The organism is Heterorhizobium halophytocola (assembly GCF_017873095.1).
Lineage (GTDB): Bacteria > Pseudomonadota > Alphaproteobacteria > Rhizobiales > Rhizobiaceae > Allorhizobium > Allorhizobium halophytocola.
Genome location: NZ_JAGGJU010000017.1, coordinates 1 through 83,914, shown reverse-complemented (window position 1 = coordinate 83,914; position 83,914 = coordinate 1). Strand labels below are relative to the sequence as shown.

Annotated in this window: 78 protein-coding genes and 1 pseudogene; 39 read left to right on the top strand and 40 right to left on the bottom strand. The window is 64.1% G+C overall.

The window, feature by feature from the left end; translation table 11 throughout:
* Window positions 1–422 precede the first annotated feature (422 nt).
* From J2Z17_RS24055 to J2Z17_RS24030, 6 genes are all read right to left on the bottom strand, one after another.
* Window positions 423–800: an endonuclease domain-containing protein gene (locus tag J2Z17_RS24055; RefSeq protein ID WP_209949209.1), complete on the bottom strand. Its 378-nt coding sequence runs from the start codon at window positions 798–800 to the stop codon at window positions 423–425.
* A gap of 22 nt (window positions 801–822) precedes the next feature.
* Complete coding sequence (xdhB, locus tag J2Z17_RS24050; RefSeq protein WP_209949182.1) at window positions 823–3,165, bottom strand: xanthine dehydrogenase molybdopterin binding subunit; 2,343 nt, start codon at window positions 3,163–3,165, stop codon at window positions 823–825.
* A 396-nt stretch (window positions 3,166–3,561) separates the two neighbouring features.
* Window positions 3,562–5,031 carry a xanthine dehydrogenase small subunit gene (xdhA, locus tag J2Z17_RS24045; RefSeq protein ID WP_209949180.1) on the bottom strand — a complete coding sequence of 490 codons (1,470 nt, stop codon included), beginning with the start codon at window positions 5,029–5,031 and terminating at the stop codon, window positions 3,562–3,564.
* A gap of 226 nt (window positions 5,032–5,257) precedes the next feature.
* Window positions 5,258–6,031, bottom strand: coding sequence for a 3-hydroxybutyrate dehydrogenase (locus J2Z17_RS24040; RefSeq protein WP_209949178.1), 774 nt, complete (start codon window positions 6,029–6,031; stop codon window positions 5,258–5,260).
* Between the two features lie 123 nt (window positions 6,032–6,154).
* Window positions 6,155–6,607, bottom strand: coding sequence for a ribonuclease toxin HepT-like protein (locus J2Z17_RS24035; protein ID WP_245224328.1), 453 nt, complete (start codon window positions 6,605–6,607; stop codon window positions 6,155–6,157).
* Between the two features lie 31 nt (window positions 6,608–6,638).
* Entirely contained in the window at window positions 6,639–6,959 is a 321-nt protein-coding gene (locus tag J2Z17_RS24030; RefSeq protein ID WP_209949176.1) for a nucleotidyltransferase domain-containing protein, read from the bottom strand.
* Window positions 6,960–7,133: 174 nt separating this feature from the next.
* Here J2Z17_RS24030 and J2Z17_RS24025 point away from each other — a divergent pair, with 174 nt between their 5' ends.
* From J2Z17_RS24025 to sbmA, 6 genes are all read left to right on the top strand, one after another.
* Window positions 7,134–7,421, top strand: coding sequence for a hypothetical protein (locus tag J2Z17_RS24025; RefSeq protein WP_209949174.1), 288 nt, complete (start codon window positions 7,134–7,136; stop codon window positions 7,419–7,421).
* A 132-nt stretch (window positions 7,422–7,553) separates the two neighbouring features.
* On the top strand, window positions 7,554–7,796 hold the full coding sequence (locus J2Z17_RS24020; protein WP_209949171.1) for a hypothetical protein: 243 nt from the start codon (window positions 7,554–7,556) through the stop codon (window positions 7,794–7,796).
* Between the two features lie 95 nt (window positions 7,797–7,891).
* A complete protein-coding gene (locus tag J2Z17_RS24015) occupies window positions 7,892–8,953 on the top strand; it encodes an LLM class flavin-dependent oxidoreductase (protein WP_209949169.1) in 1,062 nt (353 codons plus the stop codon).
* A gap of 51 nt (window positions 8,954–9,004) precedes the next feature.
* A complete protein-coding gene (map, locus tag J2Z17_RS24010) occupies window positions 9,005–9,754 on the top strand; it encodes a type I methionyl aminopeptidase (RefSeq protein WP_209949167.1) in 750 nt (249 codons plus the stop codon).
* A 315-nt stretch (window positions 9,755–10,069) separates the two neighbouring features.
* The gene (locus tag J2Z17_RS24005) at window positions 10,070–11,260 is read left to right on the top strand and encodes a YbfB/YjiJ family MFS transporter (RefSeq protein ID WP_209949165.1); all 1,191 of its coding nucleotides are present in this window, start codon (window positions 10,070–10,072) and stop codon (window positions 11,258–11,260) included.
* 236 nt (window positions 11,261–11,496) lie between these two features.
* Window positions 11,497–12,771 carry a peptide antibiotic transporter SbmA gene (sbmA, locus tag J2Z17_RS24000; protein ID WP_209949161.1) on the top strand — a complete coding sequence of 425 codons (1,275 nt, stop codon included), beginning with the start codon at window positions 11,497–11,499 and terminating at the stop codon, window positions 12,769–12,771.
* Between the two features lie 404 nt (window positions 12,772–13,175).
* Here sbmA and J2Z17_RS23995 read toward each other — a convergent pair whose 3' ends face one another.
* Window positions 13,176–14,180 (bottom strand): polysaccharide deacetylase family protein, encoded by a 1,005-nt coding sequence (locus tag J2Z17_RS23995; RefSeq protein WP_245224327.1) that lies wholly within the window; start codon window positions 14,178–14,180, stop codon window positions 13,176–13,178.
* 170 nt (window positions 14,181–14,350) lie between these two features.
* Between J2Z17_RS23995 and J2Z17_RS23990 the strand changes: the two genes are divergently transcribed.
* From J2Z17_RS23990 to J2Z17_RS23975, 4 genes are all read left to right on the top strand, one after another.
* A complete protein-coding gene (locus J2Z17_RS23990) occupies window positions 14,351–14,938 on the top strand; it encodes an NnrU family protein (protein ID WP_209949159.1) in 588 nt (195 codons plus the stop codon).
* Between the two features lie 149 nt (window positions 14,939–15,087).
* Window positions 15,088–15,759, top strand: a complete 672-nt coding sequence (locus J2Z17_RS23985; protein ID WP_209949157.1) for a tetratricopeptide repeat protein — start codon at window positions 15,088–15,090, stop codon at window positions 15,757–15,759.
* Window positions 15,760–15,909: 150 nt separating this feature from the next.
* Entirely contained in the window at window positions 15,910–17,337 is a 1,428-nt protein-coding gene (gene der / locus J2Z17_RS23980) for a ribosome biogenesis GTPase Der (protein ID WP_209949155.1), read from the top strand.
* A 59-nt stretch (window positions 17,338–17,396) separates the two neighbouring features.
* Window positions 17,397–17,873: a GNAT family N-acetyltransferase gene (locus J2Z17_RS23975; RefSeq protein ID WP_245224326.1), complete on the top strand. Its 477-nt coding sequence runs from the start codon at window positions 17,397–17,399 to the stop codon at window positions 17,871–17,873.
* Window positions 17,874–18,149: 276 nt separating this feature from the next.
* Here J2Z17_RS23975 and J2Z17_RS23970 read toward each other — a convergent pair whose 3' ends face one another.
* Window positions 18,150–19,076: a regulator of G-protein signaling domain-containing protein gene (locus J2Z17_RS23970; RefSeq protein WP_209949153.1), complete on the bottom strand. Its 927-nt coding sequence runs from the start codon at window positions 19,074–19,076 to the stop codon at window positions 18,150–18,152.
* A gap of 315 nt (window positions 19,077–19,391) precedes the next feature.
* Window positions 19,392–20,483 (bottom strand): glycosyltransferase family 4 protein, encoded by a 1,092-nt coding sequence (locus tag J2Z17_RS23965; RefSeq protein WP_209949201.1) that lies wholly within the window; start codon window positions 20,481–20,483, stop codon window positions 19,392–19,394.
* Between the two features lie 267 nt (window positions 20,484–20,750).
* On the opposite strand from J2Z17_RS23965, the gene bglA reads away from it, so the two are divergent.
* Together bglA and aac(6') are read left to right on the top strand one after the other, a co-directional pair.
* Window positions 20,751–22,418 carry a beta-galactosidase BglA gene (bglA, locus tag J2Z17_RS23960; protein WP_209949151.1) on the top strand — a complete coding sequence of 556 codons (1,668 nt, stop codon included), beginning with the start codon at window positions 20,751–20,753 and terminating at the stop codon, window positions 22,416–22,418.
* Window positions 22,419–22,496: 78 nt separating this feature from the next.
* Entirely contained in the window at window positions 22,497–22,967 is a 471-nt protein-coding gene (aac(6'), locus tag J2Z17_RS23955; RefSeq protein WP_209949149.1) for an aminoglycoside 6'-N-acetyltransferase, read from the top strand.
* Between the two features lie 46 nt (window positions 22,968–23,013).
* On the opposite strand, the gene J2Z17_RS23950 is transcribed toward aac(6'), so the two are convergent.
* A complete protein-coding gene (locus J2Z17_RS23950; protein WP_209949146.1) occupies window positions 23,014–23,916 on the bottom strand; it encodes an AraC family transcriptional regulator in 903 nt (300 codons plus the stop codon).
* A gap of 428 nt (window positions 23,917–24,344) precedes the next feature.
* Between J2Z17_RS23950 and J2Z17_RS23945 the strand changes: the two genes are divergently transcribed.
* Window positions 24,345–24,632 carry an Atu4866 domain-containing protein gene (locus J2Z17_RS23945; RefSeq protein ID WP_209949199.1) on the top strand — a complete coding sequence of 96 codons (288 nt, stop codon included), beginning with the start codon at window positions 24,345–24,347 and terminating at the stop codon, window positions 24,630–24,632.
* 123 nt (window positions 24,633–24,755) lie between these two features.
* Here J2Z17_RS23945 and J2Z17_RS23940 read toward each other — a convergent pair whose 3' ends face one another.
* The 4 genes from J2Z17_RS23940 to ade are packed head-to-tail and all read right to left on the bottom strand — an operon-like array spanning window position 24,756 to window position 27,844.
* Window positions 24,756–25,541: a potassium channel family protein gene (locus J2Z17_RS23940; protein WP_209949144.1), complete on the bottom strand. Its 786-nt coding sequence runs from the start codon at window positions 25,539–25,541 to the stop codon at window positions 24,756–24,758.
* A gap of 31 nt (window positions 25,542–25,572) precedes the next feature.
* Window positions 25,573–25,842: a Txe/YoeB family addiction module toxin gene (locus tag J2Z17_RS23935; RefSeq protein WP_209949197.1), complete on the bottom strand. Its 270-nt coding sequence runs from the start codon at window positions 25,840–25,842 to the stop codon at window positions 25,573–25,575.
* Window positions 25,842–26,099 (bottom strand): type II toxin-antitoxin system Phd/YefM family antitoxin, encoded by a 258-nt coding sequence (locus J2Z17_RS23930; protein WP_209949142.1) that lies wholly within the window; start codon window positions 26,097–26,099, stop codon window positions 25,842–25,844. Before J2Z17_RS23930 ends, J2Z17_RS23935 begins: the two co-directional genes overlap by 1 nt.
* A gap of 50 nt (window positions 26,100–26,149) precedes the next feature.
* Window positions 26,150–27,844, bottom strand: a complete 1,695-nt coding sequence (gene ade, locus J2Z17_RS23925) for an adenine deaminase (protein WP_209949140.1) — start codon at window positions 27,842–27,844, stop codon at window positions 26,150–26,152.
* A gap of 173 nt (window positions 27,845–28,017) precedes the next feature.
* Here ade and J2Z17_RS23920 point away from each other — a divergent pair, with 173 nt between their 5' ends.
* Entirely contained in the window at window positions 28,018–28,404 is a 387-nt protein-coding gene (locus J2Z17_RS23920) for a hypothetical protein (protein ID WP_209949138.1), read from the top strand.
* 12 nt (window positions 28,405–28,416) lie between these two features.
* On the opposite strand, the gene J2Z17_RS23915 is transcribed toward J2Z17_RS23920, so the two are convergent.
* From J2Z17_RS23915 to J2Z17_RS23900, 4 genes are all read right to left on the bottom strand, one after another.
* A complete protein-coding gene (locus J2Z17_RS23915) occupies window positions 28,417–29,139 on the bottom strand; it encodes a glutathione S-transferase (RefSeq protein WP_209949136.1) in 723 nt (240 codons plus the stop codon).
* A 26-nt stretch (window positions 29,140–29,165) separates the two neighbouring features.
* The gene (locus J2Z17_RS23910) at window positions 29,166–29,561 is read right to left on the bottom strand and encodes a VOC family protein (protein WP_209949133.1); all 396 of its coding nucleotides are present in this window, start codon (window positions 29,559–29,561) and stop codon (window positions 29,166–29,168) included.
* A gap of 136 nt (window positions 29,562–29,697) precedes the next feature.
* Entirely contained in the window at window positions 29,698–30,504 is an 807-nt protein-coding gene (locus J2Z17_RS23905) for a transglutaminase-like domain-containing protein (RefSeq protein ID WP_209949131.1), read from the bottom strand.
* A 79-nt stretch (window positions 30,505–30,583) separates the two neighbouring features.
* Window positions 30,584–31,480, bottom strand: coding sequence for a transglutaminase family protein (locus J2Z17_RS23900; RefSeq protein ID WP_209949129.1), 897 nt, complete (start codon window positions 31,478–31,480; stop codon window positions 30,584–30,586).
* Between the two features lie 267 nt (window positions 31,481–31,747).
* On the opposite strand from J2Z17_RS23900, the gene J2Z17_RS23895 reads away from it, so the two are divergent.
* Entirely contained in the window at window positions 31,748–32,404 is a 657-nt protein-coding gene (locus tag J2Z17_RS23895; RefSeq protein ID WP_209949127.1) for an HAD-IA family hydrolase, read from the top strand.
* Window positions 32,405–32,715: 311 nt separating this feature from the next.
* On the opposite strand, the gene J2Z17_RS23890 is transcribed toward J2Z17_RS23895, so the two are convergent.
* Window positions 32,716–33,090, bottom strand: a complete 375-nt coding sequence (locus J2Z17_RS23890; protein WP_209949125.1) for a winged helix-turn-helix transcriptional regulator — start codon at window positions 33,088–33,090, stop codon at window positions 32,716–32,718.
* A 123-nt stretch (window positions 33,091–33,213) separates the two neighbouring features.
* On the opposite strand from J2Z17_RS23890, the gene J2Z17_RS23885 reads away from it, so the two are divergent.
* Both J2Z17_RS23885 and J2Z17_RS23880 read left to right on the top strand, forming a co-directional pair.
* Entirely contained in the window at window positions 33,214–34,218 is a 1,005-nt protein-coding gene (locus J2Z17_RS23885; RefSeq protein ID WP_209949196.1) for a zinc-binding alcohol dehydrogenase family protein, read from the top strand.
* A 235-nt stretch (window positions 34,219–34,453) separates the two neighbouring features.
* Complete coding sequence (locus J2Z17_RS23880; RefSeq protein WP_209949122.1) at window positions 34,454–34,798, top strand: hypothetical protein; 345 nt, start codon at window positions 34,454–34,456, stop codon at window positions 34,796–34,798.
* Here J2Z17_RS23880 and J2Z17_RS23875 read toward each other — a convergent pair.
* The 3 genes from J2Z17_RS23875 to J2Z17_RS23865 form a co-directional block, all read right to left on the bottom strand.
* A complete protein-coding gene (locus tag J2Z17_RS23875; RefSeq protein ID WP_209949120.1) occupies window positions 34,782–35,651 on the bottom strand; it encodes an aldose 1-epimerase family protein in 870 nt (289 codons plus the stop codon). The two genes, J2Z17_RS23880 and J2Z17_RS23875, sit on opposite strands and share 17 nt — an antisense overlap.
* 166 nt (window positions 35,652–35,817) lie before the next feature.
* Entirely contained in the window at window positions 35,818–36,768 is a 951-nt protein-coding gene (locus tag J2Z17_RS23870) for an NAD(P)-dependent oxidoreductase (RefSeq protein WP_209949118.1), read from the bottom strand.
* A gap of 127 nt (window positions 36,769–36,895) precedes the next feature.
* Complete coding sequence (locus J2Z17_RS23865; protein WP_209949194.1) at window positions 36,896–37,333, bottom strand: MarR family winged helix-turn-helix transcriptional regulator; 438 nt, start codon at window positions 37,331–37,333, stop codon at window positions 36,896–36,898.
* Window positions 37,334–37,605: 272 nt separating this feature from the next.
* Between J2Z17_RS23865 and J2Z17_RS23860 the strand changes: the two genes are divergently transcribed.
* On the top strand, window positions 37,606–38,445 hold the full coding sequence (locus J2Z17_RS23860; RefSeq protein WP_209949116.1) for an alpha/beta fold hydrolase: 840 nt from the start codon (window positions 37,606–37,608) through the stop codon (window positions 38,443–38,445).
* Window positions 38,446–38,545: 100 nt separating this feature from the next.
* On the opposite strand, the gene J2Z17_RS23855 is transcribed toward J2Z17_RS23860, so the two are convergent.
* Window positions 38,546–38,920, bottom strand: coding sequence for a hypothetical protein (locus J2Z17_RS23855; RefSeq protein ID WP_209949114.1), 375 nt, complete (start codon window positions 38,918–38,920; stop codon window positions 38,546–38,548).
* 184 nt (window positions 38,921–39,104) lie between these two features.
* Here J2Z17_RS23855 and J2Z17_RS23850 point away from each other — a divergent pair, with 184 nt between their 5' ends.
* Entirely contained in the window at window positions 39,105–39,515 is a 411-nt protein-coding gene (locus tag J2Z17_RS23850) for a thiol-disulfide oxidoreductase DCC family protein (protein ID WP_209949112.1), read from the top strand.
* Between the two features lie 101 nt (window positions 39,516–39,616).
* Here the strand turns inward: J2Z17_RS23850 and J2Z17_RS23845 are convergent, their stop codons facing one another.
* The 7 genes from J2Z17_RS23845 to J2Z17_RS23815 all read right to left on the bottom strand — a co-directional run bounded on the left by J2Z17_RS23845 (window position 39,617) and on the right by J2Z17_RS23815 (window position 46,398).
* Window positions 39,617–39,886 (bottom strand): hypothetical protein, encoded by a 270-nt coding sequence (locus tag J2Z17_RS23845; protein ID WP_209949110.1) that lies wholly within the window; start codon window positions 39,884–39,886, stop codon window positions 39,617–39,619.
* A gap of 305 nt (window positions 39,887–40,191) precedes the next feature.
* On the bottom strand, window positions 40,192–41,520 hold the full coding sequence (aptA, locus tag J2Z17_RS23840; RefSeq protein WP_209949108.1) for an omega-aminotransferase AptA: 1,329 nt from the start codon (window positions 41,518–41,520) through the stop codon (window positions 40,192–40,194).
* A 662-nt stretch (window positions 41,521–42,182) separates the two neighbouring features.
* On the bottom strand, window positions 42,183–42,500 hold the full coding sequence (locus J2Z17_RS23835) for an ArsR/SmtB family transcription factor (protein WP_209949106.1): 318 nt from the start codon (window positions 42,498–42,500) through the stop codon (window positions 42,183–42,185).
* A 363-nt stretch (window positions 42,501–42,863) separates the two neighbouring features.
* A complete protein-coding gene (locus J2Z17_RS23830) occupies window positions 42,864–43,418 on the bottom strand; it encodes a HugZ family pyridoxamine 5'-phosphate oxidase (RefSeq protein ID WP_209949104.1) in 555 nt (184 codons plus the stop codon).
* Between the two features lie 42 nt (window positions 43,419–43,460).
* Window positions 43,461–44,516 (bottom strand): choline ABC transporter ATP-binding protein, encoded by a 1,056-nt coding sequence (gene choV / locus J2Z17_RS23825; RefSeq protein WP_209949102.1) that lies wholly within the window; start codon window positions 44,514–44,516, stop codon window positions 43,461–43,463.
* Complete coding sequence (gene choW / locus J2Z17_RS23820) at window positions 44,513–45,358, bottom strand: choline ABC transporter permease subunit (RefSeq protein WP_209949100.1); 846 nt, start codon at window positions 45,356–45,358, stop codon at window positions 44,513–44,515. Before choW ends, choV begins: the two co-directional genes overlap by 4 nt.
* A gap of 83 nt (window positions 45,359–45,441) precedes the next feature.
* A complete protein-coding gene (locus tag J2Z17_RS23815) occupies window positions 45,442–46,398 on the bottom strand; it encodes a choline ABC transporter substrate-binding protein (protein WP_209949098.1) in 957 nt (318 codons plus the stop codon).
* Window positions 46,399–46,715: 317 nt separating this feature from the next.
* Here J2Z17_RS23815 and J2Z17_RS23810 point away from each other — a divergent pair, with 317 nt between their 5' ends.
* The 4 genes from J2Z17_RS23810 to J2Z17_RS23795 all read left to right on the top strand — a co-directional run bounded on the left by J2Z17_RS23810 (window position 46,716) and on the right by J2Z17_RS23795 (window position 50,825).
* Window positions 46,716–47,102 (top strand): c-type cytochrome, encoded by a 387-nt coding sequence (locus tag J2Z17_RS23810; RefSeq protein ID WP_209949096.1) that lies wholly within the window; start codon window positions 46,716–46,718, stop codon window positions 47,100–47,102.
* A 248-nt stretch (window positions 47,103–47,350) separates the two neighbouring features.
* Window positions 47,351–48,340: a hypothetical protein gene (locus tag J2Z17_RS23805; RefSeq protein ID WP_209949094.1), complete on the top strand. Its 990-nt coding sequence runs from the start codon at window positions 47,351–47,353 to the stop codon at window positions 48,338–48,340.
* A gap of 357 nt (window positions 48,341–48,697) precedes the next feature.
* Window positions 48,698–49,522, top strand: coding sequence for a prohibitin family protein (locus J2Z17_RS23800; RefSeq protein WP_209949192.1), 825 nt, complete (start codon window positions 48,698–48,700; stop codon window positions 49,520–49,522).
* A gap of 193 nt (window positions 49,523–49,715) precedes the next feature.
* Window positions 49,716–50,825, top strand: a complete 1,110-nt coding sequence (locus J2Z17_RS23795) for a DUF2333 family protein (protein ID WP_209949092.1) — start codon at window positions 49,716–49,718, stop codon at window positions 50,823–50,825.
* A gap of 64 nt (window positions 50,826–50,889) precedes the next feature.
* Here J2Z17_RS23795 and J2Z17_RS23790 read toward each other — a convergent pair whose 3' ends face one another.
* The gene (locus J2Z17_RS23790; RefSeq protein ID WP_209949090.1) at window positions 50,890–51,348 is read right to left on the bottom strand and encodes a PAS domain-containing protein; all 459 of its coding nucleotides are present in this window, start codon (window positions 51,346–51,348) and stop codon (window positions 50,890–50,892) included.
* Between the two features lie 53 nt (window positions 51,349–51,401).
* Window positions 51,402–52,124, bottom strand: a complete 723-nt coding sequence (locus tag J2Z17_RS23785; RefSeq protein WP_209949088.1) for a helix-turn-helix transcriptional regulator — start codon at window positions 52,122–52,124, stop codon at window positions 51,402–51,404.
* A gap of 355 nt (window positions 52,125–52,479) precedes the next feature.
* Between J2Z17_RS23785 and J2Z17_RS23780 the strand changes: the two genes are divergently transcribed.
* Window positions 52,480–54,150, top strand: coding sequence for a formate--tetrahydrofolate ligase (locus J2Z17_RS23780; RefSeq protein ID WP_209949086.1), 1,671 nt, complete (start codon window positions 52,480–52,482; stop codon window positions 54,148–54,150).
* A 243-nt stretch (window positions 54,151–54,393) separates the two neighbouring features.
* Here the strand turns inward: J2Z17_RS23780 and J2Z17_RS23775 are convergent, their stop codons facing one another.
* A complete protein-coding gene (locus J2Z17_RS23775; RefSeq protein ID WP_209949083.1) occupies window positions 54,394–55,698 on the bottom strand; it encodes an extensin family protein in 1,305 nt (434 codons plus the stop codon).
* 155 nt (window positions 55,699–55,853) lie between these two features.
* Complete coding sequence (locus J2Z17_RS23770; RefSeq protein WP_209949081.1) at window positions 55,854–57,707, bottom strand: methyl-accepting chemotaxis protein; 1,854 nt, start codon at window positions 57,705–57,707, stop codon at window positions 55,854–55,856.
* Between the two features lie 378 nt (window positions 57,708–58,085).
* Here J2Z17_RS23770 and J2Z17_RS23765 point away from each other — a divergent pair, with 378 nt between their 5' ends.
* Entirely contained in the window at window positions 58,086–60,275 is a 2,190-nt protein-coding gene (locus J2Z17_RS23765; protein WP_209949079.1) for an anthranilate synthase, read from the top strand.
* 69 nt (window positions 60,276–60,344) lie between these two features.
* On the opposite strand, the gene J2Z17_RS23760 is transcribed toward J2Z17_RS23765, so the two are convergent.
* The gene (locus J2Z17_RS23760; RefSeq protein ID WP_209949078.1) at window positions 60,345–60,659 is read right to left on the bottom strand and encodes a HigA family addiction module antitoxin; all 315 of its coding nucleotides are present in this window, start codon (window positions 60,657–60,659) and stop codon (window positions 60,345–60,347) included.
* Window positions 60,631–60,915 carry a type II toxin-antitoxin system RelE/ParE family toxin gene (locus J2Z17_RS23755; protein WP_209949076.1) on the bottom strand — a complete coding sequence of 95 codons (285 nt, stop codon included), beginning with the start codon at window positions 60,913–60,915 and terminating at the stop codon, window positions 60,631–60,633. Before J2Z17_RS23755 ends, J2Z17_RS23760 begins: the two co-directional genes overlap by 29 nt.
* Window positions 60,916–61,387: 472 nt before the next feature.
* Between J2Z17_RS23755 and J2Z17_RS23750 the strand changes: the two genes are divergently transcribed.
* The 3 genes from J2Z17_RS23750 (at window position 61,388) to J2Z17_RS23740 (ending at window position 65,224) form a co-directional block, all read left to right on the top strand.
* Entirely contained in the window at window positions 61,388–62,305 is a 918-nt protein-coding gene (locus J2Z17_RS23750) for a cation diffusion facilitator family transporter (protein WP_209949074.1), read from the top strand.
* Window positions 62,302–62,766, top strand: a complete 465-nt coding sequence (gene queF, locus J2Z17_RS23745) for a preQ(1) synthase (protein ID WP_209949072.1) — start codon at window positions 62,302–62,304, stop codon at window positions 62,764–62,766. Before J2Z17_RS23750 ends, queF begins: the two co-directional genes overlap by 4 nt.
* 232 nt (window positions 62,767–62,998) lie before the next feature.
* The gene (locus J2Z17_RS23740) at window positions 62,999–65,224 is read left to right on the top strand and encodes a putative bifunctional diguanylate cyclase/phosphodiesterase (RefSeq protein WP_209949069.1); all 2,226 of its coding nucleotides are present in this window, start codon (window positions 62,999–63,001) and stop codon (window positions 65,222–65,224) included.
* A 117-nt stretch (window positions 65,225–65,341) separates the two neighbouring features.
* On the opposite strand, the gene J2Z17_RS23735 is transcribed toward J2Z17_RS23740, so the two are convergent.
* Window positions 65,342–65,914, bottom strand: coding sequence for a HupE/UreJ family protein (locus J2Z17_RS23735; RefSeq protein WP_209949067.1), 573 nt, complete (start codon window positions 65,912–65,914; stop codon window positions 65,342–65,344).
* A 461-nt stretch (window positions 65,915–66,375) separates the two neighbouring features.
* On the opposite strand from J2Z17_RS23735, the gene J2Z17_RS23730 reads away from it, so the two are divergent.
* The 5 genes from J2Z17_RS23730 (at window position 66,376) to J2Z17_RS23710 (ending at window position 70,768) form a co-directional block, all read left to right on the top strand.
* Window positions 66,376–67,536 carry a sensor histidine kinase gene (locus J2Z17_RS23730; RefSeq protein WP_245224325.1) on the top strand — a complete coding sequence of 387 codons (1,161 nt, stop codon included), beginning with the start codon at window positions 66,376–66,378 and terminating at the stop codon, window positions 67,534–67,536.
* Between the two features lie 44 nt (window positions 67,537–67,580).
* The gene (locus J2Z17_RS23725) at window positions 67,581–67,961 is read left to right on the top strand and encodes a response regulator (protein ID WP_209949065.1); all 381 of its coding nucleotides are present in this window, start codon (window positions 67,581–67,583) and stop codon (window positions 67,959–67,961) included.
* Window positions 67,962–68,730: 769 nt separating this feature from the next.
* The gene (locus tag J2Z17_RS23720; RefSeq protein WP_209949063.1) at window positions 68,731–69,036 is read left to right on the top strand and encodes a cold-shock protein; all 306 of its coding nucleotides are present in this window, start codon (window positions 68,731–68,733) and stop codon (window positions 69,034–69,036) included.
* 194 nt (window positions 69,037–69,230) lie between these two features.
* A complete protein-coding gene (locus tag J2Z17_RS23715) occupies window positions 69,231–69,428 on the top strand; it encodes a hypothetical protein (protein WP_209949061.1) in 198 nt (65 codons plus the stop codon).
* A 458-nt stretch (window positions 69,429–69,886) separates the two neighbouring features.
* Entirely contained in the window at window positions 69,887–70,768 is an 882-nt protein-coding gene (locus tag J2Z17_RS23710; RefSeq protein ID WP_209949188.1) for an AraC family transcriptional regulator, read from the top strand.
* A 30-nt stretch (window positions 70,769–70,798) separates the two neighbouring features.
* On the opposite strand, the gene J2Z17_RS23705 is transcribed toward J2Z17_RS23710, so the two are convergent.
* Window positions 70,799–72,247 carry a S10 family peptidase gene (locus J2Z17_RS23705; RefSeq protein WP_209949186.1) on the bottom strand — a complete coding sequence of 483 codons (1,449 nt, stop codon included), beginning with the start codon at window positions 72,245–72,247 and terminating at the stop codon, window positions 70,799–70,801.
* A gap of 289 nt (window positions 72,248–72,536) precedes the next feature.
* Here J2Z17_RS23705 and J2Z17_RS23700 point away from each other — a divergent pair, with 289 nt between their 5' ends.
* The 3 genes from J2Z17_RS23700 (at window position 72,537) to J2Z17_RS23690 (ending at window position 77,213) form a co-directional block, all read left to right on the top strand.
* Window positions 72,537–74,003, top strand: a complete 1,467-nt coding sequence (locus tag J2Z17_RS23700) for a protein adenylyltransferase SelO (protein ID WP_209949059.1) — start codon at window positions 72,537–72,539, stop codon at window positions 74,001–74,003.
* 137 nt (window positions 74,004–74,140) lie between these two features.
* On the top strand, window positions 74,141–75,118 hold the full coding sequence (locus J2Z17_RS23695) for a zinc-binding dehydrogenase (protein ID WP_209949057.1): 978 nt from the start codon (window positions 74,141–74,143) through the stop codon (window positions 75,116–75,118).
* A gap of 265 nt (window positions 75,119–75,383) precedes the next feature.
* Entirely contained in the window at window positions 75,384–77,213 is a 1,830-nt protein-coding gene (locus J2Z17_RS23690; RefSeq protein WP_209949055.1) for an ABC transporter ATP-binding protein, read from the top strand.
* 36 nt (window positions 77,214–77,249) lie between these two features.
* Here the strand turns inward: J2Z17_RS23690 and J2Z17_RS23685 are convergent, their stop codons facing one another.
* Entirely contained in the window at window positions 77,250–79,439 is a 2,190-nt protein-coding gene (locus tag J2Z17_RS23685; RefSeq protein WP_245224324.1) for a hybrid sensor histidine kinase/response regulator, read from the bottom strand.
* A 405-nt stretch (window positions 79,440–79,844) separates the two neighbouring features.
* On the opposite strand from J2Z17_RS23685, the gene J2Z17_RS23680 reads away from it, so the two are divergent.
* The 3 genes from J2Z17_RS23680 to J2Z17_RS23670 all read left to right on the top strand — a co-directional run bounded on the left by J2Z17_RS23680 (window position 79,845) and on the right by J2Z17_RS23670 (window position 83,221).
* The gene (locus J2Z17_RS23680; RefSeq protein WP_209949052.1) at window positions 79,845–80,939 is read left to right on the top strand and encodes a glycoside hydrolase domain-containing protein; all 1,095 of its coding nucleotides are present in this window, start codon (window positions 79,845–79,847) and stop codon (window positions 80,937–80,939) included.
* A 309-nt stretch (window positions 80,940–81,248) separates the two neighbouring features.
* Window positions 81,249–82,382, top strand: coding sequence for a LysM peptidoglycan-binding domain-containing protein (locus J2Z17_RS23675; protein ID WP_209949050.1), 1,134 nt, complete (start codon window positions 81,249–81,251; stop codon window positions 82,380–82,382).
* Window positions 82,382–83,221 carry a hypothetical protein gene (locus J2Z17_RS23670; protein ID WP_209949048.1) on the top strand — a complete coding sequence of 280 codons (840 nt, stop codon included), beginning with the start codon at window positions 82,382–82,384 and terminating at the stop codon, window positions 83,219–83,221. The genes J2Z17_RS23675 and J2Z17_RS23670 overlap by 1 nt, the downstream gene beginning before the upstream one ends.
* A gap of 599 nt (window positions 83,222–83,820) precedes the next feature.
* Here J2Z17_RS23670 and J2Z17_RS25645 read toward each other — a convergent pair.
* Window positions 83,821–83,914 (bottom strand): annotated as a pseudogene (locus J2Z17_RS25645) (IS5 family transposase); the annotation flags it as partial.

Genomic DNA, 83,914 nt, shown 5'->3' with positions numbered 1-83,914 from the left:
CGATCTCCCCCCTTGAGGGGGAGATGCCCGGCAGGGCAGAGGGGGGTAGCGGCATGCATTGGCGGTTCCCGCTTCGCGCTCCCTTTGCTTCTGGTTGCCAATCCGAAGCGGCAGTCCTTGTGGCGAGCCACCCCTCTCTGTCCCTTCGGGACATCTCCCCCTCAAGGAGGGAGATCAGTGGAGCGTGCGGCTGCCACTGCGTCTTTCGGCGGCGTGGGTAACCGTTGCTGCTCCAGCGTTCATCGCGCTTTTCAACAGAGGTTATTTCGACGCCTGCACCGTCCGCACCGCCTAGCCGCCTGCCGAGCGGCCGCCCCCAGCCGATCTCCCCCCTTGAGGGGGAGATGCCCGGCAGGGCAGAGGGGGGCAGCCAAGCGCTTCCACGGGCAATCAGAAGGGCATGGCTTTGCAGCCTGTTCATCTTATTTGCGCCCCGGATAATCGAGGCCTACCACCCTCAGGACATGCGTGCAGACATCGTCCAGATGCTTCGTCACGTCGTCATTGCTGAAGCGCAGCACGTGCCAGCCGAGCAAGCGCAAATGCCGATCACGCGCTGCATCCCTTGCAATCGCCACGTCGTCCGTGTGGCTCGGTCCGTCGATCTCGGCGATCAGGTGATGATCGGGGCAGGCGAAGTCGACGATGAAGCCGGCAATCGGCATCTGCCGGCGAAAGCCGAGGCCCATCAGCCGGTGGGCCCGCACGGCGTTCCAGAATGTGAGCTCCGCATCCGTCAGAACCTTGCGCATCCGGCGGGCATTGCGGCGGTTGGGCGGGGCGACCTCGAAATGCGGCATCAGGCTCCTCATCCGCGTCTCGTCACCGCTCAGCCTTCAGCCGCTCGACCGCCATCAGTACCCGTTCCGGCGTCGCCGGTGCGTCGAGCCTGGGGCAGGTCTTGTAGTCGGCGACGCTCGCCACCGCCATCGACAGCGCTTCCAGCACCGAGATCGCCAGCATGAAGGGCGGTTCGCCGACCGCCTTGGAGCGGCCGATGGTCGGCTCGGCGTTTTCGCTCCAGGGCACGAGCCTCGTGTTGAAGATCTTCGGCCGGTCGGAGGCGAGCGGGATCTTGTAAGTCGACGGCGCGTGGGTCCTGAGCCGGCCCTTGTCGTCCCACCAGAGTTCCTCGGTCGTCAGCCAGCCCATGCCCTGGACGAAGCCGCCCTCGATCTGGCCGATATCGATCGCCGGGTTCAGCGAGCGGCCGACATCGTGCAGGATGTCGGTGCGCTCCATCAGGTATTCGCCTGTCAGCGTGTCGATCGACACCTCCGAACAGGCCGCCCCATAGGCGAAATAATAAAACGGCGTGCCGCGGCCGGCGGCCCGGTCCCAGTGGATCTTCGGCGTCTTGTAGAAGCCGGCGGCCGACAGCTGCACCCGGCCGAAATAGGCGTGGTGGACGAATTCGGCAAAGGGCATGTCGTGCTTGGTCCCGATCTTCACCCGGTTCGGCCGGAACTCGATCTCGTCCGGCGCAACGTCGAACCGTTCCGCCGCCCAGGCAATGAGCCGCTCCTTGATCTGCCGGGCCGCGTCATAGGCAGCCATGCCGTTGAGGTCGGAGCCGGACGAGGCGGCGGTCGCAGACGTGTTCGGCACCTTGCCCGTGGTCGTCGCGGTGATCTTGACCGTCTCTACATCGACCTGGAAGCAGTCGGCGATCACCTGGGCCACCTTGATATAGAGGCCCTGGCCCATTTCGGTGCCGCCGTGGTTCAGGTGGATCGAGCCGTCCTGGTAGATATGGACCAGCGCGCCCGCCTGGTTGAAGGCGGTCATGGTGAAGGAGATGCCGAATTTCACCGGCGTCAGCGCGATCCCCTTTTTGATGACGGGGCTGGTCCGGTTGAAATCGAGGATCGCCCGGCGGCGCGCCTGATAGTCGCAGGATGTCTCCAGCTCCTCGACGACGCGGGCGATGATGTTGTCCTCGACCCGCTGGTGATAGGGCGTCACGTCGCGGCCGGAGCCGGTGGGCCCGTAGAAATTGCGCTTGCGGATCTCCAGCGGATCGACGCCCCGGTGATAGGCGATCTCCTCGATGATCCGCTCGCCGCCGACCATGCCCTGCGGCCCACCGAACCCGCGATAGGCGGTGTTGGAGCAGGTATGGGTCTTCAGCGGCTGGCTGGTCAAAAGCACATGCGGAAAGAAATAGCTGGAATCCGCATGAAACAGCGCCCGGTCGGTGACCGGGCCGGAGAGATCGGCCGAATAGCCGCAGCGCGCGGCGAAATTGGCGTTAACCGCGTGGATCACGCCGTTTCCGTCGAAGGCGACGTCGTAGTCGCAGCGGAAATCGTGGCGCTTGCCGGTGACCGCCATGTCCTCGTCGCGGTCGGGGCGGAATTTCACCGCCCGCTTCAGCGTCTTGGCGGCGATCGCGGCAAGCGCGGCAAACTGGTTGCCCTGGGTTTCCTTGCCGCCGAAGCCGCCGCCCATGCGCCGGACATGCACCGTCACCGCATTCGACGGCACGGCAAGCACATGGGAGACGATGTGCTGGATCTCGGAGGGGTGCTGGGTCGAGGACCAGACCGCGACATCGTCGTCCTCGCCGGGGATGGCGAGCGCAATCTGCCCCTCGAGGTAGAAATGCTCCTGGCCGCCGATCCGCATGGTGCCGGCGATCCGGTGGTCTGCCTTGTCGAGTTCGTCTTCCGCCTCGCCGCGCTTCAGCGTCATGCCGGGGGTGACCAGCGGGGCGCCGTTTTGAAGCGCGCCGTCGATATCGGTCCAGAAGGGCAGGTCCTTGTAGTCGATCCTGGCAAGCCTTGCTGCCCGCCGCGCCTGATCGCGCGTCTCGGCGATCACCGCGAAGATCACCTGGCCGTGGAACTGCACCAGCCGGTCGGCGATCAGCGGCTCGTCGTGATGCGAGCCGGAGGCGATGTCGTTGATCCCCGGCACGTCCCTGGAGGTGAGCACGGCCACGACGCCGGGGGCTGCGCGCACCGCGTCGAGATCGATTGCGACGATCTGCGCATGCGCCCGGTCCGCCATGCCGAGCGCCCCGTGCAACAGGCCGGCGGGCTCCGGCATGTCGTCGATATAGTCCGCGCTTCCGGCCACATGCTTGTGCGCGGAATCATGCGCGCGCGCCGCATGCATCGGCCCGGAGATCACCGGCTTCGTCTCGGAACGCGCCTTATCCATGGGGATGGCTCCTCGGAGTTTTTGCGGAGATGTTCGTCGGGGCGGAGTGCCGGCCCGTTGGCGGGTTTCGCCGCTGCCGCGTCTTGCTGTCAGCGGGGATGCCCACCCCCCTCTGTCCTGCCGGACATCTCCCCCTCAAGGGGGGAGATCGATCTGCCGCACCGGCACCAGTCCCTCGTGACCCTCGGAGAACGAGCACCGTCAATTCCCGCAGACCCCTGACGTAATTACCAGCGCCAGTCTCGGCAGCGGATTTTGGCGAGCGGCTACCCCCAGCTGATCTCCCCCCTTGAGGCGGGGTCCGAAGGACGGGTCGAGACACGTGGCTCGACCCAAAAGACCGGCAGGACAGAGGGGGGTAAGGTCGTGTAGACGAGCAAGAGGGAAAAAACGCCATCACGCCTCCTCCACAGCAAACCGCTGCAGTTCCTGACCCTGGCCCGTGGTCTCCAGGAAGAACCGCGTCAGCAGGTTCTTCGCCGTCAGCTGGCGGTACTCTGCACTTGCGCGCCAGTCGGTGAGCGGTTGGAAGTCGCGGTCGAAGGCTTCTCGCGCGGATTCGATGGTCTCGGCCGTCCACGGCTTGCCGGCAAGCGCTACCTCGACCGCGCTTGCCCGCTTCGGAATGCCGGCCATGCCGCCATAGGCGATACGGATGTCGTCGACCGTGCCGTCCGCGCCAAGCTGCAGCCGGTAGGCGCCGAGCGTGGCGGTGATGTCCTCCTCGCGGCGCTTCGACACCTTGTAGACGGCGTAGTGACTGCCGTCCGCAGGGCGCGGCACGAAGATGCGCTCGACGAATTCGCCCTGCTTCCGGTCCTGCCTGCCATAGGCGATGAAGAAGTCTTCCAGCGGCAGCGTGCGGCGTCCCCCGGCCGAGCGCAGCGTCACGGTGGCACCGAGCGCGATCAGCGCCGGCGGCATGTCGCCGATCGGCGAGCCATTGGCGATATTGCCGCCGATCGTGCCCATGTGGCGCACCTGCTGGCCGCCGATGCGGTCGATCAGCCTCGCAAGCGCCGGGATTTCGCGGGCAAGGGCCGCCCAGGCGGCGGAATAGGAAACACCGGCACCAAGGGTGATCCCCGCGGCATCGGCCTCGATCTGCTGCAGCTCGGTGAGATGATTGATGAAGACCACCGGCGACAATTCGCGCATCTGCTTGGTGACCCAGAGCCCGACATCGGTGGCGCCGGCGACGATCACGGCGTCGGGCTGTTCGGCGAGCACCTCGGCCAGCGCTGCTGCCGAGCCCGGCACGACCAGTTCGCGACCGTCGCCCCCGATGCGGATCGTCTCGGCGGTCGAAAATTCCTTCAGCCTTGCCGTCACCCGCTCGCGCTCCTGGCGGATCGGGTCGAACAGCGCGGACGGCCGTGTGGTGCTGGCCTGCTCGGCCGCCCTGACGATCGGCTCGTAGCCGGTGCAGCGACAGAGATTGCCTTGCAGCGCCCGCTCGATCTCGGACCTGGTCGGATCGTCGTTTGACAGCCAGAGGCCATAGAGCGACATGACGATGCCGGGCGTGCAGAAGCCGCATTGCGAGCCGTGGCAGTCGACCATGGCCTGCTGCACCGGATGCAGCCGGCCGTTTTCCTGCGCCAGATGCTCGACGGTGACCACATGGGTGGCATTGAGCGAGCCGGTGAAGCGGATGCAGGCATTGACGCTTTCATAGAGGAGATCGTCGCCGGCAAGCCGGCCGATCAGCACGGTGCAGGCGCCGCAATCGCCCTCGGCGCAGCCCTCCTTGGTGCCGGTCAGACGCCGGCGGAGCCTCAGGAAGTCGAGCAGCGTCCCGGTCGGATCGACCGTCTCCAGCGTCACCATGTCGCCGTTCAGCAGAAAGCGAATGCCTTGCGTCATCAAAAATCCCTGTCCCCTCGCAGCCGGTCCGGCGATGCCGTGTTGTCCCCCCGGTCTGCCGCGCGCCGCAGGCAGCACCCGCGACCCGCATGGTCATCGTCATCGTGTCCGAGTCATCGTCATCGACGGGCGCACGACGCTGTCGATTCGCCCGCCGAAAGCGCTTGCGCCAGGCGGCAAGGGCAACCTTAAGCGCCCCTGCCGCTTTGCCGGACGGTCTTGCAGTCTACTGCGCCGTCCAGCCGCCATCAATCGAGATCGATGTGCCGGTCACCTGGGCGGCCGCGTCGCTTGCCAGATAGAGCGCGAGCGCCGCGATCTGGTCGACATCGACGAACTGCTTCGTCGCCTGCAGATGCAGCATCACGTCGTTCTTTACCTGCTCCTCGGAAATCCCGCGCGCCCTGGCGGTATCGGGGATCTGCTGTTCCACCAGCGGCGTCAGCACATAGCCGGGGCAGATGGCGTTCATGGTGATGCCGTCGCGCGCGGTCTCCAGCGCCACCGTCTTGGTCAGCCCCAGAATGCCGTGCTTGGCCGCCACATAGGCCGACTTGTAGGGCGAGGCGACAAGGCCATGGGCAGAGGCGATCTGGATGATCCGGCCCTTCTTGCGCTCCTTCATCTTCGGGATCGCGCAGCGCACGGTGTGAAACGAACTCGACAGGTTGATCGCGATGATCTGGTTCCACTTGTCGATCGGGAACTCCTCGATCGGCGCGACATGCTGGACGCCGGCATTGTTGACGAGCACGTCGATGCCGGAAAATTCCCGCTCGGCGGTGGCGATCAGGTCGGCGATCTCCTCGGGCTTGGTCATGTCGGCACCATGATAGAGCGCCTTGCCGCCGCCGGCCTCCAGCCCCTTGCGCTCCTTCTCGATGGCATCCTTGTCACCGAAACCATTGATCACGACATTCGCACCCTCCTTGGCAAAGGCCTTGGCGATGCCAAGCCCGATCCCGCTGGTGGAGCCTGTGACGACCACTGTTCTTGTCATGGATTTCACTCCCTTGTCGACGAACGCCTTGTTGAACGGAAAGGCATTCTGTTGCGTCGCGAAAGGAAAGGGTAGCGGCAAAGGAAGTTCCCGCGCAATGGCGATTTGCCGCAGGGGAGGGGATCAGGTCTGAGCGTTGTAGTTCTGTGTGTGCATGCTGCGCTCGAGCTTCTCCAAGGCCGTGACGAATTGTGGCCAAGTGGCCAGCATCCGTTCCACATTCTCGACGACCCGGTCGGGCTTTAGGTCGAAGCCGTATTTGTGGCGCACCAGATGCCGAAAACCTTTCAGCTCGATCAGACTGCTGTAGAGAGACTCCGTTAGCAGGGCCGGGCGTATGCCGGCAATGCCAGCCGCCATCTGGTCCAGAATATCCTGATGCATGGCCGGGCCGGTTGGCACGGCGCCATCGATGTCTCTGGCAATGCCGGTCAGCAGATGTTCGATGCCGTTGTAGACATTGTGGACACCGAGAGCGACGGCGGACACGGCGCCCCAGTCACCCTGCGCAACCTCCCCGGCATGCTTGCGGTAATAGGTTTCCAGTTGCCGCAGTTCATGCTCGGTGCGTTCCATGCGCGGCACCATTCGGGAAAATATCGCCAGATTAACCGCGGTCATTGAGTAGGTCCGCGACGGCTTGCGGCGTGAGATCCGCTTCGTACATCAGGTCGTAAGGAATACCTGTTTCGCGCATATGCTTGGCGACGAGGCGTTCGATGATCACGCGCCGCTCGGTGGGCATGGGCCCGAGCGCCAGGAGATCGATGTCGGAATGGATGCGAAAGTCCCACCGCGCCAGGGAGCCGATGGAAAGGATCTCAATGCCGTTCAGCGCGGCGTCTCTCTGGAGTGCAGCCACGCCGGCAGCGGCGATCGCCCGCCGTCTGTCGAGATCCTGCTCCGGCACGGCATTCGCCTGGCTCATGACGCTCTCCTTGTTTACGGATATCATACAGCAATGTCGGCCTACGATGAAGAAGCAGCATCCGCTGATCGGCAGACCCCGAGGGGGGGAAGACATTGTAGAGCCGTTGGCGTTTGCCGGAAACGCGATTACAGTTCTGCAATTCGTCACGCATATCAGGATCGGTTCTCGACCATGGAAGGCGTCACTCTCGAATTTCTGGCACGGCAGGTGAAGGGCAATCTCGACGAGATGCGCTTGATGCGCAAGGATCTCGGCAAGATGATGCGGCTGATGACGGCGAATTACGAACTGAGCCGTCGGCTTGAACGACGACAGGACGAGATGCGCGACGACATCGAGCTGATGGCGAAGATGGAGCTTGGCGGCAGTTTTGCCCATGTCCGCACGGTCATGGAAGCCTCTCTCGGCAGGATCGAGGACACGTTGGGCAATCTTCAAGGTCGCGTGGAGGGGCGTTGATGGCACTCTTCTATCGAGGCTTCAAATTTTCATCTGATAGGTGACCGGTAGCGCCGAGTTTATGATCTAGGTCTTGTCCCTGCTGCTCGGCTGGACCAACTTACCTGAGCAATTTCCGGAGGAGTAAGTTGCATGCGCTCGGAACCGCACGGAACGTTGCTGACCGTATCGATCTGGTACGAGCCGAAGACCGCATGCATCAAAATCGCATCGCCGGATACGGACTGGCTCATCACGACCGTGAACGACAATCCGGAAAGCGAGCGGGGCCATCCTAATCTCTTCGGCAAGCTTGCCCGCTATCTCAGGGAGAAGGACAAGCCTGCACCTCCTTGCACCGACTATGAGCGACGGCACGGCCTCGACACCGAGTGACTAGGCAACACACCGTTCACCCCATCCCCCTTTGCGTGGCCCGCCGTTTCCGCCTATCTCCGGTTCAACGTGAACCCGCACCCCGGAGCCTTTCCATGCAGCTTGGTATCTATACCTTCGCCGACGTCGATCCGAATGCCGCCGACAAGGGGCGGGAGGGCAAGCGGCGGATGGACGAGCTGCTGGCGGAGATCGAGCTGGCCGACCAGGTGGGGCTCGATGTCTTCGGGCTCGGCGAGCATCACCGGCCCGACTACATGGCGTCCTCGCCTGCGACCATCCTTGCCGCTGCCGCAGCGCGGACGAAGAATATCCGGCTGACGAGCGCCGTCACCGTGCTGTCGTCGGAAGATCCGGTGCGCGTCTTTCAGCAATATGCGACGATCGACCTGATTTCCGGCGGCCGGGCCGAGATCATGGCGGGACGCGGCTCCTTCATCGAGAGCTTCCCGCTGTTCGGCTACGATCTCGACGACTACGACAAGCTGTTCGACGAGAAGCTGCAGCTTCTGATGGCGTTGAGCGACAACGAGGTCGTCAGCTGGAGCGGCGAGACGCGGGCGGCGATCCCCGGACTGCCTGTCTATCCGCGCCCGCTGCAGGATCCGCTGCCGCTCTGGATTGCCGTCGGCGGCACACCGAATTCCGTGGCGCGGGCGGCCTATTTCGGCCTGCCGCTGGCGCTTGCCATCATCGGCGGCGAACCGCGCCGGTTCGCGCCGCTCTTCGATCTCTACCGCAAGACGGCGGAAAAGGTCGGCCATGACGTGGCCAAGCTGCCGACCTCGATCAATGTGCACGGCTTCGTCGCCGAGACGACCGAAAAGGCGGCCGAGATCTATTTCGAGCCGCAGGCCGCCGTGATGAACAGGATCGGCCGCGAGCGCGGCTTTGCCCCGATGACCCGCGCCGCCTATGACGCCCAGCGCGGCGAGCACGGCGCGATCTTCGTCGGCAGCCCGCAGGAGATGGCGGACAAGATTGTCGCGCATCACAGGATCTTCAGGAATGACCGCTTCCTGATCCAGATGGGCGTCGGGCTGGTGCCGCATGCCGAACTGATGAAGGCGATCGAGCTTCTCGGCACGAAAGTCGCGCCGCTGGTCAAAAAGGCGTTGACCTTGGACGATGCCAAGGCCACATCGGGCGCAGTCTGAATTTGAACGAAGGCCGGCGCGGGCTTGAAACTCCGGGCCGGAAGATGAAGCATGATCGTCACCACCGATGAGGAATTGCAGAAGCTGAAGGATATCGGCCGGATCTGCGCCGAGGCCATCAAGACCATGAGCGAGGCGCTGGAGCCGGGCATCACCACCCGCGAGCTCGACGTGATCGGCCGCAAGGTGCTGGAGGATGCCGGCGCCCAGTCGGCGCCGGAATTCTGCTACCAGTTCCCCGGCGCCACCTGCATCTCGGTCAATGAGGAGGTCGCCCACGGCATTCCCGGCGACCGGGTGATCAAGGCCGGCGATCTGGTCAATATCGACGTTTCCGGCGTGAAGGACGGGTTTTTCGGCGATACCGGCCAGTCCTTCATCGTGCCGCCGGGTACGACCAAGACCGAACGGCTGTTGCGCGACGGCAAGCGGGCGCTCTGGGTGGGGCTGAACCAGGTGAAGGCCGGCAACAAGCTGGCCGGCATCGGCAATGCCATCGGCGCCTTTGCCAAGAAGAACCGCTATACGCTGATTGCCAATCTCGCCAGTCACGGCGTCGGCCGCTCGCTGCACGAGGAGCCGAAGGAGCTGTCGACCTGGCCCGATCCGGACGAAACCCGGATCATGGAAGACGGCCTGGTGTTCACCATCGAGCCCTTCCTGTCGCTCGGCGGCCAATGGGCCGAGGATGGCGGCGATCCCTGGACGCTCTATTCCGACCCGAAGGCGCCGACCGTGCAGTTCGAACACACGGTTGTGGCGACGAAAAGCGGACCGCTGATCCTGACCATGGCCGATTGAGGTCGTCGCTACCGTCTTTCGGGTCTCGCCTCAAGGAGCCGTCGGCAGGGGGAAAACCTCCTCTGTCCTGCCGGACATCTCTCCCTCAAGGGGGAGATCGACTCGTGGCGAGCGCTCGCTTTTGTCCGTGAACGTGGCGATCGGGTTCAGACCTTCCTCGGGGGAGGGTGGGGAGGGGTCTTTTCTTGCATGCGATTGCCGACGGAGGCCAAAGCGGTGGTCACCCTGTGGCGCTGCCAACGCTTTCGCCCGATTGATCGCAGCCATCAATTTTGTGCGTTTGCCGATCTCGACGCACTCGATTAGGAGGAGGGCATGTTGCAACGCCCCACAGCCTCTTCACCCGCCTCGCTCGTTCCGGTCGCCATGGCCGGTGCGCTCGCCATGGCCTCCGCCATGGGCTTCGGCCGCTTCGTCTTTACCCCGATCCTGCCCGGCATGGTCGCCGGCGTGCCGCTGAGCTCCAGTGCGGCCGGCTATATCGCCTCGGCCAATTTCGTCGGTTATCTGGCGGGCGCCGTGCTGGCCTCGTTCGGCTGGGGCGCCGGGCGCGAGCGGCAGGTGGCGCTGACGGCGCTGTTGATCTCCACCGTCATGCTGGCGGCGATGGGCTTTACCGACAGCATCGCGGCCTTCATCCTCATTCGCTTCGTCGCCGGCCTTGCCAGCGCCTATGCGATGATCTTCACCTCCTCGATCGTGCTCGGCCATGCCCATGCGCGCGGCAGCGATCACGTGCCCTCGGTGCATTTCTGCGGGGTCGGGCTCGGCATCGCGCTTTCCTCGCTGATGGTCTATCTGGGGTCGCTGGCCGAAGGCGGCGGGGCGGCCGCCTGGCGGATGGACTGGTTCGTCAGCGCCGCCGTGACCCTGCTGCTGCTTCTCGTCGTCTGGCGCCTGCTGCCGGCGGCCTTGCCGCGCGCTGCCGAGGAGCCGGACAGCGAGCCGCCGATCCGCTGGCGCCTGCCGCTGACGCTGCTGACGCTCTCCTACGGCCTGTTCGGCTTCGGCTATGTGATCACCGCGACCTTCATCGTCACCATGGCGCGCACCGGCGATGCCGGCCCGGCGGTCGAATTTCTCACCTGGTTCGTCACCGGCCTGATGGCCGCCGCCTCGATCTTTGCCTGGGGGCCGCTGGTGCGCCGCTTCGGACTTGCCGTCAGCTATCCGCTGGCGCTGATCGTCGAGGCGATCGGTGTGCTCGGCTCGGTGGCGCTGCCGTCGCCCTATGCGCCGCTGGTCGGCGGCGCCCTGCTCGGGGGCACCTTCATGGTGGTGACGGCGCATGGGCTTCGCATCGGCCGGGTGCTTGCGCCTGAAAGTCCGCGCCGCTGCCTGGCGGTGATGACGGCCGCCTTCGGCATCGGCCAGATCATCGGCCCGCTGGTGGCCGGGCGCGCGGCCGAGGCAACCGGCAGCTTCACGCTTGCTAGCCTCCTGGGCGCGCTGGCGCTGCTGCTGGCCTTCGCCGCCGTCATGAGCGTGCGCCGCCGCCTGGCCTGACGCGCGCAAAAAAAAGGCGGCGAAGGTTTTATGACGGCGAAATACTCGGGCCGGTAGCAGCGGGACGCCCGCAATGCTGTCGACCGCCAGACGCTCCCAGGTCTTTCAAGAAGAATGGCTGTTGTTACAGTTGTGTAACAATCTTCGCCGGACATTGCTGGCAGCTCAGTTCTGCCCTAGTTTGCGGGCAAACGAGGCAATCGTGCATGCCCTCCAACGCCTGAGAAAGCTCGCCAGTGTTCCACTCCTTCTTCCCGAAGCCGAAGCTCTTTTTCACATCAGCCGCGGTATGGGCGCTCGTCTGTATTCTCGCCTGGTATTTCCTCATCGACGGCATCGGCGACAGTTTCGGCTTTGGCGGCAAGGGCGGCGAGGAACCCTTCGACCTGACCTATTTCCTGATGCCGAAGAATCTCTGGTTCTACGGCTATTTCTTCGTCTGCCTCGGCCTGTTCGGCGGCACCTGGCAGGTGATTGCCAAGGATCACACCTGGACGCTTTGGTCGATCTGGGGCTCGCTGGCGATCATCGCCGCGACCTATTTCGGCGTGCAGATCTCCGTCGTCATCAACAACTGGCGCCGGCCTTTCGGCGACCTGCTGCAGAACGCGCTCAGCCAAAAGCCGGGCATCACGGTCTGGGATTTCTACGATCTGCAGTTGATCTTCGCCAAGATCGCCTTCCTGTCGATGGCGGTGTCGATCCTCACCGACTTCTTTACCAGCCACTATATCTTCCGCTGGCGCACCGCGCTCAACGACTTCTACATGTCGAAATGGCAGAAGGTTCGCCACATCGAAGGCGCCTCGCAGCGTGTGCAGGAAGACACGATGCGGTTTTCCTCGACGCTCGAAGGGCTCGGCATCTCGCTGATCAATGCGGTGATGACGCTGATCGTCTTCCTGCCGATCCTGTTTTCGCTGTCGGGCTATGTCGGCGAACTGCCGATCATCGGCCATATCCCGCATGTGCTGGTCTGGCTTGCGATCTTCTGGTCGCTGCTCGGCACCTTCCTGCTGGCGGTCGTCGGCATCAAGCTGCCGGGCCTGAACTTCAAGAACCAGCGGGTCGAGGCGGCCTACCGCAAGGAGCTCGTCTATGGCGAGGATCATGCCGAACGGGCCCAGCCGCCGACGGTGAAGGAGCTGTTCTCCAATGTCCGGACGAACTACTTCACCCTCTATTTCCACTATCTCTATTTCAACGTCGCCCGCTATTTCTACATCCAGGCGGACGCCATGTTCCTGCTGGTCGTGCTGGTGCCGACGATCGTCGCCGGCAAGATCACCTATGGTATCTACCAGCAGATCGCCACCGCCTTCGGCCAGGTGTCGAACTCGTTCCAGTATCTGGTCAATTCCTGGACGACGATCATCGAGCTGCTCTCCATCCACAAGCGCCTGAAGGCCTTCGAGGCGGCGATCGACGACGATCCGCTGCCGACCTATGACCAGGAATATCTGATCGACGAGGCCGAGCACGGCGAGATCGAGGCCGACAAGCCGACCTGATCCCGCGGCTTCTTCAAAAAGACTGGCAGCCGTTTCAGCCGCGCCGGACAATCTCCGGCGCGGTTTTTCCCTGTTGGTGGGTGGGGCAGGCGGGTCATGTCATGGGTGGTTGTGGATCAGGCTGTCCGCCTGCCCCGGCCGTGGTTGCCGATGGGCGCTGCCCTTTCCCTGTTGAGAGGGGCAAGGCAGCGCCCGCCACGACCGTCACCGCAAAACCGGGGTTCGTCCACGAACCCGACCGGGGAGGAAATCAGGCTCGCGATCCCGGTTCCCTGCAATGACCCGATCAGGATAGCCGCACCGGCGAGGCACGTGGAAAACCGGGCAGGCTTTCGCCCTCCCGGTTGTTGAAACTGTTCAAAAAATTCGGCTCGACAGGCGAAAATTCTCCCCGTCGCCTGCCGTCAGAGACCGGTTTTCGGCGTCTCGCCGCTCTCCATCGCGGCAATCGCCTGGGAATAGGTGACGCAGGCGACGTCCGGCTCCTTGCACACCGGCAGCAGCCGCTCCAGCGCCCGCCAATAGGCGCCGCCATTCATGGCGACGAAGTGGAAGCCGATCTGCAACACGTTGCGGTCGCCGTTATATTCCTGGTCGAAGGCCTGGCGGAACGCCTGATAGGCGCGCTCCTCGAACCGGCCGTCGGTATCCGGTGTTTCCTTGGCGTCGGAATGACGGGTGAAGAGATTGTAGTCCATCGCCACGATCTTGCGCTGCCGCGGGCCTTCCTTGATCAGCGGCAGGCCGAAACGGTAGAGATCGCCATCCTTTTCCGGCCATTCCGGGCGGTCGGCGACCGGGCTGGCGTCGAAATGATAGCCATGCGCCTTTTCCGCCGCGATCAGGTTCCTGTCGGACGACAGATAGGGCGCGCGAAAGCCGCGGATCTTCGTCTTGACGAAATCGCGCCAGCCCTCGGGCTCCTCGTTCGGAATGCCGGCGGTTTTCCAGGCATCGCCGACAAAGGTGTCGAAACTGTCCATGTCGGTCAGCCAGTCGGCCTTCGACCAGTCCTTGCCGTTGAAATGGCCGCAGGCATGGCTGGCGATCTCGCTGCCTTCTGCTTGCGCCTTCCAGATCTGCCGCAGCCGCAGGCGCACGTCCTCGGCGTCGATGGCAAAGCCGACATTGGAATGGCCGGCCGAATGATGCGGCGCCTTGTAGAGATCGGCATCCGCCTTGGGGATCAGATTGGTACAGGAGAGGAAATAGGTGAAATTGGCATGGTTGGCATTGGCCAGCTCCCGGCTCTTGACCCAGAGCGTGTTGTCGCCGGCGCCGTCGAAGGAGATCACCACATATTGTTTCGGCCGGTCGCCGGCATGGGCCGTCGCGACCGACAGGGCGGGGACCAGAAGCGTGGCAAGCACGCCGGCGGCCTTGTTGGCAAGCGCTGGAAGAAACCGCAAAATTCACCTCTCTGTTCAAGCGGATTGGCAGGTGCCATTCAAATGCGGCAAAGCTTGGGAGACATGCGGGTCTTGTCGGGCGGCCCGGCTGCGAAAGCGCGCTGGTAATTTGCCGCCATGGGCATTATGCATCCCTTGAGTTTCCTTATCATCGAGTAGCGGGGGCGTTCATGGCCATTCTCATTCTCGGCATCATCCTTTTCCTCGGCGTGCATTCGATCCGGCTTGCAGCGCCCGGCTTCCGCCGGTCCATGGTGGAAAAGATGGGCGAAGGGCCCTGGCGCGGCGTCTATTCGGCCGCAAGCCTCGTCTCGCTCGTCATCCTCATCTGGGGCTTTGCCGTCGCGCCGGTGATCAATGTCTGGTTTCCGCCGGAGTTCATGAGCCACATCACCGTGCTGCTGATGCTGTTCGCGATGATCTGTTTCATCGCCAGCCTGATGCCGGCTGGCCATATCCAGACGAAGACCAAGCATCCGATGGTGCTGTCGGTGAAGATCTGGGCCTTCGCGCATCTGCTGGCCAATGGCGATCTGGCCTCGATCCTGCTGTTCGTTGCGTTTCTCGCCTGGGGGGTCGTCATGCGCATCGCGCTGAAGAAGCGCTGGCGGCGTGGCGAGCTGATGCTGCCGTCTTTCGTATCGGCGCGCTATGACGTGATCGCGGTCGTCGTCGGCGTGGTGGTCTGGGCGGCCCTGCTGCTGAAGCTGCACGAACTGCTGATCGGCGTCGCTCCGATCCCGGCAATGAGCCTGTGAGCACGGATTGCAGGGCTTTGGCGCGAATTTGACACGCGCCCCCTTTGATCTCCGGCAAATTGCGGCTAGAAGGCCGTTTCGATACCGCAACCCGAAGGCTGCGGCACCTGGATTTATGGGCATAGAGGCCCCGGCTGCGGGGACAGGACATGGTTGACCACAACGACAGCTTCATCCGCGAGGTGAACGACGAACTCCGTTCCGACCGGGCAAGACATGTCTGGCGACGCTACGGACCGGTGATGCTCGTCGTGGCCGTGCTGGTCGTCCTGGGCACCGCCGCCTCCGTCGGCTACGAATACTGGCAGGACCAGCGCGCCACCGGTTCCGGCGACGCCTTCAGCGCGGCGCTCGATCTGGCCGCCAAGGGCAAGACCGACGAGGCGATGAAGGCATTCGACAAGATCGAGGCCGAGGGCCATGGTTCCTATCCGGTGCTCGCCCGCTTCCGCGCCGCCACGCTGCAGGCCGAATCCGGCGACGAAAAGGGCGCCGCTGCGGCCTTCTCGGATATCGGCAAGGATATGTCGGTCGAAGATGCACTGCGCGATGTCGCCCATATGCGCGCCGGCTTCCTGCTGGTCGACACCGCCGACTATGCGGCCGTTTCGACCGAGGTCGAGGCCATGGCGGTGCCGGGCAATCCGCTGCGCAATTCCGCTCGCGAGGCGCTCGGTCTTGCCGCCTACAAGGCGAACGACCTGAGCAAGGCGCGCGAGTGGTTCGAGCAGATCACCGAGGATACCGACGCGCCGGGCAACCTGTCGCGCCGCGCACAGATCATGCTCGACAACATCACCGCGTCCCTGGGACCGGCCTGAGCGGACAGCCGGTCTCCCCAAGGGCCCGGCGCCGTCTCGACTGACTGATTTGAAGGCAATTCCGCAACGGAAGGCCGCTTGGCACGTTTGCGGGAATTGCGCCAACGCGAGCCTTTTCGGACACGAAAGGCCGCTCGAGAAAGCGGGCTCATGAGCTTCACCGTTGCCATTGTCGGCCGCCCGAATGTCGGCAAATCCACGCTGTTCAACCGGCTCGTGGGCAAGAAACTGGCGCTAGTCGACGACACGCCGGGGGTTACCCGCGATCGTCGTCCGGGCGAGGCCAAGCTGATCGACCTGCGTTTCCACATCATCGACACGCCCGGCCTGGAACAGGCGGGGCCGGATACGCTGGAGGGCCGCATGCGCGCCCAGACGGAGATCGCCATCGATGAGGCGGACCTCGCGCTGTTCGTCGTCGATGCCAAGCTCGGCCTGACGCCGATCGACCAGGAACTCGCCGAACTCGTGCGCCGTCGCGGCAAGCCGGTCGTCCTCGTCGCCAACAAGGCCGAAGCCAAGGGCTCCGACGGCGGCTTCTACGACGCCTATACGCTGGGGCTCGGCGAGCCTTGCCCGATCTCGGCCGAACATGGCCAGGGGATGATCGACCTGCGCGACGCGATCGTCGAGGCGATCGGCGAAGAGCGCGCCTTTCCGCCGAAAGTGGACGAGGCGGTCACCAATGTCTCGATCCCGCTGCCCGCGTCGGAAGACGAGGAGGAGGACGAGGAGCCCGTCTATGACGAGACCAAGCCCCTGCGGGTTGCCATCATCGGCCGTCCGAATGCCGGCAAGTCGACGCTGATCAACCGCTTCCTCGGCGAGGACCGGTTGCTGACCGGCCCGGAAGCCGGCATCACCCGCGATTCCATCTCGGTCGAATGGGACTGGCGCGGCCGTACCATCCGGATGTTCGACACCGCCGGCATGCGACGCAAGGCCCGCGTGCAGGAAAAGCTGGAAAAGCTGTCTGTCGCCGATTCCCTGCGCTCGATCCGTTTCGCCGAGACCGTGGTGATCGTGTTCGACGCGACCATTCCGTTCGAAAAGCAGGACCTGCAGCTTGTCGACCTTGTGCTGCGCGAGGGCCGGGCGGCGGTGATCGCCTTCAACAAATGGGATCTGGTCGAAGACCCGCAGGAACTGCTCGCCGACCTGCGCGAAAAGACCGAGCGGCTGCTGCCGCAGGCGCGCGGCATCCGCGCCGTGCCGATTTCCGGCCAGACCGGCTACTCGCTCGACAAGCTGATGCAATCGGTGATCGACACAGACAAGGTGTGGAACCGTCGCGTCTCGACCGCCAGGCTCAATCGCTGGCTCGACGCGGTGCAGACCCAGCATCCGCCACCGGCCGTCTCCGGACGCCGGCTGAAGCTGAAATACATGACCCAGGTGAAAGCCCGTCCGCCGGCCTTCATGATTTCCTGCACCCGGCCCGAGTCGGTGCCGGAAAGCTATATCCGCTATCTGACCAACGGCATCCGCGCCGATTTCGATATCCCCGGCGTGCCGATCCGCATCCACCTGAAGACCGGCGACAACCCGTTTGCAAACCGGGCGAAGAAGCGGCGGTAGCCTCATGCGTCGCCCGGGCTTCTGTCCGCTTTCCCGACTGGAAGAAGGATTGGGCGGCGATGCAAGCTGCAGACATCCTCATTCGCCCGGCGATCGCCGGTGACGCGGACGGCATCAGCGCCGTGCTGGCGCTGGTCGTCGCCGCCTCCGGGAGCGACCGCAGCAGCGATCCAGAGCATGTCCGCGAGCGCTATCTCGAGGATCGCAATCGCGTCCGCTGCTCGGTCGCGACCGGTGCGGACGGCAGCATTCTCGGTTTCCAGTCCTTGAAGCGGGCAATGCCTGATAATCCTTACGGCGTCACGCCTGGCTGGGGCATCATCGGCACCTATGTGCGGCCGGGTCTGGGGCGGCTTGGAATCGGCCGGCGCCTGTTTGCATCCTCGCTGGAGGCTGCGCGCGAGGCGGCGCTTCCCGCGATCGACGCCACCATCGGCGCCGATAACGCGCTCGGGCTTGCCTATTACGAGGCCATGGGTTTTCGCGCGTACCGGCGCAGGGCCGGTTCGATCTGCAAAAGCTATGTGCTGGGGTGAAGGCCGCCGGCCGGACCAGCCGGTCCCTGATGTCCGCTCATCCGGTGAAAGGGCTGGTCTTGAGGATCGCCGCAATGAGACCGATGCCCTGATCGCGGCCGCCGCTCTGGTCCACGGATTGGCGGTGGTCACCCGCATTGTGTCGGACTTCGCTCGATACCAACGGGGCGATCATCGATCCGGGGCGGGACCAGGCGACTGAAACAGCGCTTTGGATAGGCTCGCCCTGGACGAGGTCGGCCGGCGGCAATCCCGCCGACCGTCCTGTCCGACGGTTCACATGATGTCGTCGATATCGATGTCGAACACCTTTTTCGTCTTCATCAGCTTGATCATGTCGACGAAGGGCGTGGTCTGTGCCTTGCTGTCATTCGGTTCCTTCTTCAGGATCTTTTCGAACAGCGTGATGGCCTTGGTCCGTTCTCCGTTCAGATGCGCCTTGATCATCAGACGCATATTGTCCTGGAACTCCACGCCGGCGACCTTGGTGAAGCCGCAGACGGTGCGCAGTTTCGGCAGATCGAGGTTGATGTGGCTGACATCCGGACCGGTCACGGGCTGCGGTATCGTGATCTGCGGCTCGGTGGCAAAGCCCTCGACGACCAGAAGCTTGTTGAAGACCGTCGGCGTCATGTTCATGCGGGCGTCGCGCAGCAGCTTGACGGCGGCGGCGCGCGTCTTGGCAGCGCCGAGCCTCTCGAAGGCACTGATATAGGCCGAGAGCGCCTTGGTATCCTCGATGCCGAGTTGCCGGGCGGCACGCATCTGCTTCGACATGACCTCCGGCGGGTCTGCCTCTTTTCCATTCTTGCTGTCATTGGCATTGCCGCCGTTCTTCACGTGGAATGCCTTGAAGTGCGGAGAATCCCAGAAGCGGTGGAGGTTGTCGTTCTCGAACATATCGCGGATTTCCAGCTTGGCCTTCCGGATCAGCTGCGGCCATTCGGCATCCGTCCATTGCGCTGCTGCGGCAAGCGCCTGCATGCGTTTCCGAAGGTCGCCCGATATGTTGATTTCTTCCTCTGATCCAGGCTCGATGAAACGCGTATGGAGAATGTAGGGATCGAAGCGTGCGAGCAGGAACTGGAGACTTTCCAGGCTGGCTTCCTTTTTGGAGAAAGACAGAAGGGCATTCAGCATCTCCTTGTTCCTGAAGATATCATTGAGATTGTCGGGATAGGACTTCGTTCCGAATTTCAACATTCTGTTGTGTTTCACCTCTCTAGATGGCAGCACCCACGATCGGGCTGTGATGCTATGTGCCTTGCGGAGGGGAAAAGGTTCGTTGTCGACGCAGTTCCGAGCCATTTTGGGCTCGGCTGCCGACTTTGCAGCGAGCATGCGGGATATCGGGGTCTAGAGCAGGTCCGGTGAACACGCGTTCACCCGACCTGCTCTCGTTTGTTGTTTTACGCATTTCCGGACAGAAAACCGCGACTACACTTTTCCTGGAAATGCTCTAGGGATCAGGCAGGGCGCCTGTCCCTCTGCAACCCTGCACGCGCAAGCGATCCGCCGCTAGGAAAACTGTCTGCCGCGCGCTTCTGCCAGCCGCTGGCGCCGTTTCTTCCGCGCCTTCGCTGCCACCACATTGGCCATGAACTGTTGCGTTGCCGAGGCCCAGGAGAAGGTTTCGGCAAGGGCCCGCGCGGCCTCGCGGCTTTGGGGGAGGGCGGCAAGGCAGGCTGCCCGCAGGTCTTCGTCGAGTGCACCGGCGCCGCTGCCCTGCGGGATGATGTCGACGGGACCGGTTACCGGATAGGCGGCGACGGGAACGCCGGAGGCAAGCGCCTCCAGGATGGTATTGCCGAAAGTGTCGGTCCGAGACGGGAAGACGAAGACGTCGGCCTGCGCATAGGCGCGGGCGAGGTCCTCGCCGAATTTCACCCCGGTGAAGGTGACGCCCGGATAGCGTGCGGCCAGTTCCTCCCGCGCCGGGCCGTCGCCGACCACCACCTTGGAGCCCGGCAGGTCGAGATCGAGAAAGGCGGGCAGGTTCTTTTCCACCGCCACGCGTCCGACCGTCATGAAGATCGGGCGGGCGAGGCCGAACGGGGTCTCCTCGCGCGGCCGGGGATGAAAGAGCGCGGTATCGATGCCGCGGCTCCAGATCTGCAGGTTGCGGAGGCCTTTCTCCGACAGTTCCCGGCGCAGGCTCTCGGTTGCCACCATGCAGGCGCCGCCCCTGTTGTGGAACCAGCGGATAAAGCCATAGAGCCAGCCGATCGGCACCGGCAGGCGTTCGGCCACATATTCGGGAAAGCGGGTGTGATAGCTGGTCGAAAACGCCATGCCGTGCTTCAGCGCCCAGTTGCGGGCAAGGATGCCGAGCGGTCCTTCGGTGGCGATATGCAGATAGTCCGGCCGTTCGGCCGCAATCATCCGGCCGAGCTTGCGCGGGGTCGTCAGCGACAGGCGGATTTCCGGATAGGTGGGCATCGGAACGGAGCGGAAGCGTTGCGGCGTGATCAGCGACACCGTAACGCCCAGTTTCTCAAGCTCCCGATTGGTCGTTTCGATGGAGCGCACGACGCCGTTGACCTGGGGGTGCCAGGCATCGGTGACGATGGTCAGGCGGGCGCCCGAGACATCCGCAAGCGGGCTTTCCATGTCGCCTTCGGCACCGTCCGCGAGATTATTTGCATTGCCTGTCATGGCGAGTGGTTCCACTGGCCTGCCGCCGCCCTAGAATAGGTATCGTGCCGTGAGTCTTTCCGCTTCCGTTTCGCGCTTTATGTGATGGTTGTATTACAGTTTGATGTCACAGCCGGGGGGTAACCCCGTCTGTCGGAAAGACGACGCATGGCAATGCCAGACCTGTTGCTGCGCCCGATATGCCAATAGGTCGACCCGAAATCGACCAGCCGAGGACCGATCATGGACAAGACAGTGACCGACCCCAAGACGAAAAGCTCCGACACCGGCCATGAATGGTGGCGCGGGGCCGTCATCTATCAGGTCTATCCGCGCTCCTTCCAGGACAGCGACGACGACGGGATGGGCGACATCAAGGGGATAACCGCACGCCTCGAGCACATCGCCTCGCTCGGCGTTGACGCGATCTGGCTGTCGCCGTTCATGACCTCGCCGCAGGCCGACATGGGCTATGACGTTTCGGACTACTGCAATGTCGACCCGATGTTCGGCACGCTGGCCGATTTCGACGCCATGCTCGACAAGGCGCATCAGCTGGGGATGAAGATCATCATCGACCAGGTGATCAGCCACACCTCCGACCAGCACCCCTGGTTCAAGGAAAGCCGCACGAGCCGCGACAACGACAAGGCCTCCTGGTATGTCTGGGCCAATCCGCAGCCGGACGGCACGGCGCCGACCAACTGGCTTTCGGTGTTCGGCGGCCCGGCCTGGGAATGGGACGGCGTGCGCAAGCAGTATTACATGCACAATTTCCTCGCCTCGCAGCCGGACCTCAACTTCCACAATCCGGAAGTCCAGGACGCGGTGCTGGAGGCGACCCGCTTCTGGCTGGAGCGCGGCGTCGACGGCTTTCGCCTCGACACCGCCAACTACTATTTCCACGACAAGGAGTTGCGCAACAACCCGCCGCACATGCCCGACAGCGAGGATGCCGGCCTCGACGCGCCGGACGTCAATCCCTACGGCATGCAGAACCACCTCTACGACAAGACGCAGCCGGAAAATCTCGGCTTTCTGCGGCGCTTCCGGGCGCTGCTCGACGAATATGACGACCGCACGACGGTCGGCGAAGTCGGTGACGGCGCCCGCTCGCTGAAGACGGTGGCGGCCTATACCTCCGGCGGCGACAAGCTGCACCAGTGCTATACCTTCGACCTGCTCGGCCCGCATTTCGATCCGGCGCATATCCGCCATTGCGTCACCGCCTTCGAGGGCATGGTGGCGCATGGCTGGGTCTGCTGGGCGTTTTCCAACCATGACGTCCACCGCCATGTCAGCCGCTTCATCAAGGTCGAATCCGAAAGGGCGCCGGTCGCCAAGCTGGCGATCTCGCTGCTGGCCTCGATGCGCGGGTCGATCTGCCTCTATCAGGGCGAGGAGCTGGGCCTGCCGGAGGCCGAGCTGACCTTCGAGGATCTGCGCGATCCCTATGGCATCCGCTTCTGGCCGGCCTTCAAGGGGCGCGACGGATGCCGCACGCCGATGCCCTGGGAAGCGGACAAGGACAATGGCGGATTTTCCGCGGCAAAGCCGTGGCTGCCGGTGCCGGCCGAGCATCAGGCGCTGGCCGTCTCCGCCCAGAACGGCAACGACCATTCCGTTCTCGAGCATTACCGCAAGGTGCTGGCCTTTCGCCGGGCCAATCCGGTGCTGAAGACCGGCTCGATGCATTTCCTCGACATGCCGGCCGACATTCTGGGCTTTACCCGGCAGGGCGAGGGCGAGCGCATGCTGTTCCTGTTCAACATGGGACGCAAGCCGCAGGACTTCCGGCTGCCCAAGGGGGTGGTGATCGACGAGGCGGTTGTCATGCCCGGCATGCGCGGCCACCATGACGGCGATCATGTCACCCTTGCGCCGTTCGACGGCTTTTGTGCAAGGCTTTGACGGCGGGTCGGGACGATCGGCCGATAAGGATGTCCGTCTGCCGCCGACGCGCGGCAGATCCAGGGGGAGTAGAGGTGCATGGACGCAGCGACGCAGCGCAAGCTGAGCATCAGCCAGGCCAATGAGACGGACCTCAACGACTGGCTGCCCTTGCGCCAGGCGCTCTGGGGCGAGGAGACCGAGCCGAAACGGCTGAAGGAGACCATGCGCGAACTGGTGCGGCGCGGAGACCGCTACTGCATCTTCCTGGCGCGCGGGCCCGCCGGCAAGGCGCTCGGCTTTGCCGAGGCCAGCCTGCGGCTCGACTATGTCAATGGCTGCGAAACCTCGCCGGTCGCCTTTCTGGAAGGGATCTTCGTCGTTCCCGACGCGCGGCGCGGCGGTTGCGCGCGCCAGCTTGTCGAAGCCGTCACCGCATGGGCCATGGCTCGCGGCGTCAGCGAACTGGCCGCCGACGTCACCATCGACAATCTCGTCTCGCAACAGATGCACGAGGCGCTGGGCTTTCAGGAGACCGAGCGCGTCGTCTATTTCAAGAAGACGCTCTGACGCCTGGCGAAGGCGCAGGCATGGGCTGCGGAGATGCCCCGGTCGATCAGGCCTCGGCGAAGCGCTCCGGCCGGACCTTCAGCCGCGAGATGTCGGAGACCGGCGGCGCGCCGTATTGGCGGCGATATTCGCGGGAGAACTGCGAGGGGCTGTCATAGCCGACCCGGCGGCCGGCCGTCGCCGCATCCATGGCCTCCGTCAGGATCAGCCGACGCGCCTCCTGCAGGCGCAACTGCTTCTGGTATTGCAGCGGGCTCATATTCGTCATCGTGCGGAAATGCTCGTGCAGCGACGAGGCGCTCATCCGGGCCTCGGAGGCGAGCTGCTCCATCGAGAACGGCAGGTGAAAATTCGCCCGGATCCAGCTGATCGCGCGGTTGACGTTCTGCATCCGGTGGTTCGGCGTCAGCATCCGGTGGATGAGGCCGGCATGGTCGCCGCGCAGCAGCAGATAGAGGATTTCGCGCTCGATCAGCGGCGCCAGGAAGGGAATGTCCTTGGGTCGGTCGAGCAGGCCGACAAGCCGTGCCGCCGCATCGGCAAGCGGCTGCGGCGTGTCGCCGACGCCGAGCGCGGTGCAGGCGGGCGACGACAGCGACAGCTCCTCGTCGATCTCCAGCACCAGATGACCGAGCGTCGCCAGATCCAGTTCGAGCCGCAGGCAGAGATAGGGTTCGTCCTCGGTGGCGTCGATCACATGGCCGACCACCGGCAGTTCGAGCGACACGATCAGGTGGCTGCCGGCGCCATATTCCACCACCTTGTCGCAGAGCGAGACGCGCTTCCTGCCCTGTACGAGAATGCAGACCGCCGGCTTGTGCACGGCGTGCAAAGGCTCGGTCGGCTGGCTCATGCGGATCAGCTGCAGGCGCGGAACGGCCGTTGCCTGAACGCCATCATTCGTGGCGTGTCGTGCAATCAGGTTCTTGAGAAGGATGTGGCTGGTCATCGTGTTTTCTCTTGCATGCCATGAATGATAGGGGTTTGCGCACTCAAGGTGGGTATCCGTCTCTATAATGCCAGATGGAGGATCGTGCAATTCGGAGGATCGTGCAATCCTTGCGGGCGACTGTTCTACCACCTGGCGATTTCGCCTCCCCATATGGGAACCACGGCGCCGAGGGACGGCGACGTGGTCCCTATCAGGAGGTCCTGAAATGACAGCCTTTCAATTTTTTCTGGAAAGTCCGGTGCGCTGGACGCGCGAGATGGCCGCGACTATCCGGCGGCAGGTCGCATCTCGGCGGGCACAGCGCGCGGCGATGGTGGCGCGAGGTCTCAATGGTTGAGGCGCAAAAGCGCGAGTGGCTCGGTCGCGGTGCTATCCTTGCGGCCTTCGGCTTCATTTTCGCCATCACCATCGCAACGCCGTGGGGCATGAGCGAGAACAAGCATTTCTGGCAGGTAATTTCCGAGGAAACGACAATGACGACAAGCAATCCCTTTATCGGCCTCTGGGTTACCGGCGACGGCTATATCCGCCACGAGATCCTGCCCAATGGCCGCTATATCGAAGCCCGCGGCCACCGGGAAAAGGCCTATCAGGGCCGCTATGCGCTGCATGGCAGCCATATCGACTATGTCGACGACACCGGCTTCCTGGCCGATGGCGATTTCAGGAACGGCATCCTCTATCACGCGGGCATGGTGCTCTACCGCGACTGAGGACAGCAGATCGAATTTGCGCGCGCGGGGCTTCCCCCGCCATGTCCTGGTCCCGCGTGCCGGCCGGCGTCTCCCCCAGGCGCCGGCCTTTTTCATGGCTGCAAACAAGGGGATTCGGGCGCGTCAGTCCCCCTCGTCGGGAATGTTGAGAATATGGCCGCAGGCCTTGCAGTGGACGGCGTCGGCGTCATGGCGCTGGAGGCCGCATTCCGGGCAGGCGAAGCTCACCTTGTAGGGCCGGAAGATCGCCTGGGCGAGGCGCACGAACAGGGAGATGCCGATGATCATGGTGACGATCGAGGTCAGCTTTCCGGCGGTGCCCGGCAGCGTGATGTCGCCGAAGCCGGTGGTGGTCACGGTCGCCACGGTGAAATAGGCCGCGTCGACGAAGCCCGCCAGGCCGTTCTCGCCGAAGAAGAAGAAGGTGTAGACGAAGCCGGTGACGGTGAACAGGAAGACGACGAAATTGATCAGGGCGGCGATGATGTCGGCCAGATGCGACTGTCCCAGCCGCTTCAGCATGACCCGGAAGATCGGCCTTTGCGCGATCGCCCAGAGGCGGGTGGCGCGCAGGAAGGCGAAGCTGAAGAAGGTCGTCGGAAACAGCAGGGTCAGCAGGATCAGCACGTCGATCCAGGTCATCGGCCGCAACAGCCAGCGCTTCAACCGCGGGGCGGCGAGCAGCTGGGCGGCCAGCTCGGCGGCGATCCAGACCGCGATCAGGTAGTCTATCACCAGATAGCTCGGCCGGTTGCGCAGATAGGGCCCGAACAGGAAAAAGGCGATGATCGCCAGATCGATGACGGCAAGCGTCAGCTGAAAGCGCACGGCCGAACTGGTCTGGCCGAAATAGAGGACGGCGAGGCGCTGGCGAAAACGGGACAGCGGGGTGGGGGTGTTTGGCGTCATGCGGTCGGGATGTCTCTTGCTCGTTGGGCGCTCAGTAGTGGTACCGGCATTGATGGACGATCAGGGTCTGGTTCTTCTCCGTCCGCAGGACCTTGTAGACGAGGCGGTGCTCTTGCGTGATCCGGCGCGACCAGTAACCGCTGAGTGCGCCTTTCAGCCGTTCTGGTTTGCCGATGCCCTCTTGGGGATGGCGAAGCGTATCGCGGATCAGGTCGTTGATTCGTGCTAGAACCTTCCTGTCGGTCTGCTGCCAATGCAGATAGTCCTCCCAGCCATCGTCGGTAAAGGCCAGGAGCGTAATCACCCGAGATCCGCCGGATCGATCCTATGCAGCCTGCCGGACCGGATCTGCTCGTCCCCGCGCAGAAGCCGCTCGGCATTGGCCGGCGAGGAAAGAAGATGAACGGTCTCCATCAGGCCGTCATATTCCTGCCTGCTGATCAGCATTGCGGACGGCTTGTCGCGGCGGACGATTTCGATCGGCGCTGCATCCTCGGTGACCTTGTCCAGCAATCTGGCAAGCTCCGCGCGTGCGCGGGAAAAAAATACGGTCGTCATGGGGACCTCCTAGTTGTCCCAGATATAGTACAACACGGGTGTCCGGTCCATTACCCGATCAGGCAGAACCGGTCGACATCGACCATGCCCTTGTCGGAAATCTTCAGGTGCGGGATCACCGGCAGCGGCAGGAAGGCGACTTGGAGGAAGGGTTCGGCAAGGGTGGTGCCGAGCGCGTAGGCCGCCTTCCTGAGGTCGACCAGCGTGTCGCGCACCGTCTCGAAAGGTTCGAGGCTCATCAGGCCGGCGACGGGTAGCGCGATCTCGCCGGTGACCTTGCCGTCCTCCACCACGACGAAGCCGCCCTTGATGTCGGAGAGCCGGTTGGCGGCGATCGCCATGTCCTCTTCCGAGACGCCGACGACGCAGATATTGTGGCTGTCATGGCCGACGGTGGAGGCGATCGCGCCCTTCCTCAACCCGAAACCCTGAACGAAACCATTGGCATGGTTGCCGTTCTTGCCATGCCGCTCGATGACCGCGACCTTGATGATGTCGCGCTCGAGATCGACCGTCGACTGGTTGCCGGAGGTGGGCAGGCGAAAGCGGCGATGCTCGGTGATGATCTTGCCGGGCATGACGCCGATCACCGGGGTCTCGCCTTCGGCCACCGGCACAGCGAAATCGGCCGCCTTGACGATCCGCGCCCGGACGCTGTCGAGGCCGACGGGGGCCACCGGCTTGCGGGTGGCAAACAGCGCGTCGGTGACCCGGCGTCCGGCGGAAAACACCATCTGCGCCTTGCAGCTCTCGAGACTGTCGATGACGACGAGATCGGCCCGCCAGCCGGGGGCGACGAGGCCGCGATCCCTCAGCCCAAAGGCCTTGGCGGCCGAGATCGAGGCGGCGCGGTAGACGGCGAGCGGCGCGACGCCTTCGGCAATCGCGGTGCGGATCATGTAGTCGAGATGGCCTTCCTCGGCGATATCGAGCGGATTGCGATCATCGGTGCAGAGCGCCAGATAGGGCGACAGCCGCTCGGTGATGATCGGGATCAGCGCGTGCAGGTCCTTCGACACCGAGCCCTCGCGCACCAGGATATGCATGCCTTTGCGGATCTTTTCCAGCGCCTCCCCGGCCGTCGTGCATTCATGCTCGGTGCGGATGCCGACCGACAGATAGCCGTTAAGGTCCTTGCCGCGCAGAAGCGGCGCATGCCCGTCGATATGGGCGCCCTGGAAGGCTTCCAGCTTGGCGATGGCCACCGGATCCTTGTGGATGACGCCGGGAAAATTCATGAATTCGGCAAGGCCGATGACCTTGTCATGGCCGCGAAAGGGCAAAAGCCGCTCGATCGGCAGGTCGGCGCCGGCGGTTTCCAGATGCGTGGCGGGCACGCAAGAGGAGAGCTGGACGCGCACGTCCATGATCGTCTGCTCCGCCGAATCGAGGAAGAACTGTATGCCCTCGGTGCCCAGCACATTGGCAATCTCGTGCGGATCGCAGATCGCCGTCGTCACGCCGTAGGGCAGGACGCAGCGGTCGAACTCGTGCGGGGTGACGAGGGACGATTCGATGTGCAGATGGGTGTCGATGAAGCCCGGCACGACGATCTGCCCGGAAATGTCGATCACCTCGCGCCCCTCGTAGTCGCCGCAGGTGCCGACGACGGTATCGCCGCAAAGGGCGATGTCGGAGGCGACGAGGTCGCCGGTGACCAGATCGAAGAACCGCCCGCCCTTCAGCACGATATCGGCGGGCGCACGGCCGACGCCCTGGTCGATGCGGTTTTCGAGATCGGTCATGGGGAACTCCGGTTCGGCTTGCCTGGGCTTGCAAGTGTAACGGGCGGGGATGGGCGGGGGAAGGGGATGGGCACCAACGTCGCGATCGGCTATGAGGGACGCTGCGCAGCATACCAGCCGAACGGTCGGCGCCGCCGCAGGCGGTCGCCGCCGAGAAACGAGAAGGACGCCCCGTGGTCAGCACCAAAGCGGTCAGCAGCACAGTCAGGGCCGGAACGCCTCTATCCGAGGCCGAGCAGGCCTCGCTGGTCAAGCTGTTGAAGCTCAACCTGCATTGCCCGCCGGCAGTCCTCAGGCATCTGGAAAAATGCCGATTCGACGAGACCGCAGCTACCATGCCGAACCAGCGGGCCGATCGTTACACGGCCTGGAAGGTCAAGCAATGGACCAGCCATGGCGAGGGCGCGACCGTGCACGGGCTCGACGACTTCCTGAAGCGCATCGACGACGAACCCGCCCGCCGTATTTCCCAGCAGGTGTTCAGCGGCGACCGCGGCGAGGTCGTCTACATTTTCCGCAACGAACTCGGCGAAGTGTTTTCCTGTTTCGTGACGCTGTGAGGTGGTCCGGGTTTACCCCACATCCAGCTCCGGGTAGTGCCGGAAGATGCCGTCTTCGTTGAAGGGGAGGCGGCCGGGGGAGGCGCGGTAGGCGGCAATGTTCGGGCGCGTACCGACCATGGCTTGCAGCGCCTCGAGAGCCGGGTATTGGCCCGATACTCGGGCCATGGCCTTCGGGAAGGCATAGGCAAGGCCTTCCAGCACCTGGAACAGCGAGAGATCGACGGTCGTCAGCCGGTCGCCGACGGCATGGCGGTTGCCTTTCGGATTCTGGTTCAGCACGCGCTCGAAATAGCCGAGAAACTTCGGGATGCGCTCTGAAATGAAGGCGGCGGAGCGGGCCTTGGCCTCCGGCTTCTGGTCCTCGTAGTATTTGCCGGTGGCGATCGGGTGATGGGTGTCGTGCACCTCGGCGACGAAATCGGTGATCGTCAGCTGCAGGCCATTGGCGAACCAGCGCTCAGCCTCGTCCCGCGGCGCCAGTCCGAGCTTCGGCCCAAGATAGGCGAGGATATTGGCGACATGGGAGACGAGGATTTCGCCGTCCTTCAGGATCGGCGGGGCGAAGGGCAGATGCGGTTCGCTGTCGCTTTTCAGCAGCGCCAGCATCTCGCTTGTGCCGCGCTCCGGCTGGCGGGTGACGTCGACATAGTCGGCGCCCGCCTCTTCCAGTGCCAGCCGGACGAATTCGCCGCGCCCCTGCAGGCCGTTCCAGTAGTAGAGTTCGTAACCCATGGGCTCTCCTTGTCGGCGCGCGCCGCTCAGTGCTGCCAGCTCTTGTAGACGAATTCCAGGCTGTAGCCGTCGGGATCGAGGACGCCGGCGGCATAATAGCGCGGATCATAATAGAGCCGGGCGCCGGGCTTGCCGTTGTCGCTCGCCCCGACGGCGATCGCCGCGGCATAGGCGGCATCGACCGCCGCATTGCTGTCGGCGACGAAGCCGACATGCGCCGCGCGGCCCTCGACCACGCCCGGCCGCAGCCAGAAGAAGGTGCGGCCATGGGCGCCGAAACCCTTGAGGTCGGGATGGCCGGGCGGGCCGTCGCTGCCGTCGAAATCGTGCTGCTTGGCGATGCCGAGCGGGCCGAGGGCGGCGGTGTAGAAGGCGATCGAGCGGGCGACGTCGCTGACGGAGAGGAAGACGTGGTCGAGCATGGGGTCTCCTTGCATGCGGGCGGCAGTGGTGCACGGGGCGCCACGCCACCGCCTACAAGGTGGCGTTTCGGCGCTGCCGGTCAAGGGCCGGCACCGAGCGGTCCCGGCCGCTGCTGCCGGATCCTGTCAGTGGTCCTTAACCGATCTCTTCGGTCAATACCTCGAAGTGTTTCAGGACGGCCGAGCCGAAGGCGGTGGTGAGCGCCACGTCGGTGGCGTCGCGGCCGGTCGCCATCAGGATGCGGCCGATGCGCGGATGGTTGTGACGCGCGTCGACGGTGCGCCAGTGTCCGCCGAGATAGACCTGGAACCAGGCGCTGAAATCCATCGGGTTCGGATCGGCCGGCACGCCGATATCGCCGAGATAGCCGGTGCAATAGCGCGCCGGGATGTTCATGCAGCGGCAGAGGGTGATCGCCAGATGGGCAAAGTCGCGGCAGACGCCGACGCGGTCCTGGTAACCCTGATAGGCGGTGCGCAGCGGGTCGGCCTTCATGTAGTCGAAACGGATATGGCCATGGACGAAATCGAGGATCGCCTTGACCCGCGGCCAGCCGAGCGGGGTGGAGGAAAAGGTCGCCCAGGCGAATTCGGCGAGCCGGTCGGTGTCGCAGTAGCGGCTGCCGAGCAGGTAGACCAGCACCTCGTCGGGCAGGTCGCGGATCTCGTGCTGCACGGCGTTTTCCGGCAGCGGATCGGGGCGACCGTCGTCGTAGATCTCGAACTGGGTGGTGATCGTCGTCACGCCGGCCGGGGCGACGATGCGGGTGCAGTCGTTGCCGAAGGAATCGAGATAGCCCCAGACATCGGTCCCCGGCGCGAAGCTCAGGGTCTGCGGCGTCAGCAGATCCGGGCGGCGGGACGGGTGGACGTTGAGCACCAGCAGCATGGCGGTCGGCTGCACGCATTCATAGGCCAGGCGAAAACCGGCACGTATCTTCATCGTTCGCAACCCTTAAGGAGGAATGTTCGCCGATCGGCATCCGCGCAGAAACGTTTGTCGGGGAGGAAGGGTTCCGGCCTCACACGGCGGTCGCCAGCCCCCGGGTCGTGGTCGTCACATTGACCTGCACCGACATGCTGTCGAAATCGGCGGCCGCGCCGTCATAGCTGCCGGACAGCGGGATCGCCTGGCGCGGATCGCGGGCGACGCCCACACGGATCAGGTCGCGATTGCCGACGATGCCATTGGTCGGGTCGAATTCGACCCAGCCGGCGCCGGGCAGGTAGATCTGGCACCAGGCATGGGTGGAGCCGCCGCCAAGCGTGGTCGCGCCATCGCGGTCGGGCACGTAGATATAACCGGTGACGAAACGGGCGGCGAAACCGAGCGAGCGGGCGGCCTCCATCATCAGCAGCGCGAAGTCGCGGCAGGTGCCGCGCCTAAGCTTCAGTGTCTCGGCCGGGGTCTGCACCCCATGCTCGTAGCGCCGGGCATATTTGAAGCTTTCATGGATGGCAAAGCACAGTGTCATCAGCAGGTGGCCGGTGGCGGTCGGCTTGCCGGCGCGCAGGAACTGCCGGGCAAAGCGGGCGACCGCGTCGCCATCATCGGGATAATGCCGGGCGATGGTGCGCTCGAGGTCGAAAGCTTCCTCCGGATCATAGGCGAAGGGATAGGTCTGCGCCGCCTCGTCGATCAACAGGTCGATTGCCGCGTGCGGCGTGTGGTCGACATGGATGACGGTCTCGAAGCGCAGTTCACGCGCCGGCTTGTCGAAGCCGACCAGGGCGATGCAATTGCCGAACACATCGTGGATCCAGCGCACATGGCTCGGGCCCGGCTCGACCGTCAGCCGCGCGTCGAGCAGGGTCTGGTCGAAGCTGTCGCGCGGCCGGAACATCAGCCGATGTTCGCCGAATGTTACGGGCTTGTGGTACCGGTACGAGGTGATGTGTCGCACGGAAAATGTCGTCATGGGTCCCTTGGTCCGGATGTCCGCCGGGTGTGGTCCGCTCAGATGGCTCGAAGTCCGCTCTGGATCGCGGAAGTCAGGGATATATCAGGCAGGCGGCCGGCGAGACAGAAAAATCGGCCGATATCCCGGTTTTCCCGCCGCTTCCGCAGGCAGGTGTTGCGCGATTGGTGGCCGGTTGCGGAAAAGGATGCTAGACCTGTGCCAAATCGGTACGACCGTCCGGTCGCCGTCTTCCCCTTGCCCGCCAGCCTTCGAGGTTTTCCCCTGATGTCCGAGATTTTCGATGCCCGTTTCGATGCCTTCCTGTTCGACATGGACGGCACCATCCTCACCTCCATCGTGTCGGCCGAACGGGCCTGGTCGACATGGGCCAGGCGCTTCGATCTCGATCTGGACAGCTTTCTGCCGACCATTCACGGGCGCCGGGCTATCGAGACCATTGCCGCACAGAACCTGCCGGGCATCAATGTCGAAGCCGAGGCGGCGCTGCTGCTGCAGCTGGAGATGGACGATGTCGAGGGCATCGCGCCGATCGGCGGGGCGGCGGATTTCCTGGCGGCGCTGCCGGCCGACAAATGGGCGCTGGTGACCTCGGCGCCGAAGACACTGGCGCTGAAGCGGCTTGAAGCCGCCGGCCTGCCGGTGCCGCCGATGATGGTGACCGCCGACGACGTGACGACCGGCAAGCCGGCGCCCGACTGTTTCCTGATGGGGGCCGAACGGCTGGGGGTCGATCCGAAATCCTGCCTGGTGTTCGAGGACGCCGATGCCGGGATCAAGGCCGGCGAGGCTGCCGGCTCCAGCGTTCTGGTGATCACCGAGACGCATCACAAGGTGGTGGATCACGGCCATCCGAGCATTGTGAATTACGACGGGATCCGGCCGGTGTTCGACGGCGGCAAGCTGTCGCTGTCAAAGGGCTGACGCCCGGCGAAGTGCAGGTGATCGGCAAACAGCGTGGCGGCGCAGATGCGGCGCGGGCGGGGTAAACGGCTCGCCGGCCGGAAGGACGCCACCATCCCTCCACCAGAAGCGCTCGAACGCCTATGCCCGGGATCCGGCGCATCGCGCATGGCAATATTTGCCGGTGAACGCGCAAGAATGTGTGATGTCCGTCAGCCTTGGCGGCGCGAGCACAGGCGTATCCAGAAGAAGAGAAACACTGTCTGACAAAGCGCTTGCCGTCAGGCGGCCGGGACGGTGCAGCACCCACCTGCTCATCGGCTGCGGCGCGGCTATTCCGCCGCCAGCCGCTCGATCGGTTCGGGGCGTCCGAAGCGATCGAGATTGGCGTCGCCCCAGTCCTTCAGGCTCTTCAGGATAGGCGCCATCGAATGCCCGAGTTCGGAGAGGGAATATTCGACCTTCGGCGGCACCTGGGCATAGACCTTGCGGGTGATCAGGCCGTCTTCCTCCAGTTCGCGCAGCTGGTTGGTCAGCATCCGCTGGGTGACGGTGCCGGCGGCCCGGCGCAATTCGTTGAAGCGCATGGTGCCCGACAGCAAGTGGAAGAGGATGACGCATTTCCACTTGCCGTCGATCAGCGAGATCGCGGCTTCCACGGCGCAGCCGGGGCTGCAGTCGAAGCGGGAATGGCGGGCCTTGGCCATCACGGTATCCTTTTTGACACTATAGGTAATGTTTGTGCGTATTGGCTTTTTTCGATTGTAGGCACATCTTTGCTGCCAACGCAAACGGAGTGATCGACAATGCCTGAACAGACGCCAGAACAGATGAAAGCCATCGCCTATCGGAAACCCGGTGCCGTCGAGGTGCTGGAGGATGTCACCCTCGACAGGCCGGTGCCGGCCGGCCGCGACATCCTCGTCGAAGTCGCCGCCGTCTCGGTCAATCCCGTCGACACCAAGGTGCGTCGCGGGGTTGCGGCCGAGGACGGCCAGTGGAAGGTGCTCGGCTGGGATGCGGTCGGCCGTGTGGCCGGGATCGGCGACAAGGTCGAGGGCTTCAAGGTCGGGGACGCCGTCTATTATGCCGGCTCGCTGATCCGGCCCGGCACCAACAGCCAGTTTCACCTGGTCGACGAGCGGATCGTCGGGCGCAAGCCGGAAAGTCTCGGCGATGCCGAGGCGGCCGCCCTGCCGCTGACCTCGATCACGGCCTGGGAAATGCTGTTCGATCGGCTGGACGTGAGGAAACCGGTGCCGGGGGCGGCGAATGCCATCGTCATCGTCGGCGGGGCCGGAGGCGTCGGCTCGATCGCCATCCAGCTGGCCCGGCAGCTGACCGACCTCACGGTGATCGCGACGGCGTCCCGCGAGGAGACCAAGGACTGGGTGCGTGCGCTCGGCGCCCATCACGTGATCGACCATTCCCAGCCGATCGCAGCCCAGGTGGACGCGCTGGGGCTCGGCCAGCCGGGTTTCGTGTTTTCCACCACCCAGACCGACCGGCACATTGCCGAGATCGTCGAGCTGATTGCACCGCAGGGCCGCTTCGGCCTGATCGACGATCCCGAGACGCTGGACATCAAGCCGTTCAAGCGCAAGTCGATCTCGATCCACTGGGAGCTGATGTATACCCGGCCGATCTTCGAGACCGCCGACATGGCCGAGCAGGGCCGGCTTCTCAACGAGGTGGCCGGGCTGATCGATGCGGGCCGGATCCGCACGACGCTGACCGAGGTCATGGGGCCGATCGATGCGGCGACGCTGCAAAAGGCGCATGCGCTGATCGAAAGCGGCAAGGCTCGCGGCAAGGTGGTGCTGGAAGGCTTCTGAGCCGAGGTCGCGCCTGGCGGGTGGGCCTTGTCTCGGCCCTCCCGCGCAGGCGGTCGCCAAGGAGAGGGGGCGCTGCGGGCGTGGCGGCCTGCCGGGCGACAGGTGTCTGCCGATTACGGGTGTCTGCCGATGACGGGTGTTTGCCGAGAATGGGGGCTTGGCGGGAGATGGATGCTTGCCAGAGGCGGCGTTCTGCGCTTTGAACGAGGCTTATCAACCGATTGCCGGAGTGCGCATGCCGTTTCTTGCCTATATTATCCACTTCCTCGCCGCTGCCATTCTCACCAACGGCATTCCGCATTTCGTCAACGGTGTCAGCGGACGCCGGTTCAGGACGCCTTTCGTCCGGTTCGGCGGCGGTGACCTCAGCTCCCCCATTGTCAATGTCGCCTGGGGCTGGCTCAATTTCCTCGTGGCATTCGCGCTGTTTGCCGGCGTCGGACCGCTGTTCATCGGCACGCTCGGCGACACGATTTTCGTGGCCGCCGGCATGCTGCTGGCCGGGCTGGCGCTGGCCCGCATCTTCGCCCGCGATCAGGCCTGTGCGACCGGCGCTTTTCGTTTCAGACAGGAACGGTGACGGAAAAGCCGTAGGCGGCACTGTCACCGGCCGCAAGCGCGACGGTGAACGGCCGCTCGGTCAGTTCGGCCGAGGCGTCGGAGCGCGCCGCCATGCCGTGCCAGGGCTCGACGCAGAGGAAAGGGGCGCCCGGCTTCTGCCAGAGCGCGATATTCGGCAGGTTGTCGAAGGTGAAGGTCAGTCCGGCGCCGTCTTTCGGGCCGAAGCGGAGGCCCTTGCCGGCCCCTTCCGGGAAGATCAGCGCATCGGCCTCGAACAGGTCGGGTGACAGCGCAAGCGTCCCTGCCGTAAAGGGTGAGGGCAGCAGGTCGGGCGCAATCAGCCCGCCCTCCAGCCGCACCATCTGCGGTTCGGCGCCATTGTCGAGTGTTACCAGATGCGGCGTGTTTTCCGCACCCGGGAGCGGCCATCGGAAGGCCGGATGGAAGCCGATGCCGTAGGGCATGGGCTCTGCGCCCGCATTGGTGACCGTTGCGGTGACCGTCAGCGTCGCGCCGTCTAGGCGGTGTTCCAGCACCAGCGAGAATGCGTAGGGATAGGCGGCCAGCGTCGTCTCGCTGGCCGTCAGCGCATGGCGGCAAAAATCGGCGCCGCTGTCCATCAGGGCAAATTCGCTGCGGCGGGCAAAGCCGTGCTGCTTCATCGGATAGGACTTGCCGTTGATCGCGATCGTGTCGTCCGGCGCCTTGCCGACGATCGGAAACAGGATCGGCGAGCGTCCCGACCACCAGCGATCATCGCCGTTCCACAGATAGGCGCGCCCGTCCGCCGTATCGAGGCGCTGCATCTCGGCGCCGAGCGAGGAGACCTCGACGGTCAGCGTATCATTGGCGATGCGGATGCGGTCGGACATGGCGGGCTCCTCGGCTCAATCTCGGGCGACGGCCGAACGGATTCGGCGCCGGCGTTTTTTCGATATAGGGCATTGCCGGCCAAAGCACGATTGCCAGCAGCGAATTTCGCTAAGGCATGGTCCTGGCCTGCGGCACGCTTGAGGCGCCCGGCGGGCCGGGGGACGATCAGGCCCCGGATCTTTCGGCGCATTCCGGCACCGGGGTCAGCGGGCCGTCGCCGGCCATCACGCTGCGGATATTGCGGGCGACGAGGTCGAGGCTGATGGCCTGGACCTCTGGCGAAATGCCGGCCATGTGCGGTGTCATCACAAGATTGGCAAGGCGAAACAGGGCTTCCGGCACCTGCGGCTCGGTCTCGAACACGTCGAGGGCGGCGCCGGCGATGGCGTTGGTTTCCAGGGCGGTGATCAGGGCATCGGTGTCGACGACATTGCCGCGGCCGACATTGACCAGATAGCCTTTCGGCCCCAGCGCCGCGAGCACGGCCGAATCGACCAGATGGTGGGTGGCGGCGCCGCCGGGCAGGACCGTCATCAGCACGTCTGCCCGTTCTGCCAGGGTCTTCAGGTCGGCCACATGGCCCCAGGGGGCGTCCGGCCTCGGGCGCCGGGTGAAATAGAGCACCTCCATGTCGAAGGCCTCCGCCCGCCTGGCGATCCGGCTGCCGATATCGCCAAGCCCGGCAATGCCGATGGTCTTTCCCGTCAGCATGGGACGCGGGGCGAAGCCCTTGCGCCATGTGCCGGCGCGCACGCCGCTGTCCTGACGCGGAATGTCGCGCACCAGCGACAGCAGCAGGCCCATGGCGTGGTCGGCGACCGCCGGCGCATTCGCGCCGGCAGCACTGGTCACCAGGACGCCGTTGTCGCGGGCGGCCTCGACGTCGATCGCCTCGTAGCCGGTGCCGACACAGGCAATCAGCTTCAGCTTGGGCAGGGCCTCGATCACCGTGCGATCGGCACCGATCATGCCATTGGTGACGAGCACCTCGATTTTCGCGCGGGCATCCGGCGACAGCGATTGAATGCCGGCCACCATGTCGTGCACGTCGAACATGGCGCGCAGACCCTCGGCATAGGGAGAAGTTTCGATATTGATGGCGACGTCGATCGGCATGGCGGGTCCTGGATTTGCGGGATCGTGAGGATGGCGGGGATGGGCGATTGGCCGCGGGGAGGGGTATCCGTGCATAATGCACGGGCGACGGGCACCGCGCCAGAGGCCGGGAGCCGCGGTCTGCCCGCTACCGGTGTGCGCCGGGCGTGCCGAGCGCTGCGATGAAGGTGCGGAGCTGACGGTTGAAGGCGGTGAAGGCTTCCGGGGTCATGCCGGAGCGGGCGAGCAGGGTTTCGCCGAGACAGCAGCTGCGGGCAAGCATGGCATGACCTGCCTGGGTCAGCCGGACATGCACCTGTCGCTCGTCCTCCTTGCTGCGTTCGCGCTGGACCAAGCCTGCCTGCTCCAGCCGCTTGACCGGCGGTGTCACCGTGCTCGATTCCAGCGCCAGGCGCTCGGCTATGGTTCCGACCGTCAGCCCGTCTTCGGCCGAAAGCGCGCTCAGGATCAGATATTGCGGATAGGTGATACCCATCTCGTCGAGCATCGGCTTGTAGGTGCGGTTGATCGCAATATTGGCGGAATAGAGTGTGAAACATAGCTGCTCGCCGAGCGGCAGGGGCATTTGGGCGGTCATGTCGGCTTTTCCGGTTCGTCTGTCTGCATATTGTGTAACACGATAATCGATATTGCGATAATTAATTCTGGACTCCTGGTTCTGCCTGTCATACATCATAGTTATCGCGATAAATGATATTGCGATATCGTATTGATCGGCATTGCCGGATGTGCTCGCACGGACGGCAATCGTCGATCGGGCGATCAGCAGAAATGACCATCATCACAGGCATTCCGCAGATTTTTTCCTCAATGGATCACTTGAAAAGGATCTTCGCCATGAGCAGCAATTTCATCACGACAGAAGACGGCACGCAGATTTTCTACAAGGACTGGGGCGCCAAGACCGCCCAGCCGATCGTCTTTCATCACGGCTGGCCGCTGAGCGCCGACGACTGGGATGCGCAGATGCTCTATTTTCTAGGGCAGGGCTACCGGGTGATCGCCCATGACCGGCGCGGCCATGGGCGCTCGTCGCAGACCGATACCGGCAACGAGATGGACACCTATGCGGCCGATGTCGCGGCGCTTGCCAAGGCGCTCGATCTGAAAGACGCGATCCATGTCGGCCATTCGACCGGCGGCGGCGAGGTGGCGCGCTATGTCGGCCGTTACGGCGGCGAGGGGCGGGTGGCCAAGGCGGTGCTGATCGGTGCCGTGCCTCCGATCATGCTCAAAACCGAGGCCAATCCCGAAGGCCTGCCGCTCGACGTGTTCGACGGTTTCCGCAAGGCGCTTGCCGACAACCGGGCACAGTTCTTCCGCGATGTGCCGGCCGGCCCGTTCTACGGCTTCAACCGCGACGGCGCCGAGGTCTCGCAAGGGGTGATCGACAACTGGTGGCGCCAGGGCATGATGGGCGGCGCCAAGGCGCATTACGATTGCATCAAGGCCTTTTCGGAGACCGATTTTACCGAGGACCTGAAGGCGATCGACGTGCCGGTGCTGGTCATGCACGGCGACGACGACCAGATCGTGCCGATCGATGATTCCGCCCACAAGGCGATCATGCTTCTGAAGAACGGCACGCTGAAGGTCTATCCCGGCTATCCGCACGGCATGGCGACCACCCATGCCGAGGTGATCAACGCCGACCTCCTGGCCTTCTTCAAGGGTTGAGATCGGGCTTGCACCACCCAAGTGACGGGAAGGCGGCTTGCGCGCCGCCTTTTCGCTGCGGGGGACAAGGCGGCGCCAGACAGCTCGCCGGCGCGCAAGATCAGAGGATGGCGGAGCGGTGGCCGAAAGGGGTGTCGTCGTCGAAATTGACGCTGCCGATGCGCTCGCTTTCGCCGGAGAGAACCGGCTCTTCCGGTGGCGCCTCGCCGGCCGGGGCGGGTTGCTGGGCTTCGAAGGTCTGGCGGCCCTGGCCGGAGGCATCCTCGTCGACAGCGGCGCCGTCGGCCGGCTCGTCCTTTGACGGTGCGGCGCCACCATTATTGATCGCGGCCAGCGCTGCAAGATCGGCATTGATCCGCGCCTGGCGGGCGGCGACCCAGGCATTGTCCGGTTCAGACCCGATCGACAGGCTGTTGCTCATGTCGGTCGCCCTGGACGGGTCCGAGGCGGAGATGCGGCTGATGGGATCGACCATGCGGTTCTCCTGTGGCGCGGCGGCACCGATGATACCGGCGCGGACAGTCCATTGGCGCCTGCACTGGAAATAGGGGGCGGGGGCCGTCGCGGCAAGAGGCGCGCCTGGCCGGTGCCGCAAGCGTGATGGCGTCGGCGCCCCTTGACGCATTGCACGCGCGGGAGCGCCGGGCTAGCCTGACGCCATGACCCCGACGCCTGCCGCCCACCCGATTATCGTCTTCGATGCCGAATGCGTGCTCTGCTCGGCCAATGCGCAGTTCGTGTTGACCCATGACCGGTCGCGGCATTTCCGGCTGGCCTCGATGCAGGGGGAGGTGGGCACGGCGCTCTATCACCGGTTCGGCATGGACCCCGCCGATCCCGACAGCATGATCGTCGTCGACGGCGACCGGCTGCTGCGCGACAGCGATGCGGTGCTGTCGATCTATGCCGGTCTCGGCTGGCCATGGCGGGCCGTCGCCATACTGAGACGGCTGCCGCGGCCCCTGCGCGATCCCGTCTACCGCCTGATGGCCCGCAACCGCTACCGCATCTTCGGCCGGCGCGAGACCTGCTGGGTGCCGCGGCCGGAACATCGCGGGCAGCTGCTGTAAATGTTCGCCTTGCGGCCGGACCAGCCGCGATGAGCGAAGATGCCGGCGCGGCGCCTCTTGGCGAGCCCGCGTGCGGTTGTGACAGGGCGATGAGCCGGCGCTCAGGGCGGCAGGATGGTGTGCCCGCGTTCGAGTTCGAAGCCGAACAGTTCACCGGTCTCGGCATCGATGAAATAACGCACCGGAGAGGGATGCGGCTGTGACCAGTCGTCCTCGCTTTCCGGCAGCGCATCGCCGGCAATCACGATCCAGACGAGGCGACCGTCCTCGATGCCGCGTTCGACGAAAAGCGTCGCCTCGTCGAAGGGGGGATGATTGCGCGCGGCAAGAAAGCGGCGCGCCGTCTCGATCGCTGCCTCCCTGTCGACCATCGTCGAAGACTCCGTAACAGACATTCCAGGTCGCGCCGCCGACGGTCACCGGACCGAGCAGCACGCCCTTGGCCTCCTGTCCCATCTTCGCGACGGTGAGGCCATGGTTCTACGGGACGCCTGCGAAAGACGTGGGCCGTCGTGACGGGCGAAGTCAAGCACGGAAAAGGCGGCCGAAAAAGGACCGCCCTGAAAGAAAGGATGTGAACTGCCTTTATCCGGGAGGCTGATCACCACAGTGGCATAGATGCGGGAAAGGCGGCCGAGGGGCCGCCTTTCGCATGCGTGGACGCTTCCGAACGACCTCAGATATTGCGCATCAGCACCTTGCGCAGCTTGTCGAACAGTTCATCGATTTCGGCCTTGGAAATGATCAGCGGCGGCGACAGCGCGATGATGTCGCCGGTGGTGCGGATCAGCAGGCCGTCATTGTAAGCCTCCAGGAAGGCGTTGAAGGCGCGCTTGGTCGGCTCACCGTCGATCGGCTTCAGCTCGATTGCGCCGATCAGGCCGAGATTGCGGATGTCGACGACATGCGGGCAGTCCCTCAGCGCATGCAGCTGCTCTTCCCAATAGGGCCCGATCTCGGCCGCACGGGTCAGCAGGCCCTCTTCCTTGTAGGTGTCGAGCGTGGCGAGCGCTGCGGCCGACGCGATCGGGTTGCCGGAATAGGTATAGCCGTGGAAGAATTCGATCATGTGCTCCGGGCCGGTCATGAAGGCATCGTGGATCTCGGAGGAGACGAAGACCGCGCCCATCGGGATGACGCCGTTGGTCAAGCCCTTGGCGGTGACGATGATATCCGGCGTGACGTCGAAATACTGGGCGGCGAAGGGCGCGCCGAGACGGCCGTAGCCGGTGATGACCTCGTCGAAGATCAGCAGGATGCCGTGCTTGGTGCAGATCTCGCGCAGCTTCTGCAGATAGCCCTTCGGCGGGATCAGCACGCCGGTGGAGCCGGCGACCGGCTCGACGATGACGGCGGCGATCGTCGAGGGGTCGTGCAGCGTGACGATCCGTTCCAGCTCGTCTGCGAGATTGGCGCCCTTGTCCGGAATGCCCCTGGTGAAGCTGTTCTCGCCTGGCAGATGGGTATGCGGCAGATGGTCGACGCCGGTAAGCAGCGTGCCGAACATCTTGCGGTTGGAGACGATGCCGCCGACCGAGATGCCGCCGAAATTGACCCCGTGATAGCCGCGCTCGCGACCGATCAGGCGGAAGCGCGAACCATTGCCCTTGGCCCGGTGATAGGCGAGCGCGACCTTCAATGCCGTGTCGACCGATTCCGAGCCGGAATTGGTGTAGAGCACATGGTCGAGGCCATCGGGGGCGATGTCGACCAGCCGGTTGGCAAGCTCGAAGGCCTTGGGATGGCCGAGCTGGAAGGCCGGGGCATAGTCGAGTTCGCCCGCCTGCTCGCGGATCGCTTCGGTGATCTTCGGGCGGCAGTGGCCGGCATTGACGCACCAGAGGCCGGCGGTGCCGTCGAGCACCTGGCGGCCGTCATGGGTGGTGTAGCGCATGTCCTTGGCGCCGACGAACATCCGCGGCTCCTTCTTGAACTGCCGGTTCGCGGTGAACGGCATCCAGAAGGCCGAGAGGTCGTTGGGCGTGGAATTCTGTCGGTTCGACATTCGAAAGGGTCTCCATGGGCCTCGATAAGGCGGCAGCCGGGCGCGCGATTGACCGATCCCGGACGAGTGGGAGGAGGCCCCGCGGCGGCGCGTGTCGGGCACGTTAGCAGCCGGCCTGCAAGCGTCAAGGCGGCATCAGAAAACGTCATCGTTTCAGCTCGCGGACGTTATGCATGGACGGGCCGGCCCGCAGCGTCACAAGGGCCATGGTGCCGAAATGCAACAATACGACCTTTGTCGGAAAAGACGGCCTGGAAAGCGGTTCATGGCAAGGTTAGCGCAAGGCTGGCAGGCGAGTTTGATCTCGGCGGACCACCCCGGGGAAAAGGGCAGTTTTCATCGGGACAGGCTTCTTCATCACGAGGCCGAAACTTGCGGACTCCGGCACCCAAGGCCGGGGTCCGCGATGTTTTTCATCGGACGCCTCTACCCACCAATCCGTACGAGACATCGCCATGGGCAAGGCTTGGCCTGAGGCGGGTGCAAGCGCACCGATGCGCCCAAGCGGAGTGATATCGGCGGCTGCGGACGAAAAAAGGGCCGGTGTCAACGACGACCGGCCGAATACCCCTTCAAAACTCTGGTCATGAACAGTCGAAACCCAAATGCAGGTTCGGGGCCTGCCTCTGCGTCTCAGAGCCGGCAAAATGCCAGCGCTGTCATCAGGCGGCGGTTCTGCTCGCTTCTGGTTGGCAATAAATGTCTTCCAGGACTTCGAGCATCTTGATGACGGACTCGGAGGTGCTGGAATAATAAATCGTCTGCGCATCGCGCCGCGTCTTGACGAGCTTTTGGGCCCGCAGCTTGGCGAGGTGCTGAGAAAGGGCCGACTGGCTCAGACCGACTTGATTGGCAAGCACGCCAACCGGGACTTCGCCTTCGACCAGACTGCACAAAATCATCAAACGCTTCGGATTTGCCATTGCCGAGAGCAGCCCGGCAGCGGCGTTGGATTGTTCTGATAAAGTGTTCGTCTTCATACCATCAATCTTCCCTTAATAGGCAGTCCGCGGCGGCGCCCGCCGTCTACAATCAGCTAAATAAGCTACGAAAAAAAGTATACCTACTTAAGAAAGATTGTATATGCCTAAAATTAGGGTATGCCCCATCTCATTGTAGAAATTGCTAAAATTCTAAGTTATGCATTGCCTGCGTGTTGGGCAATCGTAAAATTGACGCAAAAACGACCGATTCCGGGGGATGTCCTGCACAATCCGGGGCTTGGCCTGCACGTTATGCATGTCGAGAGGCACCGGCACCCTCAGCAGGCGGCTCCAGACATCCGAGGGGGCAGACCCTTAATTCTTGTAGTCGCAACCAATATGCCCCGACGCATCCAATGCTTATTTGGGGGGGATTTTCAGGTCAGTGCACTGCAATATGTATGCGCGACCGAAGCCTCCGTTCAGATTCGCCCCGGTGATTCGAAGCCGCCAGAAGGCGAAATCGGCAAAGTCCGCGTAAAGAGCCGCCTTCGGATGACGGGTGAGAAAAAACGGCCTCAGCCGCTCGTGCTCATCGTCATCGCGGGCGATTTTTTCCGCGACGCACTGGAGCGACATGCGCGGGTGGGCGAGGGGGTCGCCCTTGCCGGGTTCGCCAATCAACACGGCGCAGTTCTGATCAGCGATCAAGGCGCGAGTATGGCCCGCCAGCTGTGACAGCAGCGTGACCGGCATGCCGTCCTCGTCGATGGAGACGAGCACGCGACTGACGGAGGGATGTCCGGTCTCGGGGTCGCGGAAGGCAAGGGCTGCGAAGCGGGCTTCGGCGAGCAGCCGGCGGCCGAGCAGCCGCGCCTCATCGTCGGTCGGCCTGATGCCGCGCGGCGGCGGCTGGTCCTGATTGCCGGGTGGCGGGCCGGCCGTCTCGCCCGGCCCGGAAGTGTCGTTCGACATGTCTGCCTTTCCTTCCCGGGCGGTACCCGGGAAGGGCCGCCGTCAGGCGGGTGTGCGGTTGCGGTGACGGGTGAGCCCCGCCAGGACATCCGTGGTGTTGATCGTGCCGATCACGGCGCCCTTGTCAACGACGCCGATGGTGCCCGGCTGGCGCGCCAGCACGTCCATGATGTCGATCAGCGGCGTGTCGGGGGCGGTGGTGCCGGCAACCGTCGGCTGGCCCTGCGCGTCGCCCGGCCCACCCTTCATCACGTCGCGTGCGGTCAGAAGGGCGATCGGGTTCATGTGCTGGACGAAATCGGCGACATACTGGTCGGCCGGGTTTCTGACGATCTCCTGCGGCGTGCCGCACTGGATGATCCGCCCGCTTTCCATGATGGCGATGCGATTGCCGATGCGGAAGGCCTCGTCGAGGTCGTGGCTGACGAAGAGAATGGTCTTCTTCAGCCGCGTCTGGAGTTCGAGAAGCTCGTCCTGCAGGCGGTTGCGGATCAGCGGGTCGAGGGCCGAGAAGGGCTCGTCCATCAACAGGATCGGCGCACCGGTGGCAAAGGCGCGGGCAAGGCCGACGCGTTGCTGCATGCCGCCGGAGAGCTCGTCGACCTTGCGGTCGGCCCAGCCGGCCAGATTGACCAGCTCGAGCTGTTCCGTCACGGCCTCGCGGCGCTTTTTGTCCGGGACGCCGGCCAGTTCCAGGCCGAAGCCGACATTGTCGGCGACGGTGCGCCAGGGCAGCAGGCCGAACTGCTGGAACACCATGGAGACGGTGTGCATGCGCAGGTCGCGCAGCGCCTTGCCACTGGCGGTATAGGGATTGACCGGGCCGGTCTTGGTGTTGACCGAGACGGTGCCGCGCACGACGGGCGCCAGACCGTTGACGGCGCGCAGCAGGGTCGACTTGCCGGAGCCGGAAAGCCCCATCAGCACGAGGATCTCGCCCTCCTTGACGGTCAGCGAGGCGTCGGCGACGCCGACGACGAGACTGGTCTCGTCGCCGATCTCCTGGCGGGACTTGCCGGCGTCGATCATCGGCAGGGCCTTTTGCGCATTGCGGCCGAAGACGATGTCGATATTTTCGAAGGTAACCGCGTCGGTCATTTGCCGTCTCCTGCTTCCGGGACGCGGAACATCCGGTCAAGGATGATCGCGAGGATGACGATGCAAAGGCCGGATTCGAAGCCCATGGCGACGTTGACGGTGTTCAGCGCCCGGACCACCGGGACGCCGAGGCCGCTGGCGCCGACCAGTGCCGAGATCACCACCATCGACAGCGACAGCATGATCGTCTGGGTCAGACCGGCCATGATCTGCGGCAGGGCATAGGGCAGCTCCACCTTGCGCAGCACCTGCATCGGCGTGGCGCCGAACGCCTGGGCGGCTTCGACCAGCGACGACGGGGTGGAGATGATACCGAGGCGGGTGAGGCGGATCGGTGCGGGAATGGCGAAGATCACGGTGGCGATCAGGCCGGGCACGGTGCCGAGGCCGAACAGGATCAGCGCCGGGATCAGGTAGACGAAGGTCGGGATCGTCTGCATCAGGTCGAGCACCGGCCGCATGAGGGCATAGACCCATTGGCGGCGGGCAGCGGCGATGCCGAGCGGCACCCCGATCAGCATGCAGACGAAGGCGGCGGCCAGCACCAGGGCCAGCGTCTCCGTGGTTTCGTCGTAATAGCCGAGATTGATGATCAGCAGGAAGCCGAGAAAGGTAAGGCCGGCGACCGCGATCGAGCGGCGCAGCGCGTAGGCGATCAGGCTGATGGCGATGACGACGACGATGGCGGGTGGCGATTGCAGCACCCAGAGCAGCGCGTCGATCACATGGCGCAGCACGTTCGACAGCCAGTCGAAGAACCAGTCGCCGTTGTCGGTCAGCCAGTCGACCAGAAGTTTGGCCCATCGGCCGATCGGAATTTTGGATTCAGTGAGCCATTCCACGTTGTCGATGCCCGTTTCAACGTTTCAAGAAAGGATGAAGCCGACGGCACCCTGTTCAGGTGCCGCCGGTTGCTTGACCGGTCTTAGAGACCGAGTTCTTTCTTGACGGCTGCCGTCGCATCGCCACCGTCGACGGTGGTGACGCCTTCAAGCCAGGGCATGGCGGCATCCGGGTTGGCCTTCAGCCACTCGGTTGCCGCCACTTCCGGATCCTCGCTGTCGTCGAGGATCTTGCCCATGATCTGGTTTTCCATGTCGAGCGAGAACTTGAGGTTTGTCAGGAACTTGCCGACATTCGGGCATTCGTCGACATAGCCGCCGCGCACATTGGTGTAGACGGTGGCGCCGCCGAAGTTCGGGCCGAAGGTCGAGTCACCGCCGGTCAGGTAGGTCAGCTCGAAATTGGAGTTCATCGGGTGCGGTGCCCAGCCGAGGAAGACGATCGGCTTGTCGTCCTTCTTGGCGCGCGCGACCTGGGCCAGCATGCCCTGCTCGGACGATTCGACGACCTTCATCTTGCCCATGCCCATCTCGTTCTTGTCGATCAGGGACATGACAAGACGGTTGCCGTCATTGCCCGGCTCGATGCCGTAGATCTTGCCGTCGAGCTCGTCGGCGTGCTTGCCGATATCGGAGAAGTCCTTGATGCCGAGCTCGGCGCCCTTGGCATTGGTGGCGAGCGTGTATTTCGCGCCTTCCAGGTTCTTGCCGAGGCTGTCGACGGAGCCATCGTCGATATAGGGCTTAACGTCCTTTTCCTGGGCCGGCATCCAGTTGCCGAGGAAGACGTCGATGTCCTTGTTCTTCAGCGACTGATAGGTCACCGGAACCGAAAGCACGGTCACCTTCGGCTCGTAGCCGATCGCCTTCAGCAGCACCGAAGCGGTGGCCGTCGTGGAAGTGATATCGGTCCAGCCGACATCCGAGAAGCGCACCGTCTTGCAGCTTTCAGCCTCTGCAGCAAAGCTCGGCGCGGTCGAAAGCGCCAGCACCGATACGGCGGCTGCGAGTGTCAGAGGACGGAGAAGCGGATTGGTCATAAAAGGGCTCCCTTTGTTATTAACTGTTCCCTAGTCCCATCTATAAACCCGTTTTTCAACCCGTACAGGCGTAATTGCGGCGCTTTACCGGCTCGTTTTGCGACGCGAATTGCGGCGCTGCACACACGCAACCGGCCGGTTCAGCCTTTTGGATCGGTTGATTACGATCAAGGCAGGGGAAAGAGTAGAGTCCTACAGACCGTCGCGATGCCAGCCGGCAGACGGCGGCTGCAGACGGGGGCCGTCACCTCCAGACGGCCCCTTGCAATGTCCGGCCCAGACGGTCGGACGAAAAGACACCTGGGAAAGGAAGATCCATGAAATTTCACTGTCTTTTTCTCGTGGCCGCGCTTGCGCTGCCCGCCGGGCTTGCCCATGCCGACGGCGATCCCGTCGCCGGAGCCAAGGTGTTCAAGAAGTGCATGGCCTGCCATACGGCGACCGAGCCGAAGAACAAGGTCGGCCCAACGCTGATGGGCGTTGTCGGTCGCCCGGTGGCAAGCGTCGACGGCTACAGCTATTCCAAGGCCATGGCCGCATTCGGCGAGGGCAAGACCTGGACCGAAGAAGAGCTGGCCGCCTATCTGCCCAAGCCGAAGGAGCTGGTGCCCGGCACCAAGATGGCCTTTGCCGGCCTGAAGAAACCCGACGAGATCGACAACGTGATCGCCTATCTGAAGGACCCGTCCGCGGCCGGCAAATAATCCGTTTTCAGCCGATATTGCGCCAACAAAAGGGGATGCCGGCCTGATAGAGGTCGGGCGGGCGGCATCCGCCTTGCGCGATTTCGCCCGGCCTGCCGCTTGCAGCCACCTGCGCCACGGTGCATATCTTTCTGGATGCGCAAAGCGGTCTGGCCGGCTGTCTTCCGGACTGCCCGGGCCCGCGTGCAGACCTGAAATTATGCAGGCATCGTCGCTCGTTTCGGGGTGACGAGGAGAAAGGCCACGTCATGTCCGCTGCTCCGTCCTTCGATCAGGAGATCGAGGCCTTTTGCGACCGCAAGCGGGCGCTCGTCGCCACTATCGATGCCGTCCTCGTGGTGGTCGAGGGGGTGGCTGCCGGCGATGGCGTGGCGCTGGATCCGGCGGCCATCGAGACCGCCGAGGTGCAGATCGCGGAGATGACGGAGGCCCGGTCCGGACTGGTGGTTTCTGCCGCCGGCCTGATCCAGCGTTTCGAGGCGCAGATGCAGGCAACCGACGTGATGCGGGAAAGGATGCGGTCGCTGACGCTCAGGGAGCGGCTGACGGCGATCTTTGCCCGGCGCCAGGCCCGCCAGCAGCGCGACCTGCGGCAGCATCCGCAGGAATTGTCGGCCCGCCTCGTGCCCGTGGAGGCCGCCGCGGCCAGGCTCGAGCCCGAATTGTCCGACTGGCGCATGGCCTGCCGGACGGCCCTTGATCGCAACGAGGCGGCCCTGGCGGCGCTGGTTGCCATCCGCCGGGGGCGCGAGAGGGCTGTGGCCGGTGCTGCATCGCCGCTGGCGTTGGAGGATGCGCGCGAAGAGGCCGAACGGGCAGCAGCCGAACGCGAGGAGACGGCAGCCGCCGTCGAGGCGCAGCAGGCGGCCTGCGAACTGGGCATGACCGCGCCCGGCAGCGCCGGGCAGGGCATCATGCTGATGGCCGAAAAGGCGCTGGAGCGGCTGCCGGCCGACGATGAGGCGGTCGGCGACCTGTTGCGCCGCGCCGCAGAGGTCAGCGGCGCCTTGGCCGAGATCCTGGCGCAGGCGGTGTCCGACGGCAATGTGCTGATCAACAAGCTGACACTCGACGGGCGGCGGCGCGCACTTTTGCAGCGCGGCCTCTCGGCCCCGGATGACGCGGCCCGCCAGAGGGCGCAGCCGCTGCCCGATATCGACCGGCGCCAGGAGGCGATCGAGGCTGCCTTTGCCGACCTGCTGGCCGACAGCCGGATGCGTCGCAAGCCGCGCGCCTGACTGCGAAGGCTTCGCCCCGAAGGCGGTCGACAAGTCTCGTTCGGGAAACGTTTTTTCAATATATGGCGGGATATGGCGGGATAGGCAGTGGGCTACCTGTACGGTGCCCGGCGCTGTTCGTCCAGAGCGTGGCCCCGGCGCTTGATGCCGTCGACGGTCCGTTGCCGACGGCGCAGGCCGCAAGGCGGTTTGCCGATCAGAATTTCAACCGGTGTCATCGGGCGGGGACGTCCCGGTCACGCCGAAAACCCCAATCCGGAGAGGAATATCATGACCACCATCGAACAGGTGCGCAACAAGGATGCCCGGCCACCCTCGGGCGGGCGCGTCAACCGGTCGTTTGCCGCCGTCGTGCTGATGCTTGCCGCGGGCCTTATCGTGCTGATTGTGCTGACCGCGTCCTTCTACACGGTGGACCAGGGGGAACGCGGCGTCATCCTGCGTACCGGCGCCGTGGTCGGTACCGCCCAGCCCGGCCTCGGCTTCAAGATCCCGCTGCTCGACAAGGTGGTGAAGATCAGCGTGCAGAGCCGCGCGCAGATCTACGATGATGTGCAGTCCTATTCGCGCGACCAGCAGCCGGCAACGATCCGACTGTCGGTGAACTACCGTCTGCCGTCGGACAAGGTGGAACAGATCTATGCCGAATACGGCTCGGAGCAGGGGCTCGTTGACCGCTTGATCGACCGCCGGGTGTTCGAGCAGACGAAGAACGTGTTCGGCCAGTTCAATGCGGTCACGGCCATTCAGGAGCGCAGCAAGCTCAATGCGCAGGTGTCCGACGCGATCCGCAATGCGATCGGCGGGCCGGTGCTGATCGAAAGCGTGCAGATCGAGAATATCGATTTCTCGGATGCCTATGAGCAGTCGATCGAAAACCGCATGCTGGCCGAGGTCGAGGTGCAGAAGCTTCGGCAGAACGCCGAGCGCGAAAAGGTGCAGGCCGAGATCACCGTGACCAAGGCCAACGCCAATGCCGACGCGGTGCGGGCCGAGGCCGAAGCCAATGCGGCGGCGACCCGGCTTGCCGGCGATGCGGAGGCCGACGCGATCCGCGCCAAGGGGGCCGCATTGCGCGACAATCCCTCGCTGATCAACCTGACGGCTGCCGAGCGGTGGGACGGCAAGCTGCCGCAGACCATGGTGCCCGCGGCGACCTTGCCCTTCATCGGCGTGAAGTAGGCCGGTCGTCCAGCAGGGTTCGAGCCCTGCGCGGCGATCGTCGCGTAGGGCTTTTCTTGCGCCTTTTCCGGGCGGCAGGGGCAGGGACCGGCCGGCGGGGCAAGGGCTGTGAGTTGCATTGCCGCGCGGGGCGACCTATGTGCAATGCGGGATGGCCGTCGACCGCCCGTTTGCGAACAGGAGAGGACCTGCAATGCTCGATCCGATCACCGCGTTTTTCCAGCGTGTCTTTGCCGCAATCGGACGGGGCCTCGGGCTGCTGGTCGCGTGGATAGCCTGGCCTTTCATGGCCGCCCATGGCTGGTATCGCGATCGCAGCTGGATCATTCGCGCGCCGATCATCCTGCTCCTGCTGCTGCTGGTCGTCTGCTATGGCTGGTTCTTCTGGCGCACCCAGGTGTGGTACGGTTTCGACACCAATATGGTCGCCAAATATGATTTCGCCGCGCGGCCGGTCGCGGCCGGGGAGGCGGTGCCCGGTGCCGCGAACACCTGCCAGAATTCGGCGATCGTCACCGTTGCCGCCGACCTGACGGACATGACGGTCAACCAGAACGCCTGGATTTCCTCGACGCTGCTCTACAAGCTCGGCTTTTTCGGCGTCGACTGGGACCATACGCCATTCTTCGACAACAAGGCTTCGTTCCAGCGCGGCGTGATGCAGGTCGTGCGGCGGGTCAGCAATGAGGCGGCCGACAATCTGGGACGCGTGCGCGGCACCTCGGGGATCAATTCGGACCTGCAGGACGCGCGCGGCAACATGCAGTTCGATGAGGGTACCTGGTATTTCGGCCTCGACCCGTTCGGCTTCAAGACGCCGACGCCGAGCTATTACCGCGCCTCGATCAACAGCTGGCGCAAGTTCAACTCCGATCTGGAAACCTGCAAGTCGGTGTTCGACGCGCGCGCCGACAACCTGATCCAGCTGCTGGACCGGCTGGGAAGCGATCTCGGCAATACCTCGGACATCCTGCGGCGGCGGTCGGAAGAATTCAATTCCGGCTGGTTCGACACCCGGGCCGACGACCGGTTCTGGTTTTCCTACGGCCAGCTCTACGCTCAATACGCCATCCTGACGGCCGCGCGCGCCGATTTCCGCGACGTCGTCGACCAGCGCAAGCTCGGCACGGTCTGGGACCAGATGGACAACCAGCTGAAGGGCGCGCTTCGGGTGCAGCCGGCGATCATCTCGAACGGTGCGGAGGATGGCTGGCTGATGCCGACCCATCTGGCGACCATGGGCTTTTACGTGCTGCGGGTGCGCTCCAACCTGGTCGACCTCAAAAACGTGCTCGACCGCTGACGGGCGGATGCAGGCGCCCGGCGCCTCGCGGCCGTCGGTTGCCAAGCCCCGTTGTCGGGATGCCTCAGTCGCCTGGCGTCAGAAAGGCGGCCGTGCGCAGGTGCTCGAAGAATTCGTAGGTGGTGCCGACGATCTCTCCCGATCCATCCGCCGTCGGGCGGAACCTGCCGCAGGTGCGGACATAGCCGTAATCCTTGCCGGTATGCCATTTCACCCGGTAGATGCTGTGGAATACCCCGCCGTGTAGGCTGGTGCGCTCGAAACTCTGCAGCACCATCGGCAGGTCGTCGGGATGGATCCGCTCGCCCACCTGCTTGAGATTGATCGTGCCCGTCGGCTCTTCGATGCCGAAGATGTCGAAGAGATCGGGTGTGCCGTAGCAAAGGCCGGTTTCCAGATCGACGCGGAAATAGCCGCAGCGGCGAAAGGCCGACATCAGTTCGATCGCTTCCTGCGGGCTCAGCCCGACCGCCTTCGGGTCATCGAAAGCGCGTTCGGCGATGTGATCGAAGCGCAATGGCACGCGGACAGTCTCCTTGTTCAGCGACATCTAACTAAGCTGAACATAGATAACAGTCAGTTAATAAGCTTCATCCGGATGGCCTTTGCCACCAATTGCGTGCGGTTGACGCTGTCGAGCTTGCGCATGGCATTGGTCATGTAGGCGTTGACGGTATGGTCGGAGAGCGAAAGGATCTGGCCGATCTCGACGGAGGTCTTGCCCTGGGCCGTCCAGCGGACGACTTCGAGTTCACGGGTCGACAGGCTGGTCGGCGCCGAGGCTTCGGTGCGGCGGATCTGGTCGAACCGGTCGAACAGATGGATGGAAGCCAGGATCATCCGGCTGAATTCGGTCGGATCGAGCGGCGGTCGGTCACCGTCATAGCGGATGATGAAACGGGTGCCGTCCACCGAGGTTAGCGGTACCAGCGCGCCGATGATCAGCGAATAGCGCCGCAGCAGATCCTTCATCTCGTCAGCGCAATCATAGACCAGATGCGGTTCGCGGTGATCGAGGTGCCACATATAGGGCATGATCGAATCGTTGACGCGCGGCAGGACCGGGCAGATCCGCACATAATGGTTGCGGTCGAATTCGCGGACGAACTGGACGGGAAGCGTGCTCTCCTGCACCAGCGGCGCCAGAAGCACGTCGTTTTCGTCGGGGCAGACGAAAATGGTCACATGGTCGAGGCCATGATCGGCGAGAACGCCTTTCATCGCTTCCATGAATTCCGGGCGATTGCGAGACGCCTCTATCTCGGGCCGCAGCAGCGCCTGATGGTCGTCAATGTTCATCCGTTTTTTCGAAACTTGACAAAATGAGGTATGTTAACTGGCACAGTTATAGCATCACGTTCCGAATGCCAGCACTTTCTTGACGTTTGGTTCCCCAAAGGTGACCTTTGGTTCATTGGGGTAAGCGAATTTATCGCGCCTGGCGGCTGTCAGGCAAGAGGGCGAATGCGCGCAACCCCCAAGCCCCGGAGTCGATGCTCACCGGTTTTCCAAGGGTAATTTGCCAATTCGAACGCCGCTGCGAGGCAATAGTCTTGTCTGATTGCGGCGTTTTTGCAATCGCTTTGACAGCCGTAGCCCGGCCGGCCCTGCATCCGCAGCCGTCTACCTCCCGTGCCGCTTCGAAAGGACAAGCATGACATCGGATATCGAGATCGCCCGCGCGGCGACCGCCCGGCCCATCTTCGAGATCGGCGCGAGACTTGAGATCCCGGCAGACGCGCTCGTCCCGTTCGGCCACGACAAGGCCAAGGTCAGCGATGCCTTCATCCGCTCGCTGAGGGACAGGCCGGACGGCAAGCTCATTCTGGTGACGGCGATCAACCCGACGCCGGCCGGCGAGGGCAAGACGACGACGACCGTCGGGCTCGGCGACGGGCTGAACCGGATCGGCCGCAAGGCGGCGATCTGCGTGCGCGAACCCTCGCTCGGTCCCTGTTTCGGGGTCAAGGGCGGGGCGGCCGGCGGCGGCTATGCGCAGGTCATCCCGATGGAGGATATCAACCTTCACTTCACCGGCGACTTCCACGCGATCACCAGCGCCCACAATCTGCTGTCGGCGATGATCGACAATCATATCCACTGGGGCAATGCGCTCGGCATCGACAGTCGCCGGGTGACCTGGCGGCGCGTGCTCGACATGAACGACCGGGCGCTGCGCGACATCGTCTCGTCACTGGGCGGCCCGGCCAACGGCTATCCGCGCGAGACCGGCTTCGACATCACGGTGGCGTCGGAGGTGATGGCAATCCTCTGTCTGGCCCAGGATCTCGACGACCTGGAACAGCGGCTGGGCGCGATCATCATCGGCTACCGTACCGACAAGAGCCCCGTCTTTGCCCGCGACCTGAAGGCCGACGGCGCCATGGCGGTGCTGTTGAAGCAGGCGATGCAGCCGAACCTGGTGCAGACTCTGGAAAACAATCCGGCCTTTGTCCATGGCGGCCCGTTTGCCAATATCGCGCATGGCTGCAATTCGGTGATCGCGACGCGCACGGCGCTGAAGCTTGCCGATTACGTGGTGACGGAAGCCGGGTTCGGGGCCGATCTCGGGGCGGAGAAATTCTTCGACATCAAGTGCCGCGAGGCCGGACTGCGCCCGGCAGCGACCGTGATCGTCGCCACCGTGCGGGCGCTGAAGATGAATGGCGGCGTGGCCAAGACCGCGCTCGGGACCGAGAATGTCGGGGCCGTCGAACGGGGCTCGGTCAATCTGCGCCGGCATATCGAAAACGTGAAGAAGTTCGGCGTGCCGGTGATCGTCGCGATCAACCATTTCGTCAGCGATACCGATGCCGAGATTGCCGTGGTCAAGGCGGCGGCCGAGGCCGAGGGCGTCGAGGCTGTCCTTTGCCGGCACTGGGCAAACGGTTCGGCCGGCATCGAGGATCTGGCGCGCAAGGTGGCCGAGCTTGCCGATGGCGGTACGGCCGACTTCAAGCCGCTTTATCCGGAGGAGATGTCGCTGGTCGAGAAGGTGAAGACGGTCGCGCGCGAAATCTACCGGGCCGGCACCGTCACCTTCGACCGGGCGGCCACAGACCAGCTGGCGATGTTCGAAGCGGCCGGCTACGGAAAGCTTCCGGTCTGCATGGCCAAGACCCAGTATTCGTTTTCGACGGATCCGTCGGCGCTCGGCGCGCCGGAGGGGCATGTCGTGCATGTGCGCGAGGTGCGTCTCTCGGCGGGCGCGGGCTTCGTGGTGGCGATCACCGGCGACATCATGACCATGCCGGGCCTGCCGCGCACCCCCGCCGCCGAGCGCATCGCGATCAATGCCGAGGGCATGGTCGAGGGGCTGTTCTAGGCATTACGTGCCGGTTCGCTGTCTGCCCGGCCGGCGGCGCGATAGCGGCTTTTGCTGATCAAGCCGCACGCCTGGCGGAAACGCCCGGCGGATCCGTGAGCCGTCACGCCCGGAGTCCGTCGCGCTCCCTTTTCTAGTGCCTTCTGCTGGAGATGTCCGAAGGCCAAGGGGCGGCTTTCCGCCGGCAGATTGCCGGGCCGCCGGCGACGAGAGGATACACCGTCGGCGGTTGAGGGCATTCCCTCACTGGCAGATGCGGTAGCCGCTCGAGCGGTGGATGACGTCGAGATGCATGTGGTCCTTGTGGTAGACGTCGGCTCCCGGCGCCAGCACGGTGGAGAAGAACAGGCAGGCGATCTTGTCGATGGCGCGCTGGAAGCTCGCCTCGATCGTGCTTTCCTTCGGTTCGATGATCCGCATCGGCACGGTGGTCTTGCCGAAACTCAGGGAGGCGATGTCGATCGCATTGCCCTTGGCGTGTTCGGACATCTTGGCATCGGCAAGGCTGTCGCGGTTGCGGCAGACATAGCTGGAGGCCTGGTTGATCGAGGTGAGTTTCGGCTTGCCGGACAGACCGACCTTGGCGGCCGGAATGACGAAATCGCGGGTCATGCGGGCAAGCTCCAGCGCGGTCTCGCAGCGCACCGTGGCCGCCGGCGACACGGAAATGCCGGGCAGCACCCTGGAGAGCTTGATCGGCTTGTCGATGCCGCAGCCATTGCCGCCGTCGATGCGCGGTTCCTCGGCAAATTCGGCGCCGAGCTTCTTCAGTTCGACGATGCAGGCGCCGTAGGCCGCGAGGTTCTCGTCCTCGATCGGTGGCGGCGGTGGAGGGGGCGCCGGCTTTTCCGTGTCGCTTTTGTCGTCCCCGGTCTTTTCGCCATCCGCTTTTTTGGCGTCGTCGGAACTCGCCTTGCCGTCATTGTCGGTGGCGCTATCGTCCTGCACTGCCTTTGCAGCCGCTTCGTCCGATTTGCGGTCCTCGACCTTGCCAGAGGTGGCCTCCGCAGCATCGTCCTTGGCAGCATCAGGGTTGTCGCTTGTGGAGCTGTCGGGTGTCGGGGGCGGCGGCTCGGGCGCCGGCGAAAGACAGGGGCGGACGCGGCCGCTGAAGGAGCGGTAGCTGTCGGTCTTCTCGTCATAGGATTTGTAGCGGGCCTTGCACCAGGCCTTGTGTTCGGCATCTGCCCGCGCAGCCCTCTGCCGGACGGGTTCCGACGCATTCGTGCTTACCGCATCCTCGACCTCGCTATTCGCTGGCCCGGCGTCATTCGCCAGCGTTTGCGGCTTTGCTACCGGTGGGGGAATGTCGGCCGGCAGCTCCGCAGGCCCGGCGTCCTTCTCGCCCTTCGATCCGCTCTCAGGCGTCTCAGCCCGTTTGTCGGTGTCATCGGCGGGTTCGGGGGCGGATGGCGTCTGATCCTGCGGCCTTGCGGTCTCGGTGATATCCGGCCGCGGGGCGGGCAGAGGACCCTTGCGCGGGAGCTTGACGCCGGTCAGGCCGATCAGGCAGATCACCACCATAGCAAGCTCAAGTCTTTGCCGCATATCGATTCCTCGTCCACACAACTTCCGTGCGAGGGTTGAACGGGGAATGTGGCGAGAAGTTTCCTTTTCATACGTTTACTGCAGAATCTGTGGGCGGCCGCGGCGCAGATGTTGCCAAAATGCCGCCCGCGGAAAGCTTGCCTGTGCTTGCGGTGTCAGGCGGCCGCCCGACCGCGTATGGTGGCCGTCTTTTCCCGATCTTTCTCCGTGTCGCGCACCTTGTGGCGACGGTTGAAGACGAACTGGCTGACGAGCCTGACCAGCGTTGCGACCTCGCCTTCGAGCGCATGGGTGGCGGCGGTGGTTTCCTCGACCATGGCCGCATTCTGCTGGGTGATCGTGTCCATCTGGTTGACCGCCTGATTGATCTCGGAAAGACCGGCGGACTGCTCGTTGGCCGAGCCTGCGATCATTTCGACATCCCGGGCGATGCTGCCGATGTCGTCGGCAATCTCGCCGAGGGCAGCCCCCGTGCGGCGGACGAGATCAACGCCGCCCGCGACTTCCTGCGTCGAGCGGTCGATCAGGTCCTTGATCTCCCGGGCGGCCGCGGCAGACCGCTGGGCCAGTTCGCGAACCTCCTGGGCAACGACGGCGAAACCCTTGCCGGCATCGCCGGCACGCGCGGCTTCGACGCCAGCGTTCAGTGCCAGCAAGTTGGTCTGGAAGGCGATCTCGTCGATCACATTGGTGATCTTGCCGATCTGGCCGGAGGCTTCCTCGATCCTGCCCATGGCGCCAATCGCGTCCTGCACCACGGCCGTCGATTTTTCGACATTGCGGTGCGCGCTGCGGCTCTTCTCGCGGGTTTCTGTCGCGCGCCCGGAAGAGAGCCGGACATTGGTGGTGATCTCCTCCAGCGCAGCTGCCGTCTCCTCCAGCGCCGCGGCCTGCTGTTCGGTGCGCTTGGACAGCTGGTCACTGGAACTGCGCAACGACACCGTGTTGTTCTCGATCTCACGCGCCTTGTTCAGCACCTCGGTCATGCAGTCCTGGAAGACGCCGAGCGATTTGTTGAAGTCGTGGCGCAGCACTTCGAAGCGCTGCTCGAAGGGCTCGTCCAGGGTGAAACGGATGTTGAAGCGCGACAGACGTTCGAGGCCTGCGCCGAGATCGGTCACCACCTTTTGCAGGCATTCGGCCTCGTGGATCTGTGCCGCCAGGCGGTCGGCGCGCTCCGCATCGGCGGCGGCCTCCAGCTTGCGGGTCTCGGCGGAGAGGCGCTCCTTGTCGATGCCGGCCTGGCGAAAGATCGCGACTGCCTCCGCCATGTCGCCGATTTCGTCGGAGCGATCGCGGTACGGCACTTCGGCCTGGTAGTTGCCGGCGGACAGCTCGCCCATATAGGCAGCGATGCCCTGCAACGGCGAGATTGCCCTTTGACGGAAGATGAAGAGGCCGGCAAACAACGCCAGGAAAGCGGCGCCGCTGACCGACAGCGCGATGCGGTTGAGAACCTCCGAGTGATGGACACCGTTTTTCTCCACCTGCGCGGTATAGGCGCGGGCGGCCTTGACGAGGGCCGCGATTTCCACGGCCTGGGCCTCGTACTCCTTTTCAAGACGGTCCATGCTGGCCTTCAGCGCGCGCTCGTCGCCGGCGTGCGCGGCCGGAAGATAGGCGGTCATCACTTCGTCCCAGAAGGCCTTGGCGCGGGGCTCCAGGCGATCGACGATCTCGGTGCGCAATGCCTCGGGAATCGAAGCGGTTTCCCAGTATTTCTCACGCGTCGCGTGACGCTGCTGCAATGTCGCCAGACGCTCGGCATTGGCTACCAGCCGTTCCGGATGGGCCTTGATGTCCTTGACGAGCAGGAAGGGCAGGAGGGCGGATAGGTCCGGCGAAGTGGTGTCGGTCAGCAGTTCGTTGGCTGTGACGATCGCCTGGTATTCATCGCTGCCGATTTTCAGTTTCTCCAGCGCATAGACCGTGATGCCGAGCGCCGTGCCGAAGCCGATGACGAGCAGCGCGGCAAAAAGCATCAGACTTCGCGAAATCGTAATTCTCATCTCGGCATCCCCTCAAGCCTGCCGGAACGCGCCGGCCAAGTTTCGGCAATTGTTTTACGATTTTCTACTTAAGAAATACCTACTTCATGCAATCCAGCATTACCGCCGCGACCCGCCTGCAATCCTGCGCACCCCGCCACACCGCCTGGAACGGGCCCTTCGAATTTGCCTGTTGCGCTTGCCGATCAGCCGCGCTATCTGTTCGGCCATGCAAAACCTGACGCTGAACAATGGCTGGTGGTGGTGGCACGCTTAACGCGGCCTTGACCAGTCATGTCCAACGACAAGTGACCCCAAAGCCGCCCGGAAACCCCGAAGGCGGCTTTTTTGTATTCAGCCGCCAGAAAACCGGGCCTGAGACGACGACAAGAGGAACAGATGGCGACGATCATTCACGACGACGGTTCGGAAACCTATCAGACACGCGGCGGCATTGCCGTTACCCGCAAGCGGCGGCCGACCGATTACGGTGACGCGATCGCCTCCTATGTGGAAAAACTCGACAGCCGCCGGGGCGCCGTCTTCTCCTCCAATTACGAATATCCGGGCCGCTATACCCGCTGGGACACGGCAATCGTCGATCCGCCGCTCGGCATTTCCTGCAATGGCCGCGCGCTGTGGATCGAGGCGTATAACGGTCGGGGCGAAGTCCTGCTCGGCTTTATCGCCAAGCGGCTGGAAAGCGTGGCCGAAGTCCGCTTCGGCGACCGAACGGCGCGGCGCCTCGATCTGACGGTGAGGACGCCCGACCGGGTGTTTACCGAGGAAGAGCGCTCCAAGGCGCCGACCGTGTTTACCGTGCTGCGCGCCGTCGTCGATCTGTTCTATTCTGAAGCCGACAGCGCCATCGGCCTGTTCGGTGCCTTCGGCTACGACCTGGCCTTCCAGTTCGACGCCATCGATCTGAAGCTGACGCGCCCCGACGACCAGCGCGACATGGTGCTTTATCTGCCCGACGAGATCCTCGTCGTCGACCATTATTCGGCCAAGGCCTGGATCGACCGCTATGATTTTGCCCGCGACGGGCTGACGACCGAAGGACAGGACGAGGCGATCGAGGCCGACCCGTTCCAGCCGACCGACGTGATCCCGCCGCGCGGCGACCATCGTCCGGGCGAATATGCCGAACTGGTGGTCAAGGCCAAGGAGAGCTTCCGCAAGGGCGACCTGTTCGAGGTGGTGCCGGGGCAGAAATTCATGGAGCGCTGCGACTCCAAGCCGTCGGCGATCTCCAACCGGCTGAAGGAGATCAATCCTTCGCCCTATTCCTTCTTCATCAATCTTGGCCACCAGGAATATCTGGTCGGCGCCTCGCCGGAAATGTTCGTCCGCGTCTCGGGCCGGCGGATCGAGACCTGCCCGATCTCCGGCACGATCAAGCGCGGCGACGATCCGATCGCCGATAGCGAACAGATCCTGACGCTGCTGAATTCGAAGAAGGACGAGAGCGAGCTTACCATGTGCTCGGACGTCGACCGCAACGACAAGAGCCGCGTCTGCGAGCCCGGTTCGGTCAAGGTCATCGGCCGCCGGCAGATCGAAATGTATGCCCGCCTGATCCATACGGTCGACCATATCGAGGGACGGCTGCGCGACGGCATGGATGCCTTCGACGCCTTCCTGAGCCACGCCTGGGCGGTCACGGTGACCGGTGCGCCGAAGCTCTGGGCAATGCGCTTTGTCGAGAACCATGAAAAGAGCCCGCGCGCCTGGTATGGCGGCGCGATCGGCATGGTCGGCTTCAACGGTGACATGAACACGGGCCTGACGCTCAGGACCGTGCGGATCAAGGACGGCATCGCCGAGGTGCGGGCTGGCGCCACGCTGCTCAACGATTCCGTGCCGGAAGACGAGGAGGCCGAGACCGAGCTGAAGGCATCGGCCATGCTGGAGGCGATCCGCGACGCCAAGTCGGGCAAGAATACCAAGGCGAGCCGCGGCGTCGCCAAGGTCGGCGAGGGGATCAAGATCCTGCTGGTCGACCACGAGGACAGCTTCGTCCACACGCTTGCCAACTATTTCCGCCAGACGGGCGCGACCGTGTCGACCGTGCGCACGCCGGTGCCGGAAGAGGTGTTCGACCGGCTCGATCCGGATCTGGTCGTCCTGTCGCCGGGTCCGGGCACGCCGTCCGACTTCGACTGCAAGGGCACGATCAAGAAGGCCCGCGCCCGCAATCTGCCGATCTTCGGCGTCTGCCTCGGGTTGCAGGCGCTGGCGGAGGCCTATGGCGGCGAGCTGCGGCATCTGGCGGTGCCGATGCACGGCAAGCCGTCGCGCATCCGGGTGCTGGAGCCAGGCCTGGTCTTCTCAGGGCTTTCAAAGGAGGTCACCGTCGGACGCTATCACTCGATCTTCGCCGACCCCTCGACCCTCGACCGCGATTTCATGATCACGGCGGAAAGCGAGGACGGCACGATCATGGGCATCGAGCACGTCAAGGAACCGGTCGCTGCCGTGCAGTTCCACCCGGAATCGATCATGTCGCTCGGCCAGGATGCCGGCATGCGGATGATCGAGAACGTCGTGGCGCATCTGGCCAAGCGGGCGAAGGTGAAGGCGGCGTGAGGGGAGCGATGGCACAAGTTGATTGGCAGGTAGCGGCGGCAATGCTCCACCTGCCAATCAGCCAATCGTTCAGGCAGCGTAGGGTTGGATGCCGATAAGGTCATCCTCGATCTCGCGGCGACGCTGCATAAGGTCGTAGTCGGCTTGCAAGCCAAGAAAGAAGCCGTCGGAGAGACCGAAATAGCGGGCCAGTCGCAGATCGGTATCCGCCGTTATGGCGCGCTTTCCCAGCACGATCTCGTTGATCCGTCGCGGTGGAACGCGAACGGCGCGTGCCAGCGCGTTCTGGCTGAGTGCCATCGGCTTCAGGAAATCCTCCTGCAGAACGTCTCCCGGATGCGGGTTCGGCAGAAGTTCAGTCGTGGTAGTCGACGATTGCGACATCGCAAGGCCCTCCGTCAGTCCATTCGAAACAGATGCGCCACTGATCGTTGATCCGGATGCTGTGCTGGCCGAGGCGATTACCCTTCAGCGCCTCCAGCCGGTTCCCGGGCGGCACTCGGAGATCATGAAGAACGCGCGCATTGTTCAATAAGCGCAGCTTGCGCAATGCGACGCTCTGAATGTCCGACGGCAGCTTGCGGCTCCTTCGGCCCGTCCAGATCCGCTCGGTTTCAAGATCGGCAAAGCTTCGGATCATCTACTTATCGTAACGCAGCACGTTATATAACGCAAGCCGTCATGGTGCGGGGCGTAGTCGTGTTGCTAGCCGCGTAGCATCACCCTCAAGTTATAATTGTCCTGCAGGATGGGCTTCCCCCTCGGCGGTGATCGCCGGAGACGAAGATAGAGAGCAGGCGGCCGAGGCCCCGTCTCTGGAGACCGGAGTGGGTGCAGTGACCGTTCAGTCTCCGCCAAGCCAAGACCCGCAGGCGCTGACCGGTCATGGGTGCGGCCGGCCGAGGTCGCGGACAACCCCTCCTTGAGGGCAGGCGGGCGCATGGCGTATCGAAGCGGTTCTGCATCGCCGCGTGCTTTGGCTTTGACAAGACCGGCCGGCTGAGTCATACCCCGGCGAAAGACAGAAACCGTCCGCGCTTTGCCGCGGGCGGTTTCGTCGTTTTGGAATTGCGGTTTGCAAATCGCTCGCAACAGCATGGAGACTAAGGGCCATGACGGCAGACAGCGACACACGGGTGCAGCGCCTGGCGTTCTGGGGAATACCGCTCGCGCTTGGCGTGATGGGGCTGAAGCTGGTCGCCTGGTGGCTGACCGGCTCGGTGGCACTGCTGTCCGACGGGATGGAATCGACGGTCAACGTGGTGGCCGCGGTCATCGCCTATTTCGTCGTGCGCTATGCGCGCAAGCCCGCCGACCACGATCATCCCTACGGGCACCACAAGGCGGAATATCTCTCGGCCGTCCTGGAGGGCGTGCTGATCGTGATTGCGGCGCTGCTGATCCTGCAGGAGGCGATCGACGCCCTTGCCCATCCGAGCGTGCTGGTGGCGCCGGTGACAGGGCTTGCGATCAACGCGATGGCCGCGGTGATCAATTTCGTCTGGGCGCGGATCCTGATCGGAGTCGGGCGCAGCCATCGCTCGCCGGCGCTTTTGGCCGACGGCCAGCACATCATGTCCGACGTGGTGACGTCGGTCGGCGTGCTGCTCGGCCTGATCCTCGTGGTCTATACCGGCTATGCGATCCTCGATCCGCTGCTTGCCATCGTCGTGGCGCTCAACATCATCTGGCAGGGCTGGAAGGTGATCTCGCATTCGGTCGACGGGCTGATGGACAAGGCCGTCGAGCCCGGTGAGGTCGAGGCAATCAAGGCGGCGATCGCGGCCCATTCGGCCGGCTCTCTGAACGTGCATTATCTGCGCACAAGGCGGGCAGGGGCGGTGACCTTTGTCGGCTTCGATCTGGTCGTGCCGGGAGACATGACGGTTGCGCAGTCGCATGTGATCTGCGACCGGCTGGAGGTGGCGATCAGGCAGGTGCAGCCGGGTGCGCGGATCACCATCCACGTCGAACCGGAAGATGAAGAGGCGCACGGCGATCGTGTGACCGTCGAGGAGACTAGGCAATGAGCAAGACCGATGTCAGCGGGCTGTCGCAGCTCGGCAATACCGTCGAGGCGCCGACCGCGCCGGAAACCGCGATTCTGGAAAAGGTGCCGAACGGCAATGCCGGCACGGATTATGTCGTGCGCTTTACCGCGCCCGAATTCACCTCGCTTTGCCCGATGACCGGCCAGCCGGATTTCGCCCATATCGTCCTCGATTATATTCCCGGCGACTGGCTGGTGGAATCGAAGTCGCTGAAACTCTTCCTGTTTGCCTTTCGCAATCACGGCGCCTTTCACGAGGACTGCTCCGTCTATATCGCCAAGCGCCTGGTCGAGCTTCTGGAGCCGAAATGGCTGCGGATCGGCGCTTATTGGTATCCGCGCGGCGGCATTCCGATCGATGTCTTCTGGCAGACCGACGAGCCGCCGAAGGGCGTCTGGCTGCCGGAGCAGGGGGTCGCCACCTATCGCGGCCGCGGCTGAGTACTGCCGTCCCAAGGCCAGTTGCGCGATTGCTAAAGCGGAAGCGTTTCCAGCGGTTTGAAGATGGTTTGTGCGCTTTCTGATTCCACTGGCTCATGTGGCGGATGAGGCGCGCGGAGGCTCTTCATCAGCAAGCTCATTATTTTGACTTATGAAGTATTTATGCAGTGAGCTACGCTAAAATTTAACGCTTGCCGTGACATGCTGGGCCTCGCAATCTAGCGAGGGGATAATGAAAATTCGCAGCAGCGGGCAGACCGGTCGGGGTTACCCACTTCGCATATTCGTCTTGTCGGGCCTTGGCGCCAGCCTCATCATGATGATCGTGCTGGCCTTCCTCTATGTGTCCATGGACGGCGTCGACAAGACTGCGAGCGCGCGCGAGATCAAGATCGCGACGCGGCTGATCAATACCTTCCGGTCGCGCATCGGCCACGAACAGGAAAGCACCACCGTCTGGGACGATGCCGTCAACCATCTCTCCAGTCCCCCGACCCCCGATCGCGACAAGTGGATCGACGACCATCTCGGCAGCTGGATGCAGCGCTATTTCGGTCATGACGCCGCCTTCGTCGTCGATGGCGAAGACAAGCCGATCTTCGCCTCGATCGAAGGCAAGCAGGTCGACAATCACCGTTTCGACAGCCTGCGGCCGGCCATTCTGGGCATGGCCAAGGGGCTTCGTGCCAGGCTTCGCCAGGGTGGCGGCAGCGTGCGTGCCGGCCAGATCCTGTCGCTGGGGGCCAGTGACTACGGCTATTTCGAAGGCCATCCGGCGATCCTCAGCGTCAAGCCGATCATCGCCAAGACCGGGGTTCTGACGCAGCCCCCAGGCGAGCAGTATCTGCATGTTGCCGTGCGCCGGCTCGATACCGATTTCCTCTCCGACCTGTCGGTCGAATACGGCTTTGCCAGCCTGCATTTCGCCAGGCAGTTGCCCGGGTCGCGCAACGAGACGGCGCTGCCGCTGCTGCGCAGCGATGGCGCGGTCTTCGGCTATTTCGCTTGGCGCCCCGATCGTCCGGGCCTCGCCTACCTGATCTCGATCATGCCCATGCTGGTCGGCATGTTCTTCGCGATCGCCGTCGGCATCTTCATCTTCTCGATGATGCTGGAGGATCGCGAGCGGCGCAACAAGGCGCAGGAAGACCGGATCCGCTATCTCGCCAACCACGATCCGCTGACTGGCCTGCTCAACCGCTCGGCCTATGACCGTGTGCTCGACCGCCGGGCAGCGACGCCGGAGACGAAGCAGTTCGCGCTCGTCTATCTCGACCTCGACCGGTTCAAGCAGATCAACGACACGCTTGGCCATGCCGCCGGCGATGCGGTGATCCGGGCCGCCGCCAGCCGTCTCGGCGCGCTGCTGCCCGAAGGTGCTGTCGCCGGGCGTATCGGCGGCGACGAATTCAACGCGCTGGTGCCGTTCGAGCGAGTGGAAGAGATCGAGGAATTGTGCGCGGCCATCCTGGAGGCAGTCAAGGCGCCGATCCCCTACGAGAAGCACAAGATCTCGGTCGGCGTGTCGATGGGGGCTGCGACCTTCCCGGTGGACAGCACCGACCGCGAGGAACTGGTGCGCAAGGCCGATGTCGCGCTCTATCATTCCAAGGCGCGCGGTCGCGGCCAGTTCGCGATGTTCGGGCCGGAGATGGACGACCATGTGCGCGAGCGGGCGCAGCAGGAGCGCGACCTGCGCAATGCACTTGCCGATCCGTCTCAGTTCAGCGTGCTCTATCAGCCGAAATATGCCAGCCGTGGCGGCGATATCGTCAGCGTCGAGGCGCTGGTGCGCTGGCATCATCCCGAACGCGGCGAGCTTCTGGCCAACGATTTCATACCGCTGGCCGAAAAGACCGGTCTCATCCGCGAGCTCGGCCGCCATGTGCTGGTGGAGACCTGCCGCACCGCTGCCGACTGGTCGGTCGGCAAGGTCTGCGTCAACGTCTCGCCGGTGCAGTGGAACGATCCCTATTTCGCCATCAGCGTGATGGCCATCCTGAAGCGCTCGAATTTCGATCCGAAGCGGCTGGAGCTGGAAATCACCGAAAGCGCGTGGATGGAAAACGGCGCGATCTGCGGCCGCAACATCAATACGCTGCGCGCCATCGGCGTTACCGTCGCGCTCGACGATTTCGGCGTCGGCTTCTCCAGCCTCAACCGCTTGCGCGAGGCCGAGGTCGACCGGGTGACGATCGACAAGTCGTTCATCGAGGGGCTGGGCCAGCGGCGCGGCAATGAGACAATCGTCAAGGCGATCATCGATGTTGCCCGCTCCAAGGGGTTGAAGACCACCGCCGAGGGTGTGCAGACGCCGCAGCAGGTCGATTTCCTGAAAGCGCTCGGCTGCGACAGCTTCCAGGGCTTCCTGCTGTCGAGGCCGCTGCCGGAAAGCGAGATCGAGGCGATGCTCGGCGGGCAGCCGGTCGAGGAAAAGCAGCTGTCGCTGGCAAGCTGAGAATACAAGGTGAACAGAGGGGACCGGGTTCGGCGCGGAATGCGCATATCCGGCAACCGGAATCCAAAACGGCGGGCCAGGCCCGCCGTTCGTGTTTGTTCCGCAAAGTGGCGGAAATCAGCCGAGCATCAGGGCAGCACCGCCGGCAGCGGTCAGCAGGCCGAGGGCACGGGTCACCTTCGGGCCGAGGCGGTTGAGGCCAAGGCCGGTAGCGATGCCGGCCAGATGCAGAAGGGCCGTCGCCGCAAGGAAGCCCGCGCCGAACTGCCAGGCGCCGGCGGTCCCCAGCTCGCTGCCATGGGCATGACCGTGGAAGAGGGCGAAGACGCCGACCAGAGCGGAGGCCGCCACGACATTGACGCGCAGGGCTGTTGCAACCAGCAGGCCGAGACCGACGACCGAGGCGAGGATGGCCGGTTCGACGAAGGGCAGGGAGACGCCGGCAAGCGCCAGGCCGAAGCCGATCGCCATGGCGCCGATGAAAGCGGCCGGAACCGCAAGCAGCGCACGGCCACCGATCTGGCTTGCCCAGAGACCGACGGCGACCATGACCAGGATGTGGTCGGGGCCGGTCAGCGGATGCGAGATGCCGGCCAGAAAGGAGCCGTGCTCGGCCGGGTTCAGGTGGGCAAGGGCCGGTGCGGCGGCGGCCGCAAAAATGGTGGCGGTGATGGAAAGTCTCTTGAACATGATTGTCCCTCGTTATGGTCGACACAGGCGCCCGGATATCGGTCGCGCCCCGTCCGATCTATAAACACCGGATCAGAGTAGCGTAACCCGTTTTCGTCTGTCCATGGCGAATTGCTGCGACGCCAAACGGCCCGCCGACCCGGTCGTGTGATGCCTCAGGCCCACTAGCGGTCGTCTGGCCGGGTTCCGGCGTGCATGTCGAAAACGGCAGTTGCGGAGAATCAGCAAGGCGCCGGATCGCCGAATCCGGTGGCCTTGGCCGACAAGCGGCGGCAGCCAGACCCGTCCAAAACAGGGGGCTCAAGGCGGCCTCCTTGCCCTCACAAGCGACGGCCACAGAAAGAACGTGACTTTCGCTGTTGCCCCGTTATCGTTGTAATCGCAGCAATATCGCCCTTCTCGTCGCCGCTGACCGGGGACATCTATCAGGTTTCAATCATCCGCATGGCCGAGACGTTTCAATGACCACGAGCAATGGCTGGACAGGCCTGGAAGAGGTTCCGCCGGTATCGGACTTTCTCGCCGGCCCCGGCCGGATGGAAACGCGGTTTCGCGCGTTCGACTGGTCGCAGACCGCCCTTGGCGCGCCGGAGACCTGGCCGGGCCCGCTGAAGGCTAATGTGCGGATGATGCTCGGCTCGCGCCAGCCGGTCTGCATCTGCTGGGGGCCGGAACTGATCACTCTCTACAACAACGCCTTCGCGCCGTTTCTGGGGGTCAAGGATCGCAACGCGCTCGGCCAGTCGTTCCAGACGATATGGGCGGAGATCTGGGACGATCTGCTGCCCTTCGTGCGCAAGGCGCTGTCGGGCGTGGGCACCTGGGTCGAGGATCTGCCGCTGTTCATGAACCGCTATGGTTTCCAGGAGGAGACCTACTGGACCTTTTCCTACAGTCCGCTGCACGATGCGGACGGGCGCATTGCCGGCTTCATCAATATCGCGACGGACGCCACGCCGCATGTGCTGATGCAGCGGCGGATGACGGAAAACATGGCAAAGGCGCAGGAATATATCGCCGAGCACCAGGTCGCCGACCGGCAGAACGTGGTCCTGCATCAAGAGATGCAGCACCGGATCAAGAACATGCTGGCGATGGTGTCTGCGGTGGTGTCGCAGTCGCTACGCCATTCGTCGTCGCTGAAAGAGGCCGGCGAGACCATCGGCAGCCGGATCATGGCGCTCGGGCGGGCGCAGGACATCCTCACCCAGAGCGATCTGGTCAGCGCCGATATCGCAGCGATCGTGAAGGCGGCATTGAGCCCGCATATCGACAGTGCGCACCGGGTCACCTCGAACGGGCCGGACATTGCCATACCGGCCAAGCAGGGGCTCGGCCTGTCGCTTGCCATCCACGAGCTTGCGACCAATGCGGTGAAATACGGCGCGCTGTCGGTGCCGGCCGGGACCGTCGACCTGTCCTGGCAGGTGAGCGAGGGCCGGCGGCTGAATTTCGTATGGCAGGAAAGCGGCGGGCCCGCCGTTTCGGCGCCGCTGCGGTCCGGCTTCGGCTCGACCCTGACCGGCCGCGTCGTCGCCGCCTATTTCAACGGCACCGGCCAGACCTTCTACGAGCCGCAGGGTATAAAATTCGTGCTCGACGGGGTCGTCGACCGGGAATAGCAAGAATAAATGGAACCTTTCCCGCGCCACAACCCTTGCATAGGATGACAGACACCTCAAGAAATTCCAGCGTCCTGGTCGTCGAAGACGAACCGCTGATCCTGTTCGATACGATCGACATGATCGAGGCGGCCGGTTTCATCGTGCATTCGGCCTCCAACGCGTCTGATGCGCTTGGATTGATGGCGGCATGTCCCGATATCGGCATCCTTTTTACGGATGTCGACATGCCGGGTCGGATGAACGGCCTCAAGCTCGCCGAGACGGTGCGGGGACGGTGGCCGGCCGTGGCGATCATCATCGTCTCCGGGCTGCACCGGTTGAACGGCCATGATATCCCCACCGACAGCCAGTTTTTCTCCAAACCCTACGGCCAGAAATTCGTGGTCGGCGCTCTGGAGGCAGCCGATAACAGATTCGTCTGAGCGCTATTCTCGGGTCAATCGAAGTCAAAACGGCAATTCGCCTTGTTTTCGCGGTGTTTTACGCTATATTTGAACTGCTGGTATCTTGATCGGTGCCTGGAATTTCATGGCCGACAATAGTCGGGCTCCGCCTTACACACGATTTTGTCTTTCCGATCCGCATCTGTCGCGTCTCCGAGGAGGGCCGGGCGCAACGATCGCAACTCCCTTTGCCGTGTTTCAAGCTTCAAGGATCGTGCCGTTGTCGTCGTCGACCGAGGCGCTGGAATTGCGACCGGTCTCGGCATGGTGATGGTGCTCCCGGTGGATCCGGCGGCGACGGCTGGCATGGTCCGTGCCCCGGACGGGTCCCTCGAGGCAAGCCCTTCCGGATGCCGGTAGACAGGGGGATGCCATGCCGGCTGGCAATTGCTGCAGGGCGGCAGTGCGGCGGAGGCTGGCAGGGACGGCAGCGGGAAGATGCGCGCTTTCCTGTCGCGGAGGATCGGTCGATCCCTGGCTGACTGCCTGCGCGGGATTGCCGCAGGGTTTTTGACGCGCGGTCCGCGGGCAGGAGGCCGGGAGGGCCGCAGACTGGGAATGCCTTGGCCAATGGGAGATGTGGTCAGTAGATCAAAGGCCAGCGGGACGCGCGGACCTCGATGCGAGGCCGGGGCTAAAGCGTGCGGGGTGCCGCTGCCGATCGCCATCAATTTCATATGCGGGAAGAGATCAGGTTTTTCGGACCCGCGATATTCATATCTGTCATACACACGAAAGAGAGGACGCCATGTCCAGTCAAACCTACGTCTCAGGCGATGCCGTCGTGCTGAAGAGCGGAACGTTCCGCCAGCCCGGCCTGGCGCGCACCTGCAGGATTACGGCCGTGCTGCCGGAGCAGCGCGGTGCGGTGCAGTACCGGGTGCGGTTCGGCGACGAGAATTTCGAACGCCGCATCGATGGCGACGACATCGAGGCGCAGGTCTCGGAAGAGGACGCAGCAGCGCTGGAAAGGTCGGCGACGCCGTCTGAAGAGGGTGCCCGCGACCGGGCGGCGCCCTGGGTCACGCCGGTTGCCATCAAGGCAAGACGCTAGCCCCTTGCCAAGGGGGCAGAGAGCCTGTGGGTGCGGGCGATGATATTCCCACACGACAGCGGATCCGCCCGCAGCCGCAACAGGACGGTGATGTGGGCTGCAATCGGGCCGCGTCCAGATTGTCGATGGTCCGACCGCGGCTTTCACCAACCCTTCGTTTCACCCATCGAATTTCATCATCCAAGGAGAAAAACATGACCGCAACCCGAGACCAGTTCTTCAAGCCCGGCAAGATGGCGACCCAGTCCAAGGCCGAGCTGAGCGATTCCGCCGCCAAGCAGATCATGGCCGCCGAAGTCGCCGCCCGCGAGAAGAAGACCGAGAAGCTGCGCGCCCTTCGGCTGGCCCAGCCGGTCGTCGAGGCACCGGCCAAGAAGGGCCGCGCCAAGTAAAACTCAAACGCGCCCGCTGCGGAGATGCCTTCGCGTTGCCTTGAACGCTCGAATGCTTCTGCGGCCTCCTCGAGGCCATCTGCCCGGTGATGGAAACTGTATCGCCGGCTTTCTGCCAGCACGGTGGCGTGCAAGGCAGAAGAGGCGAGCCTTTCATCGTCGAGCCTTCGTCATTGTAGCCGCGACATTGCCGAACCGGACGCCGTCGGGAGGTTTTTGCCTGCTGGTGTGGGCGTCGGCGGGGCATTTGGCATGCGAATCCTCGGCATGCAGATCGTCTGGCGGCTTCCCGTCCGTTTGACGGTCATGAGCTCGCGCTTTTGCTCAGTCGGGCCAGCCTTCAATCTCCCTTCCGTTTCCTTGCACCATTTGCCGCGAATGCCGGACAAGACCGCAAGATCGGTCGAGCGCGTGCCGCGCGCATGCGCTTTATTGGGTGGTGCCACGCAGGAGGGATGATGGAGAGGCAGAGCCAGGTTTTCGACGACCGGATGCAGCGGGTACTGGATCACATCGATCGGCATCTGGATTGCGATCTGGACCTCGACAGGCTGAGCAGCATTGCGGCGTTTTCGAAATTTCATTTCCATCGGCAGTTCTCCGCGACCTTCGGGCTGTCGGTGCATCGCTATGTCCAGCTCGCCCGAATGAAGCGGGCGTCGCATCGGCTGGCCTTTACCAGCGCCGAAAGCGTCACGGCCATCGCCATGGATGCCTGTTATGAGGCACCCGATGCCTTTGCCCGCGCCTTTCGCCAACGGTTCGGGCAATCGCCCTCGTCCTTCCGCAAGTCTCCCGCCTGGGGGCCGTGGCTATTGGCCTTCGGGCCGCTCGACACTGCGAGGAGCAAGCGCATGCCAAGGACCTTTACCCCTGATGATGTCGTGATCCGCGATGTGGCTCCGACGCCGGTGGCGATCCTGCAGCATCGGGGAGACCCCGCTCTGCTGGGCGCCACGCTCCAGCGCTTCATCGCCTGGCGCGAGGCGGCCGGACTGCATCCGGACACCAACCCGACCTTCAATATCTGGCGCTCCGAGCGGCGCCCGGCCTTGCCGTCCGACTACAGCATCGATCTCTGCGTCGGGACCGAGAAGCCGATCGACGGTGCAGGCGGGGAGGTGGTGCCGGGCGTGATCCCCGGCGGGCGCTGCGCCGTGCTGCGTGTCGTCGGCGATACCGGCAATCTGGAACCCGCAGCGCTCTATCTGTACCGCGACTGGCTTCCGGCAAGCGGGGAAGAGTTGCGCGACTTCCCGATCTATTGCCAGAGGCTCAGCCTGTTTCCGCAAGTGCCGGAGCACGCGGCGGTGGCGGAGCTGTTTCTGCCGCTGACATAGCGCTTTTGCGACGGCCGCCGCCTGCCTCCATCAGTTGGTCGTCTGCGCCGCGTAGAAGGCCTCGGCGTCGGCGCTGGCCGAACGTCGCTGGTCGGGATCGGTGTAGAACATGTGGCCGCCGCGATAGAGCTTCAGTTCCGTGCGGCCCTCAGACAGCGTCGGCGGCAGATGATCGAGCACGTAGCGGCTGGCGCCATACGGGGTCAGAATGTCGCTATAACCCTGGAAGATGGCGAGGCGAAAAGCGGGAATGGTCGACAGCAGATCGCGCAGGTCGCCGGAGGCATCGGCATCCTCGCGGCTGCCGTCCCAGTCCCATTTGCGGTTCACATCGGTATTGAGCAGGCTGTAGGTTATCTGGCAGTCGAAGTTCAGCGCGTTGCGCGCATAGGCGGCAAAGGCCGGACCATAGGCCCGGGTATAGCCGTCGAGGATCACGTCGTCATTGTGATTGCCGGAGAATTCCGGATAGGCATCTGCCACCGTGCGACCGCCGTCATAGAGGCTGACGACCTTGCCGGGGCCGGCCGACTGCTTGGTATAGGCATCCCCGATAAAGCCGCGGCCGTCTGCCACCGTCTGTTCCGGCAGGCCGGTGAGGTCGGCGATATGGCCGTAGAGCCGGTCGGCCTCCTCGCCGGAAGGCGCAGGGCCGGCCAGCGAGACCAGATAGTCGCCCATGGCGAACTGTTCGACATCGGCCATCTTTTCGGCCGAGAAGGTGCCCTCGCGTTCCATTTTCGCGGCCGCCAGTGACGGCAGCTGCACGGCGGCCTGGACCGGGTCGAGATCGTGATCGGGCAGGAAGCGGCCGTCGATCAGGGGTGAGATCATGATTGCCCCCGAGGTCAGGATGCCCTGGCTTTCCTTCAGGGCGGCCGCCACCTTGGCTGCGCGGAACCCGCCATAGCTTTCGCCGAGCAGGTATTTGGGAGCCGCCAGCCGGTTGTTCTTCTGGGTATAGAGGGCGATCGCCTTGGCAAGGCTTTCCGCGTCGCTGTCGACGCCGTAAAAGCCCTTGGCCTTGCTCTCGTCGGCCGCGCGGCTCCAGCCGGTGCCGACGGGATCGATGAAGACGAGATCGGTAAAGGCAAGCCAGCTGTCGGGATTGTCGCTGAGCTCGGGCCGGGTTCCGGCATCGGCGTCCTTGTCGAATTGCAGGATGCGCGGGCCGACAAGGCCGAGATGCAGATAGGCCGAGGCTGCCCCGGGGCCACCATTGAAGACGAAGGTCAGCGGCCGGTCCTTCGCCGCGTCGTCGGCGACATAGGCGGTGTAGAAGATCTTGGCGCTGGGTGTGCCTGTCCCGTCGAACAGATCGAGCGTGCCGGCGGTCGCCTTGTAGGCGAGCTTGCCGGTTTGCGTCGTCAGGACATGCTCGGTGGTCGCATCGGGCGGGATCATGCCGAACAGGCCGGCGCGGCCGTCACTGCGCGTCTGTTGCTGGGCTGCGGTGTCTTGCGCCTGATCCTGCGCCATGCCGGCTGCGGGCAGGGCGGTGGCGAGAACCACAGAGACAAAGGCTGCGCGGTGGAAGGGGCGAATGGGCACTTTGAAAATCTCCTGCAACCAATCATGTTCGGGCAGCCCCTATATAGGGCGCGCCTTGGGCGGACCAAGCGCGTTCACCGGAGCGTGAGCCAGCGGCGCAAAACAGCGCCAGGCAGGGCCGTGCGCATCGGGGTGCCGCCGCGCCATGCCTTGTGTCTGGCCTTCGCATCGCCATATCAGGGACACGATAACAACAACAACCAGAAGGACAGGACCGATGCAGATCGCTTTCGACAACTCCTATGCCCGCATGCCGGACCGTCTTTATCGTCAGGCGCGCCCGGCCATGGCGCCCGAGCCGAAGCTGATCCGCGTCAACCGGCAGCTGGCAGACCAGCTGGGGCTGGATCTGACCGGGCTTTCCGACGACGAGCTTGCGGCGATGTTTGCCGGCAATCGCCTGCCGGAAGGTGCCGCCCCGATCGCCATGGCCTATGCCGGGCATCAGTTCGGTCATTTCAATCCGCAGCTTGGCGACGGGCGTGCGATCCTTGTCGGCGAGGTGGTCGACCGGGCCGGCAACCGCCGCGACATCCAGCTGAAGGGTGCCGGCGAAACCGCGTTTTCGCGCAATGGCGACGGCAAGGCGGCGCTCGGCCCGGTGCTGCGCGAATATATCGTCTCCGAAGCGATGGCAGCGCTCGGCATTCCGACGACGCGGGCGCTGGCCGCCGTGCTGACCGGCGAGCCGGTGGTGCGCGAAACCATGCTGCCTGGCGCCGTCTTCACCCGCGTCGCCGCCAGCCATATCCGCATCGGCACCTTCCAGTATTTCGCCGCCCGCGGCGACAATGATGCGGTCAAGGCGCTGGCCGATCACGCCATCGCCCGCCATTATCCGGAGCTTTCGGGGCGGGACGACCGCTATCTCCAATTCGTCCGTCAGGTCGCCACCCGTCAGGCGCAACTGATCGCCCGCTGGATGTCGGTCGGCTTCATCCACGGGGTGATGAACACCGACAACATGACGATCTCGGGCGAGACCATCGATTTCGGCCCCTGCGCCTTTCTCGACGCCTATGATCCGAAAAAGGTCTTCTCCTCGATCGACCAGCGCGGCCGCTATGCCTATTCCAACCAGCCGGCGATCGGTCAGTGGAACCTGGCGCGGCTCGGCGAGGCGCTGCTGCCGTTGATCCACGCCGACCAGGACAAGGCGGTGGAGGCGGCCAATGCGCTGCTGGTCGACTACGGCGAAAGCTTCCAGGAGGCCTGGATGGCAGCCTTCCGCGCCAAGCTCGGGCTCACCGGCGAGGACGAGGGCGATCTGGATCTGGTCACCGATTTCCTGGCGCTGATGCATGGCGGCGAGGCCGATTTCACCCGCAGTTTCCGCGCCCTTGCCAAGCTTGCCGGCGGGGCCGACGACGCGGTGCTCCGGCAGGAGTTCCGACAGGCGGACGAATTGCCCCATTGGCTCGGCCGCTGGCGGGTTCGCCTTGCCGACAATCCGCGCACGCCTGGCGAACGGCAGGCGGCGATGGAAGCCGTCAACCCGGCCGTCATCCCGCGCAATCACCGGATCGAGGAAGCCATATCGGCCGCCACCTATGGCGATTTTTCGTTCTTCGACCGGCTGAACGAAGCGCTGGAAAAGCCCTATGAAGAGCCGGCAGAGCACGAAGCCTACCGCCGCCCGCCGCGGCCGGAAGAGATGGTCACGCGGACGTTTTGCGGAACCTGACGGCTTCCGGCAGGGGCGGCGCGGCCTGAAACAGAGCCGGTCGTCGAAACCTCGACCTCGCAGCTGGTGGCGGATGCCACCGCCTGAGGCGACTGCCGCCCGTTCCTATTATCACAGCAATCCTTCGGGAGATCCTCATGCTCAGCGCAACCTATTCATCCTTCGGCGATCCGGCATCCGTCCTGAAAGCGCAAGACCGGCCCCTGCCGGAGCCGGCGCCGGGACAGATCCGGTTGAAAACGCTTCTTTCGGCAATCCATAACCACGATCTTCTGACCGTCTCCGGGCAATATGGCTACAAGCCGGACCTCCCGGCAGTCGGCGGCAGCGAGGCGGTGGGGACGGTCGATGCCCTCGGCGAAGGGGTTACCGGCATCGCTGTCGGCCAGCGGGTCGCCGCGGGCGGCTTGCACGGGGCCTGGGCCGAATATGTGCTGGCCGACCCCAAGGCGGTCGTGCCGCTGCCGGAGGCGATCTCGAACGAGGACGCGGCACAGCTGATCGGCATGCCGCTGTCGGCGCTGTTCCTGCTCGACTTCGTCGGTGCCAAGCCGGGTGACTGGATCGTCCAGAATGCGGCAACCGGTGCGGTTGCCAAGGTGCTTGCGATGATCGCCAAGCATCGCGGCATCCAAGTCGTCAATCTCGTCCGGCGGGCCTCGGCGGTCCAGGAACTCTCCGGGCTCGGCATCGGCAATGCGGTCTCGACCGCAGACGAGGGCTGGCGCGAACAGGTGGCAAAGATCGTCGGCGACGCGCCGATCTCGGTCGCGATCGACGGTGTCGGTGGCGAAGAGGCGGGCGCCCTGATGTCGCTGCTGGCCGAGGACGGACAGCTCATCTCCTTCGGGCTGATGTCGGGCAAGCCGTTGCAGCTTGCCGCGAGCGACCTGATCTTCAAGCAGGCGCTGGTCAAGGGTTTCTGGCTGTCCAAGCTGATGCAGACGACACCGCGTGAAAAGACCAATGGCATGATCGGCGAACTGGTCGAGCTGGTGGCGAAGGGTATCGTGACGCTGCAGGTCGGCGGCACCTTCGAGCTTGCCGATGTCGACAAGGCGGTGACGGCGGCGGCCCAGTCCGGCCGGGCGGGCAAGATCCTGATCCGTGCCTGACAGGGGGTAGCGGAGGCAAGGCAGGTGCGATCGAAAGGATCAAGCCTGCGGGAGAGGATGCCATATCCCCCTGCGGCAGAAGGGGGCATATCCCGCCTGCGGGAGCGGGGGCATTGCCGATAGACAGGATTTGACCCGTTGCCAGATGCCGGCAATGGGAATCCAATGACCGCGATTCTTCCGCATCGCGATCCCCGACGATCCCGAGCCCCCATCTCCTGCCTGCGCGTCCTTTTTCCGGGGCGCGCCTTCCGGACCGACCGCCATGCTGCGCTATTTCGAAACCCTCATCATCCCGACCGCACGGGAAACCCCCGGCAATCCGCCGAGCGGCATTTTCAGCTTCTACTGGTTCTTCGTGCGTCAGGCGAAGGGGCTGTTCCTGGCGCTGCTGGTGGCGAGCTTCTTCGTCGCGGTGGCCGATGCGGCGATCCCGGTGTTCATGGGCAAGCTGGTCAAGGTGCTGACCGCGACCACGCCGGCGCGGGTGTTTGCCGACGGTGCCGGACTGATCTTCGGGCTGATCGCGCTGGTGCTGGTGATCAAGCCGCTGGTCACCGCGCTGCAGGCGCTGGTGCTCAACCAGGCGATCGCGCCCGGCGTCACCAACATGGTGCGCTGGCAAAGCCACTGGCATGTGGTGCGGCAGAACATCTCCTTCTTCCAGAACGATTTTGCCGGCCGCATCGGTTCGCGGGTGCTGGAGATCGGCCATACGCTGCGCGGCTCGGTCGTCTCGGTGATCTCGGTCGTCTGGTATCTGGCGGCGCTCGGCATCATCACCTCGGCCTTCCTGGCGGCCGCCAGCGTCTGGCTGGTCATTCCGGTGGCCGCCTGGACGGTCGCCTATGTCGCCTTTCTCGCATTGATCGTGCCGCAGATCCGCCGGGGCTCGAAGGCAATCGCCTTTGCCCGCTCCGACATGGTCGGCCGGATCGTCGACAGCTACACGAATATCATGACGGTGAAGCTGTTTGCCCGGCCGGAAGAAGAGGATGCCTTCGTTCGCGATTCCGTCGATATCCACACCGGGCGGATGATCGAGCAGCACCGCTGGCTGTCGCTGTTCGGCATCGGCCTTACCCTGCTGTCCGGCTTTCTGATCGCCGGCACCACCTGGGTGGCGATCCGGCTCTGGGCGGATGGCGCGATCGGCATCGACATCGTCGCCATGGTGCTTCCGATGACGCTGCAGATTTCCGGGACGTCGGCCCGCGTCGCGCAGGAAATCACCACGATCTCCGACCAGGTGGGCACGGTGCACGAGGCGATGGAGACGATCGCCAAGCCGATCGGGCTGACCGATCGCCCCGCGGCCCGGCCGCTGGAAGTCTCCAAGGGCGCGATCACCTTCGACGACGTGTCGTTCCATTATGGCCGCAAGGGCGGGATCATCGAGAACCTGTCGCTCGACATCCAGCCCGGCGAGCGCATCGGTCTCGTCGGCCGGTCGGGCGCCGGCAAGTCGACGCTGGTCAATTTGCTGCTGCGCTTCTACGACATCGAGAAGGGCCGGATCACCATCGACGGGCAGGACATTGCCGATGCCACGCAGGACAGCATCCGCCGCTATATCTCGGTCGTCACCCAGGACACCTCGCTGCTGCACCGCTCGCTGCACGACAACATCGCCTATGGCAGGCGGTCGGCCAGCCGCGAGGAGGTGATCGCCGCCGCCACCCAGGCGCATGCGATGGAATTCATTGGCCATCTTTCCGACTGGCACGGCCGCACCGGTTTCGACGCCCATGTCGGCGAGCGCGGGGTGAAGCTTTCGGGCGGGCAGCGCCAGCGTATCGCGATTGCCCGGGTGATCCTCAAGGACGCACCGATCCTGATCCTCGACGAGGCGACGTCTGCGCTCGACAGCGAAGTCGAATCGGCGATCCAGCAGAGCCTGGAACAGTTGATGGAGGGCCGCACGGTGATCGCGATTGCCCATCGCCTCTCGACCATTGCGGCGATGGACAGGCTGGTGATCCTCGACAAGGGCCAGATCGTCGAGCAGGGCACCCATGCCGAGCTTCTGGCACTGGGCGGCCATTATGCCGGCCTCTGGGCGCGCCAGTCGGGCGGGTTTCTGGAAGAGGCTTAAGGGCGGCAAGGGCCGCCCCCGACGACCGTCCCCGGCTCAGTCGGCCAGCAGTTCCCGCACCTTGCGGGCCAGTTCCTCGCCCAGGAAGGGCTTGGTCATGACATGCATGCCGTGGTCCAGATGGCCATGGTTGAGGACGGCGTTTTCGGCGTAGCCGGTGACGAAGAGGATGCGAAGCTCGGGCCGCTCGACGCGCACGGCATCGGCAAGCTGGCGACCGTTCATGCCGCCCGGAAGGCCGACATCGGTGACCAGCAGGTCGATCCGCTGGCCGGATTTCAGGATCTTCAGCGCGGCTGCCGCGTCTTCCGCCTCCAGCACCGTGTAGCCGAGTTCGTCGAGGATCTCGACGGCGACCATACGCACCAGCGGTTCGTCGTCGACGACCAGGATCGTCTCATGCTCGGCGGCGGGGGCAAGATTTGCGGCCTCTTCCTCCACCTGTTCCTCGGCCTGCGCTTCGCCCAGATGGCGCGGCAGGTAGATGCAGATCATCGTGCCCTTGCCGAGTTCGGAATAAATCCGCGCGGTACCGCCGGACTGGCCGGCAAAGCCGTGGACCATCGACAGGCCGAGACCGGTTCCCTGGCCAGTCGGCTTGGTGGTGAAGAACGGGTCGAAGGCGCGCTCGACCACATCCGGCGTCATGCCGGTGCCTGTATCGCTGACGCAAAGCGAGACATATTGACCGGGCGGCAGGTTGCGCTGGCGCGCGGCCCGGTCGTCGAACCAGCGATTGGCGGTCTCGATGGTGAGCTTTCCACCGTCCGGCATCGCGTCGCGGGCATTGATGCTGAGGTTGAGCAGGGCGTTTTCCAGCTGGCCGATGTCGACATGGCTCGACCACAAGCCGCCCGCCAGGGCGGTCTCCACCGCAATCGTCGGGCCGACGCTGCGGGTGATCAGATCCTGCATGTCGGATACCAGCCGGTTCAGCACCGTCGGCTTCGGATCGAGCGTCTGACGCCGGGAAAAGGCGAGAAGCCGCTGGGTCAGGCCGGCGGCGCGCTTGGCCGCCCCTTGCGCACCGGTCAGATAGCGGTCGAGATCGCCGATACGTCCCTGCGCCAGACGCGTCTGCATCAGTTCGAGCGAGCCCGAAATTCCGGCCAGCAAGTTGTTGAAATCATGCGCGATACCGCCCGTCAGCTGGCCAACGGCCTCCATCTTCTGGGCATGGCGCAGCTGTTCCTCGGCATGCATCAGTTCCGCCGTGCGCTCCGCGACGCGCTGCTCCAGCGTGTCATTGAGCGCCCGCAGGGCGGCGGCCGCGCGGTCGCGTTCGGATTCGATGGTCCGTCTCGCCTCGATGTCGAGCAGCACGCCGGGGAAGCTCAGCGCCTTGCCGTCGGGACCGAGCTCGACGCGGCCATTGGCCTCGAGCCAGTAGTATTTTCCGTCGGCGCGGCGCGCCCTGTATTGCTGCACATAGGGGCCGCCACGCGCAAGCGCCTGGTCCATGGCGGCGCGCAAGCCCGGCAGGTCCTGCGGATGCACGCTGGCGACAATCTCGTCGAAGCCGATCTTGCTGTGGCTGAGCGCCGGGTCGAGATCAAAGGCGCGGGCAAAGCCCTCGTCGAATTCGAAGCGGTCATCCGGCAGGTTCCAGAACCAGGTGCCGATGATTGCGCCTGCGGCCAGTGCCAGTTGCACCCGTTCGATGTTGGCGCGCGCCACGGCCTCGCTGGCCCGCAAGGCTGCCTCCGCCGTCTTGCGCTCGGTGATGTCGCGAAACAGCACCGAGACCTGCCGCAATTCCTTCGGTTCCATCCGGGTGGCGGAAACCTCGATGTAACGGGAGACAGCCTCGAACTGAAGTTCGAAACGGATAGGCACGCCGTCGCGCAGGACGTCACCGTAGATCTTCAGCCACTTGTCTGCCGCGGTCGGCTCGATATCCCGCAGCCGCTTGCCGACGATGTCGTGAATGCCGGTGTGGCGCCCATAGCCGGAATTGGCCTCGATATGGACGTAGTCGCTCAAGGGGCCGTGCGGACCGTCGATGAACTCGATGATGCAGAAGCCGTCGTCGATCGCCTCGAACAAGGCACGGTAGCGCGCGCGGCTGCGCAGCATCGCCTCTTCGAGGCTCCCCCTGTCATCCGCATCGAGAGCGGGTTCGGCTTCTCTCGACGCCAGTGCCCGCGCGACGACGGTCTCGCCTCTCAGGCGCAGCACTTCGTTTTCCAGCTCCTCGCGGGAGAGAGATGTGACGTCCAGACTCAACGAATTCTACTCCTCGCAATGCCAATGCGGATACTCGTACGGTAGCTTTGGAAAAAATCTAGTCCTCTTCGCGTCCGGGACAATGGCAAGCCGCTGCTTTGCCCTGCCGTTCGACGCATGGCAAAGCAGCGCTCGTACGGCCGGCCCGGTATCGGCCGCCGCCCGACGATCCAAGGCGGTTTTTTCCTTGCGGCGCGGACGGCCGATTGCGCATCTAATAAAAATCCGCGTCCAGTCGGGTTGTCTTTATGAACCTTTTCAAATGCAGGACGCACTCAAGGATCAGGGGTCGAGCAGAACAGGCGCTGCGCCGGTCCAGTCGGTGACGGCCAGCCCTGACATCGCGCGTTTTCGACGTGCCGGGCAGGACTTCGAGCGGACTTCCAGGGACGGGGGATTTGAGACATGGTTTCACGACGGGATTTCGTCAGGCTCACGACGTGCTGTGCGCTGGCAGCGGCTGCGCCGAAACTTGCCGCAGCTGCGGCTGCGCCAGCGCAGACCTCCAGGCTGCATATCATCGATATGGCCAATGCCGCGTATTTCGATCGCGATCAGGTGCCGGATGGTCTCGACGGGACCAATGCCTGCCGCCAGGTCAACGACCGGTTTCTCGCCAATCTGCGCGATCGGGGCGTCGACACGATCATTCGCTATTATTCCGACAGGAACAATGCCGGGCTGAATTGCAAGAACATCACCGTGCGCGAACGCGACCTGCTGCATGACTTCGATTTCGCCGTGGGGATTGTCTATCAGTATAACGGGCGCGCGAGGGATCGCTATACGATGCAAACCGCCGATCACGACAGCCGGTTCATCCTGGAGCGGGCGAAACGGATCGGCCAGCCCGAGGGCTCGACGATCTATATCGGCGTCGATTCCGACCGATCCCTGAATACGGACGAGAATATCCTGGCCTATTTCGCCTTGCTGAACGCCCGGCTGACACCGCAATACCGGATCGGCGTCTATGCGGCGGGGTCGCGTTGCCGGCTCTTGAAGGAGAGGGGACTTGCCAGCTTTTTCTGGATTCCCGAAGCGCCGGCCTGGGACGGGACCCAGGCCTTCCTCAATTCCGGCGACTGGACGTTTTTTCAGAACAAGACCGAAGTGGGCCAGTCCGCCCTGACAAGGGATGTGGGGCAGGCGGTGAGGATCGACACCAGCATCGTCAATCCGGCTGCCGGAAATTCGATCGGGGCCTTCAAGAGGGACGGGACGATCAAGACCTATGGTGCGGCGAAGCTGGAAACGATCGCCGCCCATCGCAAATGGGTGAATGTGCCGCGGCTGGAGATTTTGGACCGGCCGCAGGGCCGTCCGGTCGGCCATTCCTGCGTCGCCCGCACGATCCATGTCCTGTCGGAATCCGATGGCTGGGCAGAGGTCGATCGCGACGAGGACGGACTGTCCGACGGCTATTGCCGTTCCGGCGACCTCGCCCCCCTTGCCGAGATGCCCCGCTGGAAGAGAGGCTGTGTGCCGGCGCGGATCTGAGCTGGGACCGCGGCGCAGCACGCAGCGTAAGCCCACCCTGTCCCTGCGGGGCGTGGCCGAGACCGGTTTCCCGGAGCTGCGCCGGCCACCCGCCCCGGTCGCGATCCTTTCGTAAAAGCTTGTCAATAAGGCCGTAATTTGGCCAAGAACGGCACGCTGTCTGGTGCATCATGCAAGTCTGCGGCATCGACCCGACGCCGCCCCACCAGAATGATGACCGGATTGAAGATGTGCACCTCGTGATAAGGGTGCTGCTTGGAGGAGACAGGGATGGCTCAGGCCCGCCATACAGTGGTTTCGGGAGATACGTTGTGGGATATCAGTCGCGCCTATCTCGGCCATGCCGGAGAATGGCCGCGGATCTGGCGCTACAACAACAGGCGCGATGTCGTCGCCGTGACCGGCAAGGCGATCGACAATCCGGATCTCATCTATCCCGGCCAGGTCATTCTCCTGCCCGTCAGCCAGGGAATCGGGGCGCAAAGGCCCCGGCAGAGGCCCGCCGGCCAGCCGGCAGCGACGCTCGCCCCGCCCGCGACCGGACACGGCGGCGCGACGGCGCAGGACCCGGCCATGCGCCAGAACCATGCGCCGAGCCCCCAGCCGGTGCGCCGAACCGACGCGCCGCAGGCCCAGAACGGCCAGGGCCCGCTGACCCGGCAGCTCCCCGAGATAAAGTCGCCGGTTGTGTTCAAGTACAAGCTGGATGACATCAAGTTCCCGCCGGTCGCCCAGCCCGGCGTGATCATCGAGATGAAGATGATGGGCAGCGTGCTGTTGTCGACCAAGGAAAACTATCCGGCGGTCTACGTCACCCAGCGCGAGATCGAGGTCGCGGTCACCCAGGCGGCCAACACGGCGTTCAACCAGCTGGCCTCGAAGACCACCATGATCTACGAGCCGGGCACCAACAAGCTGACCCTGCGCTCGATGCTGGTGAGCCAGAGCAAGACCCCCAATCTGCCGACCTTCGCCATCGGGACGCAGATGGATTCGAACAGTCCGGTGCCGAAGCTTCGTTTCGAGATCAAACTGCCGAAGCTCGAGGGAACGATCGGCAATTTCCTCTATCTGGCCGAGGATGTCACCTATGTCGTCGAGCTGACCCCGCAGCCGGGCGCCCCGCGCGGTCCCTCGGCGCAGCCGGTACGCCAGGAAGGCGTCAACTGGCACAAGGTGATCGGCACCGGCCTCGTCATCGGCGCCGGGGTGATCGTGGTCGCCACGCTGATAGAGGATCTCTCCGGCGTCGGCATTGCCGACGATCCGGCCTCCTTTGCCGCAGCCGGCGCTTCCTATGCGCGCGGCATGTCGATGTTGCGCGGGCTTGCGGCGGTTCGCACCGCCGGGACCGTCATGCCCCGGGCGATGCTGCCGGCCACCATGCGGCTCGAACTGACGATCAAGGCCAGTGCCGCCCTGATGCCGGCCATGGCGCGTTGATGGCTGGTCGGACCCGGTATATCCGACTTCTGCTGGCGCTCGCCATGCTGGTGATCGGCGGCGTGCTTCTCTACGGGCAGTTTACCGGGCGGCCGACGCCGGCCGTCGATTCGTCCATCGATCCGGCCGTGCAGATCGCGGCAATCGAAAAGGCGAGCGGAACGCGCATCCTGACTGGCGATCCGGACACCATGACCGTTGGCGGGTCCGACAGGAGCGTCGCAAGCCAGCTGCCGGGGGTGACGCTGGCGCCGGCAGAGACCGCCGGGCTCGGCCCGACGCTGACGGGCATCGGCCTGTCGCTGTCGGTCTATCCGCCCGGCACCTTTGCCGGGCTCTGCCCGGGCATCGTGCTGGCAAGCCGGATCGGCTTCGGCGATGCCGAGGGTGGGGGAACGGATGGTCCGAACTTCATCGTGATCGCCAGCAATCCGGCTTTCGGCGACGACACCAATCTGCGCACGGCGCGGCTCGGGGTGCATCACGAGTTTTCCTCGCTGATCTGGCAGCGCCAGCCGACGATTGCCATGCGCTGGGGCATGCTGATGCCGCCCGGCTGGCAAGCGGACGCGACCGCGGCAGAGGCGATCGGCAAGGCGGGCGATGACGATCCGGCCCCGGACACCGGCATTCTGAGCGCCTATGGCGCGACCTCCACCGAGAATGACTTCAACACCTATGCCGAGATCGCGCTGGGCGATCCCGAGCGGATGCACGCGCTGGCCGCCGCCACGCCTGTCGTCGCGACCAAGCTTGCGCTGCTGATCGAGGCCTATCTCGCGACCGATCCCGGCTTTCGCCCGATGTTCGAGACGCTCGGCTACACGCCGCAAGATTGAACCACCGGACAGGGCGGCTATTTCGACTGGTGCGGCAACCATCGGTCGCTGCCATGTCGCGACTGGTGCGCGAACGAAGGTCTGGCCGCAAGCGACGCATCAAGCCCGTCGCCCCGCTGACTGTGCATGCGCTTGAAGAGCGGCAGCGCGCGGCGACAATATGTGGCTGATCGTGACGTGAATGAGAACAGCGTGCATATGCGCGTCTGCGGTGAAGGTGAGGGAGTCATTCAGACGATCTATTGAGGGTCTTTTTTAAATAAAATCGAATAGTTTTCAATTTAATCGTGTATTCTATAAATGAAACAATGAGGTTATTCGCTTTTTTTGTACTGTGAGGTATGGATTGCTTGCTTATCTTTTTTAGATTACGCATTTTGTTGGATTTTATATTATGTATCAGTTCTTTCACGGGTTGTGGTGGGGTGATATGCAGGATCCGCTTCGGAGCGCAGATGGAGAGAGCGTTGATCACGAGCCTCGCTGTGACGCCTTAACCGTTGAGGGAATTGATCCGCAGAAAATATTTGACCTAAGGAACGAGCGGGCGCTCAGAGATCATCGTTTTAAAATTGGCACTGTGAAATGGTTTGGCGGTCTTAGGCCCTGTTGACAAAGTATGGCAGCCAAATCTTTGCGGCGGCCAGAGCGAGGAATGCTGAGAAGGATTTCCGTGTTTTGTCGTATCGGGTC

Excerpts from the sequence above, each read along its gene's own strand:
- J2Z17_RS24055 (WP_209949209.1), bottom strand. The coding sequence starts at position 800 with ATGCCGCATTTCGAGGTCGCCCCGCCCAACCGCCGCAATGCCCGCCGG.
- xdhB (WP_209949182.1), bottom strand. The coding sequence starts at position 3,165 with ATGGATAAGGCGCGTTCCGAGACGAAGCCGGTGATCTCCGGGCCGATG.
- xdhA (WP_209949180.1), bottom strand. The coding sequence starts at position 5,031 with ATGACGCAAGGCATTCGCTTTCTGCTGAACGGCGACATGGTGACGCTG.
- J2Z17_RS24040 (WP_209949178.1), bottom strand. The coding sequence starts at position 6,031 with ATGACAAGAACAGTGGTCGTCACAGGCTCCACCAGCGGGATCGGGCTT.
- J2Z17_RS24035 (WP_245224328.1), bottom strand. The coding sequence starts at position 6,607 with ATGGAACGCACCGAGCATGAACTGCGGCAACTGGAAACCTATTACCGC.
- J2Z17_RS24030 (WP_209949176.1), bottom strand. The coding sequence starts at position 6,959 with ATGAGCCAGGCGAATGCCGTGCCGGAGCAGGATCTCGACAGACGGCGG.
- J2Z17_RS24025 (WP_209949174.1), top strand. The coding sequence starts at position 7,134 with ATGGAAGGCGTCACTCTCGAATTTCTGGCACGGCAGGTGAAGGGCAAT.
- J2Z17_RS24020 (WP_209949171.1), top strand. The coding sequence starts at position 7,554 with ATGCGCTCGGAACCGCACGGAACGTTGCTGACCGTATCGATCTGGTAC.
- J2Z17_RS24015 (WP_209949169.1), top strand. The coding sequence starts at position 7,892 with ATGCAGCTTGGTATCTATACCTTCGCCGACGTCGATCCGAATGCCGCC.
- map (WP_209949167.1), top strand. The coding sequence starts at position 9,005 with ATGATCGTCACCACCGATGAGGAATTGCAGAAGCTGAAGGATATCGGC.
- J2Z17_RS24005 (WP_209949165.1), top strand. The coding sequence starts at position 10,070 with ATGTTGCAACGCCCCACAGCCTCTTCACCCGCCTCGCTCGTTCCGGTC.
- J2Z17_RS23990 (WP_209949159.1), top strand. The coding sequence starts at position 14,351 with ATGGCCATTCTCATTCTCGGCATCATCCTTTTCCTCGGCGTGCATTCG.
- J2Z17_RS23985 (WP_209949157.1), top strand. The coding sequence starts at position 15,088 with ATGGTTGACCACAACGACAGCTTCATCCGCGAGGTGAACGACGAACTC.
- der (WP_209949155.1), top strand. The coding sequence starts at position 15,910 with ATGAGCTTCACCGTTGCCATTGTCGGCCGCCCGAATGTCGGCAAATCC.
- J2Z17_RS23975 (WP_245224326.1), top strand. The coding sequence starts at position 17,397 with ATGCAAGCTGCAGACATCCTCATTCGCCCGGCGATCGCCGGTGACGCG.
- J2Z17_RS23970 (WP_209949153.1), bottom strand. The coding sequence starts at position 19,076 with ATGTTGAAATTCGGAACGAAGTCCTATCCCGACAATCTCAATGATATC.
- J2Z17_RS23965 (WP_209949201.1), bottom strand. The coding sequence starts at position 20,483 with ATGGAAAGCCCGCTTGCGGATGTCTCGGGCGCCCGCCTGACCATCGTC.
- bglA (WP_209949151.1), top strand. The coding sequence starts at position 20,751 with ATGGACAAGACAGTGACCGACCCCAAGACGAAAAGCTCCGACACCGGC.
- J2Z17_RS23950 (WP_209949146.1), bottom strand. The coding sequence starts at position 23,916 with ATGACCAGCCACATCCTTCTCAAGAACCTGATTGCACGACACGCCACG.
- J2Z17_RS23945 (WP_209949199.1), top strand. The coding sequence starts at position 24,345 with ATGAGCGAGAACAAGCATTTCTGGCAGGTAATTTCCGAGGAAACGACA.
- J2Z17_RS23940 (WP_209949144.1), bottom strand. The coding sequence starts at position 25,541 with ATGACGCCAAACACCCCCACCCCGCTGTCCCGTTTTCGCCAGCGCCTC.
- J2Z17_RS23930 (WP_209949142.1), bottom strand. The coding sequence starts at position 26,099 with ATGACGACCGTATTTTTTTCCCGCGCACGCGCGGAGCTTGCCAGATTG.
- ade (WP_209949140.1), bottom strand. The coding sequence starts at position 27,844 with ATGACCGATCTCGAAAACCGCATCGACCAGGGCGTCGGCCGTGCGCCC.
- J2Z17_RS23915 (WP_209949136.1), bottom strand. The coding sequence starts at position 29,139 with ATGGGTTACGAACTCTACTACTGGAACGGCCTGCAGGGGCGCGGCGAA.
- J2Z17_RS23910 (WP_209949133.1), bottom strand. The coding sequence starts at position 29,561 with ATGCTCGACCACGTCTTCCTCTCCGTCAGCGACGTCGCCCGCTCGATC.
- J2Z17_RS23905 (WP_209949131.1), bottom strand. The coding sequence starts at position 30,504 with ATGAAGATACGTGCCGGTTTTCGCCTGGCCTATGAATGCGTGCAGCCG.
- J2Z17_RS23900 (WP_209949129.1), bottom strand. The coding sequence starts at position 31,480 with ATGACGACATTTTCCGTGCGACACATCACCTCGTACCGGTACCACAAG.
- J2Z17_RS23895 (WP_209949127.1), top strand. The coding sequence starts at position 31,748 with ATGTCCGAGATTTTCGATGCCCGTTTCGATGCCTTCCTGTTCGACATG.
- J2Z17_RS23890 (WP_209949125.1), bottom strand. The coding sequence starts at position 33,090 with ATGGCCAAGGCCCGCCATTCCCGCTTCGACTGCAGCCCCGGCTGCGCC.
- J2Z17_RS23885 (WP_209949196.1), top strand. The coding sequence starts at position 33,214 with ATGAAAGCCATCGCCTATCGGAAACCCGGTGCCGTCGAGGTGCTGGAG.
- J2Z17_RS23880 (WP_209949122.1), top strand. The coding sequence starts at position 34,454 with ATGCCGTTTCTTGCCTATATTATCCACTTCCTCGCCGCTGCCATTCTC.
- J2Z17_RS23875 (WP_209949120.1), bottom strand. The coding sequence starts at position 35,651 with ATGTCCGACCGCATCCGCATCGCCAATGATACGCTGACCGTCGAGGTC.
- J2Z17_RS23870 (WP_209949118.1), bottom strand. The coding sequence starts at position 36,768 with ATGCCGATCGACGTCGCCATCAATATCGAAACTTCTCCCTATGCCGAG.
- J2Z17_RS23865 (WP_209949194.1), bottom strand. The coding sequence starts at position 37,333 with ATGCCCCTGCCGCTCGGCGAGCAGCTATGTTTCACACTCTATTCCGCC.
- J2Z17_RS23860 (WP_209949116.1), top strand. The coding sequence starts at position 37,606 with ATGAGCAGCAATTTCATCACGACAGAAGACGGCACGCAGATTTTCTAC.
- J2Z17_RS23855 (WP_209949114.1), bottom strand. The coding sequence starts at position 38,920 with ATGGTCGATCCCATCAGCCGCATCTCCGCCTCGGACCCGTCCAGGGCG.
- J2Z17_RS23850 (WP_209949112.1), top strand. The coding sequence starts at position 39,105 with ATGACCCCGACGCCTGCCGCCCACCCGATTATCGTCTTCGATGCCGAA.
- J2Z17_RS23845 (WP_209949110.1), bottom strand. The coding sequence starts at position 39,886 with ATGGTCGACAGGGAGGCAGCGATCGAGACGGCGCGCCGCTTTCTTGCC.
- aptA (WP_209949108.1), bottom strand. The coding sequence starts at position 41,520 with ATGTCGAACCGACAGAATTCCACGCCCAACGACCTCTCGGCCTTCTGG.
- J2Z17_RS23835 (WP_209949106.1), bottom strand. The coding sequence starts at position 42,500 with ATGAAGACGAACACTTTATCAGAACAATCCAACGCCGCTGCCGGGCTG.
- J2Z17_RS23830 (WP_209949104.1), bottom strand. The coding sequence starts at position 43,418 with ATGTCGAACGACACTTCCGGGCCGGGCGAGACGGCCGGCCCGCCACCC.
- choV (WP_209949102.1), bottom strand. The coding sequence starts at position 44,516 with ATGACCGACGCGGTTACCTTCGAAAATATCGACATCGTCTTCGGCCGC.
- J2Z17_RS23815 (WP_209949098.1), bottom strand. The coding sequence starts at position 46,398 with ATGACCAATCCGCTTCTCCGTCCTCTGACACTCGCAGCCGCCGTATCG.
- J2Z17_RS23810 (WP_209949096.1), top strand. The coding sequence starts at position 46,716 with ATGAAATTTCACTGTCTTTTTCTCGTGGCCGCGCTTGCGCTGCCCGCC.
- J2Z17_RS23805 (WP_209949094.1), top strand. The coding sequence starts at position 47,351 with ATGTCCGCTGCTCCGTCCTTCGATCAGGAGATCGAGGCCTTTTGCGAC.
- J2Z17_RS23800 (WP_209949192.1), top strand. The coding sequence starts at position 48,698 with ATGCTTGCCGCGGGCCTTATCGTGCTGATTGTGCTGACCGCGTCCTTC.
- J2Z17_RS23795 (WP_209949092.1), top strand. The coding sequence starts at position 49,716 with ATGCTCGATCCGATCACCGCGTTTTTCCAGCGTGTCTTTGCCGCAATC.
- J2Z17_RS23785 (WP_209949088.1), bottom strand. The coding sequence starts at position 52,124 with ATGAACATTGACGACCATCAGGCGCTGCTGCGGCCCGAGATAGAGGCG.
- J2Z17_RS23780 (WP_209949086.1), top strand. The coding sequence starts at position 52,480 with ATGACATCGGATATCGAGATCGCCCGCGCGGCGACCGCCCGGCCCATC.
- J2Z17_RS23775 (WP_209949083.1), bottom strand. The coding sequence starts at position 55,698 with ATGCGGCAAAGACTTGAGCTTGCTATGGTGGTGATCTGCCTGATCGGC.
- J2Z17_RS23770 (WP_209949081.1), bottom strand. The coding sequence starts at position 57,707 with ATGAGAATTACGATTTCGCGAAGTCTGATGCTTTTTGCCGCGCTGCTC.
- J2Z17_RS23765 (WP_209949079.1), top strand. The coding sequence starts at position 58,086 with ATGGCGACGATCATTCACGACGACGGTTCGGAAACCTATCAGACACGC.
- J2Z17_RS23760 (WP_209949078.1), bottom strand. The coding sequence starts at position 60,659 with ATGTCGCAATCGTCGACTACCACGACTGAACTTCTGCCGAACCCGCAT.
- J2Z17_RS23755 (WP_209949076.1), bottom strand. The coding sequence starts at position 60,915 with ATGATCCGAAGCTTTGCCGATCTTGAAACCGAGCGGATCTGGACGGGC.
- J2Z17_RS23750 (WP_209949074.1), top strand. The coding sequence starts at position 61,388 with ATGACGGCAGACAGCGACACACGGGTGCAGCGCCTGGCGTTCTGGGGA.
- queF (WP_209949072.1), top strand. The coding sequence starts at position 62,302 with ATGAGCAAGACCGATGTCAGCGGGCTGTCGCAGCTCGGCAATACCGTC.
- J2Z17_RS23740 (WP_209949069.1), top strand. The coding sequence starts at position 62,999 with ATGAAAATTCGCAGCAGCGGGCAGACCGGTCGGGGTTACCCACTTCGC.
- J2Z17_RS23735 (WP_209949067.1), bottom strand. The coding sequence starts at position 65,914 with ATGTTCAAGAGACTTTCCATCACCGCCACCATTTTTGCGGCCGCCGCC.
- J2Z17_RS23730 (WP_245224325.1), top strand. The coding sequence starts at position 66,376 with ATGACCACGAGCAATGGCTGGACAGGCCTGGAAGAGGTTCCGCCGGTA.
- J2Z17_RS23725 (WP_209949065.1), top strand. The coding sequence starts at position 67,581 with ATGACAGACACCTCAAGAAATTCCAGCGTCCTGGTCGTCGAAGACGAA.
- J2Z17_RS23720 (WP_209949063.1), top strand. The coding sequence starts at position 68,731 with ATGTCCAGTCAAACCTACGTCTCAGGCGATGCCGTCGTGCTGAAGAGC.
- J2Z17_RS23715 (WP_209949061.1), top strand. The coding sequence starts at position 69,231 with ATGACCGCAACCCGAGACCAGTTCTTCAAGCCCGGCAAGATGGCGACC.
- J2Z17_RS23710 (WP_209949188.1), top strand. The coding sequence starts at position 69,887 with ATGGAGAGGCAGAGCCAGGTTTTCGACGACCGGATGCAGCGGGTACTG.
- J2Z17_RS23705 (WP_209949186.1), bottom strand. The coding sequence starts at position 72,247 with ATGGCGCAGGATCAGGCGCAAGACACCGCAGCCCAGCAACAGACGCGC.
- J2Z17_RS23700 (WP_209949059.1), top strand. The coding sequence starts at position 72,537 with ATGCAGATCGCTTTCGACAACTCCTATGCCCGCATGCCGGACCGTCTT.
- J2Z17_RS23695 (WP_209949057.1), top strand. The coding sequence starts at position 74,141 with ATGCTCAGCGCAACCTATTCATCCTTCGGCGATCCGGCATCCGTCCTG.
- J2Z17_RS23690 (WP_209949055.1), top strand. The coding sequence starts at position 75,384 with ATGCTGCGCTATTTCGAAACCCTCATCATCCCGACCGCACGGGAAACC.
- J2Z17_RS23680 (WP_209949052.1), top strand. The coding sequence starts at position 79,845 with ATGGTTTCACGACGGGATTTCGTCAGGCTCACGACGTGCTGTGCGCTG.
- J2Z17_RS23670 (WP_209949048.1), top strand. The coding sequence starts at position 82,382 with ATGGCTGGTCGGACCCGGTATATCCGACTTCTGCTGGCGCTCGCCATG.